The organism is Clostridium sp. cel8, assembly GCF_014050525.1.
Lineage (GTDB): Bacteria > Bacillota > Clostridia > Clostridiales > Clostridiaceae > Clostridium_B.
Genome location: NZ_JACGAG010000002.1, coordinates 1 through 115,343 on the forward strand (window position 1 = coordinate 1; position 115,343 = coordinate 115,343).

101 protein-coding genes, 1 pseudogene, 4 riboswitches and 3 other annotated features (1 of these 109 running past the window's edge) are annotated in these 115,343 nt (G+C 28.9%); of the genes and pseudogenes, 29 read left to right on the plus strand and 73 right to left on the minus strand.

Annotation, left to right across the window (positions count from 1 at the left end):
- Positions 1-180: 180 nt before the first annotated feature.
- From H2684_RS02200 to H2684_RS02215, 4 genes are all read right to left on the minus strand, one after another.
- Positions 181-1,605 carry a glutamate synthase subunit beta gene (locus H2684_RS02200; RefSeq protein ID WP_182087732.1) on the minus strand — a complete coding sequence of 475 codons (1,425 nt, stop codon included), beginning with the start codon at positions 1,603-1,605 and terminating at the stop codon, positions 181-183.
- A gap of 20 nt (positions 1,606-1,625) precedes the next feature.
- Positions 1,626-6,152, minus strand: coding sequence for a glutamate synthase large subunit (gene gltB, locus H2684_RS02205; RefSeq protein WP_182087733.1), 4,527 nt, complete (start codon positions 6,150-6,152; stop codon positions 1,626-1,628).
- Positions 6,153-6,347: 195 nt separating this feature from the next.
- The gene (locus tag H2684_RS02210; RefSeq protein ID WP_182087734.1) at positions 6,348-9,500 is read right to left on the minus strand and encodes an AAA family ATPase; all 3,153 of its coding nucleotides are present in this window, start codon (positions 9,498-9,500) and stop codon (positions 6,348-6,350) included.
- Positions 9,487-10,656: an exonuclease SbcCD subunit D gene (locus tag H2684_RS02215; protein ID WP_182087735.1), complete on the minus strand. Its 1,170-nt coding sequence runs from the start codon at positions 10,654-10,656 to the stop codon at positions 9,487-9,489. The genes H2684_RS02210 and H2684_RS02215 overlap by 14 nt, the downstream gene beginning before the upstream one ends.
- 256 nt (positions 10,657-10,912) lie before the next feature.
- On the opposite strand from H2684_RS02215, the gene H2684_RS02220 reads away from it, so the two are divergent.
- Together H2684_RS02220 and crcB are read left to right on the plus strand one after the other, a co-directional pair.
- A complete protein-coding gene (locus tag H2684_RS02220; RefSeq protein ID WP_182087736.1) occupies positions 10,913-11,377 on the plus strand; it encodes a CrcB family protein in 465 nt (154 codons plus the stop codon).
- 16 nt (positions 11,378-11,393) lie between these two features.
- Positions 11,394-11,753 carry a fluoride efflux transporter CrcB gene (gene crcB, locus H2684_RS02225; RefSeq protein WP_182087737.1) on the plus strand — a complete coding sequence of 120 codons (360 nt, stop codon included), beginning with the start codon at positions 11,394-11,396 and terminating at the stop codon, positions 11,751-11,753.
- A gap of 15 nt (positions 11,754-11,768) precedes the next feature.
- On the opposite strand, the gene mnmA is transcribed toward crcB, so the two are convergent.
- Together mnmA and nifS are read right to left on the minus strand one after the other, a co-directional pair.
- Positions 11,769-12,857, minus strand: coding sequence for a tRNA 2-thiouridine(34) synthase MnmA (mnmA, locus tag H2684_RS02230; protein WP_347707511.1), 1,089 nt, complete (start codon positions 12,855-12,857; stop codon positions 11,769-11,771).
- A gap of 19 nt (positions 12,858-12,876) precedes the next feature.
- Positions 12,877-14,031, minus strand: a complete 1,155-nt coding sequence (gene nifS, locus H2684_RS02235) for a cysteine desulfurase NifS (RefSeq protein WP_182087738.1) — start codon at positions 14,029-14,031, stop codon at positions 12,877-12,879.
- Between the two features lie 180 nt (positions 14,032-14,211).
- Between nifS and H2684_RS02240 the strand changes: the two genes are divergently transcribed.
- A complete protein-coding gene (locus H2684_RS02240; RefSeq protein ID WP_182087739.1) occupies positions 14,212-14,856 on the plus strand; it encodes a superoxide dismutase in 645 nt (214 codons plus the stop codon).
- A 100-nt stretch (positions 14,857-14,956) separates the two neighbouring features.
- Here H2684_RS02240 and H2684_RS02245 read toward each other — a convergent pair whose 3' ends face one another.
- The 7 genes from H2684_RS02245 to H2684_RS02275 form a co-directional block, all read right to left on the minus strand.
- The gene (locus H2684_RS02245; protein ID WP_182087740.1) at positions 14,957-15,748 is read right to left on the minus strand and encodes a folate family ECF transporter S component; all 792 of its coding nucleotides are present in this window, start codon (positions 15,746-15,748) and stop codon (positions 14,957-14,959) included.
- Between the two features lie 142 nt (positions 15,749-15,890).
- Positions 15,891-15,995, minus strand: a riboswitch (THF riboswitch).
- A gap of 75 nt (positions 15,996-16,070) precedes the next feature.
- Positions 16,071-16,565 carry an acetolactate synthase small subunit gene (gene ilvN / locus H2684_RS02250; RefSeq protein ID WP_182088041.1) on the minus strand — a complete coding sequence of 165 codons (495 nt, stop codon included), beginning with the start codon at positions 16,563-16,565 and terminating at the stop codon, positions 16,071-16,073.
- A 16-nt stretch (positions 16,566-16,581) separates the two neighbouring features.
- The gene (ilvB, locus tag H2684_RS02255) at positions 16,582-18,192 is read right to left on the minus strand and encodes a biosynthetic-type acetolactate synthase large subunit (protein WP_182087741.1); all 1,611 of its coding nucleotides are present in this window, start codon (positions 18,190-18,192) and stop codon (positions 16,582-16,584) included.
- Positions 18,193-18,357: 165 nt separating this feature from the next.
- Positions 18,358-18,560: a binding site (T-box leader), on the minus strand.
- 103 nt (positions 18,561-18,663) lie between these two features.
- Entirely contained in the window at positions 18,664-19,377 is a 714-nt protein-coding gene (locus H2684_RS02260; protein ID WP_182087742.1) for a SprT family zinc-dependent metalloprotease, read from the minus strand.
- A 47-nt stretch (positions 19,378-19,424) separates the two neighbouring features.
- On the minus strand, positions 19,425-22,613 hold the full coding sequence (locus tag H2684_RS02265) for a type I restriction endonuclease subunit R (RefSeq protein WP_182087743.1): 3,189 nt from the start codon (positions 22,611-22,613) through the stop codon (positions 19,425-19,427).
- 22 nt (positions 22,614-22,635) lie between these two features.
- Positions 22,636-23,931: a restriction endonuclease subunit S gene (locus H2684_RS02270; RefSeq protein ID WP_182087744.1), complete on the minus strand. Its 1,296-nt coding sequence runs from the start codon at positions 23,929-23,931 to the stop codon at positions 22,636-22,638.
- Positions 23,932-23,944: 13 nt separating this feature from the next.
- Positions 23,945-25,462 (minus strand): type I restriction-modification system subunit M, encoded by a 1,518-nt coding sequence (locus H2684_RS02275; protein ID WP_182087745.1) that lies wholly within the window; start codon positions 25,460-25,462, stop codon positions 23,945-23,947.
- Between the two features lie 376 nt (positions 25,463-25,838).
- On the opposite strand from H2684_RS02275, the gene H2684_RS02280 reads away from it, so the two are divergent.
- On the plus strand, positions 25,839-27,512 hold the full coding sequence (locus H2684_RS02280) for an aryl-sulfate sulfotransferase (RefSeq protein ID WP_182087746.1): 1,674 nt from the start codon (positions 25,839-25,841) through the stop codon (positions 27,510-27,512).
- Between the two features lie 14 nt (positions 27,513-27,526).
- Here the strand turns inward: H2684_RS02280 and H2684_RS02285 are convergent, their stop codons facing one another.
- The 5 genes from H2684_RS02285 to H2684_RS02305 form a co-directional block, all read right to left on the minus strand.
- On the minus strand, positions 27,527-27,916 hold the full coding sequence (locus H2684_RS02285; protein ID WP_182087747.1) for a hypothetical protein: 390 nt from the start codon (positions 27,914-27,916) through the stop codon (positions 27,527-27,529).
- A gap of 114 nt (positions 27,917-28,030) precedes the next feature.
- Positions 28,031-29,689: a dihydroxy-acid dehydratase gene (gene ilvD, locus H2684_RS02290; RefSeq protein ID WP_182087748.1), complete on the minus strand. Its 1,659-nt coding sequence runs from the start codon at positions 29,687-29,689 to the stop codon at positions 28,031-28,033.
- A 126-nt stretch (positions 29,690-29,815) separates the two neighbouring features.
- Positions 29,816-31,516 carry a biosynthetic-type acetolactate synthase large subunit gene (ilvB, locus tag H2684_RS02295; RefSeq protein WP_182087749.1) on the minus strand — a complete coding sequence of 567 codons (1,701 nt, stop codon included), beginning with the start codon at positions 31,514-31,516 and terminating at the stop codon, positions 29,816-29,818.
- A gap of 29 nt (positions 31,517-31,545) precedes the next feature.
- Positions 31,546-32,559, minus strand: a complete 1,014-nt coding sequence (ilvC, locus tag H2684_RS02300) for a ketol-acid reductoisomerase (protein WP_182087750.1) — start codon at positions 32,557-32,559, stop codon at positions 31,546-31,548.
- Between the two features lie 254 nt (positions 32,560-32,813).
- Positions 32,814-33,010 (minus strand) — a binding site (T-box leader).
- 579 nt (positions 33,011-33,589) lie between these two features.
- Positions 33,590-33,785: a binding site (T-box leader), on the plus strand.
- A 237-nt stretch (positions 33,786-34,022) separates the two neighbouring features.
- Positions 34,023-36,188, minus strand: coding sequence for a DNA topoisomerase III (locus H2684_RS02305; RefSeq protein ID WP_182087751.1), 2,166 nt, complete (start codon positions 36,186-36,188; stop codon positions 34,023-34,025).
- Between the two features lie 277 nt (positions 36,189-36,465).
- Here H2684_RS02305 and H2684_RS02310 point away from each other — a divergent pair, with 277 nt between their 5' ends.
- Positions 36,466-37,419 (plus strand): 3D domain-containing protein, encoded by a 954-nt coding sequence (locus tag H2684_RS02310; protein WP_182087752.1) that lies wholly within the window; start codon positions 36,466-36,468, stop codon positions 37,417-37,419.
- Positions 37,420-37,493: 74 nt separating this feature from the next.
- Here the strand turns inward: H2684_RS02310 and H2684_RS02315 are convergent, their stop codons facing one another.
- The 7 genes from H2684_RS02315 to H2684_RS02345 all read right to left on the minus strand — a co-directional run bounded on the left by H2684_RS02315 (position 37,494) and on the right by H2684_RS02345 (position 43,285).
- Positions 37,494-37,823 (minus strand): HesB-like protein, encoded by a 330-nt coding sequence (locus H2684_RS02315; RefSeq protein WP_182087753.1) that lies wholly within the window; start codon positions 37,821-37,823, stop codon positions 37,494-37,496.
- 30 nt (positions 37,824-37,853) lie between these two features.
- Positions 37,854-38,423: a class I SAM-dependent methyltransferase gene (locus H2684_RS02320; RefSeq protein ID WP_182087754.1), complete on the minus strand. Its 570-nt coding sequence runs from the start codon at positions 38,421-38,423 to the stop codon at positions 37,854-37,856.
- 97 nt (positions 38,424-38,520) lie between these two features.
- Positions 38,521-39,921: a PH domain-containing protein gene (locus tag H2684_RS02325; protein WP_347707507.1), complete on the minus strand. Its 1,401-nt coding sequence runs from the start codon at positions 39,919-39,921 to the stop codon at positions 38,521-38,523.
- Positions 39,905-40,411 carry a PH domain-containing protein gene (locus tag H2684_RS02330; protein ID WP_182087756.1) on the minus strand — a complete coding sequence of 169 codons (507 nt, stop codon included), beginning with the start codon at positions 40,409-40,411 and terminating at the stop codon, positions 39,905-39,907. The genes H2684_RS02325 and H2684_RS02330 overlap by 17 nt, the downstream gene beginning before the upstream one ends.
- 78 nt (positions 40,412-40,489) lie before the next feature.
- The gene (locus tag H2684_RS02335) at positions 40,490-40,969 is read right to left on the minus strand and encodes an S-ribosylhomocysteine lyase (RefSeq protein ID WP_182087757.1); all 480 of its coding nucleotides are present in this window, start codon (positions 40,967-40,969) and stop codon (positions 40,490-40,492) included.
- 135 nt (positions 40,970-41,104) lie between these two features.
- Entirely contained in the window at positions 41,105-41,722 is a 618-nt protein-coding gene (locus H2684_RS02340; protein ID WP_182087758.1) for a LysE family transporter, read from the minus strand.
- A gap of 108 nt (positions 41,723-41,830) precedes the next feature.
- A complete protein-coding gene (locus H2684_RS02345; protein WP_182087759.1) occupies positions 41,831-43,285 on the minus strand; it encodes a PLP-dependent aminotransferase family protein in 1,455 nt (484 codons plus the stop codon).
- Positions 43,286-43,531: 246 nt separating this feature from the next.
- Between H2684_RS02345 and putP the strand changes: the two genes are divergently transcribed.
- Positions 43,532-45,004 (plus strand): sodium/proline symporter PutP, encoded by a 1,473-nt coding sequence (putP, locus tag H2684_RS02350; protein WP_182087760.1) that lies wholly within the window; start codon positions 43,532-43,534, stop codon positions 45,002-45,004.
- Between the two features lie 152 nt (positions 45,005-45,156).
- On the opposite strand, the gene H2684_RS02355 is transcribed toward putP, so the two are convergent.
- Positions 45,157-46,188 carry a stage II sporulation protein P gene (locus H2684_RS02355; protein ID WP_182087761.1) on the minus strand — a complete coding sequence of 344 codons (1,032 nt, stop codon included), beginning with the start codon at positions 46,186-46,188 and terminating at the stop codon, positions 45,157-45,159.
- A gap of 169 nt (positions 46,189-46,357) precedes the next feature.
- On the opposite strand from H2684_RS02355, the gene H2684_RS02360 reads away from it, so the two are divergent.
- Positions 46,358-47,149 carry a thymidylate synthase gene (locus tag H2684_RS02360; RefSeq protein ID WP_182087762.1) on the plus strand — a complete coding sequence of 264 codons (792 nt, stop codon included), beginning with the start codon at positions 46,358-46,360 and terminating at the stop codon, positions 47,147-47,149.
- The gene (locus tag H2684_RS02365) at positions 47,149-47,634 is read left to right on the plus strand and encodes a dihydrofolate reductase (RefSeq protein ID WP_182087763.1); all 486 of its coding nucleotides are present in this window, start codon (positions 47,149-47,151) and stop codon (positions 47,632-47,634) included. Before H2684_RS02360 ends, H2684_RS02365 begins: the two co-directional genes overlap by 1 nt.
- A 40-nt stretch (positions 47,635-47,674) precedes the next feature.
- On the opposite strand, the gene H2684_RS02370 is transcribed toward H2684_RS02365, so the two are convergent.
- The 10 genes and pseudogenes from H2684_RS02370 to H2684_RS02410 form a co-directional block, all read right to left on the minus strand.
- Positions 47,675-49,636 carry a TetM/TetW/TetO/TetS family tetracycline resistance ribosomal protection protein gene (locus H2684_RS02370; protein WP_182087764.1) on the minus strand — a complete coding sequence of 654 codons (1,962 nt, stop codon included), beginning with the start codon at positions 49,634-49,636 and terminating at the stop codon, positions 47,675-47,677.
- 176 nt (positions 49,637-49,812) lie between these two features.
- Complete coding sequence (locus tag H2684_RS02375; RefSeq protein ID WP_182087765.1) at positions 49,813-50,544, minus strand: phosphatase; 732 nt, start codon at positions 50,542-50,544, stop codon at positions 49,813-49,815.
- Between the two features lie 133 nt (positions 50,545-50,677).
- The gene (eutC, locus tag H2684_RS02380) at positions 50,678-51,385 is read right to left on the minus strand and encodes an ethanolamine ammonia-lyase subunit EutC (RefSeq protein WP_182087766.1); all 708 of its coding nucleotides are present in this window, start codon (positions 51,383-51,385) and stop codon (positions 50,678-50,680) included.
- Positions 51,386-51,399: 14 nt separating this feature from the next.
- Positions 51,400-52,770, minus strand: coding sequence for an ethanolamine ammonia-lyase subunit EutB (locus H2684_RS02385; RefSeq protein WP_182087767.1), 1,371 nt, complete (start codon positions 52,768-52,770; stop codon positions 51,400-51,402).
- A gap of 30 nt (positions 52,771-52,800) precedes the next feature.
- The gene (gene eat / locus H2684_RS02390; protein ID WP_182087768.1) at positions 52,801-54,144 is read right to left on the minus strand and encodes an ethanolamine permease; all 1,344 of its coding nucleotides are present in this window, start codon (positions 54,142-54,144) and stop codon (positions 52,801-52,803) included.
- A 25-nt stretch (positions 54,145-54,169) separates the two neighbouring features.
- A pseudogene (locus H2684_RS02395) lies at positions 54,170-55,497 on the minus strand (ethanolamine ammonia-lyase reactivating factor EutA).
- Between the two features lie 189 nt (positions 55,498-55,686).
- Positions 55,687-56,127 (minus strand): sensor histidine kinase, encoded by a 441-nt coding sequence (locus H2684_RS12305; RefSeq protein ID WP_243159262.1) that lies wholly within the window; start codon positions 56,125-56,127, stop codon positions 55,687-55,689.
- Between the two features lie 2 nt (positions 56,128-56,129).
- Entirely contained in the window at positions 56,130-57,020 is an 891-nt protein-coding gene (locus H2684_RS02400; protein WP_243159263.1) for a histidine kinase N-terminal domain-containing protein, read from the minus strand.
- 1 nt (position 57,021) lies between these two features.
- Positions 57,022-57,603, minus strand: a complete 582-nt coding sequence (locus H2684_RS02405; protein ID WP_182087769.1) for a response regulator — start codon at positions 57,601-57,603, stop codon at positions 57,022-57,024.
- Between the two features lie 172 nt (positions 57,604-57,775).
- Positions 57,776-58,666 (minus strand): LysR substrate-binding domain-containing protein, encoded by an 891-nt coding sequence (locus tag H2684_RS02410; protein ID WP_182087770.1) that lies wholly within the window; start codon positions 58,664-58,666, stop codon positions 57,776-57,778.
- 150 nt (positions 58,667-58,816) lie between these two features.
- On the opposite strand from H2684_RS02410, the gene H2684_RS02415 reads away from it, so the two are divergent.
- The 4 genes from H2684_RS02415 to H2684_RS02430 all read left to right on the plus strand — a co-directional run bounded on the left by H2684_RS02415 (position 58,817) and on the right by H2684_RS02430 (position 63,177).
- Positions 58,817-59,827, plus strand: a complete 1,011-nt coding sequence (locus tag H2684_RS02415; protein ID WP_182087771.1) for a YeiH family protein — start codon at positions 58,817-58,819, stop codon at positions 59,825-59,827.
- 161 nt (positions 59,828-59,988) lie between these two features.
- Positions 59,989-60,267 carry a metalloregulator ArsR/SmtB family transcription factor gene (locus H2684_RS02420; protein WP_182088042.1) on the plus strand — a complete coding sequence of 93 codons (279 nt, stop codon included), beginning with the start codon at positions 59,989-59,991 and terminating at the stop codon, positions 60,265-60,267.
- Positions 60,268-60,328: 61 nt separating this feature from the next.
- A complete protein-coding gene (locus H2684_RS02425; RefSeq protein ID WP_182087772.1) occupies positions 60,329-62,812 on the plus strand; it encodes a CoA-disulfide reductase in 2,484 nt (827 codons plus the stop codon).
- Between the two features lie 29 nt (positions 62,813-62,841).
- A complete protein-coding gene (locus H2684_RS02430) occupies positions 62,842-63,177 on the plus strand; it encodes a rhodanese-like domain-containing protein (RefSeq protein ID WP_182087773.1) in 336 nt (111 codons plus the stop codon).
- A gap of 80 nt (positions 63,178-63,257) precedes the next feature.
- Here the strand turns inward: H2684_RS02430 and H2684_RS02435 are convergent, their stop codons facing one another.
- From H2684_RS02435 to H2684_RS02445, 3 genes are all read right to left on the minus strand, one after another.
- The gene (locus tag H2684_RS02435) at positions 63,258-63,824 is read right to left on the minus strand and encodes a UbiX family flavin prenyltransferase (protein ID WP_182087774.1); all 567 of its coding nucleotides are present in this window, start codon (positions 63,822-63,824) and stop codon (positions 63,258-63,260) included.
- Between the two features lie 265 nt (positions 63,825-64,089).
- Complete coding sequence (locus tag H2684_RS02440) at positions 64,090-64,323, minus strand: non-oxidative hydroxyarylic acid decarboxylases subunit D (protein WP_182087775.1); 234 nt, start codon at positions 64,321-64,323, stop codon at positions 64,090-64,092.
- Positions 64,324-64,812: a hypothetical protein gene (locus H2684_RS02445; RefSeq protein ID WP_347707508.1), complete on the minus strand. Its 489-nt coding sequence runs from the start codon at positions 64,810-64,812 to the stop codon at positions 64,324-64,326. It abuts the gene before it with no gap.
- 100 nt (positions 64,813-64,912) lie between these two features.
- Between H2684_RS02445 and H2684_RS02450 the strand changes: the two genes are divergently transcribed.
- A complete protein-coding gene (locus H2684_RS02450) occupies positions 64,913-65,224 on the plus strand; it encodes a methyl-accepting chemotaxis protein (protein WP_347707512.1) in 312 nt (103 codons plus the stop codon).
- Positions 65,225-65,278: 54 nt separating this feature from the next.
- On the opposite strand, the gene H2684_RS02455 is transcribed toward H2684_RS02450, so the two are convergent.
- Entirely contained in the window at positions 65,279-65,956 is a 678-nt protein-coding gene (locus tag H2684_RS02455) for a DUF3298 and DUF4163 domain-containing protein (protein ID WP_182087776.1), read from the minus strand.
- A 222-nt stretch (positions 65,957-66,178) separates the two neighbouring features.
- Here H2684_RS02455 and H2684_RS02460 point away from each other — a divergent pair, with 222 nt between their 5' ends.
- Positions 66,179-66,748 carry an accessory gene regulator B family protein gene (locus tag H2684_RS02460; protein WP_182087777.1) on the plus strand — a complete coding sequence of 190 codons (570 nt, stop codon included), beginning with the start codon at positions 66,179-66,181 and terminating at the stop codon, positions 66,746-66,748.
- Between the two features lies 1 nt (position 66,749).
- Positions 66,750-66,887 carry a cyclic lactone autoinducer peptide gene (locus tag H2684_RS02465; RefSeq protein WP_182087778.1) on the plus strand — a complete coding sequence of 46 codons (138 nt, stop codon included), beginning with the start codon at positions 66,750-66,752 and terminating at the stop codon, positions 66,885-66,887.
- Here H2684_RS02465 and H2684_RS02470 read toward each other — a convergent pair.
- The 11 genes from H2684_RS02470 to H2684_RS02525 form a co-directional block, all read right to left on the minus strand.
- A complete protein-coding gene (locus H2684_RS02470; RefSeq protein ID WP_182087779.1) occupies positions 66,879-67,505 on the minus strand; it encodes a GHKL domain-containing protein in 627 nt (208 codons plus the stop codon). The two genes, H2684_RS02465 and H2684_RS02470, sit on opposite strands and share 9 nt — an antisense overlap.
- Positions 67,506-68,184: 679 nt before the next feature.
- A complete protein-coding gene (locus tag H2684_RS02475) occupies positions 68,185-68,922 on the minus strand; it encodes a LytTR family DNA-binding domain-containing protein (protein WP_182087780.1) in 738 nt (245 codons plus the stop codon).
- Between the two features lie 352 nt (positions 68,923-69,274).
- The gene (locus H2684_RS02485) at positions 69,275-70,111 is read right to left on the minus strand and encodes a methyl-accepting chemotaxis protein (protein WP_182087781.1); all 837 of its coding nucleotides are present in this window, start codon (positions 70,109-70,111) and stop codon (positions 69,275-69,277) included.
- 43 nt (positions 70,112-70,154) lie between these two features.
- A complete protein-coding gene (locus H2684_RS02490) occupies positions 70,155-70,592 on the minus strand; it encodes a DUF126 domain-containing protein (protein ID WP_182087782.1) in 438 nt (145 codons plus the stop codon).
- Positions 70,585-71,895 (minus strand): aconitase X, encoded by a 1,311-nt coding sequence (locus H2684_RS02495; RefSeq protein WP_182087783.1) that lies wholly within the window; start codon positions 71,893-71,895, stop codon positions 70,585-70,587. The genes H2684_RS02490 and H2684_RS02495 overlap by 8 nt, the downstream gene beginning before the upstream one ends.
- 312 nt (positions 71,896-72,207) lie before the next feature.
- The gene (locus H2684_RS02500) at positions 72,208-73,083 is read right to left on the minus strand and encodes a cation diffusion facilitator family transporter (protein ID WP_182087784.1); all 876 of its coding nucleotides are present in this window, start codon (positions 73,081-73,083) and stop codon (positions 72,208-72,210) included.
- Positions 73,084-73,126: 43 nt separating this feature from the next.
- Positions 73,127-73,975, minus strand: coding sequence for a methyl-accepting chemotaxis protein (locus tag H2684_RS02505; protein WP_182087785.1), 849 nt, complete (start codon positions 73,973-73,975; stop codon positions 73,127-73,129).
- A 123-nt stretch (positions 73,976-74,098) separates the two neighbouring features.
- Entirely contained in the window at positions 74,099-75,010 is a 912-nt protein-coding gene (locus tag H2684_RS02510; protein ID WP_182087786.1) for an MBL fold metallo-hydrolase, read from the minus strand.
- A gap of 76 nt (positions 75,011-75,086) precedes the next feature.
- Positions 75,087-75,590 (minus strand): GNAT family N-acetyltransferase, encoded by a 504-nt coding sequence (locus H2684_RS02515; RefSeq protein ID WP_182087787.1) that lies wholly within the window; start codon positions 75,588-75,590, stop codon positions 75,087-75,089.
- Between the two features lie 90 nt (positions 75,591-75,680).
- Positions 75,681-76,613, minus strand: a complete 933-nt coding sequence (locus tag H2684_RS02520; RefSeq protein WP_182087788.1) for a ketopantoate reductase family protein — start codon at positions 76,611-76,613, stop codon at positions 75,681-75,683.
- Between the two features lie 69 nt (positions 76,614-76,682).
- Complete coding sequence (locus H2684_RS02525; protein WP_182087789.1) at positions 76,683-77,945, minus strand: methyl-accepting chemotaxis protein; 1,263 nt, start codon at positions 77,943-77,945, stop codon at positions 76,683-76,685.
- A 538-nt stretch (positions 77,946-78,483) separates the two neighbouring features.
- On the opposite strand from H2684_RS02525, the gene H2684_RS12390 reads away from it, so the two are divergent.
- A complete protein-coding gene (locus tag H2684_RS12390; protein ID WP_279286867.1) occupies positions 78,484-78,615 on the plus strand; it encodes a hypothetical protein in 132 nt (43 codons plus the stop codon).
- A gap of 306 nt (positions 78,616-78,921) precedes the next feature.
- On the opposite strand, the gene H2684_RS02530 is transcribed toward H2684_RS12390, so the two are convergent.
- On the minus strand, positions 78,922-79,122 hold the full coding sequence (locus tag H2684_RS02530) for a cold-shock protein (protein WP_182087790.1): 201 nt from the start codon (positions 79,120-79,122) through the stop codon (positions 78,922-78,924).
- A gap of 305 nt (positions 79,123-79,427) precedes the next feature.
- Between H2684_RS02530 and H2684_RS02535 the strand changes: the two genes are divergently transcribed.
- Positions 79,428-80,369: a DMT family transporter gene (locus tag H2684_RS02535; protein ID WP_182087791.1), complete on the plus strand. Its 942-nt coding sequence runs from the start codon at positions 79,428-79,430 to the stop codon at positions 80,367-80,369.
- 13 nt (positions 80,370-80,382) lie between these two features.
- Here H2684_RS02535 and H2684_RS02540 read toward each other — a convergent pair whose 3' ends face one another.
- The 4 genes from H2684_RS02540 to H2684_RS02555 all read right to left on the minus strand — a co-directional run bounded on the left by H2684_RS02540 (position 80,383) and on the right by H2684_RS02555 (position 85,530).
- On the minus strand, positions 80,383-81,288 hold the full coding sequence (locus H2684_RS02540; RefSeq protein ID WP_207719362.1) for a deoxyribonuclease IV: 906 nt from the start codon (positions 81,286-81,288) through the stop codon (positions 80,383-80,385).
- A complete protein-coding gene (locus tag H2684_RS02545; protein WP_182087792.1) occupies positions 81,281-82,282 on the minus strand; it encodes an NADH:flavin oxidoreductase in 1,002 nt (333 codons plus the stop codon). The genes H2684_RS02540 and H2684_RS02545 overlap by 8 nt, the downstream gene beginning before the upstream one ends.
- A 135-nt stretch (positions 82,283-82,417) precedes the next feature.
- The gene (gene htpG / locus H2684_RS02550; protein WP_182087793.1) at positions 82,418-84,295 is read right to left on the minus strand and encodes a molecular chaperone HtpG; all 1,878 of its coding nucleotides are present in this window, start codon (positions 84,293-84,295) and stop codon (positions 82,418-82,420) included.
- A 251-nt stretch (positions 84,296-84,546) separates the two neighbouring features.
- Positions 84,547-85,530, minus strand: coding sequence for a D-isomer specific 2-hydroxyacid dehydrogenase family protein (locus tag H2684_RS02555; protein WP_182087794.1), 984 nt, complete (start codon positions 85,528-85,530; stop codon positions 84,547-84,549).
- A gap of 202 nt (positions 85,531-85,732) precedes the next feature.
- Here H2684_RS02555 and H2684_RS02560 point away from each other — a divergent pair, with 202 nt between their 5' ends.
- Together H2684_RS02560 and fetB are read left to right on the plus strand one after the other, a co-directional pair.
- Positions 85,733-86,389 (plus strand): ATP-binding cassette domain-containing protein, encoded by a 657-nt coding sequence (locus tag H2684_RS02560; protein WP_182087795.1) that lies wholly within the window; start codon positions 85,733-85,735, stop codon positions 86,387-86,389.
- Complete coding sequence (gene fetB, locus H2684_RS02565) at positions 86,386-87,150, plus strand: iron export ABC transporter permease subunit FetB (RefSeq protein WP_182087796.1); 765 nt, start codon at positions 86,386-86,388, stop codon at positions 87,148-87,150. The genes H2684_RS02560 and fetB overlap by 4 nt, the downstream gene beginning before the upstream one ends.
- Before the next feature lie 18 nt (positions 87,151-87,168).
- Here the strand turns inward: fetB and H2684_RS02570 are convergent, their stop codons facing one another.
- From H2684_RS02570 to H2684_RS02620, 11 genes are all read right to left on the minus strand, one after another.
- Complete coding sequence (locus H2684_RS02570) at positions 87,169-88,347, minus strand: ROK family transcriptional regulator (RefSeq protein ID WP_182087797.1); 1,179 nt, start codon at positions 88,345-88,347, stop codon at positions 87,169-87,171.
- A gap of 168 nt (positions 88,348-88,515) precedes the next feature.
- On the minus strand, positions 88,516-89,997 hold the full coding sequence (locus tag H2684_RS02575; protein WP_182087798.1) for an L-fucose/L-arabinose isomerase family protein: 1,482 nt from the start codon (positions 89,995-89,997) through the stop codon (positions 88,516-88,518).
- A 33-nt stretch (positions 89,998-90,030) separates the two neighbouring features.
- A complete protein-coding gene (locus H2684_RS02580) occupies positions 90,031-90,654 on the minus strand; it encodes a DUF4867 family protein (RefSeq protein WP_182087799.1) in 624 nt (207 codons plus the stop codon).
- Between the two features lie 101 nt (positions 90,655-90,755).
- Entirely contained in the window at positions 90,756-92,114 is a 1,359-nt protein-coding gene (locus H2684_RS02585; protein WP_182087800.1) for a sugar porter family MFS transporter, read from the minus strand.
- 66 nt (positions 92,115-92,180) lie between these two features.
- Positions 92,181-93,239 (minus strand): aldose epimerase family protein, encoded by a 1,059-nt coding sequence (locus tag H2684_RS02590; RefSeq protein ID WP_182087801.1) that lies wholly within the window; start codon positions 93,237-93,239, stop codon positions 92,181-92,183.
- Positions 93,240-93,253: 14 nt separating this feature from the next.
- The gene (gene xylB, locus H2684_RS02595) at positions 93,254-94,753 is read right to left on the minus strand and encodes a xylulokinase (RefSeq protein ID WP_182087802.1); all 1,500 of its coding nucleotides are present in this window, start codon (positions 94,751-94,753) and stop codon (positions 93,254-93,256) included.
- A gap of 250 nt (positions 94,754-95,003) precedes the next feature.
- Positions 95,004-95,552, minus strand: coding sequence for a QueT transporter family protein (locus H2684_RS02600; protein WP_182087803.1), 549 nt, complete (start codon positions 95,550-95,552; stop codon positions 95,004-95,006).
- The gene (locus H2684_RS02605; protein ID WP_182087804.1) at positions 95,545-96,282 is read right to left on the minus strand and encodes a hypothetical protein; all 738 of its coding nucleotides are present in this window, start codon (positions 96,280-96,282) and stop codon (positions 95,545-95,547) included. The genes H2684_RS02600 and H2684_RS02605 overlap by 8 nt, the downstream gene beginning before the upstream one ends.
- Before the next feature lie 318 nt (positions 96,283-96,600).
- Positions 96,601-97,398: a histidinol-phosphatase HisJ family protein gene (locus H2684_RS02610; RefSeq protein ID WP_182087805.1), complete on the minus strand. Its 798-nt coding sequence runs from the start codon at positions 97,396-97,398 to the stop codon at positions 96,601-96,603.
- Between the two features lie 151 nt (positions 97,399-97,549).
- On the minus strand, positions 97,550-98,680 hold the full coding sequence (locus H2684_RS02615; protein WP_182087806.1) for a glycerate kinase: 1,131 nt from the start codon (positions 98,678-98,680) through the stop codon (positions 97,550-97,552).
- Between the two features lie 123 nt (positions 98,681-98,803).
- The gene (locus H2684_RS02620) at positions 98,804-99,178 is read right to left on the minus strand and encodes a glycosyl hydrolase-related protein (protein ID WP_182087807.1); all 375 of its coding nucleotides are present in this window, start codon (positions 99,176-99,178) and stop codon (positions 98,804-98,806) included.
- A 291-nt stretch (positions 99,179-99,469) separates the two neighbouring features.
- Between H2684_RS02620 and H2684_RS02625 the strand changes: the two genes are divergently transcribed.
- A complete protein-coding gene (locus tag H2684_RS02625; RefSeq protein WP_182087808.1) occupies positions 99,470-99,661 on the plus strand; it encodes an alpha/beta-type small acid-soluble spore protein in 192 nt (63 codons plus the stop codon).
- A gap of 57 nt (positions 99,662-99,718) precedes the next feature.
- Here H2684_RS02625 and H2684_RS02630 read toward each other — a convergent pair whose 3' ends face one another.
- Together H2684_RS02630 and H2684_RS02635 are read right to left on the minus strand one after the other, a co-directional pair.
- Positions 99,719-100,192, minus strand: a complete 474-nt coding sequence (locus tag H2684_RS02630) for a C-GCAxxG-C-C family protein (RefSeq protein WP_182088045.1) — start codon at positions 100,190-100,192, stop codon at positions 99,719-99,721.
- Positions 100,193-100,217: 25 nt separating this feature from the next.
- Positions 100,218-101,582: a sodium:alanine symporter family protein gene (locus H2684_RS02635; protein WP_182087809.1), complete on the minus strand. Its 1,365-nt coding sequence runs from the start codon at positions 101,580-101,582 to the stop codon at positions 100,218-100,220.
- A gap of 98 nt (positions 101,583-101,680) precedes the next feature.
- Positions 101,681-101,750: riboswitch (glycine riboswitch) on the minus strand.
- Positions 101,751-101,753: 3 nt separating this feature from the next.
- Positions 101,754-101,829, minus strand: a riboswitch (glycine riboswitch).
- Between the two features lie 195 nt (positions 101,830-102,024).
- Positions 102,025-102,126: riboswitch (purine riboswitch) on the plus strand.
- Between the two features lie 131 nt (positions 102,127-102,257).
- On the opposite strand from H2684_RS02635, the gene H2684_RS02640 reads away from it, so the two are divergent.
- Positions 102,258-102,830, plus strand: coding sequence for a xanthine phosphoribosyltransferase (locus tag H2684_RS02640; RefSeq protein ID WP_182087810.1), 573 nt, complete (start codon positions 102,258-102,260; stop codon positions 102,828-102,830).
- Positions 102,831-102,916: 86 nt separating this feature from the next.
- On the opposite strand, the gene H2684_RS02645 is transcribed toward H2684_RS02640, so the two are convergent.
- The 3 genes from H2684_RS02645 to H2684_RS02655 form a co-directional block, all read right to left on the minus strand.
- The gene (locus tag H2684_RS02645; protein ID WP_182087811.1) at positions 102,917-103,201 is read right to left on the minus strand and encodes a DUF503 domain-containing protein; all 285 of its coding nucleotides are present in this window, start codon (positions 103,199-103,201) and stop codon (positions 102,917-102,919) included.
- Positions 103,202-103,218: 17 nt separating this feature from the next.
- On the minus strand, positions 103,219-106,278 hold the full coding sequence (locus H2684_RS02650) for an insulinase family protein (RefSeq protein WP_182087812.1): 3,060 nt from the start codon (positions 106,276-106,278) through the stop codon (positions 103,219-103,221).
- 140 nt (positions 106,279-106,418) lie between these two features.
- Entirely contained in the window at positions 106,419-107,024 is a 606-nt protein-coding gene (locus H2684_RS02655) for a TraR/DksA C4-type zinc finger protein (protein WP_182087813.1), read from the minus strand.
- 322 nt (positions 107,025-107,346) lie between these two features.
- On the opposite strand from H2684_RS02655, the gene H2684_RS02660 reads away from it, so the two are divergent.
- Positions 107,347-108,108, plus strand: a complete 762-nt coding sequence (locus H2684_RS02660; RefSeq protein ID WP_182087814.1) for a CAP domain-containing protein — start codon at positions 107,347-107,349, stop codon at positions 108,106-108,108.
- A gap of 60 nt (positions 108,109-108,168) precedes the next feature.
- On the opposite strand, the gene dinB is transcribed toward H2684_RS02660, so the two are convergent.
- Positions 108,169-109,371, minus strand: a complete 1,203-nt coding sequence (gene dinB / locus H2684_RS02665; protein ID WP_182087815.1) for a DNA polymerase IV — start codon at positions 109,369-109,371, stop codon at positions 108,169-108,171.
- 201 nt (positions 109,372-109,572) lie between these two features.
- On the opposite strand from dinB, the gene H2684_RS02670 reads away from it, so the two are divergent.
- From H2684_RS02670 to H2684_RS02700, 7 genes are all read left to right on the plus strand, one after another.
- A complete protein-coding gene (locus tag H2684_RS02670) occupies positions 109,573-110,655 on the plus strand; it encodes a GerAB/ArcD/ProY family transporter (protein WP_347707513.1) in 1,083 nt (360 codons plus the stop codon).
- Positions 110,656-110,689: 34 nt separating this feature from the next.
- The gene (locus H2684_RS02675) at positions 110,690-110,887 is read left to right on the plus strand and encodes a hypothetical protein (protein WP_182087816.1); all 198 of its coding nucleotides are present in this window, start codon (positions 110,690-110,692) and stop codon (positions 110,885-110,887) included.
- 14 nt (positions 110,888-110,901) lie between these two features.
- Positions 110,902-112,506, plus strand: coding sequence for a spore germination protein (locus tag H2684_RS02680; protein ID WP_182087817.1), 1,605 nt, complete (start codon positions 110,902-110,904; stop codon positions 112,504-112,506).
- Positions 112,507-112,537: 31 nt separating this feature from the next.
- Positions 112,538-113,713: a Ger(x)C family spore germination protein gene (locus H2684_RS02685; RefSeq protein ID WP_182087818.1), complete on the plus strand. Its 1,176-nt coding sequence runs from the start codon at positions 112,538-112,540 to the stop codon at positions 113,711-113,713.
- 22 nt (positions 113,714-113,735) lie between these two features.
- Positions 113,736-113,954, plus strand: a complete 219-nt coding sequence (locus H2684_RS02690; protein WP_182087819.1) for a hypothetical protein — start codon at positions 113,736-113,738, stop codon at positions 113,952-113,954.
- Between the two features lie 32 nt (positions 113,955-113,986).
- Positions 113,987-115,063: an endospore germination permease gene (locus tag H2684_RS02695; RefSeq protein ID WP_182087820.1), complete on the plus strand. Its 1,077-nt coding sequence runs from the start codon at positions 113,987-113,989 to the stop codon at positions 115,061-115,063.
- 137 nt (positions 115,064-115,200) lie between these two features.
- Positions 115,201-115,343, plus strand: partial view of a methyl-accepting chemotaxis protein gene (locus tag H2684_RS02700; RefSeq protein WP_182087821.1) — the 5' portion only. 691 nt of this gene lie beyond the right edge of the window; the window shows 143 of its 834 coding nt (coding positions 1-143); it begins with the start codon at positions 115,201-115,203; its stop codon lies beyond the right edge, outside the window.

Genomic DNA, 115,343 nt, shown 5'->3' on the forward strand with positions numbered 1-115,343 from the left:
GTTGAAGAGAAAGATTACAAAAAGGTATCAGATCTTCAAATAGTTATAGAGAAAAAAATGGCTGAACTTAGAGCTTTATATTCAGACTATAAAAAGAACTTACTTGATATATAAGGGTTTATGTAAAAAATGCAGATTATCAATAATCTGCATTTTCTATATAAATATTTAATTTTAATTCTAAAGACAAGTTTCCCCCATTAGATATTCATCTACATATTTTGCTGTAATTTTTCCATCTTGAATAGCTTTTACAACTAGTGATTGACCAGTTCTCATATCGCCAGCTGAAAATACCCCTTTAACATTTGTCATATGCTTATCGGAAGTCTTAACATTACCTCTTGGATCAAATTTCAACTGCAAATCATTCAAAATTCCTTTATGCTCAGGATGTAAAAATCCCATAGCTATAATTACCATATCTGCGTCTATATCGAACTCACTTCCACTGATTTCATCAAATGACATTCTGCCCTTTTCATTATACCATTTAACTTTAGTACAATGAAGTTTAGTTACATGACCATTTTTTCCATCAAAGTACTTTGTAGATACATTCCACATACGCTCACATCCCTCTTCATGAGAGGTAGTTGTCTTTAAAGTTCTTGGATATAATGGCCATGGCATAGTTTTATCTCTTGATACAGGAGGTTTTGGCATTATTTCAAGCTGGTATACTTTCTTTGCTCCCTGTCTTATTGCAGTACCTATACAGTCAGATCCAGTATCTCCACCACCAATTACAACTACTGATTTTCCCTTAGCCGTCATATCTGCAGTATTTTTCTTTTTAGCTGTTATTTTATTTTGTTCTCTCAAATAATCAACTGCGAAATAAATTCCTTTTAAATCCTTTCCTGGAACATCAAGACTTCTTGGAACAGTAGAACCTCCAGTAAGTACAACAGCATCAAACTCCTCTAAGATTTCACTTGTAGGTATATCAAATCCTACATTAACATTTGTCTTAAATGTTATACCTTCCTGTTTCATAATTTCAATTCTTCTTGTAACTACATGTTTTTCAAGCTTAAAGTCAGGTATTCCATATCTTAAAAGTCCACCAATTTCATCCTGTCTTTCAAATACAACTACTTCATGTCCAACAAAATTCAAACTAGCAGCCGTTGAAAGCCCAGCAGGACCAGATCCAATAACAGCCACCCTCTTTCCAGTTCTGTTTATAGGTATAACTGGCTTAACCCAACCTTCTTTAAATGCCTTTTCTATAATCATATATTCTATTTCTCTAATAGATACAGGATCATAATTTACTCCCAAAGTACAAGATGCTTCACAAAGAGCTGGACATATTCTTCCTGTAAATTCAGGGAAGTTATTAGTCATAGAAAGTCTTTCATAGGCTTTTTTCCAATCTCCATTATACGCAAAGTCATTCCAATCTGGAATTAAATTTCCAAGAGGACATCCCCAATTGCAAAATGGTGTACCACAGTTCATACATCTTGCTGACTGGTCTTCCATATCTTTTATAGGAAGTGGATCATGTACTTCTTTAAAATCATTAATCCTCTCTTTTACAGGTCTTGTACTAAAATTTTTACGGTCAAACTCTTTAAATCCAGCTAACTTTCCCATTATTTATATATCTCCTTTCCCTAAGATACTCTGACAGTCTGCTTGTTTTTTTCTAATATGAGCTTATATGCAGTAGGAATTACCCTCTTGAATTTACATTTAAATTTATCCCAATTATCTAAAATGCTCTTTGCCTTTAAGCTATTTGTATTAGAATAATGTTCTTTTACAAGATTAAGAACTAAATCCTCATCATCAGTATCTAGCTGATTTATCTCTACCATATCCATATTGCAATTTTTATCAAAAGAGTTATCCTCATCTAGTACATATGCTATTCCTCCGCTCATACCTGCAGCAAAATTTCTTCCAGTCTTTCCAATAACAACTATAACTCCACCTGTCATGTATTCACAACAGTGATCACCTACACCCTCTACTACAGCATAAGCTCCACTGTTTCTAACTCCAAATCTTTCACCGGCCATTCCATTTACAAACAACTTTCCACTAGTAGCTCCATATAATATAGTATTTCCTGCAATAAAACTGTTCTCAGCTTTGTATCCTGCATCTTCAGGAGTTTTTATTATAAGTTTTGCTCCAGATAGCCCTTTTCCAACATAGTCATTTGCATCTCCTATAAGTTTAAGTGTTAGTCCTTTCATTCCAAAAGTGCCAAAGCTCTGTCCAGCTGAACCTTTAAAATTAAATACTATAGTATCTTCTGGAAGTCCTTCCTTTCCAAAAGTTTTAGCTATTTTACCACTAAGCATAGCTCCAACACTTCTATTTACATTCTTTATTTCAAAATTTCCAACTACATTCTTTTTATGATCAAATGCAGGTGATGCAATTTGTATTAAAGTATGATCAAGTGCATTACCTATGCCATGATCTTGAGATATAGTACAATATGGTTTTATCTTCTCTGGCACATCTGGTCTGTACAATATATTTGAAAAATCAATGCCCTTTGCCTTAAAATTATCCATTTTTTTCTGATCATCGACTTTTATCTTGTCAACTCTTCCAATCATTTCATTCATAGTTCTAAATCCTAGCTTTGCCATATATTCTCTAACTTCTCTAGCTACAAAAGTTAAGAAATTTATTATATATTCAGGTTTACCTTTAAAATTCTTCCTAAGTTCTGAATCTTGAGTTGCAATGCCCATTGAACACATATTACAGTGACAATTTCTAAGAATAGTGCATCCTAATGTTACAAGCAATGTAGTTGCAAATCCAAATTCTTCAGCTCCAAGTAAAGCTGCAATAACTACATCTTTACCTGTCTTCATTTGTCCATCTGTTTGAAGTCTTACTCTACTTCTCAAATTATTTAAAAGAAGTACTTGATGTGTTTCGGATAATCCTATTTCCCAAGGAGTTCCTGCATATCTCATTGAGGAAAGAGGTGCTGCACCAGTTCCACCATCATGTCCGCTTATTAATATCAAATCTGCATGAGCTTTTGCAACTCCTGCTGCAATAATTCCAACTCCAACTTCTGACACTAGTTTTACACTAATCCTGCTATTTGGATTTACACTTTTAAGGTCATATATAAGTTGTGCCAAATCCTCTATTGAATATATATCATGATGAGGTGGTGGTGATATAAGAGCTATTCCAGGTGTTGAATGTCTAACTTCTGCAATATAATGATCTACCTTAGGTCCTGGCAGATGTCCTCCTTCTCCTGGCTTTGCACCTTGAGCTACTTTTATCTGAATTTCATCTGCATTTACAAGATAATTTGTAGTAACACCAAATCTTGCAGAAGCTACTTGTTTTATAGCTCCTCTCTTATTTTTCCCATCACTGCCTATTTTAAATCTTCTATAATCTTCTCCGCCTTCTCCTGAATTACTCTTAGCTCCAATTTTATTCATAGCAATTGCTATTGTTTCATGGGCCTCTTTGCTAAGTGCTCCAAGAGACATAGCTCCTGAACAAAATCTCTTTATTATTTCACTTTCAGGTTCTACTTCTTCAAGTGGTATCTCAGAGCCCTTATCAAATTTAAGATCAAAAAGACTTCTAAGAGTTGTAAGATGTCCGCTCTGGTCATTTATTAAATTTGCATATTCTTTATATATTTTATAATCATTATTTCTAGATGCAAGTTGAAGCTTGTAAATAGTTTCTGGATTAAAAAGGTGATATTCTCCTTCTTTTCTCCATGAATACAATCCTCCAACATCTAAAGCAATTGATGGATTTTTAAATCTATCAAATGCCCTCCTATGCCTTATAAGCACCTCTTTTGCAACAACGTCAATATCTATACCACCTATTGTAGTTGTAGTACCTTTAAAATATTTATCTACAAATTCTTGACTTAAACCCAAAGCTTCAAATATTTGTGCACCATGATAACTTTGTATTGTACAGATTCCCATTTTAGATAATATCTTTAAAAGTCCACTACATATAGATTTTCTATAATTTGAAATTGCCTTCTCCTTTGAAACCTTGTTTATTATATTGCTGTCAACTAAATTTTCAATTGATCTATAAGCTAAATATGGACAAACTGCACTTGCACCATAACCTATTAATAGTGCAAAATGAGTTGTTTCTCTAGCTTCACCAGTTTCCACTATAATGGATACTTTTGTTCTCGTCTTTTTCTTTATCAAATAATGATGAACAGCTGATACTGCAAGAAGACTTGGTATAGCAGCTTCATACTCATCTATTTTTTTATCACTTAATACTAATATATTATAGCCTTCATCAACTTTTTTAGAAGCTCTTTCACATATAAGTTTAAGTGCTTCTTTAAATCCAGATATACCCCTGTCATATTTAAATGTTATAGGTACAGTAGTTGTCTTAAAATCCACATCCCGCATTTTCTTTATTTTTGCCATTTCATCATCAGTTAAAATTGGATTACTAAGTTCTATAAAAGGACTATCAATAGATTCCTTATTGAGTATATTATTTTGAGGTCCTAAGTAATTCATAAGTGACATTACTACTCCCTCTCTAATAGGATCTATTGGTGGATTTGTAACTTGAGCAAATAGTTGTCTGAAATATGAAAATAAAATCTGTGGTCTTTCAGATAAAACAGCAAGAGGTGTATCATTTCCCATAGAACCTATAGGTTCTTTACCATTTTCAGCCATAAACTTAAGTATACGCCTCAAATCTTCTATTGTATATCCAAATGCCTTCTGATCTTCTTTTAATCTCTCTGGAATTATATTTGTATAAGCTGAAACATCTTCAAAGTCTTCAAGAGTTCTTCTACTCTCTTTTATGTACTCCTTATAAGGCTTATCTGTGCAAATATTCTTCTTAAGTTCCACATCATCTATAATTCTTCCTTCTTTTGTATCAACTAAAAACATCTTTCCAGGATTTAGACGACCTTTTTCAACTATTTCTTCAGGTCCAAATTCTAAAACTCCTAGTTCAGATGCCATAACAACCAGTCCATCTTTTGTTATTACATATTTAGCCGGTCTTAATCCATTTCTATCTAAAGTTGCACCTACTTGAACTCCATCTGTAAAAAATACAGCAGCAGGTCCATCCCAAGGTTCTATAAGTGATCCATGATATTCATAAAAAGCCCTTTTATATTCAGGCATATCAGTATTCTTTTCCCAAGCTTCAGGTATGAGCATCATCATTGAATGAGCAATACTTCTTCCATCTTCTACAAGGAGTTCAAACATATTGTCAAGAGATGCCGAATCACTTACATTAGGTGTCATAATAGGAAATAGCTTATTTATATCATCTTTAAAAGTGCTTGACTTTAAAATTCCTTCTCTTGCATTCATCCAATTTCTATTTCCTCTTATAGTATTTATCTCACCATTATGTGCCAAATACCTAAAAGGTTGTGCAAGATCCCATGTAGGAAATGTATTTGTACTAAACCTTTGATGAACAAGAGTTATAGCACTTTTAAAATTAACATCATTTAGATCAAGATAGTATCCTGCTATCTGATCTGCTAAAAGCAATCCTTTATATACTATAGTTTTACTTGAAAGAGAACATATATAAAAGTATTCAGAATTTCTCTTTACTAGTTTTTTTACTTCATTTTCTGCTCTTTTTCTTATTATATATAGCTTTCTTTCAAACTCAACTTGACTTTTTAGACAATTTTCTATAAATACCTGTCTTATTATAGGTTCTGTACCGCGTGCTGTTTCTCCTATACCTCTATTATCTGTAGGAACATCTCTCCAGCCAAGTATCTTTTGACCTTCTTCTTTTATTATTCTCTCTAAGATTCCTTCACATTGATATCTAATAGCAGGCTCTTTTGGCAAAAATACCATTCCTACTGCATATTCTCCTAATTTAGGTAATATTATTCCTTCATTATCACAACATATTCTAAAAAATTCATCCGGTATTTGAACAAGTATTCCGGCACCATCGCCAGTTTTAGGATCAGCACCAACAGCTCCTCTATGAGTTAAATTAACTAATACTCTAAGGCCTTTTTTAACTACATTATGAGATTTTTCTCCTTTAATATTGGCAACAAAACCAACTCCGCAATTATCTTTTTCAAAATTTGGATTATATAGTCCTTGCTTTGGTGGTAATCCCCCAATTGATTTCATGTAATTGCCCCCTTTAATTTTCAGTTTAGTTTAAATTATATATTTGTTTGTGAAATTTTTCAATATAAAAATTTCATTCTTTTATTTATTTTGCAAAAAATATATTACATTTAATATAAAATGGTATAAAATAATACTTTTTTATATTATATTGTGTAATTTTTCTAAAATTATGAATATGGCTTTATACAATCTTTATACAATGTTGAATTGAGTTCTACTTCCTTCTGTACTTGGAATTATTTCTAATTTAGCATCAATTCTATCTTTTAACTCTGGAACATGAGATATTATTCCAACAAGTCTTCCTTCACTTTGAAGTTCAATTAAACATTGAATTGCATTATCTAATGACTCTGAATCTAAAGTTCCGAATCCTTCATCTATAAACATTGTATCTAAATTTATACCACCTGAGTAGCATTGAACAATATCTGCAAGACCTAGTGAAAGTGAGAGTGCAGCCTTAAAACTTTCACCACCAGATAAAGTCTTTACATGACGATATTTCCCAGTGTAATTATCATATACTTGAAGATCAAGACCTGTTTGTGCTCTTCCTTTTCCAAGTTCAGTTATTCTACTTAATTCATATCTTCCTTCACTCATCTTTTGGAATCTAATATTAGCCGCTTCAATAATATCTTCAAAAAAAGATGCCAGTACATACGTTTCAAAATTTATTCTTTCATAATTTTTTCCTCTAGACACCACTGCTAGTTCTCCTACTACACTATACTTTTTTTCTTTTTCCTTTACATCATTTAAAAGACTAGTAAGTCTTCTAAATGCAGCTTCATTTATATTGATTCTAGTATCCAGTTCAGATTTTTCCTTATCCAACTTATTTTTATCTTCTTTCATTCTATTAATTTCTGATTTTAATTTACCTATATCAACTGGAGTTAAATCCTTAACTTCAAAACTAAGCTCTCTATATCTATCTTCCGTGGATTTAAGTTCTGTATAGTACCTATTTATATCTTTTTCAAGTTTAATTTCTTCTTTTTCTGAAATTTTACAGTTTCTGTAGTCTTCTATATTAATAAACCCAAAACTCAAAACACTTTCTTCAAATATTCTCTTTATCTTTTCTAAACGCAACTCCATATTCTTTATATCTTTTTCAATTGACTCTTTATTTGAACATATTCTTTCGTACATTGATCTTGAATTTATATAGTTATTCTGAGCTACTTTAATTGAATTCTCCATTTTATTACGAGTTAATTCCATTTCATCTATTTTACTTTGAAGATTCTCAATGGATCTAAACTCAGACGGAATTCCCTCTGTAATTCCATTTACTATACCTCTTATTCTTTCAACTTCTACAACTTGATTGGAATATTCTTCATTAATCTTTTCAAATGCAGCATTTTCCCTTTCATAAACTAAAGTCTTTTCTTTAAGTTTATTCTTCTTTTTTTCAATGCTCTCCTGTTTTGCTTTTATTTTTAAAATTTCACTTTTAACTTTTTCTATATCTAATTTTAAACTATCAATATTATTTTTTATAAACATTGTAAGCTCTAACTTCTCAAGTTTATCTATATTCTCACCTGTTAAATTTTCATAGTCTTTTTTAATTTTTGATATTATCTGTTTCCCAGTATTTCCCTTTACCTCTACACGTTGAAAGTTTTCTCTAGATTTTTCATAGTTATCTTCAATTTTCTTTACACGTTTTTTGTGATTTTCAATTTTATTCTTATCTGGATATACATCTTTCATTTCAGCAATATGAGGATGATGCACTGATCCACATACTGGACATGGCTTGCCCTCTATTAATGAAGCTGCTAAAAATGCTGCCTGACCTTCCATGGACATTTTCTCCATATGTTCAAGTTCTTCTTTTGCTTTTTCAAGTAATTCCCTGTCTTTATTCATTTTATTTCGCAGTTTTATATAATCTTTTCGTATATCTACAATTTTATTATTCTCTTCATTTAAATTAAGCAATACCTCATATACCCTATCCAATTTTTCACATTTAGATTGAAGATTCATCTCCTTATCTTTAAAATCATCAGAATTTTCAACACTGTTTTTCAATTTATCTATTTCTTCTTTTAATAATTTAATATAATTTTTTTTATTCTCCAAGTTATTTTTAAGCTTATTAAATTTATCTTCTGATAACTGTAGTTCTTTATTTTTCTTTTTCAACTTAATAGCATTATCTCTATAACTTTTAAGTTCTGCTATTTTTTCAACTATTTTATTTATATAATCTTTCTTAGACTCCTCACATTTTAAAGCCTCTTCAGCTTCTTTTAATTTGTTTTTTATATTTTTCATATCCAATATAGATTTGGCAAGTTGTTTCCTCTTAGTTTCTATATCTTCTTTTCTATCTATATAATCTTTTTCAAAAGACTCTACTTTCAATGCCTTTCTTCCTTTTAAAAGTCTATTTTCTTTTGAACTTATAACTTTTTCTTTATTCTTTAATGAATCTAACACAGCTTCCAATTTAATTTTTTCACTTATTTTTTTATTATTCTCTTCTGCTTCATATGTCTTTTTACTTAAATTCTCTATTTTTAAAGACACCTTAAGAATTTCATCTTTAATCTTTTTCATATTAACAGAATCTAATTTATTCTGCTCTTCTAAAAGCCTCAAAATCTTATCAAAATTTTTATCATCTTTTTCCATTTCTTCATATAATAAGCTGTCTTCACTACATTGTATCTTATTTATATTTTCCAGTTCTTTACTCTTAACAGTCTTTATATCATCTAAAATACTCTCTTTCATCTTATATAATTTATCCTGGAACTTACTATATATTTCAGTGTTAAATATCTTTCTCAATATTTTTTCTTTTTCCTTACTATCTGACACAAGAAGTTTTCTAAACTCACCTTGTGGAATCATCATTATCTGTTTAAACTGCTGATAGTTTATACCCATTATGTCATCTACTTTTTTATTTACAGCACTAACTCCACATACAATTTTATAATTTCCATTTTCATCAAATATTTTCATTTCTGCATCTGTCTTTTGTTCTGTAAAACCACTTCCCCTTGACTTGGGCTTCATCTGCTTTGGTATTCTCTTTATATAATACTTTCTACCTCTAAGTTCAAAGTAAATTTCTACTGAAGTCATAACATCATCTTTTGCAAATTGACTTCTCAGACTTTCTCCATCTCTTCCCTCACCGCTTGCTTCTCCATAAATTCCATAACTTATTGCATCAAAAATAGTAGTCTTTCCCGCTCCTGTAGGCCCTGTTATTAAAAATATATTTCTATCTTTAAGTTTAGTAAAATCTATTTCTTCTACATCCCCATAAGGTCCAAAAGCCGTCATTATAAGTCTAATTGGTTTCAAAAAGATCACCTTCCTCTCTTTTAAGACTTTTTATCACTTTTAGAACTGTATCTTCTTTTTCTTTAGTAAATTCATTATCTGTAACATATTTGTAAAACTCTTTAAACAGTTCCAGCATGTCTTTTTTTTCATAAGTTTCCCTTATATTATTATTGATACTACTGTTTTTACTTTTTGTAGTTTCTCTCGTAAGTTTTAATACATTTGGATAAACTGCTCTCAATTTGCTCATTGGATCAACAAGTTGTCCTTCATCTGTTAAATTCACACATATATAATCTTCAGTATTTGTATTACTATACACTTTTGGATTCAATATATCAACAAGTTTTCCATTTAAAACTCGCATATCTCTCTTTACTTTGAGGGATTTTATTTCAATCTGTACATTGCCATATTTATCTAAATTAACAATAGTTACAGACTTTTTTTGTCTAGCCTCTGAAAAAGAATATTTTAAAAGTGAACCAGAATACCTTATTCTATTACTTCCTATATTTTGAGGTGAATGTAGGTGACCTAATGCTGTATAATTAAAGGGTTTGAATATATTTGAGTCAACATATTCCACACCACCTATTGAAAGTGGCCTTTCAGAGTCAGATGACTCTCCTCCTATAACAAATCCATGAGCTATCAAAACATTTCTTGAATTCTTATCCATATTTTTTTCAATAGAATTTACTATTGAAAAAATAGCATCGTTATGAGTATGTATTGTTTCATCCCCCATTATTTGCCTAACTTCTGCAGGTTCTGAATATGGAACTGGATAAAAATTTACACTTCCATATTCATCATTTATTATAATAGGCTCAATTGGATTTTTGAGCTTACCGTATATATATAATCCATTATTTTTAAGTATTTCACTTGCAAATCCAACCCTATCGCCACTATCGTGATTTCCAGATATAGCTATAATTGGCGTATTTAATTGGATAAGTATTTTAGTAAATACATTATTTAATAATTCAACTGCTTCTACTGGTGGAACAGATCTATCGTAAAGATCTCCTGAAATTATTACTACATCAGGCTTTTCTATAGAAACAAGTTTAACAAATTCCTTTAAAATATACTCTTGATCCTCTGTCATATGCACCTGATTTACAATTTTACCTATATGCCAATCTGCTGTATGTATTATCTTCAATATAATTCCTCCCAAAATATAAATATAAAGTTAACTATTTCTAAAATACATTATAAATAATTAAAAATAAACATTTCCTAATTATAGATTATATAATATTATATCAAAAATAAGAGAATAAATAATATCTAAAGGTATACATAAAAATTTTAAATTAATATTATAATTGAAAATGAATATCTTTAACTGTATAATAATAGAAGTTTTTAATTTATAATAGGTAAAGTATTCCTATAAGATAGGAGGAAATATATAAATGAAGAAATATGTATATGTAGGAATCGGAGGATTTATTGGAGCTATATCTAGAGTTTTAATTGAAAATCTAAACCTAAATAATTATTATAATGGAATAATACCAATAAAAACATTTTTTGTAAATATAACAGGAAGTTTTTTGCTTGCAGCTATAAGTATTTATTTTGTTGAAAAAATGACACGACATTTGAATATACAGTTAATGCTATGCACAGGTTTTGCAGGAGCATATACTACATTTTCTACTATGTGTAAAGAGTTTTGGAATATTTTTAGCAATGGATATTATCATCAAGCTGTATTTTATATACTATTTTCAATAATTGCAGGATTTTCATCATCAGTTCTTGGAGTGTATTTTGGCAAATATATAATAAGAAAAACTTCATACAATAAAAATAAAACTGAAGATATTCACAAAGTTAAAGATAAATTAGAGTCAGAAAATATTGATAATAAATAAGTGAGGAGCTGATTACATGAATATTTTATTGATAGGTGTAGGTGGAATAACAGGAAGTTTAACAAGATATTCTTTAGGTCAGTATATACAAAAACATCTTGGAAGATACTTTCCAATAGGAACTTTAGTATTAAATATAACAGGTGCACTAATGCTTGGAATATTAAATGCTGTAAACTTAGATAAGCTCACATACTCTCTTTTATGCGATGGCTTTCTAGGAGCATATACTACATTTTCAACTTTCATGTTCGATGGTGTAAAACTATTTAATGGAAATAGAAAATTAAATGCCTACTTGTATATATCACTTACAATTGTATTTGGAATTTTAGGATATATTTTAGGATATACATTAACCCACCACTTTATATAAAATGGTGGGTATTTTTTACAATATCCTATCAATAATTCCTCCGCCAACCATAGTATTTCCATCATAAAATACTGCAGATTGTCCTTTAGTTATTGCTCTTTGTGGTTCTTTAAATTTTACTTTTACTTTTCCATCTTTATAAGGACTTACCAATGCCTCTTTAGGTTTTGCTGAATATCTTATTTTACACTGTACATCTATAGGTTTATCAAGGGTTTCAAAAGGCATAAAATTTATGTCATTTACTATAAATTCATCTTTAAATAAGTCCCTCTCATCACCAAGTACTACAGTATTATTTAAAGGATTTATATCTATTACATATTTAGGAGTCCCAAATGAGATTCCAAGGCCTTTTCTCTGGCCTATAGTATAATAAAATATTCCTTTATGCTTTCCAAGTACATTTCCATTTTTATCTACAAAATTTCCTTCACCTAACTTTCCATTCAATTTTCTATTTATGTAAGCTCCATGATTATTATCTGGTATAAAACAGATTTCTTCACTATCTCTCTTATTATGAACAGAAAGCCCTATCTTTTTTGCTATTTCCCTTATTTCAGTTTTTTTATATTCTCCACAAGGCATTAGAGTATGTGCAAGTTGATATTGGTTTAAACCGTATAATGCATAAGTTTGGTCTTTTCTATCATCTTGTGATTTTTTAAGAACATATCTATTATTTACTTTATCACAAATTGCATAGTGCCCTGTAGCTACATAATCTGCACCAAGTGCCATTGATTTTTTTAAAAGTTCATCAAATTTTATAAATTTATTACATGCAATACATGGATTTGGAGTTCTTCCCTTAGTGTATTCACTTATAAAATAATCTATAACATTCTTTTTGAATTCTTCTTTAAAATTCATAACATAATATGGTATATCTAATTTATCAGCTACCATTCTTGCATCATCTACTGCAGAAAGCGAGCAACACCCACTTTCCATACCCTCATAATATTCATCGTCTTGCCATATCTGCATAGTTACCCCTACTACATCATATCCCTGCTTCTTAAGAAGGTATGCAGCAACTGAACTATCTACACCACCACTCATACCTATTACTACTTTCTTTTTCATCTTATCACCTATTTTCAAGTTTATTAAAAATTTATCTAATTGTACTTCTCTTCCTTAAATTTGAAACAGACTCAGTTACTTTATCTATTACAAAATTTACATCCTCTTCAGTAGTTTCATATCCTATTGTAAGTCTAAGTGCACCCTTTGCCAAATCTATATCATCACCTATTGCCATTAATACATGTGATGGTTCAATTGCACCTGCTGAGCATGCACTTCCGCTTGATGCGCATATTCCAATGTTATCTAGAAGTATAAGAAGCAATTCACCATCTATTCCTCTAAATGAAATATTAATATTTCCTGGAAGTCTTCTATCTATTGGACCATTTAACTTACTCTTAGGAATCTTTAAAAGGCCTGAAATCAACTTATTTCTTAAATATATTAGCCTTTTATTTTCCTCTTCCATATTACTTAGGGCAATCTCAATTGCACATCCCATTCCAACTATACCAGGAACATTTTCAGTACCAGCCCTTTTGCCTCGTTCCTGTCCACCTCCATGTACTAAATTATCTATATTAGTACCCTTTCTTATGTAAAGTGCACCCATTCCCTTAGGTCCATAAAATTTATGAGATGACATTGAAAGCAAATCTATATTCATGGCATTTACATCAATTGGCACATGGGTAATTGCCTGAACTGCATCTGTATGAAACAGTATATTTTTTTCTTTTAAAATACTGCCTATTTTACCTATTTCTTGAATAGTACCTATTTCATTATTGGCAAACATTATTGAAACAAGTATAGTGTCATCTCTAATTTTACTTTTAAGTTCCTCTATATTCACAAATCCATCTTTATCTACTTTAAGATAAGTTATGTCAAATCCAAGTTTTTCAAGATACTTGCAAGTATTTAAAATAGCATGATGTTCAATACAAGTTGTAATTATATGTTTTCCCTTATGTACATTTGCACTAGCAACGCCTTTAAGTGCCCAATTATCTGATTCAGATCCACCATTTGTAAAAAATATTTCATCTTTTCTAGAATTTATTGCATTAGCTATTTTTTCTCTACTTTTACTTATAGCCGCTGAATTTCTCCTTGACATATTATAAACAGAGGATGGATTTGCAAAGTACTGGCTAAAATAAGGATTCATAGCTTTGACTACCTCTGGTTTTACAAATGTAGTAGCAGCATAATCCATATATACTTTTCTTTCCATACTTATCTCTCCCATTAAAGTGACTACTAAAAAATTCAGAGTAATTCACTATGATTTAATATCATTACAATTTATTTTATTTTTTTATCTAAGATTTGTCAACCTAATCATAAAATATATTACACTATTTAAAACAATAGATAATATAATATTAATATAACATTTTTTAGAGGTGTTTTAATGTACAATCTAAAACCAAAAGATTTTGATTTTAAATCCGTAAAAGGTTTTTCTAAAGAACAATTAAATGATCACTATAAGTTATATGAAGGGTATATAAAAAATCTAAATAAAATATGGAATACACCATATGTACCAAGTAAATTCACTGATACTAATTCAACTTATTCTGAAATGAGGAGTCTAAAACGTGGAGAAACATATTCACTAGATGGAGTAAAACTTCACGAACTTTATTTTGAAAACATGACAGGAGGAAATAATTCTCCTAATGGTCCTATTTTAGATGCTATAATAGATGAATTTTCTTCATATAATAATTTCATTTCTTATTTGACAAATATAGGATTGTCAATACGAGGTTGGGTAGTTGTGTCAATTGATTCCATTGATAACAAAATTCATATAATAGGTAGTGATTCACATGATAATGGAGCTGTGTGGATGTCATACCCACTTCTAGTTATGGATGTATATGAACATGCATATTTCATAGACTTTGGAACGGACAGAAAAAAGTATATTTCTACATTTGTTAAAAACATAAATTGGAATATTTTAAACATTAGATTTCAAGAATATATATCTTCTGCAAAGTTGATGAATATGAGAAGATATGGCTACTATCCATTTCAATTTTTTTAAAAATTCAATTTAAAATAAAAAGTTATAGGTGAAACTATCCACTTATAACTTCTTATTTTAATATATAATTATTTGAATTTAATTAAGAATCACTTTTATCTTAAACTCTCTGTAATATCTTCTTTTCTACAAAAGCATAATAATATATAAGCAAACATACAATATATGAATTTATAAGATTAAGGAAAAGACACTGAAAAATTCTTGGAATCCACAACAACATAAAGCCTTTATCCATAAGAGATGGTATGAATATAAGCAATATGCATGTATTCAATGTAGATACAAGTATTCCCGATATTCCAAGTGCAATTACAAATTTAAAATATCTAGAATTTATATATTCATAAGCTCTTCCTTTTTTTCTATTTATAACATCATTTACAACAAACAACAACATAGCTATTATAGATACAATTATGAGTCCAACTCCAAGATAGTCAGCTCTTTTTCCTGCCATTGAAAGTAATTTTCCAATTCCTATAGTTGGCATAAATTTAAGAGATATAAAATTTATAACACCAATTAAAAACATAACTACAAAGAATATACCATACCATTTTTTCACCTTATATACACTTATATTTTTCATAAGTCTAAATATTAATGCAGGTAAAGCTCCTGCAATTATATTAGTTAAAGTCAAAAGCGGTATATATCCACCCATTGGAGCCATTATATATCCAAGTATATCCACAAGTCCTCCTGCAATTCCACCATACAATGGACCAAATAAGAAACCAGGTAGCACATAAAATACTGCTGAAAAGCTTATTCTCATAGTAAGTACTCCACCTGCTGTTATATTTATTGCAAAATTTCTTATAACAAGTGCAATAGCTATAAAAAGCCCTGTAGTTACAATATACTTTGTATTCATTTTGTTTTTCATATTATTCCTCCATCTTTTAATATACAAATAATAAATATGAACAATAACAAAATAAATTACCGCATAACAAAAACCCCCTTTTCTCTTTAATGTAGTCACACTAAAGAGAACGGAGCTTTTAAACACAATATCCCTTTAATGTAACAGCGGAAGCAGTATTACATCGTAAGTTACAATAAAAATTGAACTTTTCGTTTAGAGACAACTTCCCATCCTCTAACACTTTACGCATAATACTTACTCTGCTACTTTATAACAAATTCAATGATATTAATAAGTATATTATAATAGTATATTATAGATAAAACAATAGTTTTTTAAATTAACCTTCAAGTTTACTTCCCCTATTTAACGCAGTTAGTCCTGTACGAATACTCTCTTTAATTCCATAAGGCTTCATAAGTTCTATAAAAGCTGATATTTTTTCTTCATTTCCCGTTATTTCAATTATCATACTATCTTCATTCATATCAACTACATTGGCTCTAAAAGTATTTGCAATTTCCATAATGAGAAGCTTATTATTTGAATCAGCTGATACTTTTACAAGAGATAATTCTCTGTATACAGAATTACTATAGTTTGTAAGATCTATTACTTTTATTACCTCAATTAATTTATTCAACTGTTTGTTTATTTGTTCAAACATATAGTCATCTCCAATGGCAACGATTGTCATTCTTGATATTTCCGGATCTTCAGTAATTCCTACAGTAAGACTGTGAATATTATATCCTCTTCTACTAAACAATCCTGCAACTTTACTTAAAACACCAGAATGATTTTCAACTAATATAGATAGTACATATTTTTTTATAACAATCCCTCCCTTATTAAAAAGTACTTTCCTTTGGATCCACAACACACTCTATTAAAAAAGCTTCATTTGAATTTAGTGCCTTAGAAAACGCACTATTGAACTCAATACCATTTGTAACCCTTTCCGCCTTTATACCATAGGCTTCTGATAGCTTAACAAAATCAGGATTAGATTTAAAGGTCACTCCAAATTCTGATGAGAATCTTTTATTTTCAAGCTCACGAACCATACCAAGTCCTGAGTTGTTAAATAAAACTATAATAATATTTATATTGTATTCTGATATAGTTCCAAGTTCAAAAAGACTCATTTGAAAGCCCCCATCTCCTACAAAAGCTACAACTTTTTTACTTGGGCTTCCTATTTTAGATCCTATTGCAGCTGAAAGTGAGTATCCCATAGTTCCAAGTCCACCAGAAGTCAAAAATTTTCTTTTTCCCATAATTTTATAATTACGAGCACACCATATTTGATTTTGTCCTACATCTACAGTAACAATACTATCATCATCTAGCTTGTCAGATATGAAATCGAGTACATTCTTTGGATTTATATTTTCTGTTTGCTTTTTAGTTATTTTATACTGTGAAATATAACCGTGTATAATTTCCAGCCAATTCTCTGTATTAATAGGAGGCAACATTTCTATTAATTTTGATATTATATTTTTCAAATCACCTACTACAGGAATATCCGTTGTTAAATTTTTACCTATTTCCGCTGGATCAATATCTATATGAATTACATCTGCCTTCTTTGCAAAGTTACTTAATCCACAAGTTGTTCTATCTGTAGCTCTAGCTCCCATGAGGATTAACACATCTGCATTTTCAACAGCTTTATTTGCATATTTAAATCCATGAGTACCTATCATTCCAACATAATATTTGCTATTTTCATCTATACTACCTTTTCCCATAAGTGTATTAACCACTGGTATTTTCGATATTTCAATGAATTTTCTAAATTCTTTAGTTGCATTTGCAAGTATAATACCTCCACCTGCACAAATAATAGGTCTTTTACTTTCTTTTAATCTATTTACTATTCTTTTTATTTGTCCAATATGTCCCTCTACAGTTGGTTTATACCCTCTTATATTTACACTTTCTGGATATTTAAAATCTATATCCTCCTCCATTATATCTACAGGTACATCTACGAGCACAGGTCCTTTTCTCCCAGTTTTCGCTATATAAAAAGCTTCCTTTAAAATTTTAGGTATTGATGCTGAATCTTTTACAAGAAAATTATACTTAGTAAATGATTCTGTTGCTCCTGTAGCATCGAGTTCCTGAAAAACATCTCTCCCAATTAGTTTAGTCTTAACTTGTCCTGTAATTATTACAAGTGGTATAGAATCCATATATGCAGCAGCAATAGCAGTCATCAAATTTGTAACACCAGGTCCTGAAGTTACAATACATACTCCAACTTTTCCGGTTGATCTAGCATATCCACTAGCACAATGTCCAGCAGATTGCTCTTGCCTTACAAGTATATGATTAATATCTGACTTTTTCAGTACTTCATATATAGGAACTACTGCAGCACCAGGATATCCAAATACCGTTGTCACATTTTCTTCTTTTAAACACTGGATAATTGCCTGAGCAGCTTTCATAGTTATCTCTCCTCATAACAGATATAATTTTTATAATTAAGAATTGCATAAAAATTTTAATTATAAAGAATTTTTAAACATTAAACTATATAAAATAAATACACTACACACTAAATATTGATAAATTTAAAGTAATTAAAAATTAGCACAAAAAAACAGCCTTACTCATGAGGCGAGAAAGTCTGTCCGCGGTACCACCCAAATTTATTACTTATTTTAATAACGCTTTACACGGCACAGCCTACTTTAGTAAATTTCAGCCTGCAACTTAAGGACGAGTTCAATACAAGACATCTATGGGATTTCACCAAACTCCCACTCTCTAAAAGATAATCACTGTATCTACTATTTCCCATCATAGTTTTTACTTTAATTATAGTTTTTATTTTTTAGATTGCATACATTGTAATATAAATTTAATTATATGTCAATAGATAATTATAAAAAGATTATTTATATATGATTGATAAACTAGAAATCCATTCTAACACCATAATTTCTCAACCATTCTTTTCTCATTTCATAATCTGGAAGTACAAGACCTACAAGCTTCCAAAATTCTTTTGAATGGTCTTTATGATACATATGACACATTTCATGAACTATTATATAATCAAGAGCATTGGATTTAGCCATAATACACCTCCAATTAAATAACAATTCATTTTTTGATGTGCAACTTCCCCATCTTTTCTTCTGCTCTTTAATTCTAATATTAGTAGGGTATATATCAAAAAATTTTTGATAATATTTAACCCTTAACTTTATTACTTCATTAGCCTTAGCCCTATACCACTTTTCCATAGCATTTCTAATATCTTCGGCATTTCTACTATTTGTTTTAACTAAAAACTTACCACGATACAATTTTACTTCTGTTTTTTTTAAATTTGAATCCGCTTCTATTTGTAAAGAGTAATTTCTCCCTAAGTACATAAATGATTCACCATTGACAAATTCTCTTTTAATATGTCTGTATTGCATATGTTTAAAAAAAGATATCTTTTTAACAATCCAACTTCCTTTACTTTCAACTTTTTTGAGTATTTCATCTTCTTTTGTACCAATTGGAGCAGTAACAGTAATAATATTAGGCGGCTTTATGGAAATTTCCATTGTCTTTCTATTTTTAAAAATCACATTAAATGCTATATTTGTTGTTCCATATGTTAACTCCAATTTCATTATCTAATTTCCTCTCTAGTAAAAATTATAAATAATTCTTAATTTGATTACATAATTACTGCAAAATGTATCTTTGCCAAACTTAGTAAACGTTGAGTCATCTTTTTTCTGCTTTTAAGTGGTATTTGTTTAAAATACTTCTTATTAAGCAGCATAAATATTGCTCTTTCTATATCTGATGTTTTAGTTTGATTATTAGTCCAATCTATTACATAATTATCTTCAACTACTTTGCTTACATCTACTGCTATATTTTTAGACAGCTCTATAATGTCATTACTTATATAGACTTCCCTTTCTTCTTTAATTCTATCATCTTGAACTTCTTCATCTTCTATATATTTTTTTACAACTTCAAAGAATGCATATTCTTTTTCATCTAATCCAAGACTCTCTGATTGGGACTTTGTTCCCTTTTCCACATCTTTTTTGATAAATTCTTCAAGTTTCTTTTTTCTTTTAATCCAATCATTTTCCGTTTCATCAAGTATCCTTTGAAGTTTTTCCAATAAACTTGTATAAAATACAGGGTTATCCTCCATTTTTATAGTAATGGCATGTTTTACAGCATGTTCCATAGCAGATGCCTGAGCTTCATCTGATTTTAGTGTATCTATCTTTGTCTTAAAGTCATCCTCAAATAATGTAATTGGCTCTATCCACTGAATAACTCCAAGAGATTTTAAGTGTTCCTCTATTATTTCTCTTACTTTCTCACCACAGTCACTTATATCAATTTCCTGTTCTGGACTATATTTTGCTTTAGCTCCTGCTCTAATATAACTAAGCCACTTTAAATCATTTAAAATATCTGTTCCTACATGGGAAGGCAGTAAGGCTTCAACAGCACTTGAAAATCTTTTGTATCCTATTTCAAATTCCGCTCTTTTATCTTGCATTTCTAATACTTTTATTAATTCATCAAGATTATTTTTATCTTTACCCTTAAATAAATTCATTACATCTTCTCTATAAGAAAGCATTTCTTTGTATAAGTCTTCCATTGATTGCATAGGTTGTCCCAAATCTTTTTTATCAAATATTGCCAAGGCCTCCTCCAAATAATCTGAAACTCCGTAATAATCTATAACATATCCACATTGTTTCACAATACTTGCCTTTTTAACCTTATCTATATCAACTTTACGGCTAATATCCATTGTACATGTTCTATTTACTCTTGCAATTGCTTGCAATAAATTATGTTCTTTTAATGGCCTATCAAGATACATAACCTGTTCTATTGGTGCATCAAAACCAGTTAAAAGCATGTCTTTTACTATAATGAAACAGAGTTTATCTTTTTCAATTGGCTGCTTAAATCTATTAATTATAGATTCTTGTTCTTGTTTAGAAGTGAAATGTTCTTTCAAATGAGTTGGATCATTTTCCTTGCCTGAAAATATAACCTTACATTCCAAATCCTCTCCTATAATATCTTTCATATTTTCTTTTAAGGCATTGTAATATTTAACACAAGCTTCTCTACTTATACAGACAACCTGAGCCTTAAATCCATTTGGCATTATATTATCTCTATAGTGCTTAAGTATATCTATGGCAATACTATTAATTCTACTATCCGCTTCAACTATTGCTTTCTTATTTGCATACTTTTGCTTTATTGCCTCTTTTTCCTCATCACTTTTATTTTCAAAAGTTTCATTAAATAAGTCATCTAAACTATCACCTTTTATGTGAAGTTCTGGCCTTCTTCCTTCGTATACAATTTTTACAGTAGCACCATCATCTACAGCTTGTTTAATACCATATTTATCAATGTATCCTCCAAAAGTTCTTGGTGTTGATCTGTCCTTTTTATCAATAGGAGTACCAGTAAATCCTATAAAAGTTGCATTAGGAAGAGCTGTCCTCATATTTGAAGCTGTATCTTTATACTGGCTTCTATGAGCTTCATCTGAAAGTACAATAACATTTGATTTAGTAGTTAAAACTTCATAAGGCTTAATAAACTTCTTTTTAACTTTTTTACCATTTTCAGTTATTTCTTTTTCTTCTGTTTCATTTTCAAACTTTTGAATAGTAGTCATTATAATTTTAGGTTGAGCCTTTCCTAAAAGTTCTTTCATCATTGATATTTTTGTAGCTCTCACTGGAGTAGTAATCTTTGATAAAGTTCTAACAAATGTATTATAAATCTGCTTATCTAAATCAATTCTATCTGTTACAACAACTATAGTAGCATCAGAAAGATCTTTAGTTCTTTTTATTTTTCTCGCAAGCATTACCATAGTAAGAGATTTTCCAGAACCCTGTGTATGCCAAACAACCCCACCTCTTGATAGTGAGTCTTTACCTTCTTTCAATCTCTTAATAGCTTTATTAACAGCTCTAAACTGTTGATATCTACATATTTTTTTAGTAGTTACACCACTATCTGTTTCAAATATTAAAAAATTCCTCATTATATCTAAAAGATTTTTCTTCTCTAACAATCCTTGAATAAATATATTTTGTCCAAAATCTTCTACGTCTTTAACCATATCTTTAGTAAATGGATATGGATCTTTCCACTCTAAATAGTGATTATACTTTGAGCTAATTGTACCTAAATAGGCATGATATTTATTTAAAATTCCTGTAAAAAAGTTAGTATAGAAAAGTCTTGGATTACCTTCTATAACATTGTTATCTCTTTCATTCATGTATCTTTTAAGCTGCTCAAAAGCTTCTTTTTTACCTATATTCTCATTTTTAGCTTTTTCTAAAAAAGGAGATTTACATTCAAGTACAACTACAGGAATTCCATTGACAAATAAAACTATGTCAGGATAAATAGATTTCCCACATTGAGTTTTTACTTGAAACTGCCTTGTAACTAAAAAATCATTGTTGTCTACATTGTCCCAATCAATGAAATGTACTGTTTGAGGCTTTTTTTGCCCATTTCCATAAATATCTTGATCTACAGTATAATTTAAATCTACAATAGCGTCATAGAGCTTTTCATTTATTTCTAAAAGACTTGTACCTAAATTTTCCGGCCTACTTAAAAACCTAATAGATTTATGAATATTTCCTTCATCCATCCAAGGATTTAATCTTTTTAATGCTCTTTTAAGTCTTTTAACCAATATAACCTCATTTAATGAATCACGTTCTCCATTTTCAGGTATTAACTCTTTACCGTGAACAAAATCATATTTTAAAACATCTTTTATGTATTCAATTGCTGGAATCTCTACTAAAGTTTCCTCATTTCCTAAATAAGACATAAATTTCTATCCCTCTTTTCAATTATACCTTCACTCTAATTTTCCCTGTCAAAAGTTTCTGCATAAGTCCCTTTTTAAGCTCTTTAAGTTTTTCTTTCTTAGATTCATATTGATCTATTTGTTCATCTACTGAAGACAGGATGGAGGCGATTTTTTGTTGCTCTTTTAGTGCTGGTAATGAAACTAAAATGTCCTTGGTGTCATTTGGACTAACTCTTTTCCTACTTCCTGTTGTACCTTTTTCTCTTAGCAACAATTGATTTTGAAAAACATCAGATAAAAAATACTGATAATAATAGCTAATATCTATAATATTTTTATATAATGGAACATAATTAATAAATTCGGTAGAACAAACTTGTATATTTTTCTTGCTATAAGTTACTTTCCACACTCTTTTTATTCTCGGATTAAGCTTAGAAACTAATATAGAATCTTTTTCAATTATAAATTTATTACTTCTTATTTCTTTACCATTTTGAATTATAGGTGTTCTTGCTTCATCATACGCTGGTATACTATAGTGTAAAAATTCCTTATCATATTTATATGGCTTAATGCTTTTACTGTTTATTGAAAATATTTTTCCTAGCTTCCTAACTTCCCACTCCACAGGTATCCTTCCTATTTCCGTATCCTTAAACCTACTATGTCCAATTCCCTTTGTAAGAAACCTCTGCATAAGCCCCTTTTTCAGTTCCTTTGTCTTTTCTATAAGACTGTCAGTGATTTCTATTTGTTCATCTACTGAGGATAGGATGGATGCAATTTTTTGTTGTTCTTTTAAGGGTGGTAAACAAATTTTTAATGGATTTATATGTTTGTTGTTTATTTGTGGTACTGCTGTTGTATCTGCAAATTTTTTTAACTCTATAAACTTTAGTTGATAAAATAAATATTCATTATTTAATCCATCTTTACATTTTAGCCCCATTATATTAGTATCAAAGTATCCAGCATTTTGAAGTATAGCAACCTTATTTGTAAATATAGATGCTCCTCTCTTAGGAAACACAATCATGCCCTTAGGCATTAAATTATACTTTTCTTCATCAAAGTAAGCCTTAGATTTATTTAAATATTTCTCAGTATAATTCATATCATCAACTTTGTAAAATGGGAAACTACCATAATCATGTAGATTAAATTTACTTGGAGAGTTTCCACTTCTTATCTCTACTTTTTCTCCTAACTTCTTTACTTTCCACTCCTCTGGTATCTCCCCAAGCTCCGTCATCTTATATCCCCTTTTACAGCTCTTATCTTTTAATTCTTCATTCTTCATTTTTAACTCTTCACTCTTATACTCTCTTTCCACTGCCATCACCACCTTAAATATTGTCAAATCCAAGTTCTTCAAGATATTCATTAAGTTTTTCTTCTGAATCAGCCATCTTTAGCTTTAGCTCTCTTATGTCTTCCAATACTAAGTCAATATCTACTTCTGGTTCTGGCTCAGTGGTATCTACATATCTACTTATATTAAGGTTATAATCATTTTCCTCTATAGTTTTTAAGTCAACTACACTTGCATATTTTTCTACATCTTTATATTCATCAAATGTTTTTACTATTTTTTCAATATCTTCATCTCTTAATTTATTCTTATTGCCATCTTTAACAAAATCATTGCTGCTATCTATAAATAATACCTTATTTTTTCTATCTTCATCTTTATTTTTATTTATTACAATTATAGCCGCTGGAATACTAGTACCGTAAAATATGTTCTGTGGAAGTCCTATTACTGCTTCTATTAAATCATCTTTTAAGAAACCTGTTCTTATTTTCTTCTCTGCTCCACCTCTAAACAAAACACCATGAGGAACTACAGAAGCCATTTTACCTTTAACATTTAAACTTGCCACCATATGGGATACAAATGCTAAATCTCCATATGATTTTGGTGGTAATCCATATGAAAATCTATTAAATTCATCAGCACTTGCTTCTTCATGTCCCCAATTTTTTAGTGAGAACGGTGGATTTGCAAGGACTTTATCATAGGTTTTAAGGACACCATTTTCTATATGTTTTGGCTCACGAATAGTATCACCTTTTCTTATATCTGCTCCTTTAGCACCATGCAGCAGCATATTCATCTTACAAATAGCCCAAGTTGAAAGGTTTATTTCTTGTCCATAGAGAGATATATTTTTATTGTTTCCACCATGTTCTTTTATGTATCTAATGCTCTGTATAAGCATACCACCAGAGCCACAGGTAGGATCATATATTCTATCACCTTCTTGTGGCTTTAATAAATTAACCATTACTTTAACTACTTCTGTTGGAGTATAAAATTCTCCACCTTTTTTGCCGCCTTCATCAGCAAATTGTTTAATTAAATACTCATAGGCATTTCCTAAAATATCTTCTGATTCTATATATTCATCAGCTAAATTCATACTATCAAATATCATTAATAATTGACTTAATTTTTTATCAGGAACTCTTTCTTTATCGTTGTAATTTACCGTAGTTAATACACCTATAAGCTCACTGTTTTTAGGTTCATCTTCAATAGCCTTAAATGCTTTATCAAGTTCTGGACCTATATTTAAATTTAAGTCTTTTAATTTATCCCATCTGGCCTGTTCTGGAATGTAAAAAGTTTCATAAATAGAAGGATCATTGAGAATCTCTTCAACTTCCTCTTCCACCATTCCCTGTTCTTCAAACTCTTTTTTCATAATATTTCTTTCAAAGCTGAATTGGTCATTCATTCGTTTTAAAAATAACATTCCAAATATATAATCCATGTACTGTGTTGCAGATAGTTCTCCTCTTAAAACATCAGCACACTCCCAAAGTTTTGATTCTAATTGCTGCAATGTAAGTTTTTCCATAATCTTCTCCTTATTATTCTGATAAAATAACTTTATATTCAACTAAAATACATATTTTTTTAAAACTTTTACCTATTTTATATTTTATTCTTACCTTTTATTAAAATCAATATAACAGTAATTTATAAAACAAATCACAATAAAAGAACTTACTAGGTATAGCTTTATAAAAATACTAAATCTAGTAGGATCTTTATATTAATTTCATTATAAAATCTACAATATTAGCCAATAAATGTAATTATATTTACATCTATTAATACAATCTTTACAATATTGTAACTTTATTGACTAAAAAAGCTGATAATATTTTTTTAATTGAGTGTATTAAATATTAATTACTATAAATAAAAAGGTATTGGTGAAAGGGGAAAATATGAAAAGAAAAAAGATTTTTATTGGTATAGCAGCATGTGTTGTAATTTTCATAATAGGTTTATATGCTTCACAACACTATGGGCTTAAAAACAAACTATTCTCAAGCTATGATATTGATATTACAAAAAACGAATCAATGGGTAATGATATAATGACTGTAAGTAAAAGTGACAATGTTTCAAAATGGGATGTAGATTATCAAGAGGCGATTGAAAATAAAATTGAAACTCTCTTGAATGAAAAGAATTACACTCTAGATGAACCCCTTTTAATTTACAATCCATTTGAAACTAATACTTCTTCTGTAAATGCTTATTTTAATACTGACACATCAGTAAAAATACAATATACTGTATCTGTAAATGATGACAGTATAAATGATTTTACAAGAACTCTCTACACAGGTAGTAAAAACGAAACTACTAAAACTCATGCTTATCAGATTATTGGACTAGTAGCAAATAAAGAAAATACTATTACATTAAAAGCACTAGATGAAAATAATAAAGTAGTAGGTAAAAAAACCTTTACAGTAAAAATGGGTAATTTGAATTCAGATGATGTACCAAAAATATCAATTGAAAAAGGCGAAAGTACAGCGGCCTTATCTAATGGATTATATACTATGTTATCTCATGATAGATTCTTAGATCCAACTATTTATATGATAGATAATGATGGAATCATAAGATCAGAAATTCCATTAAAAGATGACGCTGCATATAGAATAGTTTATTCAAATGATAATAATATGATATTTAGCTATTCAAAAAATAAACTTGCATCTGTAAACAGGCTTGGACAAATCGAAAAAATATATGATTTGGGAAAAGACTGGTCAATACATCATGACTATACTTACGATGAGGAAAATAACTGTTTAGATATTTTGGCCACTAAAAACAATACAGGAGTAATTGAAGATTGCATTATAAAATTGGATTTAACATCAGGAAAAGTAACACAGCTTATGGACTTTAAAGACTACATGAGCGACATAGAGAAAAAAGCCTCTACATTAGAACCGGATGAGAAAAAAAATGAAGAAGGTGTTGATTGGATTCACTTCAATACAATACAACTTATTGACAACAAAGATTTGATTTTAAGTTCTAGAGAACTTAGTACTATAATACGAGTAAATGACATTTATACTAATCCAACGTTAAAGTACTTCATTGCAGATGACAGTGTATGGGATGGGACAAAATACGATAAACTCAATTTAAAAAAAGTAGGAAACTTTGTATCTAATGCCGGTCAACACAGTGTAACTTATATTGAAGATCCATCTTTAGAAGAAGGACAATATTATCTAATTATGTTTAACAACAACTATAATGGAACCAAATCACGTCCTGATTTTGACTGGAGTGCATACCCTGGTACAGGTAGTATAGATAAAGGTGAAAAGTCTATGTTTTATAAATATCTTGTAGATGAAAAAGCTGGAACTTATACACTTGTACAATCTATAGATTTGCCATATTCTCCTATAGTAAGTAGTGTTCAGGAGTATAGTGGAAATTATGTTGTAAATTCAGGTTATCTCAACCATGTTTATGGTGAATATGACATTTCTGGAACCCCAATAGTTCAATTTAAATATTCAGCTAAAAATATGGGATATCGTGTGTATAAGTACTCTTATGAAAACTTTTGGTTTCAATAATGTAAAAGAGCTGCTTAAGTAAGCAGCTCTTTTACATCTTTATATATGAGCATATTTGAAATGCCACCATAATACCTTATTATACCATCTATAACTACTATAGGTGGATAAAAACCCCTATCAATAACCTCTTTAACTCTCATCTTTTCATTAGACTTAATTCTCTTATCATTAAGTTCTACAAAGTTCACTTCAACATTTTTAGATACGTCAGTAGTTTTTAAGAAGTTCTTAACACTTTTACATAGACCCTCTGCAGTATATTTAGGATTCTCTTTAGATCTACAATTTTTACAACCACTGCTTAACCTACATGAACTACATGATGAACCATTATGACCTGCACACCCTGATTCCAGCAACTCATTTTTGTAACCATATATATTAACCATTATTGTATCCATATAATTTTAATTCCCTTCATAAAATAGTGAAACTACTAATTATGATTATACCATATATACTTTCCTAAAAATTAAAATTATATTTGGCAATATATATTTATTTAAAAATAACAGTTACTTTAATATAGCTCCTGTATTTGCAGATGTAACAAGTTTTGCATATCTACTTAAATATCCTTTTTTTATTTTAGGTTCAGGTTTTACATATTTTTCTTTTCTCTTTGCAATTTCTTCATCAGATACTTTCAATTCAAGTTTTTTATTTCTTATATCTATAAATATAGTATCTCCTTCCTCAACAAGTCCTATTAAGCCACCTTCCATTGCTTCTGGAGATATATGACCTATAGATGCTCCCCTTGTTGCACCGGAAAATCTTCCATCTGTCAAAAGTGCTACATCTTTATCGAGTCCCATGCCGGCTATAGCAGAAGTTGGTGATAGCATTTCTCTCATTCCAGGCCCACCTTTAGGTCCTTCATATCTTATTACTATTACATCACCTTTTTTTATCTTGTTTCCAAATATAGCACTAACTGCCTCTTCTTCTGAATTAAACACTCTTGCAGGGCCTTCATGTACCATAACTTCCTCAGCTACTGCAGATTCCTTTACTACTGCTCCATCTGGTGCAAGATTTCCCCTAAGTATAGCTATTCCGCCTTTTTTACTATATGGATTTTCAACACTTCTTATAACATCGTAGTCCAAAACTTTATGCTCTTTTATAGTTTCTCCAACAGTTTTTCCAGTTACAGTCATACAATCTTCCTCAATTAATCCAAGCTTTGAAAGTTCATTCATTACAGCAGGTATTCCTCCTGCCATATGTAAATCTTCCATATGATGTTTTCCGCTTGGACTAAGTTTTGCTATACATGGAGTTTTTTGACTTATTTCATCAAATAAATTCAAATCTAGTTTTATACCAGCTTCATGTGCTATTGCTGGAAGATGAAGTACAGTATTTGTTGATCCTGCCAGTGCCATGTCTACAGTTATTGCATTTTTGAAAGACTCCAAAGTCAATATATCACTTGGTTTTCTATTTTTATTTACACAATCCATTACATACATTCCAGCATATTTTGCAAGCTGATTTCTCTCACCTGTTTGTGCTATTGCGGTACCATTTAAAGGCAGCCCCATGCCAAGTACCTCAGTAAGACAATTCATGCTATTTGCTGTAAAAAGTCCTGAACAAGATCCACATCCTGGACATGATTTTTTAGCTTCTTTCTCCAATTCTTCTTCGCTTACTTTTCCATCACTACAAGCTCCAACTTTCTCTATACATGTGCTAAAATCTAATACCTTGTCGTTAAGTTTTCCAGCTCTCATAGGACCACCGCTAACTACAACAGTAGGTATATCAAGTCTTGCAGCTGCCATAAGCATTCCAGGCACAATCTTATCACAATTTGGAATCATAACTAATCCATCAAATCCGTGTGCAATTGCCATAGTTTCAATAGAATCTGCTATAAGCTCCCTACTTGCCAGGGAATACTTCATTCCAACGTGCCCCATTGCAATTCCATCACAAACTGCAATTGCAGGAAATTCCATAGGCGTACCTCCAGCCATTGCTACTCCAAGTTTTGCAGCTTTGGCTATTTCATCTAAGTGCATATGACCTGCTACTACTTCATTTTGGGAATTTACTATACCTATAAGAGGTCTTTTAATTTCTTCGCTAGTATATCCCATACCATACATAAGAGCCCTTGCAGGAGCAGCCTTAACTCCTTTTTTTACTGAATCACTCTTCATTACAAAATACCTCCTTAAATGTACAAACTATTGACGTAAAATTTTATAAAATCTATATTAATTAAGCCCCTTTTTATTTATACTAAGCCCCTTTTTATTTACGAATTTATATTTAAATTTAAAATATCATCCTATACTTTCCGTTATAGACGCCCCTGGTGGAACTATTGGAAACACCTTTTCATCTATATTAATATTAAACTCTATTATAACTGGTTCATTTGCCTTTAATGCAAATTCTAAACTACTTTCAACTTCACTTGTCTTATTTATTCTTAACGATTTAATTCCATAAGCTTCGCCTAATTTTACAAAATCAACATCATGAGTAAGTTCCGTAAAACAATACCTTTTGTTATAGAACATCTCTTGCCATTGATGTACCATACCAAGACTTTCATTATTCAATACAAGTTGAACAATTGGCAATTTATATTTTGAAATAGTTGCAAGTTCTGTAGAATTCATCTTAAAGCTACCATCTCCGGCTACATTTATAACCTTTTTATCCGGATTGCCAAGACACGCACCAATTGCAGCTCCAAGGCCAAATCCCATTGTTCCAAGTCCCCCGGATGATATAAACGTTCTAGGTTTTAAAAATTTAAAATATTGCGCAGTCCAAATCTGATTTTGTCCTACTTCCGTGGTAATAATACAATCTCCTTTAGTCAACTTATAAAGTGTATTTATGATTTCTCTCGGATGAAGTTGAGTTTCATCATCTAAATGGAGTTTTGAATACTTTATTTCTTCATTTTCCTTTAATTTAACTATTTCATCCATCCAACTGCTGTGATACTGCCTATTAATCCTTTCATTTAACTCATGAAGCACATTTTTTATATCTCCCATTAATGGTAGAGTTATGTCAACATTTTTACCAAATTCCCTTTTATCTATGTCTATATGAATTATTTTTGCATTATTTGCAAAAGTACTTACTTTACTTATAACTCTATCACTAAATCTTGCACCTATTGCAATTAAAAGATCACATTTGCTCACTGCATAATTTGAACAATGACTTCCATGCATACCGACCATTCCAGTATAATTCTTTCTATTGCCAGGGAATGCCCCAGTTCCCATTAACGAACAAGTAATTGGAGTATCAAGCTTATCTACAAATTCCATGAGTTCTCTTTCTGCTCCAGATGAAATAACCCCACCACCTACATATAACATAGGTTTTTTGCTTTTATTTATAATTTCAACAGCCTTATCTAAATTATTCTTGTATTCATTTGAAAATAAATTATATCTAAATTCATTTTTCGTATAATTATTTTCTTCATCTTTACTTTTTAATGAATCATAATTAATTTCAGAAACCTGAACATTTTTAGGAACTTCTATAACTACAGGTCCTGGTCTTCCTGTAACAGCTATTTTAAAAGCTTCATCTATTATACTTTCAATATTTGAAACATCATCAATAGTAAATGTTTTCTTTGTTATTGATTTTGTTATACTCTTTATGTCCACTTCCTGAAAAGAATTTTTTCCAATTAAACTTACAGGCACCTGACCTGCAAATACTATAATTGGTACAGAGTCCATGTATGCAGTAGCAATACCCGTAACAGTATTTGTAGCACCAGGTCCTGAGGTTGAAATGACAACCCCAACCTTTCCTGTAGACCTAGCATAACCATCTGCAGCATGAGCTGCCCCTTGCTCATGCGCAGTAATTATATGTTTTAATTTATCTTGCATATCATATAATGCATCATATATAGGTAAAACTGCTCCACCTGGATATCCAAATATAGTATCAACTCCATGCTTTACTAATGATCGTAAAAGCACTTCAGCCCCCTTCATAGTATCACAGCCTCCTTTTTATAATAGATTTATTCATTTGAAGGATTTGGATCTATCCATGACATCATTGATCTAAGTTCTTTACCAACTTTTTCAATTTGAGAATTTTCTTCAATTCTTCTTCTTGCTGTGAATCCTGGTCTTCCAGTTTTATTTTCAAGCAACCATTCTTTTGCAAAAGTTCCATCTTGAATTTCTTTAAGAACCTTTTTCATTTCAGCCCTTGTGTTTTCATTTATTATTCTCTTGCCTATCTTATAATCTCCATATTCAGCAGTATCACTTATAGAATATCTCATCTTGGATAATCCGCCTTCATATATTAGGTCAACTATTAACTTCATTTCATGTAAACATTCAAAATATGCATTTTCAGGAGCATATCCTGCTTCAACTAATGTTTCAAAACCTGCTTTTATAAGTTCTGAAATTCCTCCACAAAGTACTACTTGTTCACCAAATAAATCAGTTTCAGTTTCAACTTTAAATGTTGTAGTCATAACTCCTGCTCTTGTTCCACCTATTCCTTTTCCATAAGCTAAGGCAATTTCTTTACCTTTTCCAGTGAAATCCTGATGTACTGCATAAAGACATGGAACTCCATTACCTAATGTATATTCTCTTCTAACTATATGTCCTGGTCCTTTAGGTGCAATCATAAGAACATCTATATTTTTAGGTGGTACTATCTGATTAAAATGGATATTGAATCCATGAGCAAAGAATAATGCATTTCCTTCATCTAAGTTATCCTTTATACTTTCTTCATAAACTTGTTTTTGCTTTTCATCTGGCAAAAGTACTGTTATAATATCTGCTTTTTTAACAGCTTCTGCTGTTTCATATACCTTAAATCCATAGCCTTCAGCTTTTTTCCATGACTTACTTCCTTTATATAAACCAATTATTACATCAAGTCCACTATCTTTTAAATTTAAAGCATGAGCATGTCCTTGACTACCAAATCCAAGTATAGCTATCTTTTTTCCTTTCAAAATATCCAAATTTGCATCTTCATCATAATAAACTTTTAATTTTTCCATAATATCTTCCTCCTATAATTTAAATTTATAATAATTTTTATATAACAATTAATATCTTTATATAGCAATTAAAACAATCTAAAAAACATAAACTTTATATTTAAAATATTGAATAAAATATTGTGATAATTCTTAATTTTACAAACATTTTTTATTCAAAACTTACCCAAATGTAATTTATTTTTTTATATAAATTTTCATGTAAATAGTAAATAACATAAAACTTTATATAAAAAAAGCAACCAACATTCTCTGCTTGGGGCGAGAAGTTTGGTCGCGCGGTACCACCCAAAATTTTTACTCAAAGTAATAACGGTTCTACCGATAAGGCCTACTCAAATTTCAACCCACGACTCCAAGGCTACCTTCAATAGTTAAATTTATGAGCTCCCACCAAATCTCACTCTCTAAAAAATTATAGCTATTTACTCTTCCTTTTCATTGTCTTTATACTCTACAATCATGCTAACAAAATAAATCCAAGCTGTAAAAATAAAAACTAATTTTACAACTGAATACTCAGGTAATAAAATATTCACTTTGAATATTTACCTAAAATACTAAATAATACAATTATTTAGCACGAACATTATTACTTTAAAATTTATTTCTTAACAATTTATCAAATCAATATTTAGTGTATGTGACGATAATAATACCTTATGGACAAAATGTCAATAGTTTTTTAAACTTTTATCAATTTTTTTGTCCATTATTTTTTACTACATTATTATGGATTTTTAAAATAGAATTAAATATATATGCATATATATGCATTATATTCATTGATAATAATCAATTATAATAATCCTAATAATTCTAAAATATAGACAATATTTTAGAATTATTTTAATTAATATATGAATATATTAAACATTTAATAAAAAATTACTATATTTAATGAAAAATACATATATAATTGACTAATATTAAAAATAAAATTAAAATCTCAATTATTGACATAAATATTTTTTTATAGTATAGTAATCAATAAAATAATCACAATTGCAAAATTTCATGTTCAAACAATATAAAAACAGTGACGGAGAAGAGTAAACAAAAATATGCTTTCAGAGAGTAGGAGTTTGGTGCGATCCTATAAGCTAAAGTTGTTGAAAATCACTCTAGAGTTGCTAACTGAAATGTAAAAAGTAGGTTATGCCGGCAATGCCGTTATATATACGAGTAATAATTTGGGTGGTACCGCGGTAGATTTCGCTCCATAAAGCGATTTCTACCTTTTTTTATTTTATACTCTAATTTCACTTTAAAATTTAAACAATTTATTCAATCAATATTTTAGTGCTTATTAATGTGTATTTTATTATATAATTATATATTATTTAAATATATTAAATTTTGAAAACTCAATATATTTGCTATTTTCTCTTCATTTAAAATTTTATAAACTGTATTTATTATTACTTTAAATTTATTTCATATTTAGTGTTTTATTATTTTATTTAGTTTTTATTTAATTTGCTAAGTGCATCAGCTAAAGCCGAATTTATAGGTTTTTCGTTTTCTTTTTTCATCTTTTTCATTATATTTGAGATTTCCTTTTTATTTGCTATATTGGCTTTGTTGTCAAACCGTTTATTGAATGATGCAAGCTTTTCTCTAAATCCACAATTACTACATATATATATTTGTCCACTACCATTTCCTCTAATTTCAAGCTTTTTGTGGCATTCTGGACACCTTATATTGGTAAATTTACTTACATTTTCTCTATAATTACAGTTTCTATCTTGACAAACATTTATAATACCATGTTTTCCTTTGACTTCAAGCATATATTTACCACATTTAGGACACTTTTTACCTGTTAAATTATCATACCTAAATTTATTTTTACTTGATTTAACGTCATTTAATAATTCCACTGCATACTTTCTCATGTCACTTGAAAACTTACTAGAATCCTTTTTACCTCTGCTAATTTCATCTAGCACATTTTCCCATTTAGCTGTGAGAAGTGGTGACCTTAGTCCTTCTGGGACTAAATTAACAAGCTGCTTTCCTTTTGATGTAGGAATTATTTCTCTACCTTTTTTCTCTATATAAAACATGTTATAAAGCTTATCTATTATATCCGCTCTAGTTGCAACTGTACCTATTCCGCCCGTTTTACCAAGTGTATTTGCGTATACTTTATCTATTTTTATATACTTTTGTGGGTTCTCCATAGCAGAAAGCAATGCTGCCTCATCAAATCTTGATGGTGCTTTTGTGTATAGTTTATCAAGTTTTGCAGATACTACATCAAATAAATCACCTTTTTTTATATTTAACAGACTGGTTTTTTCTACTTTATTTTTCTCATCATAGATTTCTTTCCAACCATAATTATTTACTACATTCTCTTTATAAATAAATGTTTCTCCTGAAATATCACCTTTCATTGTAATTTGGGTATAATCATAAGACGGAAGCATAACAGATATAAATCTCTTTACTACTAAATCATATATATTTCTTTCTTCAAATCCCAATTTAGAAATTTGAATGCTCTCTTCAGTTGGTATAATTGCATGATGATCCGTAACTTTACTGTTATCTACAAAATTTTTATTTGCCTTTATACCTTTTTTTAATACTTTACTTACAAATTTTTTATATTTGGGAATTGAAATAGCATTAAGCCTTTCCTCTAATGTTTCAACTACATCTTTTGAAATATATCTTGAATCTGTCCTAGGATATGTAAGTATCTTATAATTTTCATAAAGCCTCTGCATTATAGATAATGTTTGTTTAGCAGAATATCCAAATATTTTATTTGCATCTCTTTGAAGTTCTGTTAAATCATAAAGCTTATTTGGCATTTGTCTTTTCAAATTTGATTTTACATCTTCTACTTTAAATTTCTTTCCTTTTATTCTAGAGAGTATCTTCTCTGCTTTATCCTTATCAAACAAATTACTGTTTCCTTTTGAATCAATCCATTTAAGTTTAAAAGCAGCTGTTTGAGCCTCTATATTATAATAACTTTTAGGTTTGAAATTTTTTATTTCATTTTCCCTATTAACTATCATTGCAAGAGTAGGAGATTGTACTCTTCCTGCTGTAAGTTGTGCATTATATTTACATGTAAGTGCACGAGTTACATTTAATCCTATAATCCAGTCAGCTTCTGACCTACATTTTGCTGCTTTATACAAATTATCATACATAGATGCAGGTTTTAAATTCTTAAACCCATCAAGTATAGCTTTCTTAGTTTGTGAAGAAATCCACAATCTCTTCAGTGGTTTCTTTACATGAGCCTTTTCTATTATCCATCTTGCTACAAGTTCACCTTCTCTTCCTGCATCTGTAGCAATAATTATTTCAGATATATCCTTTCTATTCATCTGTGACTTTACTACATTGAACTGTTTACTTGTTTTCTTTATGACAACAGTTTTTAAGTGTTTAGGAAGCATAGGTAAATCTTCCATATTCCAAGTTTTATACTTTTTATCATAGCTTTCAGGATTGGCTAATGTAACTAAGTGACCTAAAGCCCATGTAACTACATATTTATTTCCTTCAAGATATCCAAAGCCTCCTCTGTTACATTTAAGCACTCTTGCTAAATCTTTTCCTACAGAAGGCTTTTCTGCTAAAACTAATATTTTACTCATACTAAATTCCTTTCATATATCATATATTATTGAATCAAACAAAATTAATTATATTAAAACCTGACTATTTTAATCAAGTAATTTTACATTCATTATACGGTTTATTATTTTTATTTACAACACTAGTATAATTTCCATAAATTATATAATATTATATAATATTGGCTTTAACTTGAGTTTCTATAAACTTTAATGTTATAATGAAAAGCAGAACTATTTCTACATATAGAACTTCATGAAAATTAAGTTCTATAATTGTATATAGGGAGGAAAATAAATGAGTAAAAAAGTGTTATCTGCATTTGTGATTTTAGCAATATGTGTTATGATTAATAACAGTGTATTTGCTTCATCTACTCAATTAAAACAAACACAAGATAACAAAGCAAAATTGCAAGCAAAAGTTAACCAACTAAATGCACAAATTGATTCAGTTATAAATAAAATTAACAATAACAAAGCAGCTATGAATAAGATAGCTAAAGAAATTGAAATTACAGAAGAAAAACTTAAGGATGCTGAAAATGCTTCAAAATCTCAAAATGAACTATATAAAAGTAGAATAAGAGCTATGTACATAAACGGAACAAATGGATACCTTCAAATATTACTTACATCAAATAGTCTAAGTGATTTTATATCAAGACTTGACACTATAACTAGAATAATTAAATTTGATACGGATGTATTAAATAAACTAAAAGAAAATGAACAAGCAATCTCTGAAAAAAAGCAATCTCTAATTGCAGAAAACAACAGACTTAAAAAAATAAAAGAAACAAATCAAAGTATTTTATCAAAATTAAATTCAGATATACAAGCACAAAAAATTCTTCTTGCAAACACATCACAAAAAGAGGAAGAATTGCTTGCTCAAGAGAACAGTAAGCAAGTGGCATTAAATAGTGCATCAAGTTCTAATTTCAGTGGAGTTACTTTATCTCGTGGATCTGGATTAAATTCAGTTTCAAAAGTAATTTCAGTAAATGCAACAGCTTATTCCATTAGTGGAATTACTGCAAATGGGATGAAGACTTCAAAAGGAATAATAGCAGTGGATCCAAGAGTTATACCCCTTGGCTCTAGAGTATATATTGAGGGCTATGGATATGCTATAGCCGCTGATACAGGAGGTGCTATTAAAGGAAATAGAGTTGATCTTTTCTTTCCATCTAATTCAGATGCACAAAATTGGGGAATGAAATCCGTAAATCTATATATACTTAAATAACAAAATAAAAATTTATATAATTAAAACCGATAGTCCTAAGATTATCGGTTTTATAATTATATATTATTAAATTACTAAGCACCACATCCAGAACAACCATTACATCCTGAAGATTGTGATATAAATGGTTTTAGTTCCATTTGATTATTTTGACTTTCCTTGCTAGATAGGATTGTAAAACCACCATATGTATTTACTATATCTCTATCTACTATAAAATTAATTTCTTTAACAGTATCTACAACGTCATATTCAGATTCCTTCCCTAAATATATATTAAATACTGGTCCACTACAGCTTGATCCTAAGTATTTTATTCTAAGATTATAACTTTCAACATTATTTGAATCTAAAAGGCTCTTAAGTTCATCATAAGCTCCATCACTGACTTTCATAAATTTCATAAAAACAACTCTCCTCTTTTCTGTATGACTTTATCTTCTTTCTATGATAATAAGTTCTGGTGGATTATTTATCTGATTTATAAAATGCATTTTTAAAACATTGAACTTTTTTTGATCTAATTTTTGAGTAAACTCCTCAATCTTTTCTTTTTCTTTTTTACCTTCAAAATGCCCATAGTATATAACTAAAATCACAACTCCATTTTTCTCAATTAAGTTTAGGGATTTTTTAAGTGCAGTCAAAGTAGTCTGCCACTTAGTTGTTATTGAATGATCTCCTTTAGGTAAATATCCTAAGTTAAACATAATAAGTTTCACATCTTCATCTATATATTTATCTATATTTTCATGTCCATCATTTATTAACACTACATTTTTTATGGCATTTGATTTTTCCAGAATTTCTTTTATATTTTCAATAGCAGATTTTTGAATATCAAAGGCATATACCTTACCACTGTCCCCTACAATATTAGATAAAAACATAGTATCATGTCCATTTCCCATTGTTGCATCTACTGCAATATCTCCCTGTTTAAGTTTCATCATACATATATTTTTAGCTATACCTACTGCATTTTTAAAACAATTTTCAGACATTTGTAATTTTCTCCCATTCACCATCTTCATCATAAAACTTTATCATATTTACTAGTATATTAAAAAATATATTCTTTATCAAATTTTTATTGAATCTTCATCTAAAAAAATCACCTATAATATGATTTTTCATACTTTTTGCCCTTAAAATTTTCCCAAAATCAGAGCTATATAACCCTACACTATAATCACACAGCCCAACTCTATTTTGAAAATAATTATAAGAAGTAGTTATAGATTGAACTGCTGACATCTTAACTATAGATATTGACTTATTGAATCCACCGTGTCCTATGTATACAAGACTATTATTCATTCCAAAGGCTGTATTTTTTATCTGCAAATATCCAAGAAGAGCTAAAATTAAAAGTAATGGCAAAGTTAGAACTGTATATTGTCTTTTTACAAAAAAACATATAAAAGCAACTATACCACAGAAAATAAATTTCTTATAAAAAAACCGTGCATGCCCCCTTTTTCCTATTTTATTTATTTTATCATTATATTCAAATTCACTTAATAATTTTTTTATAATCTTATTTTTAGATAGCTCATTACACATAGGATAAAGTATTGCCTTTTCTCCTTTTTCATCACCATATCCAATGCTTTCTATTTCTATAGTATAGAATCCAAAGATCTGCATAAAAATTGTCTGTCTTATATGTATCCCATTTATTTTTCTCCTATCAAAACTATAATTCTTCTTGTTTAAAATTCCATAACTTACACATATTTTTTTATTATCCGTCCACATCCTAAAATTATAATATTTTAAAAAGGTAATTATTACAGATATAATAATTCCTATAAATATAAGTAAAAGTATTAATAATACTATTACATAAATGGCCATTTTACGCACTTCATTTATATAAAGATATGTGTTTATGTTTATAATATCCTCTACATATTGTTGAAAGAATTGTTGAATTGCAAACAATATTCCTATACCCTGAAATATTGAATTTGAAATCATAGAATATAAAATCAACTGTTTATTACTTATTTTATAATACTTCTTATCCTGATCTTTCAATTCCTCTGATATATTTCCTTTAAGTATAATATTTTTAAGCTTGTCTGCCTTTTTTCTATCTAAAATAAACTTTAATTCACTTCCCTTGTGTTTGCTTTCACCAGTATCTATTTTTATAGTTGCAGCTTTAAAAATTCTCTCCAATAAATTTTGAGAAATGTCTATAGTGTATATTCTTGAAAAATTGATTTCAACTTTCTTTACACTGAAGATACCGCTTTCATGATATATAGAATTATCTTTTAAAATAAAGAAATCTTTTCTCCATTCTAAAAACTGAGTAAAAAAAATAAATAGAGAAATACCTGCGGTAATAATAATTAATTTTTTCATTCCAAGCATATTTACTGCCAATATTCCCAGTGCAATAAACATAGTTATAAATTGTTTTACAGTTTTTACAAAACCATAGATTAGCTTTAAATAGTGATTTCTTTCAACTTTACTCAACTCTATCACCTATTTCTATAACATTTTTCAAATTTTCAGTTAGCCTTTCAGCTTCCTTATATGTTATTAAAGGTATCTCTTCAGTAATTCCAGCAGTTATTATATTAACAGAGGCTATTCCATAAATTCTCTGTATAGGTCCTTGTTTTATCTCTAAATTTTGAATTCTTGAAATAGGTATTACAGTTTTCTTTTTTACTATAATTCCTCTTATAAGTTCTATTTTATCTTTAAATATTCCATACTTCCACTGCTTATATTCTATAAATGGGAATATATAGCTGTCCACTATACACATTGCAATAATAAGCCCCAATATTACATATGTAGAAATTTTAACAATCTTTATGTGCCCAAATTTTGGTATTATAAAAAAATGAGCTATAAGACTACATATAAATATAAAAATTATTGATCCTATAGTTCTTCCTATAATCCATGCTTTTATAGAATTTTTATCAATATTTTTATAATATGTTTTATCGTAATTACTCCTCATATTTCCTCCTTATGCATTAAAATTAAAATGTCAGGTGACAATATTAATACATCGCCTGACATTTTAGTTTATTTAATTTTAATTAGGATAAACAAGTCTATCCTCACTTATGTTATTTAAAACTTCATCTAGATATTTACGTCCCCAATAATTTGCCATAGGTAAATTCATATCAAGATAGTTTCCGCAATCCTTTGCTGCTGCACCTGGAATATCACCTTTAAAATCAGCAATAAAATTATACATCTCCTTAAGTAAATCTATAATATCTTTTGACTGATAATCTCCAGCTAAAATTAAATAAAAACCTGTTCTGCATCCCATTGGTCCAAAATAAACTATTTTTGATGCATAGTCCTTGTGATTTCTCAAAAAAGTTGCTCCAAGATGTTCAATTGTGTGGACTTCTGCAGTATTCATAACAGGTTCATCATTTGGACTTGTCATTCTTATATCAAAAGTAGTTAAAACTACATCTCCAAACTTATCTTTTCTAGAAACATAGACACCTGGTTTCAATTTAATATGATCAACTGTAAAGCTTGCGATTTTTTCCATACAAACTACCTCCTACTGAGTTATTACTGTATTACAGTTTAAAATTCACTTATAAATAATTCTACAACTTTTTATAATTTAAGTAAACTCACTTATAGTTTTATTGTTTCTAATTATGTATCCTTGATTGATGTTTTATTCTATGGCTAATTTTAAAAAAGCAAATCCTAATTTTAACCCGTAATAAATTATAACTGCACCGCAAATCACATTAATAGCTTTAATAGATTTATTATTAAAATTACTTTTAAAAATTGATATAATAGTTGTAATTCCAAAAAACCACAAAAATGAGGCACTACACACACCAACCATAAATAGATCTGCACTTGTTCCAGCTAATGACGCTCTAATTCCTCCTAAAAGCAATGAACCATCAATAATTGCCTGTGGATTTACCCATGTTACAGTAAAACTCTTAATAGCTGTTTTAATAAAACTTTTATCCGTTTCCAGAGTATTTGATATTTCCGTGCTACTTGTTATAAGCCTTATTCCCATATATATTACAGCAATACACCCTATGCATAAAATTAACATTCTAAAAATATTTGACTCTTTAATTATTGAACCAATTCCAAAAAAGCAGCATATTGCAAGGGAACAATCAAAAAATGTAGTTATTCCCGCTGTCTTATATGCCTCCCACCTTTTATTATTCAAAGACGAATTTATTACATACATGTTCTGCATTCCTATTGGTGCTACATAGGCAAATCCTAAAATAATTCCTTGTAAAAAATACGCTAACATAACTTCCTCCTATGAATATCTTTTATTAAATTATATTTAGAATATGCCTGTATATCCACAACCAAAATTTCAAAAATTATTCCAACCAAAAATTGAAGCCTTAAAATTTTACATTAAACTTCTAATTATTTCAGACAATTTTTTCAAAGACAATTTCATATCAGTTTCTGATGCATAGGAGTAGGATATTCTAATACATGAATTTTTGCTAAAATCATATATACTTCCTGGATTTATCAATATACCATTTTTATATGCTATATGAAACAACCTTTTCATAGATATATTGCCTTTTATTTTAAGCCACACATAAAATCCTCCACTTGGTCTGTTCCAAACAGCTATATCTGAAAAATACCTATCTAATGTATCAAGTACAATCTTTCTTCTCACTTTTAATTTATTTCTTAAAAGATCTACATACTTGCTATATAATCCACTGGACATCCATTCAGTTAGGATCAACTGAGAAATTGAACTTGCCCCATAATCTGTCTGCATTTTTATATCTCCCAGTCGTTCTATAACAGGCTCAGGCCCTATAATCCAGCCTATTCTAAACCCAGGTGCCAATGACTTTGATACAGTGCCTATATATAACACTGTTCCAGTTGTATCAATAGATTTCAATGGAGGTGGTGGAACCTTATCTATCCAAAGTTCCCTATATGCATCATCTTCTATAATTGGCAACCTATTCTCCATACATACAGAAAGAAGCTCTTTACGCCTGAACATAGGCATTACATTTCCAGTAGGATTATGATATGTAGGTATTGAATATAAAGCTTTAGTGTTGGAATTGATTGAATTCAAAAGTTCCTGTATTTTTATTCCATAATTATCCATTGAAACTCCTCTTAAATTTATTCCTAAAGATTGAAAAATATGTAATGATTTTAAATAAGATGGTTTTTCAGTAATTACAGATGATCCTCTTTGAAGTATTCCCATTGAAATTAATTGAATGGCTTGGATTGATCCAGAAACTATAAGTATTGAATTTGGAGAAACATTTATTCCAAGTTGTTTAACATATTTGCTTATTTCCTTTCTTAAATCAAAAGAGCCTTTAGGTTCCTCATAACCTAAAGAGTAGATCTTACTTGAAACTTTATTCATCACAGCTTTCATCATTTCATGTGGAAAAAGTTCTGGAGAAAGTTCTCCTGTTCCAAGGCGTACAATATCATCTCTAAATTCAAGTTTATTAATCATCTGCACTGTATGTAAATTAGGCTTATAAATTCCATATTTAATATAACTATCCCAATTAGGTCTAGCAATTGATGTAAGTAATGACCAAGTATTATTGACAACTATAGTACCTCTACTTCCTCTTCCATCTATAAGTCCTTCTGCTTTTAATTCTTCCAAAGCCTCTACAACAGTGCTTCTATTTACATTCATATCTTTTGCCATTTCTCTTTGTGACTTAAGCCTTGATCCTATTTCTAACTTTCCGGACAATATATTTTCTCTAATATGTAAGAATATCTGCTTATAGATTGGAACTTTAAAACTTTTATCTGGAACCCAGTTATCTACACTGTCCAATTGCATATCCTCCTAAAATTTTTATATATTTATATTTTAATCTTTTATATTAATAAAATCTATAGATTACTTATTGCCTTAAATATGAATATTTGTAAAGACTATTTAGTCAAACTCACTTTATAAATCATTATAAAAATTCTGAAAATTACTAAATCAATGGAAATATATTAGATAATATATTATTATTTAAATAAGTGCTTAAAAAATACTTAAATTAATAGTCAATTAATAAATTAAAGGAGCTTTAAAATGAATTCTTATTCAATTGTCGCAATTATCTTGTACTTAGTTATACTGCTTTTAATAGGATATCACTCTTATAAAAAAACCCATGACATTTCAGGATATATGCTAGGTAATAGAAGTCTTGGTCCTATTGTAACTGCCCTTTCTGCAGGAGCCAGTGATATGAGTGGTTGGATGCTTATGGGGCTCCCAGGAGCAGTATATGTTACAGGAATTTCAAGTATATGGCTTGGTGTAGGTTTAACAATAGGAGCATATTTTAACTATCGTCTACTTGCCCCAAGGTTTAGAATATATACAGAAATATCAAATAATTCTCTAACAGTTCCAGATTATCTTGAGAATAGATTTAAGGACAATCAGAATATGCTTAGACTTGTATCTGGAATAATAATACTTGTTTTTTTTACATTATATGTATCATCTGGTATTGTTGCAGGAGGAAAACTGTTTAAAAATTTATTTGGACTTACTTATACATCTGGTGTAATAGCTACAATTTCAATAGTTGTACTTTATACATATTTTGGCGGATTTCTCGCTGTAAGTCTTACAGATTTTTTTCAAGGGACACTTATGTTTATAGCATTAATTTTAGTACCTTTAGTTACATATATGAATATAGGAGTAGATCCAAGTACATTTGTGCACAAAGTAACAGCTATTAACCCTTCCCTTTTTGATATATTTAAAGGTGCAAGTCTTTCTACTATAATTGGTTTTTTAGCTTGGGGTTTAGGTTATTTCGGACAACCTCATATAGTAGTTCGTTTTATGGCAATTAAATCTGCAAAAGAACTAAAATCCGCAAGACGAATTGGCATAGGTTGGATGGCTATAGGTCTTCTTGGAGCGATATCAAGTGGAATTACAGGACTTGTATATTTTACAACACACAACCAAACTCTAAATGATCCTGAAATGGTATTTTTAAGTCTTGGATATATATTATTCCATCCATTTATTACTGGTGTAATACTTACTGCAGTGCTTGCCGCAATTATGAGTACTATTTCATCACAACTTTTAGTATGTTCTAGCTCAATAACAAAAGATTTCTATCTTACTTTTTTTAACAAAGAAGCATCAGAACGTACTCAAGTACTTGTAGGTAGGATATCTGTTCTAATAGTATCAGCTTTTGCAATTGTACTTGCCTATGTTCAAAATGAGACTATCTTAAATATTGTGGCTCATGCATGGGCTGGATTTGGTTCATCTTTTGGTCCTGTTTTGCTATTAAGCCTGTACTGGAAGCGGATGAATAAATGGGGTGCACTATCAGGAATGTTACTAGGTGGATTTACAGTTATATTGTGGATTTCATTTGGATTGTCATCATATCTATATGAAATGATTCCAGGATTTACATTATCTCTTATATCTATTGTAATTGTAAGTCTACTCACAAAACAACCAAATGAATCAGTAGATGAGGAATTTAATAATATGGAAGAAAAGATAAATATAATGTAAAGTACTTATATTTCAGCACAAAATTTATTCTCAATATTGTCTATATCATTATTATAAGGGCAATTAATAATAAATTTAGGGAATGTGAGTATACTTGTTTTTATACAAATCTACTTACATTCCCTACCCATATTTACTACTTAAAAATTTTATCACTCTATAACTTGGGCAATTATCCTAGCTACATACTTCATAGTAGCTTTTGATTCAGTTGTAGTATTTACATCTGATCCGACTTCCATAAGAAGCGCATTATTGCTTTTATCTTGGTTAAAATATCTTGTACCATAGTTATAATAGTATACCCCATTTGATAAGCCAGGATAAAGCTTTTTTGACAAAGCCAATATCTTATTTACTAAAATCATATTTTTATCAAAGTGAGGATTCTTTTTTGCCATAACAAACATATATTTAGCTACATTTTCCCCGTTTATATTAATAGTAGTAGCATTTTTATTTTCTGATGCATCTCTATGCATATCTATTACAAGCTTAAAGTCGCCATATTTTTTTAAGTACTTATCTAAAGTTACTGAAGATCTTGAATAACTTTGAGTATACGCTTCAGCATCATGTACTGTTTTATCATTTATTGCATATATTCCATATTTTTTCAGTTCTGCTACAAGTTGATCTCCTACAGCACATACATTTTTACTATCATCAAAACTATTCGGACCTCCAGGCTTATAACTTTCTGTAGTATGTGTGTGATATATCAAAACATCTGGTTTTTCTTTATTCATAGTTCTCTTTAAACTTGGATCAAAAACACTAGAACCTCTACTCAAATTTTCATTTCCATCTGCCTTAGCTATCTGGGTATCATCTAATTTAAATTTAGTCACACTATTTTTGAAATCATTAATTCCTAAAAAAGCTACTTCATTTTCCAATACAGAAAGAGGACTTTTTATATTAATATTAAATATACCAAGTGGCGTATTTTCTAAAGAAAAGCTATTTTCTGCCATATCATCTTCATTAAAACAAGTGGCCTTTACTGCAGGCATTGTATAATTTAACACTTGAACATAAAACATATTTCCTTTAGCTTTAACAGTGCTTGTATTACTTGCCTTAACTAAATATGGTAAAATTATTACAAATATAAGACTTATAATTAAAGTCAATATCTCTAATTTTGGATTATCTTGCCTACTAAATCTTTTATAATTCAATACATTTGCCGCTTATAATTTTTATTGCGGCTTCCCTCCCCTTCATTCGTTTTATATTTCAATTAATTAATATATATGATATAGGCTTAAATTAAATTACCTATAATGCAAAAATACTTTATTATGTTATAATCTTTATTGTAAATATTTTTGGTAAAGGAGAAATAACATGAGCAATGCAGATAAGCAATATTTAAATATTATAGAAAATATATTAAAAAATGGATATTACGATCAAAACAGAACAGGTATACCTACATTCAAACTTCCACACCAAATAATGCAATTTGATTTATCTAAAGAATTCCCTATATTAACCACTAAATTTGTGGCTTTTAAAACAGCTGTAAAAGAGCTTCTATGGATATATAAAGATCAATCAAATGATGTTAGAAAACTACAAGAGCAAAATGTGCATATATGGGATGAATGGATGATGGAAGATGGTACTATAGGTAAAGCCTATGGATATCAAATAGCTAAGTTCAAACAAGTTGATAAACTCATAGATACTATAAAAAACGACCCACAAAATAGAAGAATGATTATGTCAATGTGGAATATATCAGATCTTCCAGATATGGCACTACAGCCATGCTGCTATGAAACTCTTTGGGACGTTCAAGGAGATAAATTAAACTGCATGCTAGTTCAAAGAAGTGGTGATTTTCCTTTAGGTGTGCCATTTAACATGTGTCAATATGCAGTTTTAGTCCACCTTATAGCTAAGGTAACAGGATTAAAACCTGGTTTATTCACACACGTTATTAATAACGCACATATTTACGAAAATGAAGTTGAAGGAATGAAGCTCCAACTTACAAGAAAAGATAAGGCCTATGATGCCCCAAAATTATGGATAAATCCTGAAATAGATAATTTTTATGATTTTTCCATAGATGATATAAAACTTATTGACTACAAACATCATGGCAAAATAAAGATGGAGGTAGCTGTATAATGCTAAGTATAATTGCAGCTCTTAATCAAGACTTTATTATAGGAAGAGATAATAATTTAATATGGCATATATCTAGGGATTTAAAGAGATTTAAAAAAATAACTTCAGGAAAAACAATTGTAATGGGTAGAAAGACATTTGAATCTCTCCCTGGAGTACTTCCAAACAGGAAACATATAGTCATTACTAGAGATAAAAATTATACAGTTAAAGAAGATTCTGTATTGATTATCCATGATATAAATGACATCTTAAAGTATAAGGATTCTAAAGAAGAAGTATTTATAATAGGCGGAGGCGAAATTTACAGACAATTCATTCCATACTGCAAAAAACTATATTTAACAGAAATAATTTCTAATGAAACTGGTGATACCTACTTTCCAAAGTTTAATAGAGAGGATTATACTGTAATTGAAAAGGAAACTCACTTAGATGATAACATAAATTACAGTTTTACAACTCTTGAAAAGAAAAAATTATAATTTAAACTGCTGATATTCAACATTATCAGCAGTTTAAAATCTATTTAAGACAGTGCATATATTTCCTTGCTTCACTTCCCTTTACTAAAAATGGTTGACCTTTTGAACAAAACACTGAAGATGAAGTATATTCAGGATCTGAATCTTTATTATATGATATTTTTTTAATAACCTCATCTTGATTATGACACACATCATATCCATCAAATACCATACTAATTCTTCCTCTTCCTTTAGTAAATGACATAAATTCTACAGTGTAGTTCATAAATTCAGATACAGGCCCTCGAGCTGAAATAACTACATTATCATTTGTAATTTCAGGTGCCTTAAATGTGCCACTTAACTTTTTTATATCAGCCAATATTCTTCCCATATAGTTAACTTCTGCCTTTATATTTATATTGTAATATGGCTCTAGGAGTATATTTTCCGCATTTTCAAGTCCTTGTCTAAGTGCCCTAAATGTAGCTTCTCTAAAATCTCCTCCTGAAGTATGCTTTATATGTGATCTTCCATCTACGAGAGTTATAACAATATCAGTAAGAGGAGAACCTGTAAGTATTCCTCTATGCTCTCTTTCATAAATATGCTTTTTTATTAACTTTTGGTAATTTATATCAAGAGTATCTACATGACATATACTTTTAAACACAATTCCTGTATTTCTCTTTCCTGGATCTAGTTTTAAATGTACTTCAGCATAGTGTCTTAGTGGTTCAAAGTGTCCACATCCATAGGCTTCAGATAAAATTGTTTCCTTATATAAAATCTTACAAGGTCCAAATTCAACTTTTATTTTAAATCTCTTCTCAACAATTTCTTTTAGCACCTCAAGCTGAATAGTTCCCATAACAGAAATTTCTATTTCCTGTAATTTTTGATTCCATGAAACTCTTAATGAAGGATCCTCTTCTTCTAAAATCTTAAAACATTCAAGTACATCTTTAGGATTTAAATTTTTGTCAAATATAACTTTTGACTTTAAAGCAGGCACCATATTATAATTTGAATAATTATCTAATTTCCCAATTCCACACCCTGCATATGCACTTTTAAGTCCTTTAACTGCTACAAGTTGTCCAGGGTTTACGGTATCTATATTTTTAAACTTATCACCATTATATAGTCTTATTTCATTTACTTTCTCTACAACTTTTTTATCTTCATCTTTACAATTTATTTCTATTTCATCTTTTACTTTTAAACTACCACTTAAAATTTTCATATATACAAGCTTATTTCTCTGCTCATCATGTCTTACCTTGTATACAATCCCTTTTAAGTCATCTTTACTATCATATTTTGTAAAAGTTAGAAAATCAAGCTTTTCCAAAAATTCATCTATTCCTATATCAAAAAGTGCAGAACCATTCATGCATATAAATATCCTGTTTTCTTTTATCATCCTTTTTAAAGATTCTATCCAAAAAAGTTCATCATAATCTTCTTCTATGTATCTTTCTAAAAGAGCATCATCTCGATCTGCCATAAATTCCATAAGTTCCTTTGAAATAATTCTGGAGTTATCTTCATAAGATATGAGATATGCACTATCTGTTAAATTTACATTGATATCTTTCATTATGGATTTCATATTGTTTTCTTCCCTGTCAATCTTGTTTATAAAGAAAAATGTAGGTATATTGTACTTTCTTAAAAGATTCCATATAACTTCAGTCTGCGCCTGCAGACCATCTACTCCACTTATCACAAGAATTGCATAGTCCATTACAGCTATTGATCTTTCCATTTCAGGAGAAAAATCTGCATGTCCTGGAGTATCTATTAAATAGTAAGTTGATTGATTATATTTAAAAACAGCCTGATTTGAAAACACAGTAATTCCTCTCTGTTTTTCTATATCATCGCTATCTAAAAAAGAGTTTTTATGATCAACTCTTCCAAAATTCTTTATACACTTTGTGTGATATAATATCTGTTCAGCAAAAGTAGTTTTTCCTGCATCTACATGTGCTAAAAGTCCTATCACTTTATTCATGAAATAATCACCTGCCCTTTTCATACAATAATTATAACATTCTGAACAATAATTTAGCTACACTATTGCATATTGAGAATACAGCTCAAATTAAAATATTAACCTATAAAAACAATCTACCATTTTCAGGCAAATCATTTCTATAGGTTAAATTTGTTACTTATTGAAAGTTTGAGCTATCTATACTTGATTTTTCTTCCTTTTTCATTTAAATACTTAAATAGTTCATCTTTACTTCTATTTATTATAAGTTCCTCCGGCATATTAATACTCTTTAACATACTTATTGCAGCGTCAAAATTACCAATATTAAAACAACTATGAGCATCACTATTTAATACTATTTTAACACCATATTCCTTACACAAAGATGCTATATTTGTGCAAATTTTCTCGCTTCCAATTCTCGATCTAACAAAAGAGCTATTGTTTATTTCAATAAGTATGTTCTTTTCCTTTGCCTTTTTAACTACTTCTTCTGCATGTATTGGAAAACTTGGATTTCCGCAATGACCTATAATGTCCACATTTGGATTTTCCATAGCATTTAAAAAAGCCTTGGTGTTAAAATCAGGATCATTATTTGGTTTAATTATAGGATTGTGAATACTAGCTATCATAATATCTATCTCTTCTTGTATATTAACTGGCAAATCTATATTACCTTCAGAGTCAACAATATTTGCCTCAGAACCATATAACATAGTAACTCCATAAATTTCTCGTGGTACAGCTTTAAAATTTTCAAAATACCACCTATGTGGTGCACCAGGCATACTTGGAGCATGATCTGTAGTGCCTAAAACTTCAAGTCCTATTTCACTTGCATATTTTGCATTCTCCAAAAGTGTAGTATAAGCGTGCCCACTTGCTACAGTATGTGTGTGTAAATCAATAGGATATTTCATAAATTAATTCCTGCCTTTCCACTTATAAAAAATATATTTTTAAATTCTAATGACTATTACCACTTAATTATAACTTAAAAATATTTATTTGCATATAAAAGGCTAATTTATTAATATCCTATGTTTTCAAATCCTATATTTTTAAATCTATTCCACTTTTTTTATTTTTCATCATTAAATCTATAAAATGTACTATTTGAGCTCCTGCCTCAACAGGTGGAGTTCCATTTTTGTGTATATTTGATATAACTGTTCTTTGAGATTCCGCTTTACTTGTACTTGCTCTATAAGCCATATAGCTGCTCATACTCTCACCTGTTGCAAGTCCAGGTCTTTCACCTATAAGTATAATTGTAACTTTTGCATTTAGTGCCTCGCTTATTTTATCCATTGTAGCAACTCTTGCATATTTTACAAATATAGGTGTTCCAATCTTGTATCCATATGCCTCAATGCCATCTTTTATTATGCAATATACATCTTCTAAATTAGCTGTAATTGCTGGAGAACTAAGCCCATCTCCTGCTATTATCTGAACATCTGGATTTTGTATACATTTTTCTTTTATATAATTAATTGTATCATCAGAAAATTCCCTACCAAGATCAGGTCTTTGTATATATTCTTCTTTATCTCTCACCTTTGTTTTAACTTTTAAAAAATTAAGCTTATCTACAACAGTTTCATCTACTTCAGACCAAACTGCATCCATTGCAATAGCATGATCTGCCCTAAGTTTCAGAAGAGTTTCTGTTTTATACCTACTTCCTGACCTTCCAACACAAATCCTTGCATTTGTTGATTCTTTCATACGTCTATATAATTCATAATTGCCATCCATAAATTCTCACCCTATCAAATTATTGATTTTTGAAAAAACAGTGCAGGATCCCCAGCTATCTCTGTAAGCTTACCATTTTTAAGTATACCAAGTTCCTCCATCCTGTTTTCAAATTCCTTAATTGGAGTTTTTCCTGTAATTTCTCTAAGTGATGCAATATCATGATAACTTGTAGACTGATACATGAGCATTACATCATCAGCACATGGAACCCCCATAAAATAAGTACAGTCTGCATTAGTCAAAAGCATTGATAAGTTGTCAATATCATTCTGATCTGCCTTCATATGATTTGTGTAACATGCATCAACTCCCATTGGAAGTCCTGTAAGTTTTCCCATAAAGTGATCTTCAAGACCAGCTCTTATAACTTGTTTTCCATCATATAAATATTCAGGTCCTATAAATCCAACAACTGTATTTACCAAAAATGGTTTATATCTTTTTGCAAATCCATAGCATCTGGCTTCCATAGTAAGTTGATCTGCTCCATTGTTTCCATTTGATGAAAGTTCTGATCCTTGACCTGTTTCGAAATACATAAAATTGTTTCCCTTTGAATGTTTCTTTTCCTTCATAAGTTCATATGCCTCATCCATAAGCTCTATATTTATTCCAAAACTTTTATTTGATATTTCAGAACCTGCTATACTTTGGAACATCAAATCCATTGGTACTTGCCTCTTTAAAACTTCCATTTGGGTAGTTACATGTGCAAGAACACAATTTTGAGTTGGTATGTCCCACTTTTCAATAAATTTATTGAATTCACTTAATATTCTTGATACACTATCTATACTGTCATTTACTGGATTTAGCCCAATTACAGCATCACCTACTCCGTAGCTAATTCCTTCCATTACTGAAGCCATTATTCCTTCTATATCATCTGTAGGATGATTTGGCTGAATCCTTGAAGAAAGAGTTCCTCTTTCACCTATTCTTGTATTACAGTATGCTGTATTACAAATTTTATGAGCGGCATATACAAGATCCATATTACTCATAAGTTTTGTAACAGCTGATATCATTTCTGAAGTTAATCCATCTCTAATTTTCTTTATATCACTTTCTTTTGATTTCAATATAAATTCTCTAAGTTCTCCTACTGTCATATGTTTAATTTTATTATAAGCATTAATATCCAATTGATCTTGTATCAACCTAGTTACTTCATCTTCCTCATAGGGAATTACAGGATTGTTTCTCAAATCTTCAAGAGTTAATTCAGATAAAACAATCTTAGCTGCAATCCTTTCTTCAGCATTTTCAGCTGCAATTTTAGCTAACTTATCACCTGATTTTTCTTCATTTGCTTTTGCCAATACTTCTTTTATACTATCAAAAGAATATATCCTATCAAATAGAATAGTTTTCAAATTCATATTATCACCTGTCTTATATGTTATATTATATTAAATAGCTTTGTCCTTCTTTATATCATTATCTAAAGCTTCATCTGCCATAGAAATTTCCCCTCTAGTTGTAAATCTAGAATATATGAAGTAGTATGCAATTGCAATTATATAAGCTACCACTACAAAAGTTACTGTTGAAATATTTGCATAACCAACAGTTATAAACAAGACAATATCAAGCAAAATAGATATTATAGGAAGACTTATAGATACTTTATATGGTCTTTCCAAATTTGGCTCCTTTTTTCTTAGCATTAGAAGTGCAATCATGCTTATAGCATGAAGTATGATAGCTCCAAAGCTTGAAATCACTATAATTATTGCAGTACTGTTTAAAAGTACAAATAACATTCCTATAAGACTTGGAACTACTGTTGCCATTACAGGTGCTGCTTTTGAATTTATCTTTGATAAAAATTTAGGTAAATATCTTGATCTAGACATTGCAAATATCTGTCTTGAGTATCCTATTATTATTCCATGCAAACTTGCTACAAGTCCAAATAATCCTACAAAGCTCATGATTTTTGAAAATACATTTCTCTCACCATATATTGAATCAAGTGCATCAGGTATAGGAGAATCAGTAGATCCAAGTGTTTTAGCATCCATTACTCCTGCTGTACACACAAATGTTACAATGGCTAAAACAACTAATGTAAGTATTGCAAGTATAAATCCCTTTGGAATATCTCGCTTTGGATTCTTACACTCTTCTGCAGACATTGCTCCACCTTCTGCTGCCAAATAAAACCATATAGCAAAAGGTATAGCGTTAAATACTCCTGAAAATCCTCCTCTAAATGCACCATCTCCAACTATTTTTGTAGTATCAATATGTGTAAAACTTGCACCTGCAAATATTAAAAGGCCAGCAAGAGCAACTATAGTAACAATAGTTTCTATTATGGCTGCTGTTTTTACACCTCCACAATTTATAAGTACAAATATTCCATAAGATACAAGCGCAGCTCCAGTTATAGGTATTACAGGTATTATAAAATGTATATATGCTCCAATTGATATAGCTATGGCCGGAGTTGCAAACAAAAACTCTACTATAGATGAAAATCCAGCCAAAAATCCTCCAAATCTTCCCATTGCCCTACTTGCATATTCAGCTGATCCTCCAGCATCTGGTATTGCAGTAGCAAGTTCTGCATAACTAAACATGAAAGCTGTATAAAAAAGAGTTACAATTATTATTGCTATTATAAATGAAACTGGTCCTGCAAATGCTAGGGCATTATTCCACCCAAAATACATTCCCGATATAACCATACCAACTATAATAGCCCATAGTTGAAATGGAGTTAATGTTTTTTTCAATTCACTTTTCATTAAAATCTCCTCCTATAATTTTATATCAATTATTGAATATCAAAGTTTTTACAACAACTGGTACCACATCCAAAACTGGTTTTCCAATGTCAATATAATCGCCATTTTCAGTTGAAATTCCATCCAAACATATAACTTTTCTATTAAATTTAGTTTTTATTTTTATTGATTGTCCAAGTGCCTTTGCAAAATCATTTTCCGCAATAATTATAATTGGGGAATTTTTCAAAGATTGAGAACATTCCACTATTAGCTTGGCCATTTCATCTATATCACTATACTTTGGACTTTTAGGACCTTTAAAAGCCAGTGCAGCTATAGAGTTATCATAAACTTTAATTCTTTTAGATACATATTCATAAATATTTTTTACATTTTTAAACATACTATCTTTTATTTTTATAATAGGTATATTTTTTATTGGAAGTATATCCTTATCAAAATTCACTGTACTTCCACTTAACTTTATAGAATGATTCCCTGCTCCTATTACTGTAGCCCTTATCTTTTCTTTCGCTTTGACAAGTTTATAATTTCCTTTTTCAAAAATATTTTTTATACACTCACCTAAAATAGGTCCTATATCTTTGTATTTTAAAATATCTTCCATTGAATTAAATTTACTATTGCTATATACAAATTCTGCAACTCCTCCAGAAAAGGTAAATATTTTTGACCTCAACTGTTTATTTTTGTGTTGAATAAAAAGTTCCTCTTCAATTTTAGATAAATGTTCATTATTTGCAATTTTCAAAATAATTTGTGCAAATTCCTCCGAAAGCTTATATAAATCATCTATATAAGGTTTATATCCAACAGTTATGTTTAAATTAAGCTTTTGTATTATGTTTTTTATTTTCTCAGATATATAAGTTACATTTCCACTATTGTCAAACTGTATAAGCCTCCTCCTATATCAAAATTTATAACTTTTTCACAAGTGTTTTTAGATAGTTCCCTAGCTCCTGAACCAAAACCTGCAAGTATTGACTCCAAATCGGCACCGGCAGTTGCTACTACAAAATCTCCAGCAAAATCTGATAAAACATTCAAAACTCTTTTTGCATTTTCTTTCCTTGCGGTTTCTCCTGTTATTATTATTGCACCTGTTGATACCTGATCTTTTCCTATACCTGCTCTATTATATTCTTCAGATATGATTTGTTTTAATTTTTCTAAATTTATAACATTTCTAGATATAAGCGGTGTAAAATAAATTTTACTTCTATATACTATATTCTTATTTACTATCTCAACTTTTGGTACAAGAAAAGAACTTGCTGTATTTTTGAGTATTATCTTGCTAAATACAATTTGTGTAGTAGTTGTACCAATATCAATTCCTACACTCAATATCTCGTTCTTTACTATTTGGCATACCTCCTTTTAAAATTTTTGTTTAATATAAAAACAAAAAGAAGCCTAAAATATTTAATATAATATTTCAAGCTTCATTGCTTACATAATATAAAATTTTAAGTAAATTATAAAACTTCAACGAAATGCCCCATTGCATTTCATTTATAATTTATATATAGTTTATCATATTACAATACTCAAACCCAAACTTTCATTTTGAATTGAATTTACATCAAATCCATCCCCACTATCTATAACAGATATATTTGAATACATAATCCCTTTCTTTACGATTATATCTATAGTACCCTTGTCTTTATTTACAAATGCATGCTGCAATGAATTTTCAAGAAGTTCATTCAACACTATAGCTATAGACGTAGCTTTCTCAGAATCAATATAAAAGCTATCTCCAGTTAAATTTATATCTATATGACCTCTGCTACACTGTACAAAATTTCTAAATACATTATCCTTAATTTTACAAAGCATTGTTTTTATATCTACATTATCAATTCCATTTTTGGCCAATATTTCATGTGTTATTGCTATACTCAGTATCCTCCCTATACTATCATTGAAGGCTTTCTTAGCTTCGCAATCATTTATTCTTCTTGACTGCAATCTTAAATACTTGCTATGGTCTGAAGATTGTTTTTAACTCTATGATGTATTTCCCTTATAGCTACAGATTTTAAAATAAGCTGTTTTTCTTTTTCCTTTATATCTGTTATATCTTTAATAAGCATAACAACTCCATGTATACTGCTATCTTTTTTAAGAACCGCATATTTTATTTGCAGAGAAAATTTCCCTATGCAAACTTCATATGAAAGATAATTATTTTTCTCCATGATTTCATAAAAATTTATCTTGCTTAAAGCAAGGTTATTAAATTTCATTCCTATTATACTGTCCTTGTATCCTAATTTTGTATATATATTCTTAGCAATTCGATTTGCATATGTTGAAATTCCACATTTATCAAATATAATTATGCCATCATTTATCAAATTGAAATCAACTGAATTTGACAATTCTACATTTTTTAAATTCATAAGTGTTTCACTTAATTGTTCTGTTGTTTCAGATAGTATTTCCATATTTCTATTTTTGTTTATATCATCTGTTACATCTTTTTCCATTATAAGTACTCCTATTACTTTATCCGCATTATTTTTAATAGGTACTGTATTTTGCCTTACAACAACATTTTCCTGTGTAATTGCCTTTAAATCCGATGTTCCCATTCCTACTTTAAGAGTTCTAAGTGCCGCTGGTTCATTTTTCATTAGGGCAAATTTTCCTACAACAGAGTTCTTATATAGTGATATTGAGTTTAAAGGTTTTGCTTCTGAAACAACAATTGCAACATCCTGCTCTCTAGTTAAACAGTCAATAAAAATATCCGCCTTGACTAAATTAGATATAATTTGTAGATGCTTTTCTACTTCTTTCAATATTTTTATATCTGAGTAAGATAGATTTGTATAGGCCCTGCACAGTTTTTCAAGCATATTAATCTACTCTCCTATAACGATCTATTAAATTGCGTGAAGTCTGTAAAATAGTACATTGCCTATCCATACTAAGTTTTCTTATTTTTTTATAAGCTTCATCTTCTTTTATAGAATACTTATCCATAAGCATTTCTTTGGCTCTGTGTATTATCTTTATATTTTCTACTTCCTGCTTTGCAACAACTGCACTGTTTTTTATATTTTTTATTTCCCTACTCTTTGCAATAGCAATCTCAATTTGAGGAATCAGATTCCTTTCATCTATTGGTTTCACAATATATCCAATAGCGCCGAATTCCTTAACTTTATCCAAAAACTCCCTGCCGCTATAAGCTGTAAGCATAATCACCCCATCTGAAAGTTCTTCTTTTGTTATGATTTTGGCGGCCTGTATTCCATCTAATTTAGGCATTTTTATATCCATAATAACTAAATCGGGTTTATTTATCCAACATAACTCTACAGCTTCAAGTCCATTAGACGCCTTCCCAACCACATCATATCCAGAAGATATCAACATTTCAGAAATATCCATTCTAGTAATAGGTTCATCTTCAGCAAGAACTATTTTACCCTTCATATTAAAATTCTCCTTTCAATTTAATATAAATGCCAATAAATAAGAATATGATAAAATTATAAATATACTTATGAATTATTTATAATTTTATCATAAAACATCTGCTTATTACTATAATTTAATAATTTTTTATAAATTTTAATATGAAACATAAAATCAATACAAAATTTTTCTATTGATACTTATTAATATTTTCCATGCAAAATTCTATAAATGAATTCATGAACTCCTCTTCCCTTAAATATACAAAGTTAAACTCTCTTAATATATTTACACCCTTTATTTTTACTTCTCTTATAGTATTTTGTTCTAACTCCTTTTTAATTGTTTCCCTTGAAATAATTGAATAACCTAAATTTGATTCTATAAGCAGCTTAATTGCACTTATGCTTCCTATTTCCATATATCCATTTGAATTATTTAAATTATATCCAATTTTCATAAGTTTATCTTCAAGTATTTTTCTAGTACCTGACCCTTTCTCCCTCAAAATAAGATCTCCAGATAAAATCTCCTCTATATCAACTTGTTTTTTTCTTGCAAAATCACTTTCTGGCGAAACTGCTAGTACGAGTTCGTCATCTTTCAATTTTTTAAATTTAAATTTATTCTTATCAAACATTCCTTCTACTAGTGCAAAGTCAAGTTTTCCGCTTAACAATTTTTCTAAAATTTCTTCAGTATTATTTACCTGAAGTAAAATATGTATATTAGGATACATCCTTTTATACTTCGCAATCACTTGTGGCAGCACATATCCTCCAATAGTTTTGCTAGCACCTACATTATAGGTTCTAATAATTCCCGATTTATTCTTTAATCTCATTTTAACAGCACTATATAATGATTCTATCTCCTCTGCATATTTAAGCAAAATTAATCCCTCTTCAGTTAGTTCAAATTCTCTTCCATTTCTTTTAATAAGATGTACTCCATATTCATCTTCAAGATATTTAATATGTTGGGATACTGCTGGTTGTGTTATATTCAATATTTCTGCCGACTTTGTATAATTTTTAGTTTTTGCAACAGTTATAAATGTAAGTAATTTAATATCAAGCAAACATTAACACCTCAGACATAATAAAGATTTATATATTTATAAGACTATATAAGTTACACTTATACTAATATAAAAATATATAATTTGATTTTGAGTTTATCTATGGTTATCATTATATCATGAAATAATCAATAGGAAAGGAGCATTAATATGAATTGGCTTAAAATACACATAAGCGGACTTGCATTAACATTTTTTATAGCTTTAGTTTCAGTATTTCTCGGAAACTTATTTCCAATAATAGGAGGTGCTGTATTTGCTATTTTAATTGGGATTATAATTAACAATATATTTGGTAGACCATTATCTGCTGTACCTGGAATAAGATTTACATCAAAAAAAATTCTTCAATGGGCCATAGTTGCACTAGGATGCGGATTGAACTTAAGTGAAATATTTAAAACCGGAAGTGATTCATTGTACATATTGGTATTTACACTTTCTGCCGCGTTTTTAACAGCGCATATTTTTGGAAAATTACTGAAAATTGATTCTAATCTGAAATCATTAATTGGAGTTGGAACTGCAATTTGTGGAGGATCTGCAATAGCATCAATTTCTCCTATTATAGAAGCTTCTGATACAGAAGTTGCATATTCTATATCTACAATATTTCTATTTAACGTAATTGCAATTTTTATATTTCCAATTCTTGGACATCTTCTTAATTTTTCTGATAAGGCCTTCGGTCTTTTAGCAGGAACTGCTATAAATGATACTTCTTCAGTAGTAGCTGCAGGATATGCCTTTAGCAATGCTGCAGGTTCATATGCTACTATAGTAAAACTTACAAGAACAACTATGATAATACCTGTATCAATTGTATTTACAATTATAATGTCATTAAAAAAGAAACGTACTGCTATTAAAAATAATAATTCTGTAAATTATAATTTTAAAAGCATATTTCCATGGTTTATATTGTGGTTTATAGGTTTTTCAGTTCTAAACACCCTTGGAGTATTTAATAAAAGCATAATAAATTTTACGAATATTCTTGCAAAATTTCTAATTGTAATGGCACTTTCTGCAGTTGGCCTAAGTTCAAATTTTAAAGAAATGACCAAATCAGGAGTTAAACCAATATTTCTAGGTCTCATTGTATGGTTTACTGTAACTGTTGTTAGTATAGCTGTACAAATATTAAATGGACAAGTATAACTACAAATATCACAAAAGACACAGAAACTATTTTCTGTGTCTTTTTATTTTTAAGTTAATATTTTCACATTATCATTGACTTTTATATCTATATATCGTAATATATAGATATAACGATATATAAAATACACCTGAGAAAAAGGAGACTCACTATGGATGGTATAGATAAAAATTTTAAAAAATACAGCCAAAAAGCTGAAATTTTAAAAGCATTAGCACATCCAGTAAGGTTGTGCATTGTAAGAGGCCTTATTGAAAAGGGAAAGTGCAATGTAAATTATATGCAAAGTTGTCTTGATATTCCTCAATCTACATTATCACAGCATATTCAAAAATTAAGAACAGCTGGAATTATAGAAGGAAAACGAAATGGACTTGAAATTAATTATAGCGTATCAAATCAAATGGTAGTTAGATTGATTAAAGTTTTATTCGATTAAGTAACAAGGAAAATTTCTATTTTGTAATATACAAATTTAATTAAAATTAAGGAGGATTATAATGAATAAAAAAGTATTAATAATAGGTGGTGTAGCTGGAGGTGCTTCCGCTGCTGCAAGACTTAGACGATTAGATGAAAATGCAGAAATAATAATGTTTGAAAAAGGTAACTACATTTCTTTTGCAAATTGTGGATTGCCTTATTATATAGGCGAAACAATAAAAGAAAGAGAAAAACTTATAGTACAAACTCCTGAAAGCATGAATGAAAGATTTAATATAGATATAAGAATAAATAGTGAAGTTACAGGTATTGACGTTGACAAAAAAATAGTAACAGTAAATAGCAAAGACAGAGGAATATATGAAGAAAGCTATGATTATATAGTGCTATCTCCAGGTTCGAGGGCAATAAGACCGAATATTCCTGGTATAGACAGCAATAAAATTTTCACTTTGAGAAACATTCCAGATACCGATAGGATAAAATCTTTTGTAGATAAAAATAATATAAAAAATGCCCTTGTTATAGGTGGCGGTTATGTAGGAGTGGAAATGGTTGAAAACTTAAAAGAAAGAGGACTAAATGTCACATTAGTTGAAGCTGCTCCACACATTCTTGCTCCATTTGATTCTGATATAGTAGTCAATGCAGAAAAAGAGCTTGTAGACAACAATGTAAATCTTATACTTTCTGATGGAGTAAAATCTTTTGAAGACAAAGGAGAAAATATAGAAGTTACTTTAAACAGCGATAAAAAAATACTATCAGATATTGTAATATTGGCAATTGGAGTAACTCCAGATACAGATTTTATAAAAGATAGTAAAATAAATCTTGGAGCAAAAGGTCATATACTAGTTAATGAAAAAATGCAAACAAATATAGAAAATATATATGCTGTAGGAGATGCAGTTGAAATAGTTGACTTTGTAAATAAGAAAAATACTGCTATACCTCTTGCTGGTCCTGCAAATAAACAAGGAAGAATAGCTGCAGATAATATAGCAGGATTGAATTCAACCTATAAAGGTACACAAGGTAGTGCAATAATTAAAATCTTCGATCTAACTGCAGCAAGTACAGGAAATAATGAGAGAACCTTAGATAAATTGAATATACCTCATAAAGCTATATATGTTCATCCTGTTTCCCATGCATCTTACTATCCTGGAGCATTTCCTCTAACATTAAAATTAATATTTAATGACAAAGGGACAATTCTTGGTGCACAAGCTATTGGCTATGAAGGAGTAGATAAAAGAATTGATGTAATTGCTACCACAATGAGACTTGGTGGTACTGTATTCGATCTTACTGAGCTTGAACTTTGCTATGCTCCACCTTTTTCCTCTGCAAAAGATCCCGTAAATATGGCTGGATTTGTTGCTGAAAATGTTATATCTGGGAAAATGGATATTGTCACTCCTAAAGAGTTCTCAAACTATGATAAAAGCAATGTAACACTACTTGATGTGCGTACTGATATTGAATTTAATAACGGACACATTGATGGTGCATTAAATATTCCTGTAGATAATCTAAGAGAAAGACTTGGTGAACTCGACAAAAATAAAGAAATTATTGAATACTGCCAAGTTGGACAAAGAGGCTATATCGCAGCTAGAATACTCTCACAAAATGGATTCAAAGTAAAAAATATTACCGGAGGATACAAAAGTATGTCTATACTAAACTTTTCTCCAGATAAGCCTCAAAAAATGGATTCTAATCCTTCTAATGATGGTTCAGAAATGGATTCAAAATCAAATGGATCCAAAACTAATTCAGGCACACTGAAATATGATAAAACACTTGATGCATGTGGGCTTTGTTGTCCTGGACCACTTATGCAAGTAAAGTCTGCAGTAGATGACTTAAAAGATGGAGAAACTTTAAAAGTAACCGCATCAGATCCAGGATTCTATGAAGACATAAAATCTTGGTGTAAAAACACAAATAATGAACTTTTAAAATTAAACAAGGATAAAGGAAATATTACTGCTTTTATTAGAAAAAAAGTAGAGAATAATTCTATTTTACAAAGACACATACAAGATATTCCAAATGTAAAAGACAATAAAACTCTAATTGTATTTAGTGGAGATCTTGACAAAGCCATAGCTTCTTTCATCATAGCAAACGGAGCTGTTTCAATGGGTAAAAAAGTAACTATGTTCTTTACTTTCTGGGGACTTAATATTTTAAGAAAACCTGAAAAACAATCTATTAAAAAGAGTTTTATTGATTCAATGTTTGGATTTATGATGCCTCGTGGAACTAAAAAACTAAAATTATCTAAAATGAATATGATGGGAATAGGTCCTAAAATGATAAGAAAAGTTATGAAAAATAAAAATATAACTTCTCTTGAAGATTTAATTAAATCAGCTATTGACAGTGGTGTAGATATAGTTGCGTGTCAAATGTCTATGGATGTTATGGGAATAAAAAAAGAAGAACTTATAGATGGTGTAAGAGTAGGTGGAGTTGGTTATTATCTTGGAAAAGCTGAAGACTCAAATGTAAATCTATTTATATAACTAAAACTATTAAATCGGGAGGTAGACACATGGGACTTTTAGATTTATTCATTAAACAATCAAATAAACTATCATCAGAAGAATTAAAGAAAATGATGGAAGGTTCAACTTCTGTAAAATTAATTGATGTGAGAACAAAAGAAGAATATGCAGAAGGTCATATACCAAATAGCATAAATATACCTCTTCAGGATTTCAAGGATTCTATAAAAAAAATGAACTTGCCATTAGATACACATATTGTAGTGTACTGTGCAAGTGGCATAAGATCAAGGCAAGCTTATAATATACTAAATAAATTAGGATTTAAATCAATATGGAATTTTGGTGGGATTAATAATTGGAAATATAAACTTAAATACTAACTTTTATAACAATGTGGCTGACATACTAGTTTCTTAGTATGTCAGTTCTATTATTATCTTTATAAATATACTTCTCAATATTATACCAACTTTTTGACCCATCTTTGTGCAAAGTTACAATGAATTTTAAATTGATCAAGTACTTTCATTATATGATGATTCACAATATCATCAATTGTAGATGGATTATTATAAAACGCAGGCATAGGTGGAAGCATTTTAATTCCCATTTTTGAAAGTTTTAACATGTTTTCTAAATGTATAGAACTAAGTGGAGTTTCTCTAGGACATAAAATCAGTTTTCTTCCTTCTTTAATCATAACACTAGCTGCTCTAGAAATTAAATTGTCATCAAAGCCATTTGCAATTGAACTTAAAGTTTTCATACTACAAGGCAAAATAACCATACCATCAGTAAAAAATGATCCACTAGATATACTTGCACCTAAATCCTTATAATCATATACATACTCTGCTAAATTATATAGATACTCAATTGAATAATTTGTTTCTATCCTTATATTTTCTTTTCCCCATTCACTTATAACAAGATGGACATTTACATTCTCAATATCATTTAAAGCTTCCATAAGTTTTATTCCATATATAACTCCTGTAGCACCTGTAATCCCAACCACAATTTCCATATTATTTCCTCCAATATATATAAATTCATCATTTAACTCCTAATTTTACACATAATTCTCCTATCATTTTTAGTGATAAATCTTTTATCTGAATTATTTCCTGCTTTGTTATATTATCAAAGTGTATACCGCAGCATACTAAAAAATTACCACTATATGCTCTTTTCCTCCAGTTAAAATTATACACAAGTCTTTTCCCATTTGCACTGCTTTCATATTAAGTTCTATTCTGTTAATTTTTTCATTTATCTCTATCATTTAAAATTTAATCCTCATTATCAATGATATCTGGGATTGGAGGCATCACTTGAAGGGACTGTATTTTTTCTCTATTTATTTTAAATCTTTTATCGTACTTATTCGGATCTTTTATGTATTCATCTTCTGTAGATCTCCATGAAAAATAGCAATCCTCACATATATATACTTCCCATGCATTATCCTTAGGTGCCTTAGTCATTAATTTAACATTTTCAGAATCACATCTTGGACAAATCATCTATTTATTCCTCCTTGAGTTTTTAAGTATATTTTTCATATAACTTAACCAATAATCGGATTTCGAAGGCGTATCCAATGTGTTCACATCCATACTTTTATCTGGATATACTGGTGTAGTTGCGTCAATAATAAGCTTTGTATTCATTCCTGGTGGATCAGATGAAGGGTCAAGTGGAATTCCCGGTGAATTTGGAATAAGAACTACATCTTTATCAGGTCTAACTCTTGTAGTTAAAGCCCACATTACCTGTTCAAGATTAAAAGGATCTACAGTTTCATCAACTACAACAACTATCTTTGAATATGGCATGCCATGGGGAGTTGATATTAGTCTCATTGCCACAGACTTTCCATAACCACCAAATCTTGATTTAGTAGAAATAATAACTCCCATCCCATGAGTATACATAGCATTTACTGCTGAAACCTCTGGAAAATCTTTCTTTAACTGTCTATATAAAGGCAAACTCGTATTTAAACCTACCAAATAGTCAACCTCAGTCCAAGGTACCCCTATATATAAATTTTCAAAACAGATTATAAAACATATTGAAAATACTCATAAAATATTAGATTTTATAAATAATATTTCACGAAATACAAAACTATTAGGACTAAACGCTGCTATAGAAGCTGCACGAGCTGGTGAATATGGCACAAGTTTTTCAGTTGTCGCAAGCCAAATTCAGAAAATGTCACAAGAAAGTTCTGAAGCTGTAACAAGCATAAAAAATCTTTTAGTTAACATAAATAATCTTGTATCAAATTTAGAAAAACGTGTTAATGAAACTACAGATATATCTAATATTCAAGCTTCAGCTACACAGGAAATTGCTGCCTCTGCAGAAGAATTAAACGCCTGTACAGCTAACATATCTGAAATAGCAAAAATATTATAATCAGTTATAAAGGTCACCTTAACAGATGACCTTTATAACTTTAAATATTTATATTTATTTTTTTATAAGCTTATTTATAGGACTCATAGGTCCAATAATATTTTCTATTTTTTCATAGGGAATACTTATTTTGAAAATTCCATAATAATATGGTGTATATTCGTATATCTGGTAAAATAGTACAAGTGAATTATCAGTAAGATAATATTCTTGATTATCTACTACACCTTTATATTCATTAATAAGCTGAATATTATTTTCTTCAATGTACTCTTTTGCAAGATTATTTATAATCTCTACATAATTTATCTTTGGATTGAATAATTCATTAAATGTATATATGTGTCCTGTAGTTGTATTTACAGTTATAGCGGAATACTTTGTAAATCCATGAGCCGCTTTATACACATAAGTTGCCATATTAAAAAGTATACTAAGCACTTGATTTTTATTAACCATTGTTTCGTAGTTTCCAATTACATCTGTAAAATTTACAACTGCAGGTATAAGAACTTGATCTTTAAAAAGTTTACTTACACAAGTTGTGATACTATCATTTATCTTTTTTATAGACTCTTTATCTTTTACGTTTTTTATTACTGGATATGATATGCTAAATTTATCAGGTATTAACTTTTGCTCTTCTAAATATAAATTTTCACAATTACTTCTTGTAAAATTAAAATTGTGACTCACATGACTCCATGTACATGGATAATTAAAATAAATCAATTTTTACTCCCCATTATACTATTTTTTATATGATTATAATATTTTATATGCACTATATTTGTGCATTCTTTTAAATCTATTAATTTTAAAATCATATAAAAATAAATATAAAAAGTATTTTTTGTAAGACACATTCCTTTTATGTTTGCTTTTTTCCCTTTTATGTATAAATCATTTACATAAATATTTAATTATGATATATATAAAACATAGGTGATTCAAATGTTAAAAAGTTTTGCAGATAAGTTTACATTATATATAAAAGAAAACAGTTACATAACCAATCCAGAAGATATTGAAAAGATAAACTATTCATTGCAGATTATTTTAAATGAAACTTTTAAGATTGTAATATTATTAATACTATTTTCAATTATTGGAAAATTAAATTACTTTTTGTTTTCCTTAGCAATATTACTTTCAACAAGGACTTTTTCAGGAGGATATCATAGCAATTCAACATTGAGTTGTCTATTTTCTACAACTATTTTCTTCTTATGTACTTCAATACTTGCTCCTTTAGTTCCTAAGTTTAATATTGAGGTTTATTATATCCTTGCTGTAATTAGCATAACCACATTTTTACTTAAAAGTCCTTGCAAAAACAAGCTAAGACCTACAAAAAATAAAAAGAGAATTTTGCATTTTAAAATAATCTCAACTTGTCTTACATCTTTTTGGATGATTATTCTGTTATTCTTTATTCATAATAGTTCATATGTAAACTGTGGATTTTTAACAATTTTAATTCAATTGCCTCAACTAATATATTTAAAGAGAGAAGGTATCTAAAATGAAAAATAAGTTTAATAAGAAATTAATTTTAACACAATGTGGATTTTTTCTATCAGCTTTTGCTGTTCTTGTAAGTAATTCTTATTCACTTTTCCTATTTGGAGAACCTAAACCACCTAAAAGTCTTTTAAAGTAATATTCTAAAGCATATTACATTATCTTCTAAAGATAGCTGAATCCTTCCTTCATTGGACTCAACTATCTTTTTAGTATTATAAAGACCATATCCTCTATCTTTACCCTTCTTTGTGGAAAATCCTCTTTTAAACATATTTCTTAAGACACTATTATCTATTGAATCAATAGTATTTTTAACCTCAATAACATTTTTTTCTCCATCTTTGTATATATCTAATATAACAATCTTACGTTCTTTGTCCATTACAGCTTCAAATGCATTATTAAGCATATTTGTTATTACTTCAGATAACTCATAATCCTGGATTTTCCAATCTGATAGTTCATTTGACACATTGTACGAAAACTTAATCCTACGAGTCTTTGCTTCTCTTAATTTAATATATATAATAGATCTTAAAATAATATTATCTATATAAGCTACCTTTTCTATATCTTGAATAAAATTGTTCAATGATTTTATATATTTTAATAAATTATCCTTTAATTCGTTTCCATCTAATACCTGTACCATACCACTTATAGCATTTAAATGGTTTTTAAACTCATGCTGTCTTTGTCTTATCTCTTCAGTAACATCTTTAATTATAGGAATGTATTTATTATTTACTTCCATTGCTTTATTCTTCTCATTTATCTTTACAATATAGTGAGATAAAAATAAATTTAATATAAATATAGTTATTAATATACATGTAAATATAGTTATATTATTTAACAATAACTTTTTGTCATATTCCCAAAATACCTTATATATTATTATGTATAAAATTAAATTTATAACTATGTAATTTATAACTATATAATTTATTTTTCTTATAAATTTAAATATATTATTAGGCATAAAAAAATACACAATCATACACAAAATACATAGAATTATACCTTCAACTATGCCAAATGAACTTTTATTAAAATTAAATCCAAGAAACTTAATAGGATATATAATTATTAACTCAATAATTATTATAAATATTGTATTAATACATAATTGAACTAAAGTTTTAAGTAAACTTTTATGATACAAAAGAGAAATGATAAATACTATAAATAAATAATTGACTAGAATACTATAATAAGACCCTAATATTTCATTAGTAAAAAGCACTACAAATGACGTTAATACTACTATAATAAGATTTTTAACTACAATACTACGACTTATATTTCTCTCAAAATTGAATTTTGACCATAAAATCATAAAAGCAGTAGCTTCAAAAAAAGTGCTAATAAACTCTTGTAACATATTTATATGACCCACTCCTCTATCTTTATAAAAATGTCATTTAATTTTCCTACATGTATTCACCTATTTTTTTCATAATCTTAACCTTAAAATTATAGCTTAAGAATGCTCTATATTTACATGAATTAAAACTTATCTCCCAGGATTTATTAGAAACCTTTTGTATGCTACTTATAAAATTTATATTAACTGCATAGGCCCTATGAGTTTGAACTATATAATCAGAGTCTATAATATTCAATGCCTTTTTAAGTGACATATTCTTAAATTTATAAATTCTATCTTTAGTATATATTGTCATCACTCTTAAATTTACCATAATAAAAATAATATCTTTAACTTTTATTCTAACACTTATATCACTTGACATATTAAAACTAACATATTTATCCATTTTTAAAGACTTTTTTACTTCATAAGTGCCAGACACAAGTAACTTAGTCATTTTTATTATGTCTTCTTTATCATAAGGTTTTAATATATAATCATAACAGTGCGTTTTTTTAAATGCTTCCAATATATATTTTTCATTAGATGTTACAAAAATTATCCAACTTAGCTTGTACTGTTCATAACGTCTAAGTTCAAGTGCAAGATCAATTCCAGAAGAGTCATTAAGTGCAATATCTATATAAAAAAAATCTATTGCTATATCTTTTATAATCTTTAATGATTCATATTTACTAGAAGCTTCAAACACTCTTATATTTTTGTCACATTCAAATATTATTTTAGCTAAATTCTTCCTTTCTATTTCATCATCTTCCACAACTAATACATTTACCATGGCATCCCCCTATTGTTTAATAAAATTAATGTGTATTAATTCATAAAGTTTATAAATTATATTTTACCTAATCAGCAAAAAAATTTCAATTTCCATTATTATAATCTATTTTTCACATAAAAAAGGACTATCTTGTAAAAGATAATCCCAAATTATGCGTAACCTTAAGATCTAAATATAACTTATTCTTTTGAGAACATAAACTTTGCTAAAAATACTGATGCTGCTACATAAAAAATATGCCAAATTATCACAACTGAAATATGCAAAGGATTAAACACTCCTGCTATTGCTTCTTTCATAACTACAACAGCATTTACTACAGGAAATTTGATTGATGTTAAACTTGCTATTACATAATATCTTTTGAAATCTCTAAAAGTTTTAATGATAGTTCACTGAGCTTTTCACTACTTGCAGCAATTTGTTCTGATTGTGCTGCCTGAGCCTCAGTTGCAGATGAATAATCCCTTATGAAATTTATAATACTATTTATATTGTCTTTCTGGTTATTTAATGTATTGTTAATCTGATTTGCTGAATTTTTACTACTTAATGCAAGTTTTCTAATTTCATTTGATACAACTGAAAATCCTTTTCCATATTCACCAGCCCTTGCAGATTCTATAGCAGCATTAAGACCTAATAAATTAGTTGTATTTGAAATTGAATTTATGTACTTAATTATTTCATCCATATTTTCAATTCCATCTTTAGTTTCATTTATTAAATCAGTCATATTCTGTGCACTACTAGACAATTCTTCAGTATAACTTGCAAGTTCCTGTGATGATGCAGCTAGCTCCGAAGACATATCCTTTAATTCATCAGCCATTGTCATAACACGATTTTCTCTTTCAAGAGAAAGAACATATGATATTGTTCCCACAACATTCCCCGTATATTCATTAATTAAAGGTATGCTATATGCAATTACCGGAAATCCAAATACTTCTTTTGGATAACGTGCCATCTGTTTTTTCTTTGTTTTCATAGCTCTAATTGCAGCACTATTTTCTGCAAGCTTTACTCCTTCTGAAAGATTGAGCTTAAAAGTTTTTGGCTGTCTAGCAACTACATATTTCTCTTTATCAGTAATAGATATTCCCACATCAGATATAAATAGATCTGGCAATATATTAAATGCTACTTTAATTGCTGAAAAAAATTCTTCATCCGTTAATTTCATTATAAATTCACCCTCTATAATATATATTTAATGTGTTTTATATTTAGTCTATTTCTACAGTGCCATCCTGTTTTATAGAAATTTTCTGTCCGTCTTTCACATATTCTAAAAATTCATCTCCTAGCTGGTCTATAGTAATAATTCTAGTATCGTTCCACACATCTGAAAGTATTATACCTGCAGCAGCAAGAGAATCTATATGCTCAGAAAAAAGCATTGCACTAGGTGCTATTCCAGCTTTTGCTATACTTTGCAAAATCATTCCTCCTGTAGTTGAACCAATGGTTTTAGGAAGACATATTATTTTCCCTTTCAAATCCTTTTTATAGAGTTCAATATTGTTCTGGTCTGAACACTGCGAATTTCCATTGCTCAAAGCACCCATATATGATGCAAGTATATTAAATCCTTGATGCGTTACAATACTTTCTCCTACTAACTCTCCACCTAATACAACTCTTCCTCTAAAACTCTTAGTCAATTTTACCACCTCTCTTTACATTTCCACTTATGATACAGTCCAAAATATCTTCATCTAAGAAAAATCTAGCTGTAGAATAAGTCCTAAGTTTATTTGAATTTGTTATTACTGGTTGACTCGAACACATAGGATTACTCATATACATAAGTGGGCATATATATGTCAAATGGACTCCCATACTCACAAGTTTTTCATATTCAATTTTGTCTTCTTTAAACTTTAAAATTACATCTGGTGCAGCACTAAGTATAGTATTGATTTCAACTTTTTCCTTATTTGCAATTTTTAAACCATTTGATATCTTTCTACTCCAATCATATATCTGTTCTAAAGAAAGATGAGGACAACCAATGAAACAAATAGCTGGTTTTGCATTTAAATTTTCCCATAATATTGGGTATGAATTGATTACTCTATTTATTTCATCATCATCTATAACATATACATTATAGTTTTCGTTCAAAAGATCTCTACCTGATTCTTCTGCTTCAGGAGTTATATTCTCAACATGATATAGTCCAACAGCACCATTTGATGCACTCGCAGCTCCCATGTCTTTAAGATAATCTTTAGTATAATTATTCAATCCTTTTCCTAAAAATTTATCAAGTCCTACAATATATGGTACATCCTCAACTACTTTCATTCCTATTGCACTTCCAAGAACCTGTGCATTTGGAAGTTTTGAAGTCTTTAATTCAATCTTCCACTTAGCACGTCTTCCCTCATCTGTAACAAGCCCAAATTCAGGAACTTTTCCTACAATTCCACATAATAATTCTATAATTCCTGAATTCCTATTTGTTCTCGCTCCAAGAACAGAATTTGCAAATACCACAGCTGAGGATTCTGCCCAACACACAATTTCACCTTTATGTGGTATATTACCAACTTCAGGCATGTAACATGTGCAAGTAAATGCATTATCATTTTTAAGCCCTAGACTTTTAAGCTGCTGTTCATATTTTTCCTGATTTTTATATAGTTTTTTAAATACTTCTTTTTGAACTTCACTACATTCTACATTTTCATAATCAATAGGTCTAGGATCCACAGTAAATGGTTTCTTCGCTTTAACTCCAGATTCTATTATCTCATCCATCATATCAAATACTGTATCTAAACCAGTCATTCCAAATGATGTAACAATATGTATTGGTCCATCAATATTTAATAGACGTTTAGCTCCAAAAGTTCTTCCATAAAGCAAAATTGATTTTAGAGCTTTTCTCATAACATCCCCTTTCTTTCCCTCTAATATTTCTTTTTCTTCACATGTAAGTTCCATTCCATAATATTCCATATAGATCCTCCACTCAATATTATATAAAATTCCCTAAAATTGATATAGATTGTTATATTTTTAATTAATATAAATAAAAATAATTTGTACATAAATTGATAAATATCTACAATAATATAATTCGTATAATAAAATATAATCTTTATATAAAAATATAATTATATTAAGCATTAGTATATAACTTTTAAAGCGGTAATTAATATCCTTTTATACTAATAAAATCATGTTATAATAAATAAAATAATATATAAAAATATATAAAAATGAGCACTTAAAATAAAAATTTTAAATGCCCATTTTATATATTAAATTTCATAGTATAATATCAGGTTCAACATGTATAACTGCATATTCTATATTAAATTCATCATATAATTTCTTTTCTATTTCTTCAGTTATTTTATGACTCTCTACTACATTCAACCTTGAATCAACAACTATAACCATATCTAATAAAATATTATTTCCGTGTACTCTTGCCTTTATACTTTTTATAACATTTACTCCATTTACTTGTTTTATTTCAGAAACTATATCATCAAGCTTTTTGCTGTCAAATCCATCTGTTAAATTATGAGCAGCTTCTTTAAATATATCAATTCCTGTTTTTACTATTAGGATTCCAACTATAACTGCTGCCAAAGGATCTATCCATGGAAGATTAAATTGAGATGCTGTTATTCCAACTGCTGATCCAACACTTACCCATGCATCTGAAAGATTGTCTTTTGCCGCTGCCATTAGTGCCTGACTATTTATCTTTAAAGCTATCTTTTTATTATACCTATATACACAATATATTAGTATTGAACATATTCCTGCAACAATTGCTGAATTTATATCTGGAGCTTCCTCTGTAAAATTAAAAGTTGAATAAGCTGCATTATATATAACATCTAATCCAACAGCTATCATTATAAGAGAAGCAACAAGAGATGATACTGTCTGTGCTCTCAAATGCCCATAGGCATGATTTTCATCTATTGGTTTTCTAGATATTTTAAGTCCTATAATTATAGCAATTGATGCAATTATATCTGTAGAATTATTTACTCCATCTGCAATAAGTGCTTTTGAATTAAAAAGATACCCTACAGAAAGTTTAAATATTGACAGAATTATATAAGCTACAATGCTAACATGTGCGCCTTTTTCGGCAATTTTAAGTTTTCTATATTCTTCTTCCATAATTTTCCTCCATAAAAGCAGTTATATTTTCTTATTTTTACTGTTAAGCTTTTTGTTTTTTAGCATCTTTTGAAATTTTCAAAAGTTTTACAGCTAATTCGCTTAATTTTTCACTATCTGCAGCAATTTGTTCTGATTGTGCAGCTTGAGCCTCACTTGTAGATGAATATTCCTTTATGAAATTTATAATACTATTTATATTTTCTTTCTGCTTATTTAATGTTTCATTTATCTGATTTGCAGAATCTTTACTATTTAACGCAAGTTTTCTAATTTCCTTTGATACGACTGAAAATCCTCTCCCATATTCTCCAGCTCTTGCAGATTCTATTGCAGCATTAAGACCCAATAAATTAGTAGTATTGGAAATTGAATTTATATAATTTAGTATTTCATCCATACTCTCAATTCCACTTTTAGTTTCATTTATTAGATTTGTCATACTCTGTGCATTACTTGATAATTCCTCAGTGGAACCTGCAAGCTCCTGTGAAGAAGCAGCTAACTCCGAAGACATTGTCTTTAATTCATTTACCATATTTGTTATATTATTATCTTCTTCATTTGAAGTAACATATGATATAACTCCTAAAACATTACCTGTAGATTCGTTAATTAAAGGTACACTGTATGCAGTAACTGGAACTCCAAATACTTCTTTTAGATAACATACCATCTCTTTTTTCTTTGTTCTCATAGCTTTAATTGCAGAACTATCTTCTGACAATTTTGCTCCTTCTGAAAAATTAACTTTAAATGTCTTAGGCTCTCTACACATTATATATTTTTCTTTATCAGTAATTGCTATACCTACATCAGACATAAATAAATCCTGTAATATATTAAAAGAAACTTTAATAGCTGAGAAAAATTCTTCATCAGTCAATTCCATTATTAATCCACCTTCTATATTTATATAATTCATATTTAACTTATTTTTATAATTTTATCACATATTATTTAACTTTTCTGATCATTTATCATATATTTCATAAATTAGCCTAAATTAGTATACTTATTTTTTATAAACAGATTTAACTTTTGAATATTTAAGAACTTTATTGTATACATCCTGATGTATCATCCCAATTTCATCTAGATACTCAAGATATGACCTTAACATTCTCTCTATTACATTATATTTATATATATTAGTTATAGGTATATTAAAATCTTTTACAACTGAATCAAAAATATCTTCAACTTTCATAGTTCCAACAATATTATCAAATATTTTAAATGCTCTATTTTTATAAAATTCTATATTGTCATCTATAAGTTTTTCAATATCATCATATACACCTTTATGAGCAAGTAAATATTTACTACAATTCAAACTATGAAGTTTTATTTTGCTTTCAATATCCTGCTTCAACATGTAAGCATATGGCATTTTTGCCCCTTTCATAACATCATAACTTATTAAACAATCTCCTAAATATGCCACATTATCTGGAGTAATAATACATATATGTGCAGGACTATGCCCTGGTGTATGTATTATTTTAAATTCAATGCCACACATTGATACTGAATCTTGAGAATCATTAATCATAATATCTGTTTTACAAATCATATGTCCAAAGTGTCTTTCTACATCAGAGAGTGTTAAAGTTCCATAATAAACCTTCAATCCTATAGCAGAGCTACAAGTAAAAGCTTCATAAGATGGCATAGCAATGCTAGATTTATATTTTTCCTTTAAATATGCATTATTTCCTACATGATCTACATGTGCATGTGTACATATTATACCTGAAACTTTAAATCCAGTTTCAGAAAGAAACTTATTTATTATTTCTCTTCCACCTTCCGCAAGTCCTGAATCAAGTAATATAATTTCCTTTTCATTTACTTTATAAAATGGTACATCTGCTATTTTTGTATCAATATAAAATGTACGTCCTTTTATATTATTTATTAACATAATTATTTTTAGCCATGTGCCCTATATATAAATAAGCACAACTCACTAAATTCTCACATCCCATTTCATTATAAGTTTATATTATTTTTTCAAAAGCCATTCTTTCATCTCCATTTGGAAGATAAATTATGCCACAATACTGAAATTTGTTCTTTTTAAGTAACTTTTGCATAGATATATTATCTTTATGAGTATCTATTTTTATGCTGTGCACAAAATTGCGAACACAATATTTTTCCAAGTTTTTAATAAGTATAGATGCTAGTCCTTTTCCTTTTAAACTTGACTCCACAGCTACTCTATGAATAACAGCATATCTTGAATTACTAATCCACCTACCTTTATATATGTGTTCATAACTTTTTTCTCCATCAAAAGAAATTGCTGCAGTTGAAACAAGGATATTATCTTTAAAAAGTGCATAACTATTTTTACGTCTAATATCATTTGCTATAATGTCAACATTAGGATAGTTATTTTGCCATTGATTTATTCCATGTGTTTTAAAATATGCCTGAGCCTGTTTAATAATAGAAATTATAGCATCTATATCCTTTTCAGCTGCTCTTTTGAACTCCAAAATATTTTCCTCCTTGCTGTAAAATCATACAAAAATTATACCACATTTTAAACCTATAATGTAAATAAATCCAAGATATAATATAAAATTTTATAAAGAAGATAGAACTTTAGTTTTTTCAATTACTTTTATTATATTTAGAAGTGTATTATTTACAGGAGTTTCAACACCATACTTTTTCCCAAGCTTGCAAACTGTACCTGCAAATATATCAACTTCAGTTTCTCTTCCATATTTAATATCTTGATACATTGATGTTCCACTATCCTCTGGCATTGAATCGAGAACTTTATGCCATTTTTCAATATCACTTTTATCTAAATTTACAGAAGCTTTTTGAGAAAGTTTTATAACTTCTTCCATTGCAGAATCCATAAAATTTCTAGCATAAATGTTTTTTTGGAATAATCCATATGTTCCTCCAAGCACTGCTGATGTCTGATTTATTCCCACATTCACCATAAACTTATACCACATAGTTTTTATCATGTTCTCTGGTATTTCATACTCAATTCCAGCTCTATCAAAAAGATCTTTTACAGATTTTACTTTCTCAGAATAAGTCTTATTTATCTTTTCTCCAAAGGCTATATTACCATAACTTGAAAACCTAATTTCATTACCTCTACGAGTTCCATCAATAGCAATACACATGGAATATAAAATCTTATCCATACCATATTCTTTTCCTATAATCTCTTCACTTGTAATACCATTTAACAAAGATATAATAATTGTATCTTTTCCTACATGATTTTTTATATCTTTTACTGCTTGCTTCAGTTGATTTGCCTTTACAGATATAATAACAAGATCTGCTGGTTCACACTTTTCTTTAGGATCTATATATGTAAAATCATAATGCTTTCCATTAATTAAAAAACCATCTCTTTTATATCTCTCTAATCTTTCTCCTCCTGCTATAACTTTTAATCCATCAGGATTCATATCATAAATTTTACTATTATATGCACATCCTATTGCACCAAGTCCTATAGATGATATTCTTTTTATATGTTTCAAAACAGTTTCCTCCTAACATAATATTATAGATTCAATATTTTACATGAAGCTGCATTTTTCTTAATACAGTTATATTTTGAATTTCATAATCATACTATTCAATTTTTTAGAAACTTCAACCTGCTCTTGAGCAGTTTTTGCTACTTCTTCTATTGCCTTTGTTGTGTTATCGATATTTAACTTTATCATATCTACATGTTCTGAAGATTCTTTAGAAGTTTCTGATATATCTTTAACAGATTTCCTTATATGATCCATTACAGACTCCAATCCTTCTGACATAGTTGCAACCTTTTCAGACATCTTACTTAAAAACTCCGAATCTTTATGATATTCATTACTTACTTTTTCGAAACCAGTCATTTCATTATTAACATCTTCATTTACAAATTTAAGAATTTCACTAGCATCTTTAGATAGATTTGAAAAGGCATCTTGAACTTTAGCTATAGTATCCTGAATAGATACCACTGCTTTTGAAGATTCTTCTGCAAGTTTTCCAACTTCATCTGCAACTACTGCAAATCCTTTTCCATGCTCTCCAGCCCTTGCAGACTCAATAGCTGCATTTAATGATAAAAGATTTATCTGTTCAGATATTTTAGCTATAATATCTGCCATATCTCTTATATTATGAACTACTTTTCCCTCTTCAATTGATTTAAGCACTTTCTCTTGCTTTTCAACATATATATTTCTAATTGTCTGTACAGCTTTTTTAACATTTTCCTGTGCAGCACTTGACTTCTCCTTTGAATTATTTGCATTTTCGTTGCCATCTACCGCTTTATTTGAAAGTTCATTAATATTTGATTCAACTTCTTCAAAAGATGAACTTATTTCTTGTGCCACAGTATTTTTCTCTTGAATAGAAGACGATATATTTTTTATAGCATTATATATATCTTGAGATTTTCCAAGTAGTTCTTCAACAGTTGATAAAAGTTCCTTACTAGATATACTCATACTTTGGGAATTTTCCATAATTGATATAATTAATTTTTTATTATTTGATTTTACTTTTTTCAAAGTTTGAAATACATTATTAAACTCCTTATTTATATTATCTTCATATTCATGTGTTAAATCAAATTTAGCCAAATCTTTAGATATATTCAATATCTTAGAAATATCTATATTTATTTGTCTTAATATAGTTATAGTAAAAGCAAGTCCAACTATTATGCCAAATAATACAAGGGCAACTGTAACAATACTTTTATATTGAAATGATGTGTTAACAATAACACCAATACAAACAGTAGTAAAAGCCATAATTAGAAAACTTACAGTCAATTCTGCCTTTATACTTATATTTTTTAAAACTTTCATAAAAACTTCCCCCATCTTACTATTTTAAAATTCTATAATTTATCTAAATAATTTTTCTCATATAAGTTTATACACTGAATATATTCTGTTGTTTTCAAATATATTACCCTTTATTTATTTTTCAATATGACTATATATTAATTCATACTTCTTAATTTATCAACCTTTTTACACTAAAATACTAAACTCCAATATACAATATACTTCTATATTTTACTTTTCATTATTATATTATAGAATAGTTATATTAAATTTTTACATAATCTTTATTTGTTATTTTAAGAATAATAAACTCAATTTTCAGTTAAATAAATATATATTTATTATTAAATGTCTAAATATAATATATTTATATATACTATATTATTTAAATTATCATTATAATATAAGTAATAGAAATGATAAAAACATATTTTTAGAAAATTAAATAAATTATTATTTTTGTAATAATGAAAAATAAATCCTTTAATTTTCCTATAAATTTAATTGACATTTTAAATTTTTAACTGTATAATAATTACCAAAAGAGGGTGATTACTTGAAGAAGATTAAAGATAAAAAATCAACATTAATAACTCCAGATGTTATTAAGGAATGTCTTTCTGAATGTTTTGAATTTGAAGAAAACAATTCAAAGTCTTACAAAAAAAATAAAAGACATTTAAACTAACCTTTTATCGAACTATTCTATTTTAATAAAATAGAATAGATGTATAAAAGGTTTTTAATATTCACATCAATTTAATTATTTATTTCATTAAAACCTATCAATACTCTTTTAACTTTTTTATAAAATTTACAATTTCAATTATAAGTCACCCATCAATAAAATGGTGACTTATTTAATTTAGCAAGCTATTTAATAAAATTAAAGTTTAATTTTATATTGAACATGCGTACTTTTAAAAATAAAATTATTATTAAAAAAATTCTTCAAGCAAATAATACCTGAAGAATTTTTTACTGCCGAATGATATTAACCAATAATATTAATATTTTCTGCTTGAGGTCCCTTTTGTCCTTGAACTACATCATAAGAAACTTTTTGACCCTCTTCTAATGTCTTATATCCATCTACATTTATTTGAGAAAAGTGTGCGAAAACATCTTTTCCATCTTCTCCTGTGATAAATCCAAAACCTTTCTCTGCATTAAACCATTTTACTGTACCAGTCATTTAATTTATACCTCCGAAATCTTATTTCCCTTAAACTCTCTGTAATAACACACCAATAAAATTTCGAATTTAACATACTATATTATATAAAATAAGTACTAATTGAAATATATCTGTGTTTAAATTATTTACGGTTCATTTAAGTTACGGGGATATCATACCACTATCCAATAAATAAATCAAGTTGTTTTTCAATTTAATTTGCAATTAAAAATTTAAATATCAATATACCAATATTGTGCTATTATGATATACTTAGTTTTGGCAATATAAAAATGTACGGTACAGAAAGGATTTGACAGAATTTGAACAAGGAAAATTTTTTTACAAACAGATACATAACTATATTACTTGCATCATTTTGCTGTATACTATGGGGAAGTGCCTATCCAGGAATAAAAATTGGTTATTCTTTATTTAAAATAACTTCCAATAATGTATCTTCTGAAATATCTTTTGCTGGATATAGATTTATAATTGCAGGAATTATGGTTCTAGCTTGGGCTATGCTTTCTTCAAAAAGTCTATTTTCATTAAACTTAAAAAATATTTCAGAGCTTACAGCTTTAGGTCTTATCCAAACTACACTACAGTATATATTTTTTTACATAGGACTTTCAAATACAAGTGGTGTAAAAGGTTCAATAATAAATTCTACATCAACTTTTTTTAGTGTCCTACTTGCTCATTTTTTCTATACAAATGATAAAATAAATTTTAAAAAAGCATTTGGATGTATACTTGGATTTTTAGGAGTATTAATAGTAAATTTTGATCCTAGTTTATTTAATTTCACTTTCAAAATTAAAGGTGAAATGTTTATTATGATATCCGCTTTGGCATTTTCAATTTCTTCAATTTTTAGTAAAAAAATTTCAAAAGAAATAGATTCAGTCATAATATCCGGTTATCAATTAACAATAGGTGGAATTTTCCTACTTGTTATAGGTATTTCAAACAGAGGATATATAACACACTTTACAATAAATTCAACTATTATTTTATTATATCTATCTATGCTCTCAGCCCTTGCCTTTTCTATATGGACTACACTTTTGAAATACAACAAAGTAGGATCCATCGCTATTTTCAGTTTTTTAATACCTGTATCTGGTTCTATTTTATCATCAATATTTCTTAGGGAAAATATATTACACCTAAAAAATGCAATTGCACTTATACTTGTATGTTTTGGTATATACATAGTCAATGCTTCATTAAAGCTTACCACAGAATCCAAAACTTAAATATAAAAATTTTCTACAAATTCTCTTTCTCTATATCCTCTTTTATGTGCTCATTAAAAACTCCATCTTTAAGCATAGCTATTTCGTATTTATATGGAGCACATTTATCTCCATTTGATATTTTAAAATGTGGCGTTTCAAGTATTTTAGGAATATCACTTAATACATCATGATTAGCTATATAACATAGAGCATCAAATCCAATACTTCCAAAACCTATCATTTCATGTCTGTCTTTTCTCGATCCCATTGGATTTTTACTGTCATTTAAATGTACTACCTTCAATCTATCAAGTCCTATTATGTCATCAAATTCTTTAAGCACTCCATCAAAATCATCCACTATATTATAACCAGCATCATTAATATGGCAAGTATCAAGACAAACTCCTATCTTCTCATTTAATTCAACACCATCTATTATTTTTGCAATTTCATCAAATCTACTTCCACATTCAGATCCTTTTCCTGCCATAGTTTCAAGAGCAATGTTTACAGTCTGATCCTTTGTTAAAACCTCATTTAGTCCTTTTATTATCTGCTTTATACCTGCATCTACTCCTGCTCCAACATGAGCTCCTGGGTGAAGCACAATATTTTTTACATTGTGAATTGCACTTGCTCTATCTATTTCTTCTTTCAAAAAGTCAACTCCAAGTTGAAAAGTTTTTGGTTTTATACTATTTCCTATATTTATTATATAAGGTGCATGAACTACTATTTCTGAAATTCCACTTTCACTCATTTTACAAGTTGCTTCTTCTATTTTAAACTCATTTAAATCTTTTCTTAAAGTGCTTCTAGGAGCTCCCGTATATATCATAAAGGTATCTGCGCCATAAGATATAGCTTCTTTTACAGATCCTAAAAGCATCTCTTTACCACTCATTGAAACATGAGAACCTATTTTTTTAATCATTGATAATTTCCATAGCCTTTCTGGCCCAATTGGAATCTCTATATATTGCACGTCCTACACCAATTAAGTCCGCTTTTTTTTCAGAAAGAATACTCTCTGCTGAAGAAACTTTAGTAATTCCACCAGTTACGATTACAGGAATAGATATGGCTTCCTTAACTTCCTTTGAAAGATCTGCAAAATATCCCTCTTTATTTACCCCAGGTAAAGTATATCTACACAATCCTCCTGAAATATCAATTACATCTACTCCACATTTTTCAAATTCTACAGCTGCAATTTTACTATCCTCCACAGTTGTTCCACCTTCTAAGTAATCAGCTGCACCTAATCTCAAAAAAATAGGAAAATCTTCACCAACTAATCTTCTAACTTCTCTTATAATTTCAAGATGAATTCTAATTCTTCCTTTTAAATCTCCACCATATTCATCAGATCTCTTGTTTGTAATTGGGGACATGAATTGATTTAAAAGATATCCATGGGCAGAATGAATTTCCACTCCGTCAAATCCAGCCTTTTTTACCCTAAGTGCAGCTTTTCCAAATTGCTCTATTATATCATTGATTTCAGCTTTAGTAAGCTCTCTTGGCATTTCTGCAGTATCTTTAGATGGATTTTTCACACTTGATGGCCCAACTACATCCATTCCAGTAACAGATTGCATAGCTGTGCTTCCGGCATGATTAATTTGCATTATAGTTTTAGAACCATTTTTATGAATAATACCAGACAATTTTTTAAGATCATCTACAAAATCATCATTTGCAATAGACAATTGATTATTGTTTGCCTTTCCCTGCTGTGACACAAAGCTATGCTCAATTATTACAAGTCCAATAAATCCTCCTTTTGATTTTTCATCATAATAATTTAAAATATCTTTACTTATCCTTCCGTCATCTTCTGACTTTGAAGTTGCCATAGGTGGCATTACCAATCTATTTTTGAGTTCTATCTTTTTAGTCTTTAATGGTTTATTTAAATAACTCATTAAAATTCTCCTCCCATCTTATAAAATTAAAGCTTCAAGTGAATATACTATTTAAAACAAAGCCATAGGAGTAAAACTATATATAGTTTCCTATAGCTTTGAATTTTAACTTTATATTCAAGATATTCAAGTTTTCTATTTAATCAAAGAACAAACATCATTTGCAAATTGGACTGGATCTTCTACTGGAAGTCCTTCAATCAATAGTGCCTGATTGTAAAGTACGTTTGAATACATCTTAAGTTTATCTTTGTCTTCTTCAAACGCCTTTTTCATAGCTTGAAACATCTCATGATTTGTGTTTATTTCAAGTATCTTTTCAGCCTTAATATCCTGATTATTGTTAGGCATTGTCTTTAATATCTTTTCCATTTCAATTGACAATTCGCCTTCATTTGAAAGACATACAGGATGTGTTTTTAGTCTATTTGAAGCTCTAACTTCTTTTACTTTTCCATTTAATGCTTCTTTCATAAATTCAAATAGATCTTTATTTTCTTCAGTTTCCTTCTTGCTTTCCTTATCATCTGAATCAAATCCTAAATCCTTACTTGAAACAGATTTGAACTCTTTTTCTTTGTATTTCATAAGCATTTTAATTGCAAACTCATCAATCTCATCAGTAAAATACAATATTTCATAATCCTTATCTTTTACAAGCTCTGTCTGAGGCAATTTATCAATTTTATCTATAGTTTCTCCAGCTGCATAGTATATATATTTCTGGTCATCTTTCATGCGTGAAACATATTCATCAAGACTTACAAGTTTTTTCTCTTTAGAAGAATAGAACATCAATAAATCTTGAAGCACTTCCTTATTTACTCCAAAGTCAGAATAAACGCCATATTTAAGCTGTCTTCCAAAGTTCTTGTAAAACTCAATATATTTATCACGATCATTTTTCATCATAAGTAATAGTTCACTTTTTATTTTCTCTTTTATTTTCTTCGAAATAAATTTAAGCTGTCTATCATGCTGCAAAAGTTCTCTTGATATGTTTAAAGAAAGGTCTGCAGAATCAACTAATCCTTGAACAAAACTAAAATAATCTGGAAGCAAATCTGCACACTTTTCCATTATCAATACTCCATTTGAATATAGCTCAAGTCCTTTTTCAAATTCCTTTGTATAAAAATCATATGGTGCCCTTGCTGGAATATACATAAGAGTTTTGTAACTTACTACTCCTTCTACACTTGAATGTATTACTCTTAAAGGTTTTTCATATCCAAAGTGTTTATCCATGTAAAATCGATCATATTCCTCAGGTTTTATTTCATTTTTATTTTTTCTCCAAATAGGCACCATACTATTTAAAATTTCATCTTCAAAATAATCTTCATATTCCTTTTCGTTATCTTTTTTTGGTCTACTCTTTTTAACCATCATCTTTATTGGGTATTTTATAAAATCAGAATACTTTTTTACAAGTGCCTTAATTTTATATTCTTCTAAAAATTCATCATATTTTTCATCTTCTGTATTCTCTTTGATTTTTAATATAACCTCAGTACCAACAGATTCCTTATCACAAGGTTCTATATCATAACCATCTATTCCAGATGCTTCCCACTTATATGCAGTATCTGAATTAATAGCACGACTTTTTACAGTTACAACATCAGATACCATAAATGCAGAATAAAAACCTACTCCAAATTGCCCTATAATATCCACACCATCTTTTAACTCATTCTCATTTTTAAATGTAAATGAGCCACTTTTTGCAATAGTTCCAAGATTATTTTCAAGCTCATCCTTTGTCATGCCTATACCAGTATCTAAAACTGTAAGTGTTCTATTTTTCTTATCCACAGAAATTCTTATATAAAAGTCTTCCTTGTTAAAATTGATATTTTCATCAACTAATGACTTGTAATAACTCTTATCAATGGCATCACTTGCATTTGATATTAATTCTCTTAAAAATATTTCCTTATTTGTGTAAATTGAATTGATCATTAAATCAAGTAATCTTTTTGACTCTGCCTTAAATTGTTTTTTAGCCATTTTATCATTTCCTTTCATCAATAATTAAAGTAATAAAAATAACTTTTATAATAAATTTCCAATATATTATTGTATATAACGAATAATCTTAATAAAACCACGCTTATTTTAACAATTAGCATGGTTATTAGTCAATTACTTTTTGTTAGCACTTACAATAACTGAGTGCTAATTTTATTTTAGCAATTATTTTATCTTTGTCAAGTAAGTACTTTAATTATACAAATTAATTAAAGTACTTTTAATATTTATTATAAATTAATTTCCCAAGGATTTGTTTTTCCTTCCATAAAATAAATACAACTTAAAATAGAATTTTCAACCATATCAGATACTGCCTGATCTGTATAGAAAGCTGTATGCGGTGTAACAATTACATTAGGATATGATTTTAAAATAGCCATTTCTCTATTTTTAAGTACCTCACATTTCTTGTCATTATAGTACAATCCGCTTTCCCCTTCAATGACATCGAGAGCAGCTCCACCAATCTTTCCCTGTTCAATTCCATCAATTAAATCGGATGTATTTATAATGGATCCCCTTGCTGTATTTACAATAATTACTCCTTTTTTCATCATTTTTATACTATCTTTATTAATCATGTGATAGTTATCTTTTGTTCCAGGAACATGAATAGTTATAACATCACTATTTTTGAAAATATCATCTAATTTTACATAACGCAAGTACTTTTTTGCTTCTTCATTTTCATAAAGATCATAACCTAGTATATTACATCCAAAACTGCTCAAATGCTTTGCAACTGTTCTTCCAATTTTCCCAGTTCCAATAATTCCAATAGTTAAATTGTGTATTTCTTTTCCCTGCACACCTTTTAACGAATAATCCTGTACACTACTGCGTTGCATTATAGCTTTAAGTTTTCTTGTAGCCATAAGGATTAACATTACAGCATAGTCTGCTACACTATCTGTAGAATAAGTTACATTTCCAACACTAATTCCTAGTTCTTTAGCTCTTTTAACATCTATATGATCATACCCAATTGTTCTAGTAGATATATATTTTACTCCAACTTCATGAAACTTTTCTATAAGCTCACTGTTCATTGGAGTTGTAATTACACTAATACATTCAAAACCTCTTGCAAGCTCAGCTGTTTCTAAAGTTGGTTGGCTTTTACACAATTTTATATTAATATTATATTTTTTACTAAATTTTTTAAAATATTCAGTTTCATCTGATCTATAATTATACACTAACATTTTCATTAATCTATTACTTCCTTTCATACTTATCATATTTTTACTTACTAAATATAACTTCTATTTTATTTTTCTTATCTATATTCTATCATAATTTATGCCAATGTCTAATTTTATGAATGTAATTATTTAACATCTAATATATCTTTTCTATAAATCTACTATATTTGATATAATAGTATATGTTTATATGAAGGGAGGAAATTTTATGTCTTTATTAAGCTTTAAAAATGTATCATATAAAAACAATGAAAGAAGCATATTAAAGAACATATCTTTAGAAGTTAATTCTGGTGACTTTATTTCCGTAATAGGACCTTCAGGTAGTGGTAAAAGCACATTTTTCAAATTATGTTGTCAACTTATAAGTCCAACAAGTGGTGACATAACTTACAAGAATAAGTCATATACTGCCTATGATCCTATAAAATGGAGAAAACAAATAGCTTATTGCTTTCAAACTCCTTGCCTCTTTGGGAAAACTGTAATGGACAATCTAGAATTTCCTTTTTCTATAAGAAATAAGGCTTTAGATTTAGAAATAATAAACAAGCTTCTAAAACTTTTTATGATGGACAGTAAATATCTATCAAGAAATATAGCTAACCTTTCAGGTGGAGAGAAACAGAGAATTTCTCTAATTAGAACGTTAATTTTCAATCCAGAAATTCTTCTTTTAGACGAAGTTACATCTGCACTTGATGAAAAAAACACATCTATAGTTGAAAAAGTAATTAAATCTTTAAATGATAATGGAACAACAATTTTGTGGATAACTCACAATTCTAAACAAAGCAGAAAATATGCAAATAAAATCATGACAATTGAAAATGGTAGATTAAAATCCTTGGAGGTATTAAAATGAACGGTGCTGCAGATATAAGTATATATTCCCTTTTTTTCTCAACACTTCTTGTGTTGATTTCTCTTATATTCTCTTATTCTCAAAAGCTAGAACTTGAAAAAGACATAATAGTAAGTATATTAAGAGCTGTAATACAGCTGTTTATTATGGGTTACTTATTGAATTATATATTTGGATTAAAAAATGTATTTTTCACTACATTTTTATTAATATTCATGATAATAAATGCTGCATATAATGCGTCAAAACGTGGTGATAAAATAAAAAATGTATTTATTATATCCCTCATGTCCATATCTGTTGGAACAATTATAACTTTATCTATTCTTTTGTCTTTAGGAATCATAAAATATGAGCCTTACCAAGTAATACCTATAGGAGGAATGATTATAAGTAATTCTATGGTAAGCCTTGGACTAAGCTTTAAACAAATTAAATACAATTTTAAAAATAAAAAAGATGAAGTTGAAACCAAACTCTGTCTTGGATCAAATATTTATCAAGCATCTTCAAATATAATAAAAGATTCTATTAAAGTTGGAATGATTCCCACTATAGACTCAGCTAAAACCCTTGGAATAGTATCTCTTCCAGGTATGATGACAGGGCTTATTTTAGCTGGTACATCACCTATAAGTGCTGTTAAATATCAAATAATAGTTACATTTATGATGCTATCTGCAACATCTATAACCTCATTTACTGCATGCTATTTAAGCTACAAAAAATTTTTTAACGACAAAAAACAATTAATTCAATAATCTATAAACTTTTTAAATTTACAATACATTATCATTTATAAAAAATACATCTTCCATAGGCAGCAATACTGCTCCCAATATTGCTGCATTTTCTCCCAATCTAGAAAATGTAATATTACATTCATCTTTATCATAAAAGCTATTATTTTGAAATACAGTTTCTATTAGCTTTTTTTCTATGAACTTTTTGTATGAGAATATTTCTCCTCCTATAACTATATTTCTAGGATCAATAGTTAAAATTATATTTTTAATACCTTCAGCCAGAAAGTCAATATATGTATCTAATATTAATTGTGCTTTTTTATTGTACAAAGTCATTTCCATAAAATCATCTAAACTTTTATTATAATCATCAAATGCATTTCTGTATTCGTCAATCAATGATTTTCTTGAAGCATATAACTCCCAACAGCCTCTTCTCCCACAATTGCACTTCTTCCCATTTTTTACAATAGTCATATGTCCAAACTCTCCAGCACGTTTATTAAATCCCTTATAAAGATTATTTCCTATAACTATTCCAGTACCAATTCCCTCTGTAATTGATATGAATATTAGACTATCTTTTACATGACTAAAATTGATAAATGACTCTGCATAAGCCGAGGCATTTGCCTCATTTTCTATGTAAATTGGGAACTGAAAATAATCTTTAAATGTACTAAAATTTATATTTCTAAATCCTAAGTTTGGCACGTTTCTTAAAAGCATCTTTTTTTCATCAACTGTACCAGGTAGTGAAAAGCCTATTCCCAGTACTTTTTCACATGGTATATTAAAATTATCTACTATACTTTTTATTGAATTTGATACTTTCAAAATTATGTCCTTAAAATCATGTAATTTATCTGGCATATTAAAATTTACTTCATGAATTATATCAAGTTTTAAATTTGTCATTATAATTCTAACTTTGTCTTTAGTTATCCATACCCCAAATGAATATCTAGAATCTGGAAGAAATTTTATAATAGTTGGCTTTCTTCCACCTGTAGATTCTGCCACACCAGCTTCTTGTAAAAGTCCTTGCTGTATCAGTTGATTGGTATTACTTATAACTGTTGGAATACTTATATTAAGTCTTGAAGATATATCCTGCTTTGTAAGTTGCCCATTTCTATATAATAAATTCAATATCTTTTTTTGATTCAATATTCGTATTGTTTCTTGATCTACTGACTTTAATTTACTCATATAATTAGTACCACCATTCAAATTTAAAATTAACATTATAATAATTTAGTATATCATTAATTTGTCCAATGTTTAATAAATTTTCATAAATAATATTAGAGTAGATAAGTGTGTAACCTATCTACTCTAATATTAACAAAATATTGCTATATAAAGTACAACTTTTAACTATTTAAATGGATTTTCTGTTTCATAGAGCATCCCCTTAGGTTGATTGAAGTTCACTTTTTTCACACCTAGATATCTAAATAAATTATAGATTGCTTTTCCATAATGTCCAAATGCAACTGCTCCATGATGTGGAAATCTATTTTCTATCAATACATAACGATAAAATCTTTCCATCTCAGGAATTGCAAAAACACCTATAGAACCAAAAGAACGAGTTTTAACTGGTAATACTTCACCTTCTGCTACATATGCCGTCAATTCCGCATCTGCATTACTCTGCAAACGGAAGAAAGTAATATTTCCAGGCACTATATCGCCTTCAAGTGTTCCTCTTGTTATATTTGGCTCTCTATTTGGTTCCAATGCTCTAGCCATGATCCTTTGATTTTTCATTTCAGGATTTATTAATTTACAAGATGCAGTATTTCCACAGTGAAATCCCATAAATGTATCCTTTAATGTATAATTAAATTTACCTTTTATATCCGATTTATACATATCTATAGGAACTGTATTATTTATATCAAGTAAAGTTACAACATCTTTGCTTATACAAGTGCCTATATATTCACTAAGTGCACCGTAAATATCAACTTCACATGATACTGGTATTCCCATTGCAGTTAATCTGCTATTTACATAACAAGGCACAAATCCAAATTGAGTCTGAAAAGATGGCCAACATTTATTTGCAAAAACAACATATTCTCTTGAACCTTTATGAGCCTCCATCCAATCTAGCAATGTAATTTCATACTGAGCAAGTTTAGTTAAAATGCCAGGCATCTTATTTCCAGCACCAAGTTCCTTTTCCATGCTAGCTATTACATCTGGAATTCTTGGATCATCTTTATGTTCATTAAAAGCTGCATACAAATCTAGCTCAGAATTTTCCTCAATTTCAACTCCAAGATTATACAATTGTTTAATTGGTGCATTACATGCTAAAAAGTCTTGTGGACGAGGTCCAAATGAAATAATTTTTAAATTTCTAAGCCCTAAAATTGCAGTTGCAACTGGCACAAATTCTGAAATCATATCTGCTACTTTTTCTGATGTTCCAACAGGATACTCCGGAATATATGCTTTTATATTACGAAGTCCTAGATTATAACTTGCATTTAACATTCCACAGAATGCATCGCCTCTGCCATCTATTAAATTTTCTCCAGTTTCCTCAGCAGCAGCTGCAAACATAACCGGTCCATTAAATTCTTTTGCAAGTAGAGTTTCAGAAGTTTCAGGTCCAAAATTTCCAAGATATACTACAAGTGCATTTACTCCATTTTTTTTAACTTCTTCCAAAGCCTTTCTCATATCATTTTCATTTTCTACAATAGTTTTGCATTCGTAAATATCTCCAGCAGATTTTCTATAAGCCTCAACTACAGCTTTTCTTCTATTAGCTGACAATTCCTTTGGGAAACAATCCCTACTTACAGCAACTATTCCCAATTTGACATCTGGTATATTTTTCATATAAAATCCCTCCAATTTATTATTTATATATTTCTATTTTATTGATATATTTTTTCCAACTAATCCTACAAATGCTCCTTGATCTCCTAAATCCGTATCTCTATGGGCAATAAGCCACTTGTTTTTAGCAAATAAAAGTGCATCTTCTCCTATTTTTTCAATTTTATCTTCTAAAGGTAAATTAGTACCCTTTGGTAGAACAACAACACATCTAAATCCATTTTCATCTGCATTACAAGGAGCATAGTGAAGTGTAGTTGCATATACTTCTATAATTGTACCTGCAGGTACTAAAAAAGCCTCAATTTTTGAAGTATCATATGAGTAGTCATCTTCAATATCTTCCCGATGACCTAAAAGAAGTATAAAGTCATTTACTGCAACATTTATTTCAGATGAACGATGATATTCAACTGCATTTAATAAATAATTATTTCCATTACAATATCCAATCTGAATAGGTAATCCTCCAAACTCCCTTTTTCTTAGCTCCTCAGCAATATCTAGATTTTCTAGTTTATCAATAGATGGTTCATAAATTACATCTTTAGGTAAAGGTGTACTCTCCATTTCTTTAATTAGCTCTTTGCAATCATAATTTTTTAAAACTTGTCCATACTTTTTAAACTCCACATCTGTTACTTTTCTAATAATCATATTTACCCACCTCTCATTTAAAAATGTTATTTTTAATTCTGCATAATCATAATATTATTAATATACTTAATAAACCTAATTTAAAAAGTTAATATTTAGAATTAAATTGCTGCTTTATTAGCACGTTTACGCAAGTTACTTTCAATCTCTTCAAGTGAACGATTACGAGTTTCAAATACTTTTGACTTAACAAACCAAATTGCCACAAAACAAATAATTCCATATCCTATAAATAAACTACCTGTACCAAAGAAATTTAATAATGGAGGAAATGTCAACGATACAATCATATTTGCTCCCCAATTAACAACACTACTAAATGAATTTCCTAGTCCTCTAATGTTCAATGGAAAAATTTCTCCTATCATTACCCACATTACAGGTCCCCATGTAGCTGAGAAAAATGCTATATAAATAGTTAAAGCAATAACACAGATGACTGCAGCAGTAAATGATCCATGAGAGGATTTCATTGAAAAACTCATTACAAGTAGTGAAATACCCATTCCAGTGCCACCATAAGTTAACATTTTCCTACGATCAACTTTATCCATTATAACAACAGCAACAGCAGTAACTATGACATTAAAAATTCCAATTCCAATATGGGCAAGCAGAGCTGCTTGAACTCCAAATCCAACATCTGTAAAAATTGTTGGAGCATAATAAAGTACTGTATTACATCCCATAACTTGTTGGAATATAGCCAAACCAACTCCAATTACTAATGCTGGACGAGCAAATCCACCAAATAACTCTTTAAGTCCTCCGTTTTCTACTTCAGCTTGATGTTTTATTTCAACAAGTTCAGTATCAACAAGCTCTTTATTGTAATTATTCATTTGTTCTAGAATATCTCGAGCTTCCGTTGATTTACCTTCTTTTACTAAAAATCTAGGACTTTCAGGTAATAAAATTGCTCCAAAGAAAAGAATTGCAGCTGGAATTGCAGCAAAACCAAGCATCCAACGCCATCCAGTATAAAAACCAGAAAAACTGTAATTAGTTATATAAGCTAATAGAATTCCACTCATTACCATTAGCTGAAATAAACTCGACATTGAACCACGTTTTTCGGCTGGTGACAATTCAGCTAAATATGTTGGAATTAGTGCAGAAGAGGCACCGACTGCCATACCAAGGACAATACGAGATAAAATCAATGTCCAAAACTCTGGAGAAAATGCCGAACCAAGTGCACCTACAAAAAAGATAACAGAAGATACCAGAACAAGCTTTCTACGTCCATATTTATCAGACATTGGGCCTATAATTGCCGCTCCAAGAACAGCTCCTAACAGTACTGCACTAACAACCCATCCTTGCTGCCATGAATCAAGATGCATCTGTTTTTCAATAAAAAGTATAGCTCCTGAAATAACACCTGTATCATATCCAAATAGAAGTCCACCTAATGCTCCAAAAGTATATATAGCAGAATTACTAATCTTTGCTTTCATTAAAATCATCTCCTAATTTTTAATTCATATAAATTTCAATTTAAACATGCAGAAAACATTTTCATTTTATTTAATTGTAAACCTATATATTGTTGTATGTTTGTACTTCTCACCTTTTCTCAATATAGTTGACGGAAAACCATTATGATTTAGAGCATCTGGGAAATACTGTGTTTCAAAACATAATCCACTATTTTTATTATAGACTGCGTTATCCTTACAATTTTTAGATTCATTTATATAGTTTCCAGTATAAAATTGTATTCCTGGACTAGTAGTATATACTTCCATACATCTTCTACTACAAGGTTCAAAAGCTTCAGCTGCCTTACACAAATTCTTACCATTTTTATTTATTATCCAATTACTATCATATCCATTTGCAAGAACCAATTGATCATATTTTTTATATATATTCTTTTCTATTTTAGTCATGTTTCTTAAGTCCATAGGTGTATTCTCTACATCTCTTATTTCACCTGTTGGAATACTATCTTTATCATTTACAGTAAATTTATCTGCGTTAATCATGACTTCATGATTTAATATATTCCCAGATGCATGGCCTCGTAAATTGAAATAAGAATGATTAGTTAAGTTAACTACTGTATCTTTATCACAAACTGCAAAATAATCTATTTTAAGTTCATTATTTCTTTGAATGCTATATATAACTTTGACTTTAAGATTTCCAGGATATCCTTCTTCACCATCTTTACTTAAATATGACAGCTCAATACATTGATTTCCATCACTATCTAAGTATGGCCTTGGTGTCCATAGTGCTTTATTAAATCCTTTGATTCCACCATGAAGTTGATTTTCTCCTTCATTTTTTGTGAGATTATATTTTTTACCGTTTATTTCAATTTCAGCATTTTTAATTCTATTTGCATTACGTCCTATAGTTCCTCCAAAGAAAAACTTTCCTCTAATATATCCTTCCAAATTCTTGTATCCAAGTACAATATCATCAAGTTTATTATTTTTATCAGGTACTGTAAGAGATATTAAAGTGGCACCAAAGTTTGATATCTTTGCAGTAATTCCATCACTACTTAATGTAAAAATATAAACCTTATTACCATCAGGAAGTTTGCCAAAAATATCCTGTTTAATATTCACAATATATACACCTCCTATACATCCAAATCATTTATATCTTTAAATCTATCTTTTAGGGAATAATACAATGATGAATATATTCTATAGATACTATTGTACTTTTCGACATTTTCCTCTATAGGATCCGATTTTTCAGTTGTTTTTATAAGTTTACCACAAGCTTCATTTACGGATTTAAATGCTTTACATCCAACAGATGCAAGTATTGCAGCACCATAAGCAGGTCCTTCTTTGGAATTGACAACATATACATTTAAATTAAACACATCTGCAACTATTTGTCTCCAAAGTTTACTCTTTGAACCTCCTCCGCTAATTCTTATTTCCTTTATATCTACATTTAACTTTTTTAATATCTCTAAAGAGTCCCTAAGTGCAAAACAAACTCCCTCTAAAATTGATCGTGTCATATCTCCTCTTTTATGAAGTAAATTTAATCCAATAAAAGTACCTTTTGCACAAGGATCATTATAAGGTGTTCTCTCTCCTATTAAGTAAGGCAAAAATAATAGCTTATTGCTTCCTACAGGTGACTTTTCTGCTTCTGAAAGCAACTTTTCAAATCCATCTTTAGTATCTACATTCACATTTTCAACCCACCATTTAAGACTTGATGCTGCAGAAAGTATTACACCCATTTGATGCCATTTTCCATTTGCATGGCAAAATGAATGAAGTCTATTCTTATTATCTACATAGAAACTCTCACTTGATGCAAATACCACTCCAGATGTTCCAAGTGCAACAGATAATGCACCAGGATTGACTGTACCAGTTCCTACAGCTCCTGCAGCCTGATCACCAGCTCCAGCTATTACTTTTGTTTTAGTTAAAAGTCCTGTATCTTTTGAAGCCTGTTTCGAAACGTTTCCTATAACTTCAAAGGATTCATATACCTTAGGCAAAACATCTTGATTTATTCCCAATAAATCAAGCATTTCCTTTGCCCATATTCTGTTCTTTACGTCAAACATTATAGTGCCTGAAGCATCTGATACATCTGTTGCAAAAACTCCTGTTAATTTAAAGCTTATATAATCCTTTGGAAGCATTATATGTGCGATTTTTGAATATACATCAGGTTTATTTTCCTTTACCCATAAAAGTTTAGGAAGTGTAAAACCAGTTAATGCCATGTTTCCTGTATAATTTGATAACCTATCTTGTCCAAATGTTTTATTTAGATAGTCACATTGGTTTTCTGTTCTTTGATCACACCATAATATAGCAGGCATCAATACTTTATTATTTTTATCCAATATTACAAGCCCATGCATTTGTCCACTAAAACTTATTCCATTAATATTTTCTGGATTTATATTATAATTACTTATTAAATCTATAATTCCATCTTTTGTAGCATTCCACCAATCTTCTGGATTTTGCTCTGCCCATCCATCTTTTGGATAATTTATAGGATACTTTTTTGATGTTTCTGCTATAATATTACCCATCTCATCCATTACGATGAGTTTCACAGAAGATGTTCCAAGATCTATTCCTAGAAAATTCATATCTATACCTCCCCACAAAATTTATATCTAGCTCTATCGTTTTCATTATTTTAACTAGAACTTCTTTGACAATCTCAGTATATCACGTTTTTTTTACTTTTTCAAGTCATTTTATAAAGTCATTTTAATATGTTGTGAAACCCTATTCTCATAGTAATGAAAACATTTATATAATTATATAATATAATAGGCACAGATTTATTTTCACACAAATCTATGCCTATCTATTTTAAATTAATATTTAAAAATATTATTTAACTATATTTTTTACATTTGCATTCTTTATATTTAGATTTTTCATCTTTAAGTTCTCAATTTTAGGATTATGAGATTTTATTTTTATTATATCCAAAAGCTCTGAGTTATGAAATATCTTCTTAAATACAAAATATCCTAAAATCATAACTGCCAATTCACCTACAAACTGAGTAAAAAATGTATAAAAAAATGGCAATTTATAAAGTATATGCAATTCCTCTGCTATTGCGGCAACTCCAATTACTGGCCATATTATTGAAATAGCCATATTCCTAGTTTTCCACATTAGATAAGTTGAAATAAGAGTTTGTAAACTTCCTACAAAAACATCTACTATACTAAAACTATAAAAGTTAGCTACAGCACAACCTAATGTTAATGAAATTATATAATATGGATCTATAAACGCCAATAAGTTAAGCATTTCGCTGAATCGCAACTCAATAGGACCCATATATGACATTTGTCCAAATGCAATTGTTGAAACTATATATATTGCTGCTACTAATGTTATCTTTACTAATTTATTAGTCTTAGTCATATATCTTACCTCCAACTCCATCTAAATCTGCTCCACATCTTGTATCTATATCGTCAAGTATTTCAACCCTATAATAATAAGTTGTCTGAAGTTTTTTAAAAAGCTCACTGTTATAGAACTGTTCTACAAGCTCATTATCTCTCTTTACTTTAGTAGTATTTTCACAAAATATATTTATTGTTACCCTTTCAAAATATTTTAATGCTAAAGTAACATCTTTTTCCAATCTATCCATGCTTTGACCTTTCATACCAAATAGCAAATTAACCCAATCAAATTTTTGAAAATCACAGGCTCTTCTATTTCCCATGCCTTTATTTAATACATTTTCTCTATAATTAATATCAAAACTCTCAGCTCCTACTATAAATTTTAATTCTATTGGTTTGAATTGTTCTTTAAAAAGGTCTATATCATCTTCATATCTTACATGGCTTTCCATAATCACTTGCTCTATGTTTTTATCTCTACATAATTTTAAAAGCTCAATCATTGTAATTGCATCTATTTCACTTGTACTTCCTGAATTAATAACTTGTAATACTTTATATTTTCCAGTAACTTTTTGAAGCACCTCATGATTTAGTTTTCGATTTCTAAATGCATTTGAATCACAATCTAGATGATAGTCACAGAATACGCATTTTTTCCAGGTACATCCACTTCCCCTTAAAAGTACCACCTCTCTTGGTAATCTTTTAGTAACTTGTCCATATCTTTTTAACTTCATTTCTTCCTCCTAAATAATTTACTTTTTAATTTGAAAATTTAAAATATTTTCATAAGAAGTATGGACCATCCTCATATATATAATTCAATTACAAACTTAAAAAAGGTAGAGATAATCTCCACCTTTAATTACAAAACAAGCTATATAAATATAGCTAAATCCTTAGTTTTGTTTATAGACAGGATGGTTACGAACTGTCTTATTCAATTTTACTTTTATTATTATATGCTATATACTATTTAAAATCAAGTATTTTAACTAATCTAAAAAATAAGTGTTTTAATATTGATATTTAACAATATTACAATAGTTAATCTTTTAAATTTCTATTCTTACAGGTAGTTTCTTTCTATTTTTATATCTATAAATATATTCAAATCCAATTTTTTTGAGCATTTTAACTACTGTAAGGAAATTATTCCCTATATTATCTAAATCGTGAGAATCTGATCCTATTGTTATTATTTTTCCTCCAATATTTTTATATAACTTAAGTACATCAATTGATGGATACAATTTTCCAACTTTATTTCTAAGTCCTGACGTATTAACCTCAATTCCAATATCTTTTTGTATAATTTTTTTAAGTATTTCTTCAATTATTTCTCTATAATCATCAAACTTATAGTCTCCATAAATATCATAAGCATATCTTTTCATTAAATCTAAATGACCTACGATATCAATATCTGAATTTTCAACCATTCTAAGTACTTCATCGAAATAATCTTTATATATACTTTTCTTATTCTTATTTTGCATATACAATCTTAATTTTAAACCATTTATATTATGAACAGATCCGATAATAAAATCCAAATCCATCATACTTAATTCATCTGATAGTTTTTTTCTTAAAATATGTGGTTCACCAATTTCTAACCCTTTTTTCACATCTAATTTACCAGAAAAAATCTCTCTTGCTTCTAATATTTCTTCACTATATTTATTATAATTTAAAAAGTTATAACTAACATCTCTAGAATCTACATTAAAATGTTCTGTAAAACATATTTCAGAAATTCCTTTTAATTCTGCTGATTTACACATCTGTATAATGCCAAATTTAGCATCAAATGAATTATTAGAATGGACATGGTAATCAATACGTTTCAAATTTATCAACTCACAATCTACTTTAAGATTTATTCACTACTCAGTTTATACTCAACACTTACCATTCATTTTTTTATATGCTTTCAAACTCTTCTGCAATATTTTATTAAAAAATTATCATGTTTATAATAGCATATTCATTTGAATTTTTCTACTTTAGTATCCTAGCAATATTTTCAGATACCTTAACAATTGAATTATATCCATCTTTAAGGGCTCTATCTAATGTTTTAACAGAATCCATTATACAAAACAAAGATGTTACACCTATATCATATAATTCACTAGCATCATCTGTTACTCTTCCTCCTAAAGCAATAAGCGGTATATTGTATTTTTTAGATATTTTAGCTACTCCAGATATAGTCTTTCCAAATTTAGTTTGAGCATCTATAGACCCTTCTCCTGTAAATATATAATCTGCATCTTTAGCTCTTTCTTCAAAATGAGTGTATTCAAGAACTATATCTATTCCCCTTAGAAGTTTTGCATTTAAAATCATAAATGCTGCTCCAAGACCACCTGCTGCTCCAGCTTTCTTTGTATTGTTTACATCTAATCCTGTAGCTTTTTTTACTAAATTACCATAATGTATTAAAGCTTTTTCTAAATTCTCTAACTGATCTGAGTTTCCACCCTTTTGAGCTCCAAATATTTTTGTTGCACCAAACTCACCAACAAGTGGATTTTCTACATCACAAGCAACTTTAATATTGCACTCTTTAATTCTTTCATCTAAATTTTCAAAGTTGATATATTTGAGATTTCTAAGTTCTATTCCACCAAATTTTATTTCATTATTATTAATATCCCTGCCACAAGCTCCTAAAGCTTGAAGCATTCCAAATCCCCCATCATTTGTAGCACTTCCACCAAGTCCTATTAGAAAATTCCTTGCACCTTTGTCTAATGCAGCTTTTATTAATTCTCCGACTCCATATGTAGTTGTAATTTCTGGATTTCTCTCATGTTTGGGTACAAGATCAATTCCACAAGCCTGGGAAACTTCTATTACAGCAAGATTATCTTTTTCTATATAACCATATTTGCCCTTAACTTTATAACCAAGAGGTCCTGTTATTTCCACTTCATTTATTTTGCCATTATTTGCTTGAGCTATAACTTCACTTGTTCCCTCTCCACCATCAGCCATGGGAATGAGTTCAAAATGGCAATTATTAATTATTTTAGACAATCCTTCTCTTATGGCTTCTGCCGCTTCTTTAGCAGTCAAACTCTCCTTAAAAGAATCTGGTGCAATTACAATTTTATTTATACTCATCTACATCCACTCCCAGTATGTAATATAAAATAATAATAGAAGACCATCTCAATTATAAGTTTTAATTATATTTTGAGCTGGCCTCCTTTTTTTAATTTTAATCTTTTATATATAGCCTAATCTTTAAACTTCTACATATAAATTTTTTACTACATTTTTATTTATATCTATTTTTATTTTATCGTTATTATACAAAATATCTTCAATTTTATTTTCATTTAAATTAGCCATATAAGCTTCTTTTATATTTTTATTTATACTAAACTCTGCTTTTTGACTTTCTTCAGTTCCATTAAAAAATCTTATTAATAATCCATTTTTTTCTTCACTCTTCTTTAAAGTACTTAATGTAACCCTCTTACTTTCTTCTTTTAAAAGGCTGTAACTATATGGAGTAGTAAAGTCCACCTCATTAAGTTTCATAGCATTATAAGGCATTTTATTATAGCTTACTATTGGAGTTAAGTATTCTTTTGCTACTCTAGTTAAATTATTCATTGAATCATCATTTTTGAAACTTACTTAAAAAGTCTTCTCTATTATTATTTATGTAATCAACTATTTGATCATCCATATCATTTAATTTATCTTCCTATATTAACTATATATTTTAGAGTATAATTGATATTAAAATAAATAACAAATAAAGCTAGTTTACTTGAAAAATACAGAAAATATATTAAAAAGAAATATTCCAATAAACCCTCCAATTACCTCACATAATTATTTTAAAAATACACAAACTTTAGTTGTAAGAAGTAAGTAATACTATAAAAAGGAGTGTTTACTATGTCATATAATAAACCAGTAGTTCCTGAAGCTAAAGAAAAATTAAATCAGTTCAAAATGGAATCAGCAAATGAAGTAGGTGTAAAGCTTAAAAATGGCTATAATGGAGATTTAACTGCAAGAGAAGCAGGATCTGTAGGTGGCCAGATGGTTAAAAAAATGATTCAAGCTTATGAACAGAACTTAAAGTAGAACATTAAAACTCCAGCTTAAAATTAGCTGGAGTTTTTGCAAACAAAATAACCTTAATCATTTATTTTCTATTTCTTCATTTTTTATAAATTCATATATAATTTCAGCTGCATCTTCAATTATATGTGCACATGGACGAGTCTTGTAATACTCTTTAGTTCTTTTATTTGGTACATAACTTTCTTTTTTATCACCTAATCCTAAAAGTTCTCTACATATTATAGTATCATTTTTTTCTTTAAATTTAGAAGCTAGCTCTTGAATAAGCCTATAATGTTCAGCCTTCTTTACATCATCTTTTGGATCTGTATACCCATACTTCAATCCAGCTACCATAAACATTCCAGTTACTGCTCCACAGACTTCGCGTAATCTTCCCATGCCTGCTCCAAAAGAAGATGATATCTTTAACCCTGTTTCAAAATCTATTCCAAGTTCTGTGCAGTAAGCTCCAAACACTGACTGAGAACAGTTATATCCTTGTTCAAACAGTGCTACAGCACGATTCTTAAATTCATCTTTTCCATTCATATCTGTATCCCTTCCAAGATTTATATTATGCAACTTTATCTCTTCTAATATTCTTAAAAAAATCTTTCGTTTCAGCAGCTATAACTCCACTTAATCCTATTAATGCAATAAGGTTTGGAATTGCCATACAAGCATTTACTATATCAGCAAGTGTCCATACCATATCAAGTTTTAAGTAAGCTCCTATAGCTACAAGCATTATAAATATAACCCTATACACCTTTATGGATTTTACACCAAATAGGTATTCACTGCATCTTTCACCATAGTAATTCCATCCAAGTATAGTTGTAAAAGCAAAAAATATAAGTCCTATTGTAACTATAAAGTTTCCAATCCAAGGCATAGGAATTCCTGTTGAAAAAGCATAATTTGTCATAGCTGCACCTTTATAACCCATTTTCCATGCACCTGTAGATACAAGTACAAGTCCTGTCATAGTACATACTATAATAGTATCAAAAAAAGTTCCTGTCATTGAAATAAGCCCCTGACGAACACAGGATTTAGTTTTAGCCGCTGCTGCTGCTATAGGGGCACTTCCAAGACCTGATTCATTTGAAAAAACTCCCCTTGCTATACCATTTTGAATAGCTTGTTTTACAGTAGATCCTAAAAATCCTCCTGCTGCCGCTACTGGCGTAAAAGCACTTTTTATTACTAGTGATATTGCTTGAGGAACTACAGATGCATTAGAAGCCAGTATGACTATACAACCTAATACATAAAATACAGCCATAAAAGGAACTACAAGTTCAGCAACTTTTGATATACTCTTTATTCCTCCTATAGTTACAAGTGCAACTAAAATTGTTATTATTGAAGATGTTACAACTATAGGCATATTATAGGCAACATGTGCAGCCTGAGTTATGGAATTTATCTGAGCAAAAGTTCCTATTCCAAAAAATGCAACTCCTATTCCAAAAAATGCAAATAGTTTAGCAAGCCACTTTATTCCAAGACCTTTTTCAATATAATACATTGGTCCACCGGACATTTGTCCATTTTTATCAGTAACTCTGTATTTAACAGCAAGAAGTCCTTCTGAATATTTAGTAGCCATTCCAAAGAAAGCTGCCATCCACATCCAGAAAAGTGCACCAGGTCCTCCTGCTTCAATTGCAGTTGCAACTCCTACAATGTTTCCTGTACCAATTGTAGCCGCAAGTGCTGTACATAATGCAGCAAAACTTGTAACATCTCCTTTGCCTGCACTATCATTTTTATCTTTTGAAAAAAGATATTTGAGTGCCAAAGGCAACTTAAATAATTGAATTAATCCAAGGCGTATAGTTAGATATATTCCGGTACCTACGAGCAGTACCAAAAGAGGTGGACCCCACATAAAAGCATCCACTTGACTTAATAGATTTGTAAATTGTTCCATTTTATCCCTCCATATAATAGTTTTTATTGGGACTAAATGGGATGAGATTAGCACAAAATCATGCTAATTGCGTAATTTTGTAATAAATATTGCTCATTCCCTGTCCTTTTACCTGAGAGTTTCACCTTACGGCTTTCTCCTTCGGTGCTCTTAAGAGTCTCTCCAGAGCTTCATCCAATAACGGTCTATTTACCTGAAAGCTTAACTTCTTCGGTGGATTTAAAAATCACTCTCCCGCTATCTTCATATGAACTTAAATTTCCATGATGTATATTCTAATATAAACTCGTAAATATTGCAATAGTCTAAAATCATCAAAAATAATATTTGCATATTTATCCGCTAATTTGCAAATTTTTAATATTTTTTTACTTTTCATCTCTAAAATTTACTGTTTTGTTTAATAAATTTCACTGATATGATATAATTCTATTTGTTATTTAAATTTTTATAGACAGAAACTCGTATATACTCGGTAATATGGTCCGAAAGTTTCTACCTGTCAACCTAAAATTGACAGACTACGAGGTAATATTTGAATTTTATGCTTTTAAATATACCTCACTTTTCTGTGGTATATTTTTTTATATATTTTTTGATAAATCTATAGGAAATTTTAAGTTATAACATAAATAGAATTTGAAAATAAAAAAGAAAATCAAGGAGTGTTAATTTATGGAACAGTTAAAGAAAAGAATTTTGGAAGAAGGAGAGGCTCTTAATGAATCCATATTAAAAGTAGATTCATTTTTAAATCATAAAGTAGATCCAAAATTAATGTTAGCTATAGGAGATAATTTTAAAAAATATTTCTCTGGAATAGGTGTTACAAAAATATTCACCATTGAAAGTTCAGGAATAGCTCCAGCAGTTATGACAGCATTAAAAATGGACTTGCCTATGGTAATATTAAAAAAGAAAAAATCAAAAATCTTAAAAGATGATGTATATCAAACTACAGTACATTCTTTCACAAAAGATTCAGATTATGAACTCACTTTGTCCCAAAAGTACATATGTCCTGAAGATAAAATCCTTATAATTGATGATTTTTTGGCTAATGGCGAAGCTGCACAAGGTGCTGCACGCTTAATTGAAAAAGCTGGAGCAAAAGTAGCTGGAATAGGTATTGTAATTGAAAAATCATTTCAACCCGGGAGAAATATATTAGAAAAAAAAGGTTATACAATTCGTTCCCTTGCAAGAATAAAGAAACTTACAAAAGGCAAAATTGAATTTTTAGATTAATTATTATTTTAAATTTAATATTTATTTAGGGGCTGATACATTAGAATATTTTTTATACTAACTACACAGTCCCATTTTATTATGAATTAATATACTGAAATTTCCTCAATATTAATTATTTCTGCATCAGTATTACAATCTATAAAATTTATTATATTTTCTTTAGTGGAATCCTTTTGCTTTGAGGTTCCCAATATGCCTGCAATTCCTATAACTATTATCTTATGAACATCTTGTTTATCTATCTCAGATACAGATATATTAAACTTGTTCCTAAGCCTTTTAACTACGCTTTTTACTATCATTCTCTTTTCCTTTAGAGAATGTACCCATGATGCTCTAAGTGTGATTCTCATAACTAATATTTTCATATGTTAACCTCATTTTTTTATTTTTCTAAATCTATAATACTCCTAAATAGACCTTTATTTTCTTGAATTTTCATCTCTGACCCTTCTACAAAATATACATTCTGTTTTAAAATTTCATCCATCATATTACCGTAATTTCTTATATCTTTAGCTGTAGTTGAAAGTGCCTCCTTTTCATGTTTAATAAGATCATCTACAGATGTATTAGTAAGATATAATAAGTCACAAATTGAACTTTTGGCAAGTTCTCCTGCCGTATTAAGATTTACAAAATTTTTTATAGCTCCTATAATATAATTATTCATTTCAGCATCAGTGGCCTTAAAATTTTTAAGATAATCTGCAGTACCTTGAAAAGTCTGTAAAGTTTCCTTTATATTTGGATCTCTCATTGATTTCATAACCACTAATCCATCTGGCAAAAAAGAACACGCTGCCCCATAGGCACCACCATTTGTTCTTATTGTATTCCACAAATATCCCATATTCAATACATTTTCAAGTACTAACATCTTTCCACTATAATTATATCCTAGCTTTTTAAAATTTCCTGCCTGCATTACTGTTTGAACTTTTGCAGTAGATGAGTAAGCTACATTCTTACTTGGCACATTAAATTTATATTTTTGTTTTATAAATGCATCAGAATTTAACTTACTCGATATACGTTTTAGCTCACTTTTAAAGGATAACTGAGAATTTACACTTCCACTACAACTTACTATAAGATCATTTTTGTTAAATACAAGTTTTGAAACATCTTTTAAATTTTTAGATATTTCTTCCCACTTTGAATCAAAACTATTATCTAATTCTTTCAAAAATTTATAATATGAAATTCCAGAAATTTTTTCTATATATCTTCCACTTTCACTCATGTAAGAGCTCAATCCCATAAGAGCCCCAGATCCAGATCCTAATGAAAACATACTCTCAAGCGCAGATTTATTTTGCTTTATAATCTGTCTTATCTTTCTTTTTTCATTAAATAGACTGTTATTTATAATTTCTTCGGTAAGATTCAATCCTTTCTCAACCTTATCTTCAAGTACAAGAAGAGATACTATTAATTTAGGTGAATATACATCTGAGTTTTTACTGTCTACTACAGAAGATGCATTAATTGAAAGATTTCCACCTATACCTTGTATCTCATTGGATAATTCCTTTGTGCTATACTTGTCAGTGTCTACATTTCCAAGTATAGATGATAGCAATGCAATATACTGTATCTTATCTTGTGGTACTTTTGATGTGTCAAAATACAAATTTATATTTGAAAATCCATTTAAATTTGCATTATGCCTAAGAAATTTTATTCCATTAACATTGTCAATTTTATAATTTATATCTGGTATTTCTGGATGAACATCTTCAAGTGAAAGTCTTGGCAGAGTATCTAGAGCTTCTTTTGAATCTTCTCTCTTTTGCCATGCATTAAAATTTGCTGTATCTTTTATAATTGCATTTATTCCTTCTTTTCCTATTTTATTTTTATATTCCTCTTGCATATTATTAATCTTTTCATTACTTCTCATTTCAATTTCTCTATCAGGTTTCATAATTACAATGGAATGATATTTATTGTTTACAAGACACTTGCCAACAATGTCTTTGAAATATTCACTTTTATCTAATTTACTTATCTTTTTTATTATATCCTGTGTATCAAAATACATTGTGGGATCCTTATCATATATCCATGTTAAAAGTGCCCTTTGAGATAACTCAATACCATTTCCTCCAATCATAGGTGACATGAGTTCTCTCAAGCGAATATTTGTTTCATATGACTTTAATGCAGAACTTATAAAATTTTTATCAAATCCATTATCATATATATTTTTTAAACAGTCAAAAACAGTCTTTTTAAAAATCTCTTTTGATGATTCATTGCAATTTATAGCATTAATTGAAAATACGGGTTGCATCCCATCCAACATAAATGTACAATTTACATCTTCTGCAATATCTGCATCTTTAATAGCCTTTTTAAGTGGAGCATCATCTGCACCCATTAAAAGATAGCTTAAAAATCCAAATGCAGTATTTATCTCTTTATCCCATACAGTTCCTGTTACAAAATTCAACGAAAAACAGGTTTTATTTTTACTATCTCTGTTTTCAGATACTGGATATGAAACAACCTTTTCAGGTACATTACTCAAAGGCTTTTGCAATTTTATAGATGTATCAACAGTAGTTTTAGTAAACTTTCCCAAATAATTTTCATCTATAAATTTAAGATATTTTCCTATGTCCAATTTTCCATATAGATATATATAGCTATTTGATGGTGTATAATTTTTTTTATATGTTTCAATGAACTTTTCTCTTGTAAGCTTTGGTATATCATCAGGATTTCCTCCACAATCCCAATTATGAGAAGTATCTGGAAAAAGTGATTGATTTATTGCATTGTACATTATCCAACTAGGATTTGAATAATCTCCCTTCATCTCATTGTACACAACTCCATTTATAGACAGTTTGGAATTTTTCGATGGCATATCATATCTCCAACCCTCTTGCTTAAATATATTAGGATCAGTTGTAAGTTTTGGGTAAAATACTGCATCTAAATACACGCTCATAAGATTTTTAAGATCCTGTTCATTTGTACTTGCTACTGGAAAAGTAGTATAATCACTACTTGTCATAGCATTTATAAATGTTCCAAGTGATCCTTTAACCATTTCTTTAAATGGCGATTTAAGAGGATACTTTCTAGATCCATCAAGAACTGAATGTTCAATAATGTGATTTACTCCTGTGTTGTCACGAGTTGGTGTACGAAAACTTATATCAAATACCCTTTGCGTATCATTGTTTTTAATATACATAAGTCTAGCACCAGTTTTTACATGAGTAAATTGCATTACATTTGAATTAAGTTGTTTAATATTTTTAGAAGACACAAGCTTAAATCCGTAATAAATTTTACCAACATTATTGTAACTCTTAATATCAATATTTGAAGCATAAACGGCATTATAATTTATCCAATCACTAGCTGGAGAAAGTATAATAAAAATTGCTAGTATAATTTCAGTTATTCTTTTTAAAAATGCTTTCATTGTAATATCCCCTATAGTTTATTTTTATATCTAATCAATATTTTTTCTAACTTAACTACTTTTTATACTCTTATATTTTTTATAATTTATTAATTACTAACATCTTTGCTAACTAAAATTATACTCTAAATTATATAAAATTAAGGTAGTTGATTTTTATACTGTGAATTGCTTATTTTTTCTATTGGTTCCACATATTCTTCACCTTCATCTACATATTCTTCAACTATATTTTTCCTTCTATTAAATTTTCCAACTGACTGGTAGCCATCTTCTATATCAAACTCTACTTGATTTTTATATACTCCATATCCTTTATTAAAAGTATCTCCAATTACATCTTCTTCAGGAGGTCTATTTTTTCTTTCCTCAGGTTTGAAATCGTCAATATGTTTTTGACATTCTACACAATACTCTGCATAGGGCATACACTTTAATCTTTCCACATCTATTTTTCTTCCACACATTTTACATATTCCATAGGTACCCTCATCTATACTTTTTAATGCTCTATCTACTTTTTCCAAAAGAATTATTTCATTTTTTTCAAAAGCCAGTCCCCTTTCTTTATCATATACACTGCTGGCATTGTCCGCAGGATGATTGTCGTAAGAAGACAGCTCTCCAAACATTTCTGAATTTGATTTTATAGTTTCATTCTTCTCCATTTGATTCAACAGATTATAAGCTTTATCTCTTTCTAACTCCAATTTATTTTTAAATTTTCTTAATAAATTATTATCCATTAATTACACCTCTCATTCATATTTGAATCTAAATATATTTTAACTAAAATCAATTAAATATATCCTTATTTTAATTTATAAATAATGGTTTCTTCAGCAATTATTGATATATTTTTATTCATATTTATATAAATATGAAATTATAATGTATATTTTCTATAATTTTCTGAATATTATATATTATATTTCCATTGCGTTCATAAAATAGATACAATCTATTCATATCTATAACCTATAATCTAAAATGAACTTTGAAAATACACAAATAATCATGTGAGAATTTACCTTTCTCAAAGAATAAAAATTTTAGGAGGATTTCCTTATGAACAAAAAAGTTAGATCAATAATTGCAGCATTAGTACTTTCAGGATCAATTTCAACTGTTGGGACTACTATTGCAGAGGCAGCTACAACCAACTGCCAAGCTTCAATCAATGAAAAAACTTCTTATAATTATATTTTAAGCAAATATTCTGAATTAGAAAATTTAATAACTAATATATTAAATAAAGTATCACCTAGTGATACTAATGCTAAAACATTAACAAATACTAGTACAACTTCTAATAACACAACTTCAACTACTACAACTAAAGCAGATGACCAAGCTAAACAAACTACAGAAACTACAACTCAGCCAGCTGCTTCAAATGAAAATTCATCTAAAAATGATGGACAATCTTCTTCAACTATAAGTGCAGAGGCAGCTGAAGTAGTTAGATTAGTTAATATTGAGAGAAGTAAAAATGGACTAGCTCCTTTAAAAGCTAATAGTGAACTTTCAAAAGTTGCAACCATAAAAGCACAAGATATGATTGATAAAAACTATTTTAGTCATACTTCACCTACTTACGGTTCTCCTTTTGACATGATGACAAAATTCGGCATAAGTTATACAACAGCAGGCGAAAATATTGCCTATGGTCAAAAAACACCTGCAGAGGTAATGGACGCTTGGATGAACTCGCAAGGACACAGAGCAAATATATTGAATTCTAATTTTACAGAAATTGGAGTTGGACTTGCTAAAGACAAAAATGGAACTCCATATTGGGTTCAAATGTTTATAAATCCTAGTAAATAATAAATTAAATATTTTACTATCCAGGAAATAAATTTATTTCCTGGATAGTTCTATTAAACTTTATTTTTTACTATTTTTATTTATTACTATTCCTCTATTTATTATTGAATTACCGTATTTTAAGCGTATTTTATCTATGGCATCCTCTATCCTCTTATATTTATAGAAACTATTTTCTTTATTTTCTACATTAATAATATCAAAAATAGATATCTGCTTAATCCTATCATTTTCAAAGCCAGTCAAACTTATTCCAAGCAATCTCACTGGCATATTTACATTCCAGACTTTTTTTAAAAGTTTCAGTCCTGCAGAATAAATATCTTTTACAAGACAAGTTGCCTTAATTGTTGTTTGTCTTGTTATACTATGAAAATTATAATATTTAATAGTTATTTGAACTTTACAGCCTCTCTTATTATGTTTTCTCGCACACATTCCAATTTCCTCTGAAAGTTGCATAAGTATAGGTTTTGCCATTTCAATATCAGAAATATCCTCTGGAAGAGTCATTGATTTCCCAATTGATTTTACATCGTCTTTAATGTGTAAAACTACTTGTGAATTATCAATTCCATTTGCAAGATTAAATATCTCTCCTCCAAACTTTCCAAATTTCTTCAAAAGAATAGTTTTATTAAAATTGGCAAGTTCTCCTATAGTTTTAATTTTCATTTTATTTAATTTAACAGCAGTCTTCTTTCCTATTCCATACATATATTCAACTGGAAGAGGCCATAACTTATTTGGAACATCTTTCTTAAATAATCTAGTTATTCCCGAAGGTTTTTTCATATCAGATGCCATTTTAGCAAGAAATTTATTTTCTGATATACCAATTGAACAGCTAAGTCCTAATTCATTTTTAATATCATACATTAAATGTCTTGCTGCTTGCATTGGATTTCCTATTAATCTTTCACAACCCGTCATGTCAAGCCATGCCTCATCAATGCTATTTTTCTCAATAACAGGGGTATAGCATGACATAATATCAAAAACCTGCTGTGATTTTTTTATGTAGAAATTATGATCTGGAGGTATAATTATTAAATCTGGGCAAAGTTTCAATGCCTTATTTATTGTCATAGTTGTTTTTATTCCAAAATTTCGTGCTTTATAATTTGCAGTTAGAATAATTCCACTGCGTTTTTGGGGATCACCTGCAACTGCAGCAGGTCTATTTATAATTTCAGGATGTCTTGTTTCCTCACAACTTATAAAAAATGCATCCATATCTACAAGGAAAATTGTTCTATCCATAAATTTCACACCTTTTTTAGTACTCACATTTCCATCCTATACTTGCATTTATATAAAATATTTTAACATACATCCAATTAATATTACTTACCATTCTATAAATTTTAAATACATACTAAAAATATTATTGGTTAAAATATACTATAACAATTTATTTCAGTATTATACTTTTAATTTTCCTAATAAAAGGAGGTTTTAATAATACATTTAACTAATCACCAGTTATTTAGCCTAATATTTGTATTTGAAATTGGAAGTACTACATTATTTGCACTTGGAATAGATGCAGATCAAGCTGCTTGGATTGTAATTTTAATAGCTCTATTCATTAGTCTGATGTTTATATGGATTTATACTGAACTTCAAAGTGCATTTCCAAATAAAAATTATATTGAAATCATTATTACAGTACTTGGAAAATGGCTTGGACTTCCTCTGTGTTTTTTATATATATTTGATCTTATTTGGCAAGTCGGACGTAATCTTAGAGAATTTGGGGAACTTATAATAATTACTTCGCTGCCTGAAAATCCTCTGTGGTTGATAATTTCTATATTTATGTTAGTTAGCTTATATGGATTAATGAAAGGATTTAATATAATGGCTCGTGCATCTGAAATTGTAATGCCAATTATAGTATCTTTTTCAATTCTAATATGGATACTTATTTATGCCTCAGGCTATATGGACTTTAAAAATCTTCTTCCAGTTTTAGGCGGAGGAATAAAATCAATATTGACTTCTTTACCTAGTATTTTGTATTTTCCTTTTGGAGAAGTATATATCTTTTTAATGTATTGGAAATATTCCAATGAAAAAAATCTTATAAGGAAAACTACCATAAAATCAGTTTTTTACTCTGGAATTTTAATTTGTATTTCATCAATGATAATTATATCTGTACTTGGAGTCAAATATACATCCATATCATCTATTCCATTAATGGAAGTAATAAGGCTGATTAATATAAATAATATACTTTCAAATATAGATTCTATTGGGATGATACTTATATTTTTAGGAGGATTCTTTAAAATGTCTATTTTTTTGAATGCTCTAGTTTTAGTGTTAGCAACTTTATTAAAAATTAAAAATTATAAGCCATTGCTTATTTTAGTGTGTATATTCATGGTGTATTTTTCTATTGTATTTGAACCAAACTTTATTTATCACCAATCAATATTTCCTTTTGATACAAAGTACTTTGGAATACTTTATTCAAATTTTTACCCAATAATTATATTTATTATTTATAAAATAAAGAAACACAGAATGGCTTTCTAAACTATAATATTTAATTTGAAAGGATATTATAATTATGCTTATAGATATATTAAAAAGAACACTACATGAAAAAGGTCTATATCCATTTTTAATGATTCTATTTTCTTGGACATATGCTTTTATATTATTACTTAGTCTATTGTGTGAGCTTATTTTATATACAACTAAAGTAAAATATTACAATCCAGATTTTCAGAAAAAAGAAGATAGTAAAAAGCAGAAACACAATTAAAAGGAGCATTAAAAATGTTGAATTATCTTTATAAAAAGTTAAAATTCATAGATCTAAAAAAACAAGCAGACTATAATAAAACTGAAAATAAAAAAATACCATCTCCAAAGCTTTCTTCTGATCTTGAAGAAAATATGGCACATTTTAGAAGAATTCTAGGAGATAGTCCTGATATTATATATCGTGAATTGCGTATTGGATCAAAAATGCAGATAAAAGCAGCTCTTATTTTTTTAGATGGTATAGCCAAAAAAGATGTTATAGATAAACATGTGTTGAAACCTCTGCTTAATGATACAAGATTGCACAGAATGGAAAATGAATTTGAATTTGAAACATTGGACATTATAAAAGAAGGAATACTCTCTGCAGAAAGTATAAGGCAAACAGTATTTATAAACAAGTCAATAGATGAATGTCTTTCTGGAAATACAATATTCCTTATGGATGGATGCAATAAAGCTCTGATAATTCATTCTACTGACTGGAAATCGCGTAATATAGAAGAACCTAAAACTGAAGTTACTGTTCGTGGACCTAGAGAGGGTTTTTCCGAATCTATCCTTATTAATATCTCTTTGCTCCGTCATAAGATAAAGAATCCGAACTTGACCTTTGAAACAATGCAAATTGGAACTCAAACAAGAACATCCATATGTATATCATATATAAAAGGAATTGCAAACAAGAAATTAGTAAAAGAGGTAAAGCAAAGATTGAGCAAAATACATACAGATGCCATCCTTGAGTCAGGATATATTGAACAGTTTATAGAAGATGAGCCTTACTCCATATTTCCAACTGTAGGCAATTGTGAAAAGCCGGATACGGCAGCTGCGAAAATATTAGAAGGAAGAGTTGCAATTTTAGTCGATGGAACTCCTTTTGTACTGACAGTTCCAATGCTTTTTATAGAGGGTTTTCAAAGTGGTGAAGATTATTATTCAAGACCTTTTCTCTCAAGCCTAATAAGAATTTTGAGAATTTTATCTTTTTTAATTACTATATTAACTCCTGCTGCATATGTAATGTTGTCCACTTTTCATCAGGAATTAATCCCTACTAAATTATTATTTACAATGGCTGCTGACCATGAAGGTGTACCTTTCCCAGCTGTTATGGAAGCCTTTTTAATGTTAATAACTTTTGAAATTTTAAGAGAAGCAGGCGTACGTCTACCACGTCCGGTAGGTCAGGCTGTAAGTATAATTGGAGCTTTGGTATTAGGAGAAGCTGCTGTATCTGCAGGATTAGTTGGAGGTCTTATGATTATAGTTGTATCTATCACAGCTATTTCAAGTTTTGTCATTCCAACTTTTACAGACGTTACTTCAATACTTAGAATAGTATTTCTAATTCTTGCCGGAAGTCTAGGCATATTTGGCATTGGAATGGGTTCTTTGGTAGTACTTATTCATGTAGTATCATTAAATTCCTTTGGAACTCCTTATTTTTATCCTTTTGCACCTTTTGATAAAACAGATTTAAAAGATACATTTATAAGAACATTCTTGTGGAAGATGATTACAAGACCTAAATTGATAAAACCTGAAAATACAAAAAGAGAAGCTTCAGATTTAAAACCTACACCTCCAAGACAAGATAAAAGTAGCAATTAAACTATATATGAAATACTATGAGGTAATTGATATGAAGAGAAAATTAAGTATATTAATAAAGATAATAGTGTGTATTTTTATATCCTTAAACATGACTTCATGTTGGAGTTCAAAAGAATTAAATAAATTGGCTATTGTACGAAGCGTTGGAATAGATAAAGCAATTTATCCAAACCCAATTAAGTTAACTGTCCAAATAGCAAAAGTACTTGATTTGAAATCTTCCGCAAAAAGTACTAATCAGCAAAATACAACAACGGCAGGTTACTTCAACCTAGAGGAAGATGGCACAACTATATCTGGTATATTACAAAAATTCAGTCGTAAATTAAATAGAGAATTATTCTTTTCACACAACCAATTAATTATATTTGGAAAAGATGTTGCTGAATCTGGAATACAAAAACATATAGACTTTTTTATGCGTAATAGGGAATCCCGTCTTTTGGTATGGATTTTAATATCCAAACAACCTGCAAGTGAAATACTAAGTATTCAACCAGAGTTAGGCCTGATTCCAGGAGATAATATTTCAGAATTAGTAACAAATCAGAAAAAAGCATCGCAAATAGCAGCTATAAATTTGAAAGAATTTTCATCAAGATTAATGAGTGAAACAACATCTGCAATTGCACCTATAATTGAAGAAAAAATAGACAACAATAAGAAAGTATCTTACCTTTCTGAAACTGCTGTATTTAAAAAAGATAAAATGATTGGTACTCTAGATAAAAATGAAACCACTGGTCTTTTGTGGGCAATAGATAAAATGCATTCTGGAATAATTAGTATAAATCTGAAAGGCTGTGATGACACTGCTGATATAAAAGTTTTAAGATGCAAAAGCAAAATAATTCCATATATAAGAGATAATCAACCTGCTATTAAAATAAACATCAATCAGGAGGGAGATCTGCAAGAACAAACTTGTTACAAAGATTTAGCAAACCCTAATTCATTCTCTATGCTACAAGAAGAAGAATCTAAAATAATAAAAGATCAGATACTATCTGCATTAAATAAGGCAAAAGACTTAGATGCTGACGTATTTGGATTTGGTGATGCTATACACAAACATTATCCCAATAGATGGAAATCCATTAAAAAAAATTGGGATGAAGTCTTTAAACATATTCATGTAGAAATAAATGTAGATTCAAAATTAAGAAGAAGTGGCAAAATTACCAAACCTATAGCATCTGAATAATTATTATATAGGAGAATATAAAATGATATTTTTACTAATAATTACTTTTATAATAATAATATTTATTGAAGTTCCAAATATGATAGAAAATAAATACTGGCGTGAATTAACAACATTCTTTGCATTTTTACTTATAGCATTTGTATTTAGTTTATTCTTTATTTTAAAAATTCCACTTCCAAATGCACTTCACTTTGTGGAATATGTAATAAAGGATTTGCTACACCTAAATTATGGGTAAATTTAATTTTTATGTATAGAGGTATTAATATTATGAAAATAGAAAAAAGCAACATATCTCCTTCACAATTGACTTTTTTAATTATAAGTTTAATTCAAGCAACTACATTTACAGATATTTTTATAATAGAAATTACAAAACAGAATGCCTGGATAGTTACAATTGTAGGATTTATTATAACATTATTTCTTCTTTCTATTTATACATCATTAAGTAATAAATTTCCTGGAAAAGATTTAATAGAAATACACGATATTGTTTATGGTAAATATTTAGGAAAAGCACTATCACTATTATACATCTTTTTTTTCTGGTTTCCCATTCTAGCAGACTTGAGATTTATAGCAGACTTCTTTGCTACATATCTATTTCCAAAAATAGATATAATTATATTTATCTCAATCATTGTTATTGTTACAATGTATGCTGTAAAAAAAGGTCTGCAAACAATAGCAAGACTGAGTACAATCATAGCCTTAATAACTTTAATCTCTTTTGTATTTTTTTCAATATTTACTATAAAAGATTTATATATATCAAATTTACTTCCTATATTTGAATTAAATTTAAGAGACTTCATCCAAGGCTTAAATATTGTAGTTACCATTCCCTTTGGTGAGATAATATTATTTATAATGCTTTTCCCATATACAAATCCTAAAAGTTCTATAAAAAAATATTCATTTTTAGGACTGAGTATAGGTGCTCTATACTGTTTAATTGTAATTATTAGAAATGTACTTGTACTTGGAAATATAACACCAATTCACGTTTTTCAAATATATCAAGTTGCAAAATTGATAAATGTTGGGGATATTATTGTAAGAACAGAAGTTTTAATAGCTTTAATAATTCTATTCGATATATTTGTAAAAATATGTATTTATTATTTAACAGCCTTACTTGCAATTACTCAGTTCTTAAAATTAAATTCCTATAAGCCATTAATTATTCCATTTGGAATAATTACTATTGTTCTTTCCATAACCTTATTTGATTCAGAAGTATATGAGTACTACATAGCTAGTAATATATATCCTATATTTGGTATTCCATTTATAATTATATTTCCAATTATATCATTTATAATCGCTTGCATAAAAAAATAGCATATATTATATGGCTTTAAGTTTTAATATTTATGATCGATAATAAAAATGTATCCATTATAAGCAAAATAATACATATTACATTAAATCTAAACTTTAAAAGCCAATTAATTTAATACGCTAAAGGAGTGTATACAATGATTAATAATATAAATGATAACGAAACAATACAATCATTTTATAATATGATACCATATTTTAAATATTATTTTGGTGAAGAACTAATTTTCACCATTTCAAATACTGAAAAATTTTTATTAGTAAAAGATACTGAAAATTT

What these genes read in the sequence shown, in the direction of transcription:
- H2684_RS02310 (WP_182087752.1), top strand. Translation starts at nt 36,466, where the DNA reads ATGAGTAAAAAAGTGTTATCTGCATTTGTGATTTTAGCAATATGTGTT.
- H2684_RS02625 (WP_182087808.1), top strand. Translation starts at nt 99,470, where the DNA reads ATGTCATATAATAAACCAGTAGTTCCTGAAGCTAAAGAAAAATTAAAT.
- H2684_RS02280 (WP_182087746.1), top strand. Translation starts at nt 25,839, where the DNA reads ATGAAAAGAAAAAAGATTTTTATTGGTATAGCAGCATGTGTTGTAATT.
- H2684_RS02555 (WP_182087794.1), bottom strand. Translation starts at nt 85,530, where the DNA reads ATGAAAATGTTAGTGTATAATTATAGATCAGATGAAACTGAATATTTT.
- H2684_RS02365 (WP_182087763.1), top strand. Translation starts at nt 47,149, where the DNA reads ATGCTAAGTATAATTGCAGCTCTTAATCAAGACTTTATTATAGGAAGA.
- H2684_RS02500 (WP_182087784.1), bottom strand. Translation starts at nt 73,083, where the DNA reads ATGGAAGAAGAATATAGAAAACTTAAAATTGCCGAAAAAGGCGCACAT.
- H2684_RS02265 (WP_182087743.1), bottom strand. Translation starts at nt 22,613, where the DNA reads ATGTCTTATTTAGGAAATGAGGAAACTTTAGTAGAGATTCCAGCAATT.
- H2684_RS02305 (WP_182087751.1), bottom strand. Translation starts at nt 36,188, where the DNA reads ATGAGTAAAATATTAGTTTTAGCAGAAAAGCCTTCTGTAGGAAAAGAT.
- eat (WP_182087768.1), bottom strand. Translation starts at nt 54,144, where the DNA reads ATGAAAAGTGAATTGAAAAAAACATTAACTCCATTTCAACTATGGGCT.
- H2684_RS02640 (WP_182087810.1), top strand. Translation starts at nt 102,258, where the DNA reads ATGGAACAGTTAAAGAAAAGAATTTTGGAAGAAGGAGAGGCTCTTAAT.
- H2684_RS02240 (WP_182087739.1), top strand. Translation starts at nt 14,212, where the DNA reads ATGTACAATCTAAAACCAAAAGATTTTGATTTTAAATCCGTAAAAGGT.
- H2684_RS02685 (WP_182087818.1), top strand. Translation starts at nt 112,538, where the DNA reads ATGAAGAGAAAATTAAGTATATTAATAAAGATAATAGTGTGTATTTTT.
- H2684_RS02385 (WP_182087767.1), bottom strand. Translation starts at nt 52,770, where the DNA reads ATGAATTTGAAAACTATTCTATTTGATAGGATATATTCTTTTGATAGT.
- xylB (WP_182087802.1), bottom strand. Translation starts at nt 94,753, where the DNA reads ATGAATTTTCTAGGAATAGATCTTGGAACATCTTCTGTGAAACTCATC.
- putP (WP_182087760.1), top strand. Translation starts at nt 43,532, where the DNA reads ATGAATTCTTATTCAATTGTCGCAATTATCTTGTACTTAGTTATACTG.
- ilvC (WP_182087750.1), bottom strand. Translation starts at nt 32,559, where the DNA reads ATGGAAAAATTAAAAGTTTATTATGATGAAGATGCAAATTTGGATATT.
- H2684_RS02605 (WP_182087804.1), bottom strand. Translation starts at nt 96,282, where the DNA reads ATGAAGTTAAAAAGATATGGACAAGTTACTAAAAGATTACCAAGAGAG.
- ilvD (WP_182087748.1), bottom strand. Translation starts at nt 29,689, where the DNA reads ATGAAGAGTGATTCAGTAAAAAAAGGAGTTAAGGCTGCTCCTGCAAGG.
- dinB (WP_182087815.1), bottom strand. Translation starts at nt 109,371, where the DNA reads ATGGATAGAACAATTTTCCTTGTAGATATGGATGCATTTTTTATAAGT.
- H2684_RS02415 (WP_182087771.1), top strand. Translation starts at nt 58,817, where the DNA reads ATGAATTGGCTTAAAATACACATAAGCGGACTTGCATTAACATTTTTT.
- H2684_RS02630 (WP_182088045.1), bottom strand. Translation starts at nt 100,192, where the DNA reads ATGAATGGAAAAGATGAATTTAAGAATCGTGCTGTAGCACTGTTTGAA.
- H2684_RS02485 (WP_182087781.1), bottom strand. Translation starts at nt 70,111, where the DNA reads ATGAAATTAACGGATGAAGAATTTTTTTCAGCAATTAAAGTAGCATTT.
- H2684_RS02330 (WP_182087756.1), bottom strand. Translation starts at nt 40,411, where the DNA reads ATGAGGAGTAATTACGATAAAACATATTATAAAAATATTGATAAAAAT.
- H2684_RS02580 (WP_182087799.1), bottom strand. Translation starts at nt 90,654, where the DNA reads ATGATTATTAGAAAAGTAACAGATGTGGAGTTTAAAAAGTATGGACAA.
- H2684_RS02635 (WP_182087809.1), bottom strand. Translation starts at nt 101,582, where the DNA reads ATGGAACAATTTACAAATCTATTAAGTCAAGTGGATGCTTTTATGTGG.
- H2684_RS02245 (WP_182087740.1), bottom strand. Translation starts at nt 15,748, where the DNA reads ATGAAAAACAAAATGAATACAAAGTATATTGTAACTACAGGGCTTTTT.
- H2684_RS02645 (WP_182087811.1), bottom strand. Translation starts at nt 103,201, where the DNA reads ATGAAAATATTAGTTATGAGAATCACACTTAGAGCATCATGGGTACAT.
- H2684_RS02695 (WP_182087820.1), top strand. Translation starts at nt 113,987, where the DNA reads ATGAAAATAGAAAAAAGCAACATATCTCCTTCACAATTGACTTTTTTA.
- crcB (WP_182087737.1), top strand. Translation starts at nt 11,394, where the DNA reads ATGAATATTTTATTGATAGGTGTAGGTGGAATAACAGGAAGTTTAACA.
- H2684_RS02375 (WP_182087765.1), bottom strand. Translation starts at nt 50,544, where the DNA reads ATGAAATATCCTATTGATTTACACACACATACTGTAGCAAGTGGGCAC.
- H2684_RS02465 (WP_182087778.1), top strand. Translation starts at nt 66,750, where the DNA reads ATGAAAAATAAGTTTAATAAGAAATTAATTTTAACACAATGTGGATTT.
- H2684_RS02675 (WP_182087816.1), top strand. Translation starts at nt 110,690, where the DNA reads ATGCTTATAGATATATTAAAAAGAACACTACATGAAAAAGGTCTATAT.
- H2684_RS02360 (WP_182087762.1), top strand. Translation starts at nt 46,358, where the DNA reads ATGAGCAATGCAGATAAGCAATATTTAAATATTATAGAAAATATATTA.
- nifS (WP_182087738.1), bottom strand. Translation starts at nt 14,031, where the DNA reads ATGGAAAGAAAAGTATATATGGATTATGCTGCTACTACATTTGTAAAA.
- H2684_RS02545 (WP_182087792.1), bottom strand. Translation starts at nt 82,282, where the DNA reads ATGAGTTATTTAAATAAACCATTAAAGACTAAAAAGATAGAACTCAAA.
- H2684_RS02600 (WP_182087803.1), bottom strand. Translation starts at nt 95,552, where the DNA reads ATGACTAAGACTAATAAATTAGTAAAGATAACATTAGTAGCAGCAATA.
- H2684_RS02285 (WP_182087747.1), bottom strand. Translation starts at nt 27,916, where the DNA reads ATGGATACAATAATGGTTAATATATATGGTTACAAAAATGAGTTGCTG.
- H2684_RS02655 (WP_182087813.1), bottom strand. Translation starts at nt 107,024, where the DNA reads ATGGATAATAATTTATTAAGAAAATTTAAAAATAAATTGGAGTTAGAA.
- ilvB (WP_182087741.1), bottom strand. Translation starts at nt 18,192, where the DNA reads ATGAAAGCTGCTCAGGCAATTATCCAGTGTTTAAAAGAAGAAAATGTG.
- H2684_RS02345 (WP_182087759.1), bottom strand. Translation starts at nt 43,285, where the DNA reads ATGCAATTGGACAGTGTAGATAACTGGGTTCCAGATAAAAGTTTTAAA.
- H2684_RS02320 (WP_182087754.1), bottom strand. Translation starts at nt 38,423, where the DNA reads ATGTCTGAAAATTGTTTTAAAAATGCAGTAGGTATAGCTAAAAATATA.
- eutC (WP_182087766.1), bottom strand. Translation starts at nt 51,385, where the DNA reads ATGGATGGCAATTATGAATTATATAGACGTATGAAAGAATCAACAAAT.
- H2684_RS02560 (WP_182087795.1), top strand. Translation starts at nt 85,733, where the DNA reads ATGTCTTTATTAAGCTTTAAAAATGTATCATATAAAAACAATGAAAGA.
- H2684_RS02400 (WP_243159263.1), bottom strand. Translation starts at nt 57,020, where the DNA reads ATGCTTGAAAAACTGTGCAGGGCCTATACAAATCTATCTTACTCAGAT.
- H2684_RS02680 (WP_182087817.1), top strand. Translation starts at nt 110,902, where the DNA reads ATGTTGAATTATCTTTATAAAAAGTTAAAATTCATAGATCTAAAAAAA.
- H2684_RS02570 (WP_182087797.1), bottom strand. Translation starts at nt 88,347, where the DNA reads ATGAGTAAATTAAAGTCAGTAGATCAAGAAACAATACGAATATTGAAT.
- H2684_RS02260 (WP_182087742.1), bottom strand. Translation starts at nt 19,377, where the DNA reads ATGAAATTGGAGTTAACATATGGAACAACAAATATAGCATTTAATGTG.
- ilvB (WP_182087749.1), bottom strand. Translation starts at nt 31,516, where the DNA reads ATGAAGGGGGCTGAAGTGCTTTTACGATCATTAGTAAAGCATGGAGTT.
- H2684_RS02690 (WP_182087819.1), top strand. Translation starts at nt 113,736, where the DNA reads ATGATATTTTTACTAATAATTACTTTTATAATAATAATATTTATTGAA.
- H2684_RS02315 (WP_182087753.1), bottom strand. Translation starts at nt 37,823, where the DNA reads ATGAAATTTATGAAAGTCAGTGATGGAGCTTATGATGAACTTAAGAGC.
- H2684_RS02425 (WP_182087772.1), top strand. Translation starts at nt 60,329, where the DNA reads ATGAATAAAAAAGTATTAATAATAGGTGGTGTAGCTGGAGGTGCTTCC.
- H2684_RS02370 (WP_182087764.1), bottom strand. Translation starts at nt 49,636, where the DNA reads ATGAATAAAGTGATAGGACTTTTAGCACATGTAGATGCAGGAAAAACT.
- H2684_RS02525 (WP_182087789.1), bottom strand. Translation starts at nt 77,945, where the DNA reads ATGAAAGTTTTAAAAAATATAAGTATAAAGGCAGAATTGACTGTAAGT.
- H2684_RS02460 (WP_182087777.1), top strand. Translation starts at nt 66,179, where the DNA reads ATGTTAAAAAGTTTTGCAGATAAGTTTACATTATATATAAAAGAAAAC.
- H2684_RS02510 (WP_182087786.1), bottom strand. Translation starts at nt 75,010, where the DNA reads ATGTTAATAAATAATATAAAAGGACGTACATTTTATATTGATACAAAA.
- H2684_RS02470 (WP_182087779.1), bottom strand. Translation starts at nt 67,505, where the DNA reads ATGGAAGTAAATAATAAATACATTCCTATAATTAAAGATGTTACTGAA.
- H2684_RS02660 (WP_182087814.1), top strand. Translation starts at nt 107,347, where the DNA reads ATGAACAAAAAAGTTAGATCAATAATTGCAGCATTAGTACTTTCAGGA.
- H2684_RS02620 (WP_182087807.1), bottom strand. Translation starts at nt 99,178, where the DNA reads ATGAATAATTTAACTAGAGTAGCAAAAGAATACTTAACTCCAATAGTA.
- H2684_RS02200 (WP_182087732.1), bottom strand. Translation starts at nt 1,605, where the DNA reads ATGGGAAAGTTAGCTGGATTTAAAGAGTTTGACCGTAAAAATTTTAGT.
- gltB (WP_182087733.1), bottom strand. Translation starts at nt 6,152, where the DNA reads ATGAAATCAATTGGGGGATTACCACCAAAGCAAGGACTATATAATCCA.
- H2684_RS02530 (WP_182087790.1), bottom strand. Translation starts at nt 79,122, where the DNA reads ATGACTGGTACAGTAAAATGGTTTAATGCAGAGAAAGGTTTTGGATTT.
- H2684_RS02540 (WP_207719362.1), bottom strand. Translation starts at nt 81,288, where the DNA reads ATGATTAAAAAAATAGGTTCTCATGTTTCAATGAGTGGTAAAGAGATG.
- H2684_RS02340 (WP_182087758.1), bottom strand. Translation starts at nt 41,722, where the DNA reads ATGTTAGCGTATTTTTTACAAGGAATTATTTTAGGATTTGCCTATGTA.
- H2684_RS02475 (WP_182087780.1), bottom strand. Translation starts at nt 68,922, where the DNA reads ATGGTAAATGTATTAGTTGTGGAAGATGATGAAATAGAAAGGAAGAAT.
- fetB (WP_182087796.1), top strand. Translation starts at nt 86,386, where the DNA reads ATGAACGGTGCTGCAGATATAAGTATATATTCCCTTTTTTTCTCAACA.
- H2684_RS02405 (WP_182087769.1), bottom strand. Translation starts at nt 57,603, where the DNA reads ATGAAGGGTAAAATAGTTCTTGCTGAAGATGAACCTATTACTAGAATG.
- H2684_RS02335 (WP_182087757.1), bottom strand. Translation starts at nt 40,969, where the DNA reads ATGGAAAAAATCGCAAGCTTTACAGTTGATCATATTAAATTGAAACCA.
- H2684_RS02650 (WP_182087812.1), bottom strand. Translation starts at nt 106,278, where the DNA reads ATGAAAGCATTTTTAAAAAGAATAACTGAAATTATACTAGCAATTTTT.
- H2684_RS02275 (WP_182087745.1), bottom strand. Translation starts at nt 25,462, where the DNA reads ATGGAAAAACTTACATTGCAGCAATTAGAATCAAAACTTTGGGAGTGT.
- htpG (WP_182087793.1), bottom strand. Translation starts at nt 84,295, where the DNA reads ATGGCTAAAAAACAATTTAAGGCAGAGTCAAAAAGATTACTTGATTTA.
- H2684_RS02440 (WP_182087775.1), bottom strand. Translation starts at nt 64,323, where the DNA reads ATGATTTGTCCAAGATGTGATTCTGAAAATGTTAAATTAATGACTAAG.
- H2684_RS02585 (WP_182087800.1), bottom strand. Translation starts at nt 92,114, where the DNA reads ATGAAAGCAAAGATTAGTAATTCTGCTATATATACTTTTGGAGCATTA.
- H2684_RS02220 (WP_182087736.1), top strand. Translation starts at nt 10,913, where the DNA reads ATGAAGAAATATGTATATGTAGGAATCGGAGGATTTATTGGAGCTATA.
- H2684_RS02430 (WP_182087773.1), top strand. Translation starts at nt 62,842, where the DNA reads ATGGGACTTTTAGATTTATTCATTAAACAATCAAATAAACTATCATCA.
- H2684_RS02575 (WP_182087798.1), bottom strand. Translation starts at nt 89,997, where the DNA reads ATGAAAAATATACCAGATGTCAAATTGGGAATAGTTGCTGTAAGTAGG.
- H2684_RS02615 (WP_182087806.1), bottom strand. Translation starts at nt 98,680, where the DNA reads ATGAGTATAAATAAAATTGTAATTGCACCAGATTCTTTTAAGGAGAGT.
- H2684_RS02435 (WP_182087774.1), bottom strand. Translation starts at nt 63,824, where the DNA reads ATGGAAATTGTGGTTGGGATTACAGGTGCTACAGGAGTTATATATGGA.
- H2684_RS02505 (WP_182087785.1), bottom strand. Translation starts at nt 73,975, where the DNA reads ATGGAATTGACTGATGAAGAATTTTTCTCAGCTATTAAAGTTTCTTTT.
- H2684_RS02495 (WP_182087783.1), bottom strand. Translation starts at nt 71,895, where the DNA reads ATGGAATATTATGGAATGGAACTTACATGTGAAGAAAAAGAAATATTA.